Here is a 115,343-nt window from a genome sequence, read left to right on the forward strand (position 1 = left end):
ACTTCGGGCTCCTCAAACGGCAGTGCGATGATGATGGCGTCCAGCTCGGACTGGCGGAGTTTCTGGCGCAGGGTGGCGGTGTAGTTCTCCTCGATATACAGAGGCATATCTGGCGCTGCCCGCCGCAATTCAGGTAACAGATGCGGAAACAGGTAGGGCCCAATGGTATAGATTGCACCAACTTTCAAAGGGGCATTGAGCTGGTTCTTGCCATCCTGGGCCATGTCGCGGATAACACTCACCTGGTCCAGAACCCGCTGCGATTGCTCAATGATCCGCTTGCCGGTTTCGGTAACGCGGATGCTGTTTTTGCTGCGTTCGAACAGAGGAATACCCAATTCGTCTTCCAGCTTCTTGACCGCCACACTCAGGGTAGGCTGGCTGACATGGCAACGCTCGGCCGCTCGGCCAAAATGCCTTTCCCGTGCGAGGGTAACAACGTATCTTAACTCGGTGAGAGTCATGGTGGGCTCCGGTCAGATCTCATCCAGCTCAGGGTGCTCTGCAGCGCCCTGTTAATTTATTAGCCAAAGCATAAGGATTGATATTGCCTATGGCAATCACTGAACACAAGCAAAGACCGCGCATACTGGTCGCCGGTTGCGGCAAACTCGGTGGCGCTATTGCAGAAACACTGTCCGGACACGCCGAGGTTTTTGGTTTAAGACGCAATCCGGACAGGATTCCCCAGGGAGTTCATGCCCTTGGTGCAGATTTATTGGACCGGGAAGAGCTTAAATCAGTGCTACCGGCCAATCTCGACATCGTCATCTATTGCCTGACGCCCTCCAGCTACGATGAAGAGGGCTACCGTAACGCCTATGTCCGTGGCCTTGAAAATCTGGTCGCAGCGCTCGGTTCACAAACTCTCAAACGCCTGATGTTTGTCAGCAGCAGCAGTGTGTATGCCCAGAACGATGACTCCTGGGTTGACGAGTCCAGCCCCACGGAGCCTGCACGGTTCAGCGGCCAGATGGTCCTGGAAGGTGAACAGACGGCACTGAAGAGTGGCAATCCGGCAACTGCTGTGAGATTCAGTGGCATTTACGGACCTTCTCGACCACAGTTTCTCGAAGCGGTCATCAACGGCCGCATGGACCCGGCGTCCCCGGCCCCGTTCAGCAACCGGATCCACGAAGCCGATGCTGTGGCGGTGGTTTGTCACCTGGCCAACCTGGCGTTGGAAGGAAAGCCCCTCGAGACGTGTTATCTCGCCAGCGACTGCGAGCCAGTGAGGCTGGACGAAGTCGTGGCGTGGGTGCGTGAGCAGGTGCCCTGTGCAACTCCCGTGGCTGAGGCCCGCAAAGGTGGCCGCGCAGGCAGCAAGCGCTGCAGCAACAGGCGTCTGCTGGAGTCCGGGTTCGACTTTCGCTATCCGGATTTCCGGGCGGGTTACCGGGAAATGATTGCCTGGCGTAAATAGAAAAGGCGGCCTGCAGGAGGCCGCCTCATCGACTGACGGGAGATACGATCAGCTCAGCACCATCACCGCTTCCATTTCTACCGGAACGCCCTTGGGCAGGGCAGCCACGCCTACGGCAGCGCGGGCCGGGTACGGCTCCTGGAAGTAGGTGGCCATGATTTCGTTCACCGTGGCAAAGTTGCTCAGGTCTGTCATGTAGATATTGACCTTGACGATGTCCTTCAACTCGCCACCGCTGGCCTCGCAAACTGCCTTGAGGTTCTCGAATACCTGACGGGTCTTGGCAGCAAAGTCGCCTGCGACGACTTCCATGGTCTCCGGCACCAGCGGAATCTGCCCGGAGATGTAGACCGTATCGCCCGCCTTGACGGCCTGGGAGTATGTACCGATAGCCTGCGGCGCGTTTTCAGTCTGGATTACGGATTTATTGGTCATGACCTTGGAACCCTCTGTTTCAAAACGCCAATCCTCACCCCTGGGCGGCTAACCTGTCAACAAGCGGAAAGTCGCGACTCGGGCCTGCGGCTTGGGCCTGTTGATAGCCAGCTGACTCAGTGTCTCACACGGTTTATATGGGTGACCGCACGGATATTCCGGATACGCCGCATTACCCTGGCCAGGTGCTTGCGCCCGTTCACATGAACCACAAGGCTTACAATACCCAATCTGGCATTCTGCTCTTCTACGTTGATGCGTTCAATGTTGCCGTCTGCCATGGCCACTGCGTTAGCCAGCTCGGCAATCACTCCGCGCTGGCGTTCCAGCTCGACCCGGAGTTCAACAGAAAATTCGTTGGCAATGTCCTTGGCCCACTTCAGATGGGTCAGCCGCGCCCGGCTCTCGTCATCTTCTGGCAGCCGGGAGCAGGTATCCGAATGTATGACCATACCCTTCCCGGAATCCATGACACCCACCACCGGATCCCCCGGAATTGGCTTACAGCAGCTGGCAAAGCGAACCAACAGGCCCTCAGTGCCCCGTATGGTGACAGGGCTGTTGTCGGCTTTCTCCATTACGGGTGCCGATGCGACATCAGACTCATCACCCTCAGCGCTGCCACTGACCAGTTGCCTGGCAACCAGGTAGGCCATGCGATTGCCCAGGCCAATATCGCTGATGAGATCGTCGAAGCTGTCCACCTGGTTATGATTGACCACCGCCTGAACCTGATGCTCACTGATTCTGGAAAGACTGGTTCCGAAGCCCTTGAGCGACTTCTTGAGCAGGGTTCTACCAAGCTCCAGGGACTCGGTGCGCTTCTGGTTCTTGAGTACGTGGCGAATGCTGCTGCGCGCTTTACCGGTGACCACGAAACTGAGCCAGGCAGGGTTCGGCCGGGCTCCCGGCGCGGTAATGATTTCCACCGTCTGGCCGCTTTGCAGGGGCTGGCTCAGTGAGCCCAGCGTGCGATTGATGCGGCAGGCCACGCAGGCATTACCAATATCGGTGTGTATGGCATAGGCAAAGTCCACAGGGGTGGCCCCGCTTGGCAACTCCATGATCTTGCCCTTGGGCGTGAACACATAGATTTCATCCGGGAACAAATCCACCTTTACGTGTTCGATAAATTCCAGCGAATCGTCCGCCCGCTCCCGCATTTCCATCAGGCCCTTCACCCAGCGATCGACCCGTGACTGGTTAACGCTGGTCACATTGGAGGGCTCGTTCTTGTACATCCAGTGCGCCGCAATACCATTGTTGGCAATGTGCTCCATCTCCTCGGTGCGGATCTGGATTTCAATATTCACGTGCATGCCGAACAGGGTGGTATGCAGCGACTGGTAGCCATTGGCCTTGGGCATGGCAATGTAGTCCTTGAAACGCCCCGGCAGCGGCTTGTAGAGGCTGTGCACAGCGCCAAGGATTCGGTAACAGTCGTCTTCGGTGTCTGTGATGATCCGGAAGGCGTACACATCCATGATTTCATGGAAGGACTTCTGCTTGAACTTCATCTTGTTGTAGATGCTGTTCAGGTGTTTTTCCCGGCCCAGGATCCGCCCCGGCAGACTGCGCTCTTCGAGCTTCTCCTGCAGTTTGCCCCGGATGTCGTCAATAATCTCCCGGTGACTGCCCCTCAGCTTTGCCACTGCCTTGGAGATGTATTTCGAGCGCATCGGGTACAGCGAGGCAAATCCCAGATCTTCCAGTTCGGTACAGATCGAGTGCATGCCCAGGCGGTTGGCAATCGGAGCGTAGATATCGAGGGTTTCGTTAGCGATGCGCTGGCGTTTCTCGTAGGGCATGGGGCCGAGGGTGCGCATGTTATGCAGGCGGTCCGCCAGTTTGACCAGTATCACCCGGATGTCCCGCGCCATGGCCAGAGTCATTTTCTGGAAGTTCTCGGCCTGGGCCTCGGCACGAGTACGAAATTCAATCTGGGTCAGCTTGCTGACGCCGTCCACCAGTTCTGCCACGTCTTCACCAAACTGCTCCGCCAGCGCATCCTTGGGAATGCCGGTGTCTTCAATGACATCGTGGAGCATGGCCGCCATCAGGCTCTGGTGGTCCAGCTTCAGGCCGGCGAGGATATGTGCAACCGCCAGCGGGTGGGTAATGTAACGGTCACCGCTTTTGCGCATCTGCCCTTCATGGGCCTGTTCGGCATAATAGTAGGCTCTTCGCACCTGATTGATGCGATTGGTATCAAGATAGGTACTTAGCTCACTGGCCAGCACATCAACCGTTGCCTCTGCCGACACCGCGCCTCCGTGGGAATACTGAATTTCAGGGATAAAAAAACCCGAATGCATGCATTCGGGTCCTTCCGACGTACGTCCGGTAATGCCTATAGATACACTATAAAACCGCAGTACCAGATTTCAATGCTTTCGACGGGTTAACAGAAAATATTCCCGTCTATCGCACCCTACTCGTCGTCATCCTCAGTGAGAAGATCACGGCTGATCTTGCCTTCGGCAATTTCGCGCAGGGCGATAACGGTTGGCTTATCGTTCTCTTCGGCAACCAGTGGCTCGAAACCCTTGGTTGCGATCTGGCGGGCGCGTTTGGTGGCCAGCATAACCAGCTGGAACCGGTTATCAACGTGTTCAAGGCAATCTTCAACGGTAACTCGTGCCATAACTTCCCCGACAATAGCAATAATGACTGATTTCAGCAGACCGCGTAGTTTAATCTTCCTGGTTCAATTTGTATACAGGCAAAGCATCGGGATCAACCATCCGACAGCCTGGCCAGCAACCCGGAGTGCCTCACCTGCTGTGTCTGCATTCTTAATCGCTGGCTGCGGACAACCGCCAACAGATCGCCCAGAGCAATACTGAAATCGTCGTTGACCACCAGATAGTCGAACTCCAGGGCATGACTGCACTCGTCCGAAGCCTCTTTCAGGCGACGCTCCACCACTTCAGGTGCATCGGTACCGCGACCTGTCAGCCGCTCTTTCAGTGCTTCCTGGGATGGCGGCACAATGAAAATACTGACGCAGCCAGGCATCAGCCGGCGGATTTGTTCTGCCCCCTGCCAGTCAATCTCCAGGATGACGTCCTTCCCCCTCGCCAGTGTCTGGTTCACCCAGACCTGAGAGGTACCGTAGTAATTCCCGAAAACATCCGCGTGCTCCAGGAAATCCCCCCGGGCAATCATCGCCTCGAATTCATCGCGGCTGACAAAGTGATAGTTCACACCATCCTGCTCACCCGTACGCATGGGGCGGGTGGTGTGTGAAACGGACACGCAGAGCTGTGCGTCCTGTTCGAGCATGGCCGCCACCAGGCTGGTTTTCCCCGCCCCTGATGGTGCGGAAATAACATACAGCGTACCCTGCTCAGCTGCCTGACTCATGGTGCAAAAACTCCGAACCCTGACTGGTTTACAGCGGCAGCTTAGCGTCGACCGCCACAACTGCAGCAACAAGGCGTGCGATTATACGGCGTTTGCTCGCCTGTCGCACCCGTGCAAGGAGGATGGCAACTGACGCTGGGTGAGTTCAGTCGTGCCAGACACAACGGTTACGCCCCTGATCCTTGGCCAGGTAAAGGCGATGGTCAGCAATTTCCAGCAGCCGGCCCACCTCCACCTCGTTGTTTCCTGGCACAGCACTGGCGACCCCCATACTGACGGTGACATGAGGCGCGACTTCCGAATGGCTGTGGGGAATGGCTAACGCATTGACGTCGTGGCGTATGCGCTGGGCGACAGCCCGCGCCCCGTCCAGGTCAGTACCGGGAAGCACACAGACAAACTCCTCCCCGCCATAGCGCGCCACAATATCGGTGGGACGGGTCAAGGCGCCACTCAGCGCCCGGGCCACCGAGCGCAGACAGTCATCCCCTATGGCATGGCCGTAGTTGTCGTTGAAGGGCTTGAAATAGTCGATATCAATGAAAATCAACGACAGCGGCTGCTTCCGGTCTGCCGCCTGGTACCAGCATTTTTCCAGGAATTCGTCGAAAAAACGCCGGTTCGGGATGCCGGTCAGGCCGTCGATGGTGGATATCTGGTGCAACGCGTCCCGTTGATCCAGCCCCTTCTGGAAGGCCTGCATAAGATTGTCCAGCTCCCGTACCAGGCGCCCCAGCTCATCCCGTCGGGAATGGGGAGTATTGGGCCTGGGCCACTTCCCCGGCTGCTTCAGGCTCACGGCGGCAATGGCGCGGTAAATACTCAGCAGGGGGCGGGTGATCAGAAAGTGAAACACCAACACTACCAGCACGGCAATGCTCAACGCCTCGACAACTCCCAGCAGGAACAGCCGTCGCCCACGCTGGACATAAGACTCGCCAATCGCTGCTGTGGAGAGTACCAGCCGAAGCTCACCAACCGGCAACGGATCGGGGGTCCGGGAGACGGAATAGTTCAGTGACTTCTGGTAGTGGGTGACTCCACTGAACAATGCCTGCAGGAGCATCCCCGCCTCCTCGCTGGATTCGTCGCCCTTCTCCATCAATACCCGACCGAAGTCATCGCGCAGGGAAACATAACGGACACTGCGGTAATTGTAGAGACCTTCAACCACCTGATTGGCCAGATCCGGGTTGAGCTGGAAGGCGGCTTCCGCGGCAGACGCTTCAACCAGGTTCAGCAAGCGCTCAAAATCTTCCCGGGTTTCTGCACGCACCACCCGGGCATCCGACACCAATTGAAAGATCCCGGTGCCCGCACTCAGCAGCAGGGCAATAATAAACGTCACCAGGGCTTGTCGGGTGGTGATACTGTGCCAGCGGGTTATTTTTGGGTCTTTTTCTTCCGGTTTCATTCACCGTTCCCCAGAATCTGCTGCCGTATCTGAAGGTAACGCCCTTCCTCTTTCACTTCTGTCAGCCGGGCTTGCAGTTGGTCCAGGAAACTCGCCGGGATGGATTTGTGACAAGCAAGGTATATCTCGCTACGTCGAAAGGTAAACAGCCTTTCCAGCCGAACCCCGGCGTTGCCCGCCACGGTCTCGGCCACGTCCGGGCCTGTCACCCAGACGTCAATGAGCCCGGAGGTCAGGCGTTTGAGGTTTTCGCTGTCCCGGGAAGCATTGACTACCTCAACGCCATGCTTTGCTACATAAATACTGATGGCATCCTCGTGGAAACTCCCGACCCTCAGACCCTTCAGTTCTTCCAGACTGGTTGCCTCGATGCTGCGCTCCGGCAGGGCGAAGGCGGCCCATTCCGTCTTCACCAGTGGTCCCACCCATTGGAACATCGGCTCCCTTTCGGCGGTGCGCGCAGTGGAGTACACGCAGTTACCGGGCCGCAGCCTGGCTTCGCTGAAGGCCCTTGCCCAGGGCACCAGCAGAAATCTCACGGGGCGGTCTATTGAGGCCAGCGCTTCCTGCAACAGCCTGGTGGAAATGCCGTCTATCTCACCCTGGTCGTTGATAAAGCTATAGGGCGGGTATTCTTCCGTGTAGAAGGTGATGGGCTCAGCCGCCTGGGCGTGCCCCCAGCCCCACAAAGCGAGAGTGAGGAAAAGCAGGAACCCCATCCGGTAGCGGCAAATCAGGCGCTGCATACCTCCCTCCTCATTCAATTGGCGGTATCGCGCCCTGGGCGCGAAGGTCGTCAAGTATCTGCTGCAAACGCTCAACAACGGCAGGATCGGTATCGCCGTTGATGGCAAAGTACAGCGGGTCTTCAGACAGGACATAGACAGTCTCGAAATGGTCCGGGTCATGCCCGTGTTTCCTCAGCAGCCAGTGCGCTACATCCTCACCGTAGGCCCACAGGCTGACCCGGTTAGCGACCAGCATATTCATCGCGCTCTCGTTATTCACCGCCGCGTGCATGCGGGCAGGACTGACGCCGGCTTCCAGCAATTTCTGGGCGCCTATGTCCTCACCGATGACCACCATACTGAACTTACCGCTTTGTAGTGCCTCCAGGTTGGCTATCGAGATATTGCTGTCTTTCCTGGCCAGCAGCACCACGCGCCCCGCCGCCAGAGGCCCCACCCACTGAAACAGGTCCTCGCGGGCACTGGTACGGGTAGTCGAAAACAGCACAGTGTCGGGTGTCAGCAAGGTGGTGTCATAGCCCCTGGCCCAGGGCAGCACCTGGATATCGGTGGCTTCCGTACTGGCCCCCGAGTGGTGAAGCATGGCCTCCAGAATCCTGACGGATGACCCCTTCAGCTCACCTTCATCCAGGTAATTGTATGGAGGGTAGTTCTCCGTTATGAAGGTGAGCCGATCCAGATCGGAGGCGGCTCCATGAAGAGGGCCGAAGAATAGAATCACCAGCAGGCAACGCCAAAGCTTTGTCATGGGCAGTTACTTCAGTACAGCACAACGTGTGGCTTGTTATTGGTATGTACCTGGCTGCTACCAGGAACACGTTTTTGCTATCGTCAAGTTAGCACATGCCCGGAATTCTGCACGGGTTCCCTGCAAGCACTCTACTCCAGGTTCTGCACCTGCTCGCGCATCTGCTCAATGAGCACTTTCAGATCGACGGCGGCCCTGGTCACCCGGGCATCGATGCTTTTGCTGCTGAGTGTGTTGGCTTCGCGGTTCAGCTCCTGCATCAAGAAATCCAGCCGCCGGCCAATGGCATCGTCGCCCTGCAGGGTTTCGGAGACTTCAGTGATGTGGGCGTCCAGCCGGTCCAGCTCTTCGGCCACGTCGCTTTTCTGGGCCAGCATGACCATTTCCTGGGCAATGCGATCCGGGTCAATTTCCACCTTCGCCTGCTCAAAGCGATTTTTCAAATGCTCTTCCTGGGCACGAATCAGCTCCGGCATGCGCTCGCGCACCTCGTCGACCAGTTTGCCCATGGTGGCCAGCCGGTCTTCAAACAACGGCCGTAAACGTTCCCCTTCCCGCTCCCTCACCGTTACCAGCTCGCTCACCGTGCGCTCGAACAGCTCTCCCGCTGCCCTGCGAGCCGGGCCGTAATCCTGTTCGGTAGAGGCCAGCACGCCGGGCCACCTGAGAATGTCCAGGGCACTGATGTGCGCCGGGTTATCCAGCATCTTGTTGATGTGATTCGCCGCCTCATTCACCGCATGGGCCACATCCTCGTCGATCTCGAAGCCCTGGGAGGCAGCTTCCCGCGTCTGCAGGCGAATGGCTACATCCACCTTGCCCCGGCGCAGCTGTTTACGCAGCTGCTCGCGGAAACTGTTTTCCAGTTCCCGGAGCGCCTCGGGCAGTCGGAAGGACGGCTCCAGGTAACGGTGGTTGACCGTGCGAATCTCGCAGGTGAGCGTGCCCCAGTCCTCCTGGGTATCCTGGCGGGCAAAGGCCGTCATACTTCTGATCATGGTAACTCCGCGTCGGCAAAGTAGCAGGAACTTCAGTTTAGCAGGGTCACTGCCCGCACAGCGAACAGGTGCCCTGAACTGCGTGTTATACTCCGCAATCTTTCGATATTGCAATCGACCGGGACACTAACCCGGACACTCACTACTGATACCAGGAATGACTATGAGACCGAGCGGAAGAACGCCGGAACAATCCAGAGATATTCGCATTACGCGCCACTACACCCGCCACGCCGAAGGGTCCGTGCTGGTAGAATTCGGCGACACCAAAGTGATCTGCACCGCCTCCATCGAGAACAAGGTTCCGCCCTTCCTGCGCGGTGAAGGCAAAGGCTGGATCACTGCCGAATACGGCATGCTACCCCGCTCCACAGGCAGCCGCATGGGCCGGGAAGCGGCACGTGGCAAACAGGGTGGCCGTACCGTGGAAATCCAGCGCCTGATCGGCCGCTCCCTACGCGCCGCGGTGGACCTGAGCGCCCTGGGTGAGCATTCCATCACCATCGACTGTGACGTTATCCAGGCTGACGGCGGCACCCGCACAGCGGCGATTACTGGTGGCTGCGTGGCGCTCGTGGATGCACTGAATCACCTGGTCAAAGAAGGCCGGCTGAAGAAGTCACCGCTGAAGCAGATGGTGGCGGCGTTTTCTGTGGGTGTTTACAAAGGTACGCCGGTTCTGGATCTGGATTACCCGGAAGACTCCGAAGCCGAGACTGACATGAATGTGATCATGACGGACCAGGGCGGCTTTATTGAGATTCAGGGAACAGCGGAAGGTGCGCCGTTTGACCAGGAAGAGCTGGACGGCATGCTGAAGCTGGCGAAGTTGGGTATCAATCAGTTATTTGAGGCTCAGAAGGCGGCTTTGGCGGGTTAAGGTGCTACCTTTCCGCGTGTCCGGAGGGAATCTCTTTTCCGGACACGCTACAAGCACATCCCTGTGCGCTCGAATCAAAAGCCAATCTCTATGTCGTAATCCATAATCACCGGCGCGTGATCGGAGAAGCGTGTGCTGTCGTCAATCCAGCCATCCTGGATGGTCTTGCGGATACCCGGTGTCAGAAGCTGATAGTCCACTCGGATGCCGGCGCTCTTGCGGGATCCCTCGGCCTGCTCTGGCCACCAGGTGAACTGGTTGCTCTGCTTGTTGATATCACGGAACGCATCAACACAGCCCATTTCATCAAACAGGCGGTCCAGCCATGCCCGTTCGTGGGGCAGGAAGCCGGAGAAATCCAGTTTGTGATACAGGGGGCTGGCGTCAGTCACGTGGTGAGCTGTCTGCAGGTTGGCACAGAAGATAAACTGACGGCGTTTGCGCAGGGTTTTCTGCATATGGAGGCCGAAAGCCTCCATAAAGTCGTCCTTGTGATCGAGCACGGTCAGGTCGTCGTCGCCAATCAACTCCTCTTCCCGCCCGAGGGCACACGGGGAGAGAACACAGGCAACCGACACCTTGTCGAAATCCGCCTGGATAAAGCGGCCTTCACGGTCGGCCTGTTCATTGGCAAAGCCGTACATGATGGCTTTGGGGAAATGACGGGTGTAGATGCCTACACCGCCGTCCTCGTTCCGCTCGCCATCGATGAAGTAGGCTTCGTAGCCCTCCGGGATGAGGTTGTAGTCCTCAATCTCGTAGGCCCGCATGCGGTGGTCCTGAACGCAGACCACGTCAGCGTCCTGCCTGGCCAGCCATTCAAAGAAACCTTTTTCAACAGCCTGGGCCAGGCCGTTGACGCTGATTGTTACTACCCGCATACGTGTTCCCTGATTCGGTTTGTGTGTATGATACCGGTTTTACGCGTTAATTAAAGATCCACACCCGCCAGAAGCCCTGTCATGCACGACTATCAGCAACAGTTTATTGAATTTGCCATTCGCCGGAATGTTCTTCGTTTCGGCGAATTTACGCTCAAATCCGGCCGTACCAGCCCCTACTTTTTTAATGCAGGACTGTTCAACACCGGGGAGGACCTGCTTGAGTTAAGCAAGGCCTATGCCGCCGCCCTGCAACGCAGCGGGCTGAATTATGACATTATTTTCGGCCCTGCCTATAAGGGCATACCGTTGGCGACCGTAACCGCGATGGCGCTGGCGGCGGATGGTGAGAACAAACCCTTTGCCTTCAATCGCAAGGAGAAGAAGGACCACGGGGAAGGCGGCAATATTGTCGGCGCTGCGTTGCAGGGCAACGTGCTGATTGTTGACGATGTTATCACTGCCGGCACGGCGATCCGGGAGTCCATTGAGATTATTCGAGGCGCAGGCGCAACCCCGGCCGGGGTGTTGATTGCCCTGGATCGACAGGAACGAGGCGCAGGCGAGCTCTCTGCAATACAGGAAGTGAAAAAGGAATTCGGCATCCCGGTGGTCAGCATTATCACTCTCGACCAGGTGCTTGATTACCTGAAAAACAGGCCCGGCTTCGACGAACATGCCCAGAAGGTTGCAGCATACCGGGATGAGTACGGCGTCTGAAACCGGGCATGGTTTATCTCCCAGCTTTTGTTATGCTTCTTGCTGACAAAACTCGTTTTTAGCGGAGCACCAGTCCATCACCATGAACCGTCTGACCAGGTTTTCAATCGCTGTATCTGCCGCGGCCGCATTGATGGCGGCCACCATTGCAGAAGCCAGGATGTACCGTTACACGGATGAAAACGGCCAGGTTGTCATCAGCAACACCATTCCCCAGGAAGCCTCCAAGAGAGGCTACGATATCCTCAGCAAAAATGGTCGCGTCATTGAGACAATTGACCCCGAACCTACGGAAGAAGAAATAGCCGCCAGAGAAGCGGAAGAAAAGCGCAAGGCCGAAGAAGCACAGCAGCGGGAGCTGGATCGAAAGCTACTGGAACGCTTCAGCCACCCCGACGAAGCGGTACGTGCAATGCACAGAAAAATCCGCGAACTTCAGGGGCTGAACCAGCTTAAAAGAGGCAATATTTCTGTCATCGACAGCCAACTGGACAGTGAGCAGAGTCGGGCAGCGAACCTTGAACGCTCCGGCCGCGACATTCCGGAAGCCACACTTGAGAAGTTACGGCGACTGGAGGCACAGATCCGGGATATCGAACGGGAAATCACCTCTCAAAATGCCGACATCAAGGCTTTGCGGGAACAGTTTGAACGAGATATCGAACGGCTGGAAGAAATAACGGGGAAGGAAAGAACCGTCCCGCTGGACCCGGATGAAGCAGAGAAATAACAGCCAGGCACCCGATCCGACCAGACACAAAAAAGGTCACCCACTGAGGTGACCTTTTTCTTACGGAGCTTCCGTCTGCGAATCAGGCAGTGGCGGAAGTTTTCTTGGCCGTACCGCTGCTCTTGCGGGCGGTCGTTTTGCGTGCAGCCGGCTTGTTAGCCTGGGCAGTAGCCTTGGTTGACTGGGCAACGCTGGTCACTTCGTCCGCTGCGTCGGAAACTGCATCAGCACCTTCTGCAGCTTCTTTTTCCAGCTTGGCAACCAGATCGGCCGCGAAGCTCCCAACACGGCTATTCAGGTTACGCAGCTGGTCAAACAGGCTTTCACTGTAGTCATAGTAGCGGGTACGCAGGTTCTTGACGCTGTACTCGCGCGCTTCTGATTCCAGCTTTTCAGCGTATTCAAAAGGCTTGGAGGACAGCTTCTTCTGCTGTTCTTCAGCGGCGTTAATGCCCTTCTCTACGATGTCCTGAAGTTGTTCCTGATAACTCTTGAGTTTACCCATGATGGATCTCCTTAGGTTGTGGATGCATAGCGTTGAAAAGTTGCATCGTCTCGGCCAGCGAATCTGCACCGACTTGTGATTACAGGAGCCACACTACGGCTTAAAATTAGAATGTTCATACTAAACCCGATTCTTTTCGTTATTTCGATATGCCAACTGCTCACTTGATGATTTTTTCTGTTTGGGCATAATTTGCGCCGACTATCGTATGAAGAGACACACCATGGAAGGAAAGAAAATCAATCAGCGAACTGTTGGCACGGCGCCATTCCGCACAATGCTCGCATTGGGACTGCTCTTGTCGGGATTGACCGGCTGCCAGGAAGACTCCGGAGCCTCGCGGGCAGCCTCCAGCGAAGCCAATGAGGTATCGGCGAAGCGCCTTGATCATGCCATCTCTTCTTTTCGCGACACCCTGGGGCAGCCTGGGAAGAATTCCGGCGCTACTGGCGAAAAGTCCCTGCCCCCCAAAGCCTTGCGCTGGGAAGCTCCGCTCGCCAGGGAAGACGGGTCCCGCCTCTATTCAAGCGACATAAATGGCTATCGGATCTATTACCGGCTGCGCCATGAGAAAAAATTTGGTGTAATTCAACTGCCGGGCAACGCCAACACGGAATACCCGCTGGACACCTTCCCTGCTGGCGCTTACGAGTTCAGCATCACCACGATTGATGGAAATGGCCTCGAAAGCCGGCGCTCCGATGCCGTCGTGGTTGACCTGATCTGAACCGTTACCAACTGAAAATAACCCAGCTGGGCACCAGCATGTCGGTGTCGCTCTCACGGATCCAGCCACCGCCATCAGCAGGTACCAGGTAGTACTCGGGCCCCACCTCCGGTACGACCTTGATTTCCATGAGCTGGCCGTTCACCCGGTATTCATAGAACACTTCGTTGTCACCGGGGCGGATGACGATCTGGGGCCCATCAGCAGAAGGCTGGTAGTCGGATACCACCAATGGTTCCTGCGGTGTCTGAACAACGTCGCTGTCCTCCATGCCTTCCTGTGCCGCCACAGGCCCCCATAGCACTCCCAACACAAGACCTGAGCAGGCGATACGCTTCATTTTCATGTTACTCTTCCATTCAGTTTAAGGACGCTCAAAGCCGCCCTGACACTACGAATCAATGCCATCGTACTGTCAGAGTTGCACAAGCCATTCAACGCTTCAATCAGAATCCGGATCCGTTTTGATATGACACAACAACAGACTCCACCCGTGGTTCTTGTCGACGGTTCGTCGTACCTTTTCCGCGCCTATCACGCCCTGCCCCCCCTGATGACCAGCAAAGGACACCCAACGGGCGCCATCAAGGGCGTTATCAGCATGATCCGGAAGCTTGAACAGGACTTTCCCGGCTCGAAAATGGTGGTGGTGTTCGACGCCAAGGGCAAGACCTTCCGCAATGACCTGTACGAGGACTACAAGGCGACCCGGCCACCAATGCCTGACGACCTGGCCGTACAGATCCAGCCGATCCATGACATGGTTCGCGCCATGGGATTGCCACTGCTGATTGTCAGCGGGGTGGAAGCCGACGACGTTATCGGCACCCTGGCAGACGAGGCCACCAGCAAAGGCATTGATGTGGTGGTATCCACCGGCGACAAGGACATGGCACAACTGGTGAGCGACCACGTTACCCTGATCAATACCATGACAGACACGCGCATGGACCGCGACGGTGTGGTGGAGAAATTCGGCATTGCACCGGAACAGATTGTGGATTACCTGGCGCTAGTGGGGGACAAGGTAGACAACATCCCCGGGGTAAACAAATGCGGCCCGAAAACCGCCGTTAAATGGCTACAGACCTGGAATAACCTGGACGACATTATCGAGCACGCCGATGAAGTGAAGGGCAAGATAGGGGAGTATCTCCGGGATGCCAAAGAGACCCTGCCGCTTAGCCGCGAACTGGCCACCATCAAAACCGATGTTGACCTGGAGTTCGGACTGGAAGACCTCGAGCTTAGAAATCAGGACGACGCCGCGCTGCTTGAACTGTTCCGGGAGTACGAGCTGCGCTCCTGGATTGCGGAGCTCGAGGCCAGCGAAAGCAGTGGCGCTGCCAATCAGGAAGCGGGCAATACCGCCAGCGACACACAGCCCGCCCCGAAAACAACCCGCTACTCCGTGGTCACCGACCAGGCCGAGCTGGACGCGTGGATTGAGCGACTCCGCAAGGCCCCCTTGTTTGCCTTCGACACTGAAACCACCAGCCTGCGCTACATGGATGCGGAAGTCGTTGGCGTCTCCTTTGCTATCGAAGCTGGCGAAGCCGCCTATGTTCCTTTCGGCCACGACTATATGGGTGCGCCGGAACAACTGGAACGGGAGAGCGTACTGGGGCAGTTGAAACCACTGCTGCAGGACCCGAAAAGAGCCAAACTCGGCCAGAATCTCAAGTACGACAAGAACGTACTGGCCAACCATGGCATCAGCCTCGAAGGCATTGCCGAAGACACCATGCTGGAGTCCTACGTGCTCAATTCAGTGGGTTCACGTCACGACATGGATTCGCTGGCCATGCAGTACCTGGGGGAGAAGACCATCACCTTCGAATCCATCGCCGGCAAAGGTGCCAAACAGCTGACCTTCAACCAGATTGACCTGGAACAGGCCGGCCCTTACGCCGCCGAAGATGCAGACATCACGCTGCGCCTGCACCAGGTGCTGCGCCCGCAACTGGAGAAAACCGGCCGCCTTAGAGAGGTGTATGAAAACATCGACCTGCCACTGGTACCGGTGCTCTCCAGAATGGAGCAAAGGGGCGCCATGATCAGCGCCAGCACTCTGCGCAAACACAGCCAGGAACTGGCGGAGCGGATGGCAGAGCTTGAGAAGGAGGCCCACGAAGAAGCCGGTGAAGCCTTCAACCTGGGCTCCCCCAAACAACTACAAGCCATCTTCTACGAGAAGATGGGGCTGCCCGTGGTCAAGAAAACCCCGAAAGGCGCCCCCTCCACGGCCGAACCGGTACTTCAGGAACTGGCTCATGAACACGCCCTGCCCCGGCTGATCCTGGAGCACCGCAGCCTGAGCAAGCTCAAGTCCACCTACACCGACACCCTGCCGGAGCTGATCCATCACCGCACCGGCCGGATTCACACCTCCTACCATCAGGCGGTGACGGCCACCGGCCGGCTGTCATCGTCGGAGCCCAATTTGCAGAACATCCCCATCCGCAGCGAACAGGGGCGCCGTATCCGCCAGGCATTCGTGGCGCCGGTGGGCTATAAACTGGTGGCGGCGGACTACTCCCAGATTGAACTGCGGATCATGGCTCATCTGTCTGGCGACAAGGGCCTGCTGACTGCTTTCGAGAAGGGCGAGGACATCCACCGGGCAACGGCGGCGGAAGTGTTTGGTGTCGCCGTAGAGGAGGTTTCCGCTGATCAGCGCCGCAGCGCCAAAGCCATCAACTTCGGACTTATCTACGGCATGTCGGCCTTTGGCCTCGCCCGTCAGCTGGATGTAGGCCGCACCCAGGCCCAGGAATACATCGACCGTTATTTCGAGCGTTATCCCGGGGTTCTGCGGTATATGGACAACATCCGCAAGCAGGCACACGAGGATGGGTATGTTGAAACCCTGTTCGGCCGCCGCCTTTACCTGCCGGAGATCAATGCCCGCAACAAGCAGATGCAACAGGCCGCAGAGCGCACCGCCATCAACGCGCCCATGCAGGGTACCGCAGCCGATATTATCAAGCGGGCAATGGTCAGCGTGGAAGACTGGCTGCTGGACAATCATGGGGATGATGCCCGGATGATCCTGCAGGTGCACGACGAACTGATCCTTGAAGTGCGAGAGGCGGCCGTAGACAAAATTCGCGAAGGCCTGGAGCAGCGCATGTCAGCCGCAGCGACTCTGGACGTTCCGCTGTTGGTGGAAGCCGGGGTCGGCAACAATTGGGACGAGGCACACTAGTCCACCCTGCCGCGCTCCGCTTTGGGGCGCAGCCTTACAAAAACGCCCTGTTTGCGACCATTGGTTGCAGGCCGAACCGCATAGCCACGCCTTTCACAAGACGGCACGAAATTCGCTTGGTAACAGAGTGTCGGCTCCTGCCTGAGCGGGCAGGAGCCAGGTTGTGACACATCTTTCCCGAGGCCGTTACCATGACATCTCTGGCATCTCAAAGAAGCTGGCTATTGAACCCCGGCCTGCTGAAACTGGTCCACCAGTGCCGACGTCTGATTCACACCGAATTCGGAGTCAAACTGCATCTCACGGAAGAGCACCTGGAACAGCAACTGGCAGACTACGCCCGCAAAACGCGCTCCAGCCAACTCTCCCGCACATGGGCAACATTGACCGAGCAGGTGCCTCACCTCAGAATGGCAGAGCCTGAAGAACACGATGAGGAGGCTGACGAGCGAAGCTATCGTGGACAGTCCATCGCGGCGGAAGAAACGCCCCGGCCACAGCGATCCAAGCGAATCTATCGTGGCCAGGTGGTCGGCTGACCGGTAACGCCGGTCAGCCCTGGAGAGGGAGTATCAGAACGATTTGCTGACCTGGACACCGGCGCTCCAGGCGTCGAGTTCGTAGGTGCCCTGATAACGCGCCGCACCCGGCATCGGCTCATCGTTGACGTCATAGTTCTGTTCATCGACGTCCTGATCATCAAACAGCAACACGCCAGCCGCCACGTCAACAGTCCAGCCGGAACTGGCGTCTGCATACTGCGCACCGAGGGTCAGCCAGTCACGGTCGCCTGACGGAATTCGCGCAGTTCGGAAATCGTCGTTCACCGGCGACTCGTCCCAGGCGTAGCCCGCCTTGAAGGCCCATTCTGGCGTGGCTTGCCAGATAGCACCGATATTGGCTTGCCAGGTATCTTTCCAGTTCTCAGACACGTGAGCAATCAGGCGCTCATCGCCCAGCCCCGGCCCTGCCTGGGAAGAAACCGCACCGTTATCTTCACGGCTGACGATATCCAGAGCCTCAAAGCGGCTCCACTTCGCCCAGGTCGCCCCTGCCAGGAGCGTTACCGTATCGGTTATCCGGTGACGAGCCCCAAAGGTGATACTTTCCGGAATTTCCAGGGGAACTGTCGCCTTTTCGGTGACCGTGGACTGTTCGAAAGTGATGCCGCCCGGGCCGAGACCGCCCTGGGGGTAATTGCGGATTTCCGCCTCGCCATCAAGCTCCAGCTCGGCTCCGGTCTGAGCAGAGATGCCAAACTGCGTTCGCTCGGAAACCTCCCACAGCATCCCGAAGGCAAAGGTGAGTGCAACATCGTCCCCGTCAACATCCGCGTATCCGTCATCCAGGGTTCCCGGGGGCAGACCAAAGCGAGCTTCGGTGCCACTGTAATCCTGAAACTTGGTAAGTTTGCCCTCGGCATAAATAACGTTGACACCCGCCCCTATGGACAACCCATTGCCATCATTGACGGCGATGGACGGGCTGAATGCGATGGCGGTCAGTTCGGTCTCGTCAGCGAAAAAGCGGCCCTTGAAATCATTCTCATAGTCACCTGCCAGGCCATAGGGCGCGTGTAGCCCAAAGCCCACATCGAGCCAGTCGTTCACTTCATGGGTCATATACAGATTCGGGAGCGCTGCCATGTCGGCGATATCACCGCCATTACCACCGCTAACAGGACGACCGTCGTCACGCACAGCCTGGCCAGTGCCTTCTTTGAGTTCCGCATCGATATCAAGCGCTGCGACACCAAACGAAAGGTTGGTGCCAGACAGCTGGCTCATACCGGCCGGGTTGAAGAAGACTGTCGTGGCGTTCTCAGGGTTCGCTGCCGTCCCGGCATTCGCAACCCCCATGGCGCTGGCGCTTTGTTCATTCAGCGAAAAGCCGCCCGCCATGACGCTCGCCGGTGCAGCAGCGGCGAGGGCGGCAAAACGGATAGCAGAGTAAAGGTTGGATTTTTTGTTACGCATAAGTCCTCCGGATGACGTTGCCGGGAAGTATACGCACCATGGACCAACGGTCTCAATTGCCAATCCTAATGGTTAACAGGCCTAACCGTTTAATACTAAAGTCTAATTTGGCGACATATCGGTCAATCGTCCTGAATCGACAGCTTGTCAACACTTGAGGCCAGCTTGTCAGCACCCTGGGAATCAGCACCCAGTTTGATCATCAGACGCAGGTCGTTGGCCGAGTCAGCGTGGGCCAGCGCGTCTTCATAGGTAATGGAACCCTCGGCATAGAGTGTATAAAGCGCCTGATCAAACGTGCGCATGCCGGTTTCGTTCGACTTGGACATCAACTCCTTGAGCCGATGCACTTCACCTTTGCGAATCAGGTCCGCAACCAGCGGGGTGTTGATCAGCACTTCGATAACCGCTTTCCGCCCCTGTCCGTCCGGGGTGGGGATCAACTGCTGGGCCACGATGGCTTTGAGGTTCAGGGAAAGGTCCATCCAGATCTGGTTGTGCTGCTCTGGCGGGAAGAACTGGATAATCCGGTCCAGTGCCTGGTTGGCGTTGTTGGCGTGCAGGGTGGCCAGGCACAGGTGGCCGGTTTCGGCAAACTGTACCGAGTACTCCATGGTCTGACGGGTACGCACCTCACCAATGAGGATAACGTCTGGCGCCTGGCGCAATGTGTTCTTGAGCGCCACTTCAAAGCTTTCGGTATCGATGCCCACTTCCCGCTGGGTGACGATGCAGCCCTGATGCTGGTGGACGAATTCGATGGGGTCCTCAATGGAAATGATATGACCCCGGCTGTTGCGGTTGCGGTGGCCCAGCATGGCCGCCAGTGACGTGGACTTACCGGTACCGGTGGCACCCACAAACATGATCAGGCCACGCTTGGTCATGGCCAGTTCCTTGATCACCTCTGGCAAAGCGAGATCATCAATCTGCGGAATTTTCACCTCAATCCGCCGCAGTACCATGCCGCAGAGGTTACGCTGGAAGAAGGCGCTGACCCGGAAACGGCCAATACCGCGGGCGCTGATGGCAAAGTTACATTCGTGGCTTTCATCGAATTCGGCGCGCTGCTTGTCGTTCATCGAGCCGTACACAAACTCTCGCGTCTGCTCCGGGGTCAGCGCGTTCTTGGTGACTGGAAGCACCTTGCCGTTCACCTTCATGGAAGGCGGCACACCCGCGGTTATAAAAAGGTCAGAGCCGCCTTTCTCCACCATCAAACGGAGCAGTTTTTCGAATTCCATGATCATCTACCTGTGTTTCTGGCTTTCGGTGCCCAGGTGTTGGGCAGGAGCTGTTCCAGGGCACGCTGTGAATACGTCCATGTACGCTCGACAAAAACATCCATGTTTTTGACGTCCCTGGAACAGCTCCTGCCCAACACCCCCGAACAGTGTGCCAAGCCTTCTAAGGGATCTAGAAATTATCCGGCATTTTCGCCTTCATTCTCGCAGCCTCGCGAGAGATAAGGCCTTTCTTCAAAAGCTTCTCGAGACACTGGTCCAGGGTCGTCATGCCCAGGGAACCACCGGTCTGGATGGCCGAGTACATCTGCGCAATCTTGTCCTCGCGGATCAGGTTACGGATCGCCGAGGTACCAATCATGATTTCATGGGCCGCAATCCGGCCGCCGCCCATTTTTTTCATCAGGGTCTGGGAGATAACCGCCTGTAGTGACTCCGACAGCATGGAACGGACCATGGATTTTTCTTCCGCAGGGAACACGTCCACCACCCGGTCAATGGTTTTCGCCGCCGAGGTGGTGTGCAGGGTGCCGAATACCAGGTGGCCCGTTTCCGCGGCCGTGAGGGCCAGACGGATGGTCTCCAGGTCCCGCAGCTCGCCTACCAGGATGATATCCGGGTCTTCCCGCAGTGCCGAGCGCAGGGCTTCGTTAAAGCCCAGGGTGTCACGATGCACTTCCCGCTGGTTGAGCAGGCATTTTTTGGATTCGTGTACGAATTCGATGGGGTCCTCAATGGTGAGGATGTGTTCGTAACGGCTGTCGTTGATATAGTCGATCATTGCCGCCAGCGTTGTGGACTTACCGGAGCCGGTAGGGCCAGTAACCAGCACCAGGCCGCGAGGTACCGATGCGATATCCTTGAACACCTGGCCCATGCCCAGGTCCTCCATGGTCAAAACCTTGGAGGGGATGGTCCGGAACACGGCGCCGGCCCCCCGGTTCTGGTTGAACGCATTGACACGGAAGCGGGCAACCCCCGGAACCTCGAAAGAAAAGTCGGTTTCCAGAAACTCTTCGTAATCCTTACGCTGCTTGTCATTCATGATGTCGTAGATCAGCCCGTGGACTTCTTTATGCTCCATGGGCGGAAGATTGATACGGCGAACATCGCCATCAACACGGATCATCGGAGGGAGGCCGGCCGAAAGGTGCAAGTCTGATGCGCCCTGTTTGGCCGAAAAGGCAAGCAGTTCAGTAATATCCATAGGGGTCCTCGGAAGGCGTTTTTCTTTTATCCCGGTATGCGCCGGCTTCCGGCAGCAGGCCCCGAACAGCTTCACTTGGCATTTCAGTGACCTGCGGGTAACGTGTCACTCTATCAGTGACAGACCGGAGTCGGCGGATTCGCACTATGAGCAGCATAGCAGACAACATCGGGAGCGTAACCCGACGCATACAAAAAGCAACATTGAAGGCAGGCCGTAAGGCAAACTCGGTGCATCTGCTGGCTGTAAGCAAGAAAAGGCCTGCGGAAGACCTTCGTACCGCCTTCGACGCGGGCCAGCGTGCGTTTGGTGAAAGCTATGTCCAGGAAGCACTGGACAAGATGGAAGCGCTGACCGATCTGGACACGATTGAGTGGCACTTCATCGGCCCTGTCCAGTCCAACAAGACCCGCCAGATCGCCGAAGCCTTTGACTGGGTGCACAGTGTCGATCGCCTCAAGATTGCTCATCGGCTGAATGAGCAACGGGACACTGGCCTACCGCCGCTGAACATCTGCCTGCAGGTAAACATCAATAAAGAAGACTCCAAGTCCGGCTGCGCACTGGAAGACCTCACCGAACTGGCAGACGCCATTGAAGAGATGCCCAATCTCTCACTCAGGGGCCTGATGGCGATTCCGGATCCGGACCAGCCAGAGGCGGAATTGCGATCAAGCTTTCGCAAACTGGCCAATGCCCTGAAGAAACTCCGGCAGGAAGCACCGGCCTCAGGTCCCCTGGACACTCTGTCCATGGGCATGTCCGACGACCTGGAAATGGCCATAGAGGAGGGCTCTACCTGGGTCAGGGTTGGGACTGCCCTGTTCGGCCCCAGGTAAGCGGAGGCTGACCGGCCCAGTTCCTGTTATCATCACCAGCAGATCGACAATTGACCCTACGGATCCAAATGCGGAGTGAACCTTGAGCACATCACCAACGATTTCCTTTATCGGCGCAGGCAACATGGCCCGCGCCATTATCGGTGGCATGCTGGACAGCGGCTTCAAGGCCGCCAACATCTGGGTAAGCGCCCCCGATGACAACCACCTTCAGTCTATCCGCAAGCAATTTGGCGTCAGCGTTACCACCGACAACCGCTACTGCGCCCAGCAGGCGGATATGGTGGTTCTGGCCGTCAAGCCACAGGTAATGGCGGATGTTTGCTCGGATATCGCACCAGTGGTGCAGAATACCCGCCCGCTGATGGTGTCCATCGCTGCAGGGCTTGAAGCATCCACTCTGGACGAATGGCTGGGTGGCGGCCTTCCGCTGGTGCGGGTGATGCCCAACACACCCTCGCTGGTGGGCAAGGGCGCGGCGGGTCTCTATGCCAACGCCGAGGTTAAAGACAAACAGAAAGCCATGGTGGAGTCGGTCTTCAACAGCATAGGGTCCGCCATGTGGGTGGAGGATGAATCCCTCCTGCATGCGGTCACAGCCCTGTCCGGCAGCGGCCCTGCGTACTTCTTCCTGATGCTGGAAGCCCTCGAGGAAGCGGCGAGTGAGGCGGGCATAGCCAGCGAAACCGCCCGTGCCCTGGCCATCCAAACTATGGCGGGAGCCGCCGAAATGGCCGGCCGCAGTGAGCATGATCCGGGCCAGCTCAAGCGCAATGTCATGTCTCCCGGCGGAACCACAGAACAGGCCATCCGCACCTTTGAAGAGGGCGGCCTCAGGGACCTGGTAAAAAAAGCCTATTCCGCAGCCTACAAGCGCTCCGGGGAAATGGCTAAAGAACTTGGCAAAAAACAGTAACCGATAACGGGAGACACGGCTTCATGCTGGCTGACATTCTGATCACCATTCTGCTCATTGCCTCAACCTTTTACCTTACGGTTGTGCTGCTGCGTTTTCTGCTGCAACTGGCAAGGGCCGATTTCTACAACCCGATCTCGCAGTTTGCGGTCAAGGCCACCAACCCTCTGCTGCGCCCACTGCGCCGCTTCATTCCTGGCTGGGGTGGCATTGACGGTGCCGCGCTGGTGCTGGCAGTCATCATTCAGGCCATCACCTTTTTCCTGATCCTGGTTGCTCTGAACGGCGGCATCCCGGCCATCAACCCGCTCACCCTCCTGAGCTGGTCAATACTCAACGTGCTGGACCTGATCGTAAAAATCTACTTCTGGTCCGTCATCGCCGTGGTCGTGGTCAGCTGGATCGCTCCGCAAAGCAACCACCCCGCTATTCAACTGGTGGCCCAGATTACAGAACCGGTCATGCGGCCCGTGCGTAGCGTTATGCCATCACTGGGCGGGCTGGACCTGTCCCCCATCATCGTCTTCCTGATCCTCAATGTGATTTCCGTGGTGATCGATCATATGAAGATTGCCGCAGGCATGGGATCCATCGTAGGAATGTAGACTGGCTCGCAAAATCACAATCCGTTACACATCCGGACAATAAAGCAACCATCCTCTGTAGCTGATTCATCCCCCTGAATCAGCTACATTTTTTATGTATAATCCGTCGTTCTGATGTACATACTCGTGACCGGCCTCGCAGATTTTCCCGGCAGGTGCGGTAACATTAGCTATATTTTCCACACAGCTTTACCCGACCCATAGCCAACGCAGTCGCCCGAAGTCGAGCAGAAGGATGGTCCGATGAACAAGCAAGGTACCCTGTCGCAGCAGGTTGAGGCCTATCACGGCTGGAAAAAGGAACTGATCAGGCAGATCGGCCGCTATCGCCTGTGGCTTCAGGACAACAATCTGTTTTCGGACGATGTCAGCAGCCGTATCCGCCACGGGCTGGAATTGCTGATCGAGGACGAGCTCACCATTGCTTTTGTCGGCGAATACTCCCGCGGCAAAACGGAGCTGATCAACGCCCTCTTCTTCTCGGAATACGGTCAGCGCATGCTGCCCTCCCAGGCCGGCCGCACAACCATGTGCCCGACCGAACTGTTTTTTGACCGCACAGCCAACAGTAATTATCTGCTGCTGCTTCCCATCGAAACCCGCACCGGCGAGCATTCCCTGCAGCAACTTCGCAAACAGCCGGAGCGCTGGGTCAAGCACGATCTGGATGAGCGCAACCCGGAAGTCATGCGGGAAGTGCTGGCGGAAGTGGCACGGGTCAAGAGTGTCCCCCCCCAGGAAGCCCGGAGCCTCGGCTTCGACGAAGACATGCTGGAGCATGACCGTAACCGGCCCGGTAACGTACTGGTTCCTGCCTGGCGCAACGCCCAGATCAGCATCCGCCATCCGTTGTTCGAACGTGGGCTGAGAATCCTGGATACGCCGGGCCTCAACGCTCTCGGCTCCGAGCCGGAACTGACCATCAGCATGCTGCCCCGCGCCCATGCCATCATCTTCCTGCTCAGTGCCGATACCGGTGTTACCGCCAGTGACATGACCATCTGGAAGGAGCATATCGACACCGAACATGCGGACCATCGCGCCGGGCGCTTTGCCGTTCTGAACAAGATTGATGTGCTCTGGGACGACCTCCAGGGTGAAAAACACACCCAGGAAGCCATTGACCGGGTCCGCGGCTATACCGCCGACCACCTTGGCATGCGTCAGCAGGATGTTATCCCGCTGTCCGCGAAGCAGGGCCTGCTGGCCCGGGTAAAGGGTAATGAAGAGTTGTTCGGGCGCTCCAATCTGGGCCAACTGGAACAGCTGATCATTCAGCGCATCCTTATGCACAAGGAACAGCTGATCACTCAGAGCCTGATCAACGACCTGCTGGGCATGCTGCAGAACAGCCAGGCTGCAATGCAGACCCGGCTCGAGGCACTCGAGGAAGAGCTGCAAGCCTGTTCCGGTATCAATATGGACAAGGACGCGCTACGCCGCCTCGCTGACAGGGCCCAGCGGGATTACGACTTTTACTACAAGAAACTGATCACCCTGCGCTCAAGCCGCCGGCTGATGGACTCCCAGGGCGACATGCTCAAGGGGCTGGTCAGTGAGGAGCGATTCGAGGCGCACGCCGATAAAATTCGCCAGAAGATGTCGAAAAGCTGGACCACCGCCGGCATGAACCACAGCATGGATCATTTTTTCGAGCTACTGGAAAGCGACCTGACCAACCTGCTCAGTGAAGGGCACCTGGCAGAAAAAATGGTCGGCGCCATCTATCGCCGCTACAACGAGGACACCAGAGCCCGCCATCTGGAACCTATCCCCCTTCGGGCGGGGCGCCATGTGATTGCAGTGCGGGAGTTGCGCAAGAAAGCCAAGCGGTTCCGCATCAGCCCGAAAAACCTGCTGACGGAACAGTCACTGCTCGTGCGCCGTTTTTTCAATGTGATGGTTGAAGAAGCACGCACACTGCACAAACGGGTAAGGACTGATGTCGAGCGCTGGCCGTCGGAAGCGCTGCTGCCCATCATGCAGTACTCGATGGAGCAGAAGCAGTTACTCGAGCACCAGATCCGCCGTCTGAGGGACATGGTTCGCAGCGATCGCGACAGCCGCGCCGAACGCGAACGCCTGCAAAACACCATCACCGACCTCAAGCGACAGCTGGAACTGGCCGACACCATGCAACGACAAATCCGCAAGCCGGCACCAACCCTGATCCAGCAGAAGGTGGTCAACATTTCCGGCGCTGTCTGAGCAGCGCCGGAAACGGCGGTTGCAGCCGCGCAGGCCGGCCTTTAAACTGCTTGGCTGGCAATCAGCCGGCCACTTCATCGAGCCCACCTCCATCCGGGGCTTCCCTGCACGGCCATTGCCTCACTCTTATTGCAGATACTATGGACCGAATCAGGAACCTGTCGCGCCAATGCCCGATCCCTTGCCAACGGATTCTGTAGGGATAGTCACCCCGCAGACACTGCACTTCGACACGCCGATCACCCTGGCGTGTAACCGGACACTGGAAAGCTATGACCTGGTGATCGAGACCTATGGCAAGCTCAACGCCGAAGCGAGCAATGCGGTGCTTATCTGTCATGCCCTGAGCGGCCACCACCATGCCGCAGGATACCATAGCAAGGAAGACCGCAAGCCCGGCTGGTGGGATAGCTGTATTGGCCCGGGCAAGCCCATCGATACCAACCGCTTTTTCGTTGTCAGCCTGAACAACCTGGGTGGCTGTCACGGCAGCACCGGCCCCGGAAGCACCAACCCACAGACCGGCCAGCCTTATGGACCCGACTTTCCCGTTATCACCGTTCGTGACTGGGTGCACACCCAGGCCCTGCTGGCCGACCGGCTGGGTATAGACTGCTGGGCCGCGGTGGTTGGCGGTTCTCTGGGGGGTATGCAAGCCCTTCAGTGGAGCCTGGACTATCCTGACCGGCTGCGGCACGCTGTGGTTATTGCATCCACGCCACGTCTGAGCGCCCAGAATATCGCCTTCAACGAAGTCGCAAGGCAGGCCATCACGTCGGACCGGGATTTCCACGAGGGCCGCTATTACGAACACAACACCCTGCCGCGACGAGGGCTGATGCTGGCAAGGATGGTGGGGCACATTACCTACCTGTCCGATGCCTCCATGGGCGAGAAGTTCGGCCGCGAGTTGCGGGACCAGGCCTACAAATTCGGCTACGATGCCGAATTTCAGGTGGAGAGCTACCTTCGGTATCAGGGGGAGCGGTTCTCGGAATCGTTCGACGCCAACACCTATCTGCTGATGACCAAGGCGCTGGATTACTTCGACCCCGCCTATGAACACGAGAACGACCTGGCGAAGGCGCTGCGCGGGGCTCACTGCGAATTTCTTGTGCTTTCCTTCAGCACCGACTGGAGATTCACCCCGGCCCGCTCGGAAGAGCTGGTGAATGCCATGATCGCCGCCCGCTGCAAGGTCAGCTATGCGGAAATTGACGCACCCTGGGGCCACGACGCCTTCCTGATACCCACCCCCAGATACACCGCCATCTTCGAAGCGTACATGGACCGTGTGGCGAGGGAGGCAGGGGCATGAGACCAGACCTGAAAATCATCGAGCAATGGATCAAACCGGGAAGCCACGTGCTGGACCTTGGCTGCGGTGACGGCACGCTACTGGATTACCTGCAGCGAGAGAAACAGGCCACGGGCTTCGGCCTGGAAATCAACCCCGACCACATCACCACCTGCATGGGGCGTGGCGTGTCGGTGATTGAACAGAACCTGGATACCCAGGGCCTCGGCAACTTCGAAGACGACACGTTCGACACCGTGTTGATGACCCAGGCATTACAGGCGGTGCGCCGCCCGGACATGGTGCTTGACGAAATGATGCGGGTCAGTCGGGAAGGCATAGTAACCTTCCCCAATTTTGCCTACTGGAGGCTGCGCTGGTACCTGATGCGTCGGGGCCGTATGCCCGAATCCGAAACTCTGCCGTATAAATGGTACAACACACCCAACATCCACCTGTGTACCTTCAAGGATTTCGAAGCCTTGTGTTACCGCAAAGGTTTCCGCATTCTGACCCGTACGGTGGTGGACGGCGAGCATCAGGATCGCTGGCTTAGCCGCCTGTGGCCTAACATGTTGGGACAGATTGCCATTTACCGGATAACCCGGGAGGACTCATGACCAAGACCATTCGCACCCACTGGCTTGCCCTGTTGTCACTGGCATGCCTGGCCCTTCTTTCCCCTCACAGCCATGCCGGCTCCAAGGATTTTGGTGAATTCCAGGTGCACTGGAGCGTTTTCCCAAGCACCTTCCTGGCGCCCAAGATCGCCCGCGAAAACGATCTGAACCGCAGCAAAAGCATTGGCATCGTTAACATAGCCATCATGGAAGAAACGGAAAACGGTGGGCTGTCCCCGGTATCAGGGCAAGTCGAGGGCAAGGTGCTGAACGACGTACAGCAGCCAACGTTTCTGGCTTTCCGCCGGATACAGGAAGGTGATGCGGTCTACTTCATTGCGGAATATCAGTACAGCAATGCCGAGCTAATGACCTTCCAGATCACCGCCCGGCCCTCCGGTAGTAGCCAGGAGCTTCCCATCCGATTCGCCCATACACTGTTTAATGACTGATGACTGAAACTACTGACAGGCTGGTAATAGCCAGTAACAACAAGGGAAAGATCGCTGAACTGACCCACCTGCTGAAGCCCCTGGGGCTAACCCCCGTCGCCCAGGGTGAGTTGGGGGTTGGCGAAACGGAAGAACCCGCTGTCACCTTTGTGGAAAATGCCATCCTCAAAGCACGGCATGCGGCCAGAGTCACCGGTTTACCAGCCCTAGCCGACGATTCCGGGCTCGCGGTCGACGCACTTGGCGGTCAGCCCGGCGTGCGATCTGCTCGCTATGCAGGCGAGTCTGCCAGCGACGAAGACAATGTCCGTGCACTGCTGGCGGCTATGAAGAACATACCCGAAAAGCAACGCACTGCCCAGTTCCATTGCGTACTGGTCTATCTGCGCCACGCCGATGACCCGACACCGGTTATATGCCATGGTCGCTGGCCCGGCCGTATCCTGGAACAGCCCAGGGGAGAAGGCGGTTTCGGCTACGACCCGGTATTTCTGGTACCAGAAACAGGAACCAGCGCAGCAGAACTCTCCCGTGACGACAAAAGCCGGATAAGCCATCGCGGTCGGGCACTGGCCCAGCTTCTCGAGCAGTTGGGAGCCGAAACGGCGTGACCCTGGTCGTGCCGGATGCCTGGCCCAACAGCTCGCTACCCCCACTCAGCCTGTACATTCACATTCCATGGTGTGTGAAGAAGTGTCCCTATTGCGATTTCAACTCTCACGCCCTGACCGGTGACATCCCGGAAGACCGCTACCTGAAAGCCATCCTGGATGACCTCGCCAGTGACCTCGCATTGGTCCAGGGCCGCAGCATCCAGACGGTGTTTATCGGGGGAGGCACCCCCTCCCTGATGTCGCCGGCCTTCTATAAAAGCCTGTTCCGCGAGTTACGTAAACACCTGGTCTTCGCCGATGACGCGGAAATCACCCTGGAAGCCAATCCCGGAACCGTTGAGCAGCACCGTTTCCAGGGTTTCCGGGCAGCAGGGATCAACCGTCTTTCTATCGGCATTCAGAGCTTCAACGCGCAACGCCTGCAGGCACTGGGCCGTATCCATGACGATAAAGCGGCTCACAACGCCATTGAAGCTGCCCGTAATGCCGGCTTCGACAACTTCAACCTGGATCTGATGCATGGCCTGCCCGGCCAGACACCGGAACAGGCCCTTGCCGACCTGGAAGCGGCCCTGGCATGGCAACCCCCGCACCTCTCGTGGTACCAGCTGACGCTTGAGCCCAACACGGAATTCTACAGCCGCCCGCCGCAGCTGCCGGACGAGGACCACCTGTGGGAAATCTATCGCCAGGGCTCAGAGTATCTGCACCAACAAGGCTTCGCAGATTACGAAGTCTCAGCCTGGAGTCGGCCCGGAATGGCCTCCCGCCACAACCTGAATTACTGGATGTTTGGCGACTACCTGGCGCTTGGTGCCGGAGCCCATGGAAAAGTAACCTCGCGCAACGGCGAAATACGGCGTTTCTGGAAAACCCGGCAACCCGAAGCCTACCTGAACCGCATCGGCGGTCGCACGGCCGGCAACCAGGTAATTGCCCCTGACGAGCTGCCTCTCGAATTCCTGATGAACGCCCTGCGCCTGACCTCTGGCGTCTCGGAAAATCTGTTCACAGAACGTACAGGTTTACCCCTGAGCAGAGTTGCGGTAAAACTTGAAGAATTAAGAACAGAAAACTTGCTGGAACCGGGAAGAATACAGACAACGGAACTCGGACAGCGATACCTCAACAGCTTGCTGGAGCGCTTTCTCTGATGTCATGGCCGCGCCTTCTGACCCTGCTACCCAAAAGGCTCAACCTCAGCCTTCTGGTAACGGCGGCCCTGTTGTTGATCCTGATGCTGGTCAATCAACCGCTACAGACGGGCTCAGCGCCGCAAGGCATCGTCAGCTTCCAGATGGCAGCGACGGCAGACCAGTCGATGGCCATCATCCGGAGCTGGCGAGAAGGCGGCCTGCTTTGGGCCCAGGTTTCCCTTTGGTTGGACTTCCTGTTTGTCCCGGCCTATCTGCTTACCCTGATTCTCCTCACCAACCACCTGAGCCGAGACCGCCCGGGGGTGCGTGAGCGTAACGTGGCCCGTTGGATCAAGGCCCTGTTTGTGGCTGCGGGCACCGGCGATATGGCCGAAAATATCTTGCTACTGAATAACATGGACCCGCCTACGGATATGCTCAGCCTGTCTGCAACCGTGTGCGCCCTGATCAAGTTTACAGGGCTTATGCTGGGCGCTGCCGGTTTGGTGATTCTTCGCGCTGCCAGGCGCCATCCGCTGGCCCACGGATAACGCCGCCCGGAAAACGTTTCAGTTGGTGCGGTAGAACACCAGGTCGCGGACCCCGTGCCCCAGATTTTCGCCGCGCTTCTCGAACTTGGTCACCGGGCGATCCTCGGGACGGGGGGAATACTGGCCAGGCTCCTGCGTATTGGCGAAACCTTCTGACTCGCTCATGATCTCCATCATGTATTCCGCGTAGTTTTCCCAGTCTGTCGCCAGATGCAGAATACCACCCACCCGAAGTTTATGGCGTAAGCGCTGGACGAAGTCATGCTGTATCAGCCTGCGTTTGTGATGCCGCTTTTTGTGCCACGGGTCGGGGAAAAATACCATCACCCGATCCAGTGCGGCATCCGGCAGGCACAAGTCAATCACGTCGTTGGCATCGATGGCATAGATCCGGATATTTTCCAGGCCCCGGTCCTCAATTTCCTTCAACAGGGCGCCGACACCCGGAAGATGCACCTCCACACCAATAAAATCCTGCTCCGGTGCCGCTTCTGCCATGTCAGCGAGGGACTTGCCCATCCCGAACCCGATTTCAAGGTTCAGCATATTGTCCCGCCCGAACACCTGGCGTGGGTCGATCATACCCTGCTCTCGGGTCAGCCCGTACTTGGGCCAGCTGCGCTCGTAGGCCTTCTTCTGGCCCTCCGTCATCCGCCCCTGGCGCAACACAAAACTGCGCACGCCACGGCGTGTGGTAACGGGTGAATCGCCGGAAACATCATCGTGATCAGTCATCTGACGTCCTCAACCGCCCTTTCGCGGTTCATCTTCAATGGGTTATATCGACAGTTTACCAGAGAGCCTTGCTGCAGACGCCACTATACAGACAGGATTTTGTGCCCGTCAGCCCCTTGCCGGGCCCGATCAGGTTACACAGAGACCTGGGCATTTCTGGTCTGCTGACGGTCCAGCTTGCGGTAGCCAAGGGCTTCTACCAGATGGCCGTTACCAATACGCTCCTGGCCCTCCAGGTCTGCAAGGGTGCGCGCTACCCGCAGAATGCGATGCAAAGCCCGGGCGGACAAGCCAAGGCGCTCCATGGCCGAGGACAACATGGCTTCGCCGGCCTGATCCACCCGGCAGTAATCATGGAGCTCACTCCCACCCAGGGCGCTGTTCACCACGCCCCGTCGAAGCTGCCGCTGCCGGGCCTGTTTGACACGGGTACGCACCACGGCACTGGATTCTCCCTCCCCTTCACGCTGCAGCAGCACTTCGCCACTCTGCACCGGCACCTCTACATGCAAGTCAAAGCGGTCCAGCAGGGGCCCGGAAATCTTTGCACGGTAACGAAGCACCTGTTGCGGCGTACACTGGCAATCGATTGAAGGATGCCCCAGATAGCCGCAGGGGCAAGGGTTCATGGCCGCCACTACCTGAAACCGAGCCGGAAAGGTCACCTGCCTCGCGGCACGGCTGATGGCAATCTCGCCGGACTCCATGGGCTCTCTCAGCACTTCCAGTACCCTGCGGCCAAACTCCGGAAGCTCATCAAGAAACAGGACGCCGCGATGAGCGAGCGAGATTTCCCCCGGGCGCGGGCTGCTGCCACCACCCACCATGGCGACCGAGGAGGCGGTATGGTGTGGCGCCCGGTAGGGCGGACGACACCAGTCGCCGTCCTGAACCGGGAGACCGGCCACAGAATGAATGCTGGCCACTTCCAGAGCAGATTCGGTGGTCAACGGCGGCAGAATGCCGGGCAAGCGGCTGGCCAACATACTTTTACCAGTGCCCGGCGGGCCAAACATCAACAGGTTGTGGCCACCTGCAGCTGCAATCTCCAGCGCCCTGCGCGGCACATTCTGGCCCCGCACGTCGGCCAGATCGGGGCCCGGCCGGGCGCTCTCCTCGGGTATGGCCGCAGGCAGTGTAGAGATACGCGCCCGCTCGCACAGGTGTTCACACACCGTCAGCAGGTGAGCGGCCGGCAACACGTCGTCCTGACTGGCGAGAGCAGCTTCGGCGGCGTTGGCCTGGGGAATCAGTAACTGCCGGCCCTCGTTACGCGCGGCCAATACCGCAGGGAGGACGCCCTTTAGCGGGCGCAGTGCCCCATCAAGAGACAACTCACCCACGCACTCGTATTGGGCAAGGCTCTCAGGCGGAATCTGGCCTGAAGCGGCAAGAATACCCAGTGCAATAGGCAGGTCAAAGCGACCACCTTCCTTGGGCAAGTCGGCGGGGGCCAGATTGATGGTTATCCTGCGAGCGGGGAACTCGAAGCCGGCATTGAGCAGAGCGCTGCGAACACGCTCCCGGCTCTCACGAACACCGGTTTCCGGCAGACCGACAATGGAAAGCGCCGGCAGACCGCCGGACAGGTGGACCTCTACAGTAACGGACGGAGCAGACACGCCAATGCTGGCGCGGGTATGAACTACGGCAAACATGACTACCTTCCCTGGCTATGGGTATCAGCGGCTCAGCCGCCTGACGGGCTTCCTGCCGTCAACTGTTCCCGGATTTCTCCAGTTCTGCGACGCGCTTTTCCAGCGCCTCAACCTTTTCCCGGGTTTTCATGAGCACTGCCTGCTGGGCATCAAACTCTTCACGGGTGACCAGCTCAAGGCGTGACAGCACAGTCATCACGGTCGCCCGGGCCTGGGCTTCGAAGTCTTCACGGGCCGCACGGGCCATATCGGGAACAAACTGGCCGAACTGTCCCTGAAGCTGGGTAAAGAAATCCTGCGGACCTTTCACAAATCACCTCACTGGCTTGAACGCTTTTGAGCTCTTTTGAGCCGCCCGGAACTGGCGCTGGTACGAAGGACGGAAGTGTAACACATTGCCGGCCCTGCCATACTGTACCCTATCGGCAGTATAATGCGTCTGCAGCGCCTGTTAATGACCGCACGGAATTTGTGCATCATTATGGTTCGCCTCAGACAGGCCGGCCCCGAAATGGTGCAGCCTGACGGTCCATTTTGGACCAGAATATACTCAACCTGCTGATAATAATGTTATTTTTTGCGTTGGCACACACGATGCTAAAAGCCTTGTACGCAATCCGCACAATTGGTGTGCGAGGTGGCAGCATCCCGACCTCAACAACGGGCCGAAGAGTTCCAGATGTTGAGACGGCTTTACCAAGGAGAAAGCAATGAAACTTGTGACAGCGATCATCAAGCCTTTCAAGTTGGATGATGTCCGTGAGGCACTATCCGAGATTGGCGTACAAGGCGTAACGGTCACTGAAGTCAAAGGCTTCGGTCGCCAGAAGGGTCATACCGAACTCTACCGTGGCGCAGAATACGTGGTGGACTTTCTGCCCAAGGTCAAGGTTGAAGTTGCTATCGGCGACAACCTGCTGGACCAGGTCATCGAATCCATCACCAAGGCCGCCAACACCGGAAAAATCGGCGACGGCAAAATTTTCGTGACCGAACTGGAACAGGCTATCCGAATCCGAACCGGGGAAACCGGCGAAGAAGCGGTCTGATTACAGCCTGATCAACCAGACAGCCAACGCAAAAAACTTATAACCTGAAAAGCCTCGTGCGGAGGGCTTCACATGGAAAGCAATCTTAATCATATCTTTGAACTCCAGTATGCGCTGGATACCTTTTACTTCCTTATTTGCGGTGCCCTGGTCATGTGGATGGCCGCGGGTTTCTCAATGCTCGAAGCAGGCCTGGTGCGTGCCAAGAACACCACTGAGATCCTGACCAAGAACGTCTCCCTGTTTGCAGTAGCCTGTACCATGTATCTGATTGTCGGTTACGACATCATGTACGGGGGCGGGCTGTTCCTCAGTGGGGTTACCACTGTCGCGCAAATGGACGATGCAGCTATTGCCGGTGTCCTTGCGGCTTCCAACGAAGCCGGTTTCGGCGAGATGGGTGAATACGCAGGCGCTTCTGACTTCTTCTTCCAGGTGGTTTTTGTTGCCACCGCCATGTCCATCGTTTCCGGTGCCGTGGCTGAGCGCATGAAGCTCTGGGCCTTCCTGGCATTCGCCGTGGTTATGTGTGGCTTCATCTACCCGATGCAGGGTTCCTGGACCTGGAATGGCGATGCTGTTTTCGGCCTCTACGAGCTCAGCTACAGTGACTATGCCGGCTCCGGTATCGTGCACATGGCGGGTGCCGCGGCTGCCCTGGCAGGTGTTCTGCTGCTGGGCCCCCGTAAAGGTAAATACGGCTCGAAGGGCCAGATCAATGCATTCCCGGGCGCAAACCTGCCGCTGGCAACTCTCGGTACCTTTATCCTGTGGATGGGCTGGTTCGGCTTTAACGGCGGCTCTACCCTCAAGCTGGGCGGTATCGGTGTGGCCAACGAGGTTGCCAACGTCTTCCTGAACACCAACGCAGCGGCAGCCGGTGGCCTGATCGGCGCACTGATCGTCGCCCGCATCATGTTCGGCAAGGCTGACCTGACCATGGCCCTGAACGGTGCCCTGGCTGGCCTGGTAGCAATCACGGCCGAGCCTGCTGATCCTTCACCCCTGCTGGCGACCATCATCGGCGCTATCGGCGGCATCGTTGTGGTGTTCTCGATCGTCACTCTCGACAAGATGCGTATCGATGATCCGGTCGGTGCCATCTCGGTGCACGGTGTGGTTGGCATCTGGGGTATCTTTGCGGTGCTGCTGTCCGACGCGGATGCGACCTTTATGGGTCAGCTGATCGGCCTGCTTACCATCTTCGTCTGGGTCTTCGGCACCAGCCTGATTGTCTGGGGTATCCTCAAGGCGGTCATGGGTATCCGGGTTACCGAGGAGGAAGAGTACGAAGGTGTGGACCTGTCCGAGTGTGGTATGGAAGCCTATCCGGAGTTTGTCAGCAGCAAGTAACATCGGCTGACACTGAATCGAAAGAGGGGCGCCCGCGGGCGCCCCTCTTTTTTACGTCTCCATTACCGCTCGCTGGACATCACCTCATCTTCCAGTACATCCACCATAAACTGCGGCATAGCCAACGCCCCACGATGGATATCAGCGTTGTAATACCGGGTCACAAACGGCCGCTGGTCCGCGTCTTCCTCGCGGAAATACACCACCGGCTTTTCCTTACCCGCCATGGTGCAACTCCACCACCCAGTCGGATAAACCGGTTGCGGGAACGGCAGAGTGCGAACGTGGTCGAAGCCGGCCTTTTTCATGTCGTCGTGGATGGTCTTGATGATGGTGTTGGTGTGCAGTAGCGGTGATTCGCTCTGCTGGACGACGATGCCGCCCTCACGCAGCGCAATCATGCAGTCGCGGTAGAAATCCAGCGCAAACAGGCCTTCGGCAGGGCCGACCGGGTCGGTGCTGTCGATGATGATGACATCGAGGCTTTCAGGCACCGCGTCACGTATCCACTGGATGCCGTCACCGAAGAAGAAGTTGGCGCGGGGGTCGGTGTTGGATTCGCACAGTTCGGGGAAGTACTGTTCCGAAAGGCGGGTGACGCGCTCGTCGATTTCCACCTGCCAGGCTTCTTCCACACCCGGGTGTTTAAGGACTTCTTTAAGAGTGCCGCAGTCACCACCGCCGACGATAACGACCTTCTTCGGGTCCTTGTGAGTGAACAGAGCCGGATGGGTCATCATTTCGTGATAGAGGAAATTGTCACGGCTAGTCAGCATCACGCAGCCGTCCAGCACCATCAGGTTGCCGAAGGTTTCCGTTTCCCAGATTTCCAGCTTCTGGAACCCCGTCTGTTCTTCGTGCAGCTTCTTTTTTACCTGCAGGGAGAAGGCAGTTCCCTGGTCCTGGAATACTTCGGTAAACCAGCCGTCGTTCAGTGCAGTCATTTCATGTCTCCGGATTAACGTGTCGAGCCAGATCGTATTGGAGGTATTGTAGGTGGGGATACAACACACCTAAAGGACTATCACCCTGTAGGGCCATGGTTTTTTCCGCACGGTTCTTTCAGGGGGCTGGCGGAATCCCTACAATAACCGCCATCAGCCGGTACAGTGCCGGCTCCGGATTCAGCACAGGACAGCACTATGAATGAACCCACTGGCAGTGCCGCCCACAAGGTGTACAACATCGCCCACTGGAGCGAGGGCTATATCGATGTGAATGCCCGCGGTGAGGTGTTGATCCGTCCGGACCGGGGTCAAAGTGGCGAGGACATCAACCTGCCCGATCTGACCCGCTCCCTGGTGAGCAAGGGGGTGCAGCTACCGGTGCTGATCCGCTTCACGGACATTCTCCACGATCGGGTCAACAAGCTTTGTAGTGCCTTCAACCGGATCGCCGGGGAACAGGGCTACCAGGGCACCTACACCGCGGTCTACCCAATCAAGGTGAATCAGCAACGGCGAGTGGTTGAAGAACTGCTGTGCGCAGAGCCAGCTGCCAGCGACAACCAGATTGGCCTGGAAGCGGGCAGCAAGCCGGAGCTGATGGCCGTGCTGGCGCTTTCACAGCAAACGGGTTCCGTGATTGTGTGTAACGGCTACAAAGACCGTGAATACATTCGCCTCGCCCTCATCGGGCAAAAGCTGGGGCACCGGGTGTTTATCGTGGTGGAGAAGCAGTCCGAGCTGCCGCTGATCCTGGAGCAGGCCCGCGCTCTCGGGGTTACACCGCTGATTGGTGTACGGGCACGGCTGGCCACCATTGGCAAGGGGAACTGGCAGAATACCGGCGGCGAAAAGTCGAAATTCGGCCTGTCCGCCAGCCAGGTGCTGGACGTGGTGGAGACCCTGCGCAGCGCCGGCGCCCTGGAATCACTGCAACTGCTGCATTTTCACCTGGGATCTCAGATTGCCAATATCCGCGACATCCAGACCGGATTGAGGGAATGTGCCCGCTTTTACAGCGAGTTGCGGCAAATGGGCGCGCCGGTGGGCACTGTCGACATCGGCGGAGGCCTTGGGGTGGACTACGAAGGGACCCGTTCCCGCAGCAGCTGCTCCATGAATTACAGCGTGCATGAGTACGCCTACAACGTGGTTCATATTCTGCAGGCGGAATGCGACCGCACCGGTATTCCCCACCCCAACCTGATCAGTGAATCAGGCCGGGCGCTGACCGCCCACCATTCGGTACTGGTCACCAACGTGATCGACCGTGAGGTGCCTGACAAACGTCAGCCAGAGCAGCCGGCCAGCGACGCACCAGCCCCGCTCCAGGACCTGTGGCGGGACCTGGAAAGCCTTCGCGATGACAATTCTCCCCGCTCTCTCGCGGAAGTCTATCATGACGTGCTCCATGCCATGGCGGATGTACATACCCAGTTCGCCCATGGCCTGTTGTCTCTGGCCGACCGGGCGCGGGCGGAAACTCTCTACACGACGTGTTGCCGGGCACTCCGGGACCAGCTCAATTCCGCTAACCGGGCGCACAGGGAGATTATTGACGAGCTCAACGAAAAACTGGCTGATAAGCTTTTTGTGAATTTTTCGTTGTTCCAGTCGCTGCCGGATGTATGGGGCATTGACCAGATTTTCCCGATCATGCCCATCAACGGGCTGAACCGACCCCTGACCCGCCGCGCGGTTATCCAGGACATCACCTGCGACTCCGACGGGCGTATCGACCGCTACGTGGACGGCCAGGGTATTGAAACCACCTTCCCGCTACCGGAAGAGGCGCCGGAGGAACCCATGCTGATGGGCTTTTTCATGACCGGCGCCTACCAGGAAATCCTCGGTGACATGCACAATCTGTTCGGCGACACCCATTCGGTGGATGTGCGACGCAACGCTGGTGGCGGCCATACTGTCAGCGAAACGATTCATGGCGATACCGTGGCAAGGGTGCTGCAGTACGTTAACTTCGAACCGGCTGCCCTGCTACGGGCCTACCAGCAGAAGTTTGCCGCCAGTGGATTACCCGAGGAGCAACAGGCCACTCTACTGGAAGAGCTTGGCAACGGTCTGGAAGGCTACACATACCTGGAAGAGTAAACCGTCCCCAAAACGACAAATAAATACCAAAAACCAGCTCCGGGCTGATCCGGCTGCCTGACCGCCCCGTACATATCGTGACTGACAAACCCGGGGCGAGTGCATAGAATGATGAACAGAACAATTTCAAATCATGCGACAGTCAAGGAGCGTCCGGTGACCACACTGGATCAGAAGCCGGCACGGGCCGAGGGCCGCAAGGACCCCTGGAGCCAGATGCTCGAGAAAGTGGGCAAGAACCAGGATCGACAGGCATACCATGCCCTGTTCGAGCACTTTGGCCCACAGATCAAGTACTACGCCATGGCTAATGGCCTGGCGAGTCATGCCGAAGAGCTGGTCCAGGAAGTATTCGTGTCTATCTGGCGTCGCTCGTGCCTCTATGACTGGCGCAAGGCTGCCGCTTCCACCTGGATTTTCACCATCGCCCGTAATCAGCGCATCGACATGCTGCGCAAGATGAAGCGCACCAGCGCGGAGATGCCGGTCGAGACCGAAGATCTGTGGCAGATTCCTGGCGAAAACGACGATGAGCCGGTGACCTCGCTGCATCGCCTGATGTCCGAGCGCCGGGTGAGAGAATCTCTCAGCCACCTCCCGGAAGAACAGATTACTGTAATCGCCAAGGTTTACATGGAAAGCAAGTCACACCAGATGGTGGCCGACGAGCTTAATATACCGTTGGGTACCGTAAAAAGTCGGGTTCGCCTGGCGCTGAACAAACTGAAAGTGATTTTGCAGGACCAGAACGTATGACACGGCATCACCCAGACACCTTGACTCTGATGGAATACAGCGCGGGCAATCTCAGTGAGCCCCACGCGCTGTGTATTCGCCTTCATCTGGACCAGTGCCCTCACTGCCGCAGCCGTGTTGATACGCTCGACAGCCTGGGGGCCGTAATGATGGAAAGCCAGCCCCAGGTGGGTGTCTCGTCGGACATGTTTGACTCCATCCTGTCGCGCATCGACAGCGAGCCGGATATGACCGAGAAGTACATTCAATCGCAGGCCAGACGCATGAGCCCGCTGCAGAAGCTGTTGGGGGATAACCTGAACGACCTGCCCTGGAAGCGTCAGTTAGGCGATGTGAGCGTGCTGGATATCAGTGAAAGGTTCCCGGGCCAGAGCGAGCAGGTTGTATTGCAGAAACTGGCCGCCGGCGGCAAGGCACCGGTCCACACTCACCGTGGAGACGAAACCACCATCGTGCTTCAGGGCGCATTCGCGGATCAGAAAGGCGTGTTCAATCAATGGGACTTTGTCGTCCTCAACCAGGAAGATGAGCATAAGCCCGTTGCTGTTGGTTGCGAAGACTGCATTACCCTGTCGGTTCTGAGTGCCCCTGTCAAACTGACCGGCACCTTTACCCGTTTACTGAACCCCTTTATCCGCTGAGACGGCCTGCCGTCTCAGCGGCTCTCCCATCACCACGGAATAGCGGAACCATCCCAGCCGAGGAAGGCCCCGTTGTCGTCCTCGGTCAAGCCTTCAGCCACCTTCAGGATATTGCCTGCCGTTTCGCCGGGCTCGTGCACATTGAGCTTCGCCAGCGACCGGGTAAAAGGCCGGCTCAGTGGGGATAACGTGGTTCCCGGATGCACAGCAACACAAGCCACAGGTCGATACTTCCTCGGCAATTCAATCGACAGGTTACGCACCAGCATATTCAACGCTGCTTTGGAGCTTCGGTAGGCATACCAGCCGCCAAACCCATTATCGCCAATCGAGCCGACCTTGGCAGAGACTGCCACGATGCGTTTGAAGCGCCGGTGGCGAAGCCAGGGTGAAACGGCCTGAACCAACATCGCAAACCCGGTGGCGTTCACAGCAAACGCATGAGCAAAAGCCCGGGCATCCAGATCTTCCAGTCGCTTTTCGGGCTTCATTCCGGGGCCATGCAGTATCCCTGCGGCATAAATCACGGTATCCAGCCCCGCCTCTACCGGCACCAACGCTTTGAGCTTTTCGACTACGGTCCGGGTACTGCTGCTTTCGGCTGCGTCCCACGGAATCAGTAATATCCGACCTGCGTGCTCCTCGCTGAAAGTAACCGCCGAAGGATTGCGGCACAGCCCCACGATCGAAACCCCGGGGTCATGCTCCAGCAGTCGCACGGCCAGGGCATGACCAATAGCGCCCGAGATCCCGGCAATCAATACCTGCTTCTTAGAAACTCCCGACCCGTATCCCATCATCAAGTGAAACCATCAGATGGATACGAATATTTTTGGTTTCAGACCGGCCTTGGCGGTGAACCGGAAATTAAAACGGGCGTATGAATAGAAGCGTTGACACCACTTGCTGCATTGAGGAGAGACTTCCATGCAATACCAGGCCCCGGCGAATGACCTTCGCTTTTTGCTGTTTGATGTCCTTGGCGCCGACAAACTCCATGAACTGGAAAAGTACGCAGATGCCACCCCTGACCTGATTTCGGCGGTCATCGACGAGGCCGGCAAGCTGGCTGCGGAAGTGATCCAGCCTACCAACCAGACCGGCGACCGCCAGGGTTGTCAGTACAACCCGGAAACCCACGAGGTGACCACCCCGGATGGTTTCCGCGAAGCCTACAAGAAGTTTGTCGAGGGTGGCTGGACAGCACTGGACGCGCCGCTGCAATACGGCGGTCAGGGGTTGCCCCACACACTGAAGTTCGTGGTGGATGAGATGGTATGCTCTACCAACCTGTCCCTGGGCATGTACCCGGGCCTGACCCATGGCGCCATCAGCGCTCTCTACGCCCACGGCTCTGAAGAGCTGAAAGACACCTACCTGGAAAAGCTGATTTCCGGCCAGTGGACCGGCACCATGTGCCTGACCGAGCCCCAGTGCGGTACCGACCTGGGGCTGATCCGTACCCGTGCCACCCCCAACGAAGACCGCTCCTACGCCATCGAAGGTACCAAGATCTGGATCACCGGTGGCGAGCACGATCTGGTCGACAACATCGTACACCTGGTACTGGCCAAGCTGCCCGGTGCGCCAGATACCACCAAGGGTATTTCCCTGTTTGTGGTACCCAAGGTGCTGCCGGATTCCGGTGAGCGCAACCCGGCCTTCTGTGGCGGGCTGGAACACAAAATGGGCATCAAGGGGTCGGCCACCTGCGTCATGAACTTTGAAGGCGCCAAAGGCTGGCTGGTGGGCGAACCCAATGACGGCATGCGCGCCATGTTCACCATGATGAACGAAGCCCGCCTGATGGTAGGCATGCAGGGCCTGGGTCTGGCGGAAATGGCGTACCAGGAGAGCCTGGCGTTTGCCCGTGAACGCCTGCAAAGTCGTTCCCTCAGCGGCCCCAAGAATCCCGACGGCCCGGCAGATCCGATCATCGTGCATCCCGACGTACGCCGTATGCTGATGCGTCAGAAGGTGCTTAACGAGGGCATGCGTGCGCTGGCCCTGTTTACCGGCCACAAACTGGACCTGTCGGTGGCCCATGGCGATGAATCGATTCGCGAATCGGCGGATGACCTGGTTCAGCTGCTCACTCCGGTAGTGAAATCCTTCCTCACTGACGAAGGCTTTAACAACGCCAACACCGGCCTGCAGGTACTGGGCGGCTCCGGCTTCACCACTGACTGGCCACTGGAGCAACTGGTACGGGACGGTCGTATCGCCCGTATCTATGAAGGCACCAATGGCATCCAGGCGATGGATCTGGTGGGCCGCAAGCTCAGCCTCAAGGGCGGTCAGCTGGTACGCACCCTGTTTGCGGAACTGACCGGCTACCTCAAGGAAAATCCGGAAGCGCCACACCGGGAGGAGTTGAAGGGTGCCATAAAGTCGCTGGAGTCGGCCACGATGTGGATCGCCAGCAATGCTCCCAGGGATCCGGAGCAGGCCGGAGCGGCCGCAACGCCTTACCTGCGCCTGATGGCGCTGACCGTCATCGCCTACCTCTGGTCCCGCATGGCAGGCGTGGCGCAGGCTCAACTGGATTCCGGCGAAGGCAACAAGCCGCTGCTGGAAGGCAAGCTGGTCTCGGCTCGCTTTTACTTCGAGAAGCTGCTGCCGGAAATCCAGTGGCTGCAGCAGGACATTGAGAGCGGAAAAGACTCGCTCATGGCCTTCGAAGACGACCACTGGGCAGCATAATCTGTCATTTCCGGCCATGCCTGAAACTATGGCCGGAAATGACTGATATTTGTCAAGCCCTGACCTACCGGACGACACGTTTATAAACGATACTGATTACGTTGATTAGTGTCTCTGAACTAGTCCGGCCCACCCCCCGTCGGGTTGGGCACTTGCTTACAGGCCACGCTCTTGCGTGGCCTTTTTTTATGCCCCGCAATCGTTCCCTCCGATATCCTCACCCGCCATCCATTAGAGACAGCCGGCAGGCCTGGGTTACAATCGATACTTTTCCGCGGAGATGCAGTATGACGGGCGACGATTTTCACTTCCGCTTTGGCGGTATCGAGCGACTTTATGGCCGCAGGGCTCTGGAGCGCTTCCGTCACGCTCATATTGCCATTGTTGGCCTGGGCGGTGTCGGCTCCTGGGCAGCGGAAGCCCTGGCTCGCTCCGGTATCGGTGCGTTGACGCTGATTGATATGGACGACATCTGCGTTTCCAACACCAACCGGCAGCTCCATGCTGTGACCGGCCAGTATGGCCGCACCAAGACCGACGCCATGGCTGAACGCCTTCGAGGCATCAACCCTGAAGCCGATATCCGTGTCCACTTCGGATTTCTGAACACCAAAAATGTCAGCGAACTGATCACGCCGGAAATGTCCGGGGTGGTTGATGCTATTGATAGCGTCAAAGCCAAGGCAGCGTTGATCTCCCATTGCCAGCGGCAAAAGATTCCGCTGGTGTGTGCCGGCGGTGCCGGAGGTCAGATGGACCCGACCCAGATCCGCGTCGGCGACCTCAGCAAGACCACCCAGGATCCACTGCTGGCGAAAGTTCGTAACCTGCTGCGTCGGGAATACGGTTTCTCACGCAATCCCAAACGCCGTTTCGGAATTGAAGCCGTGTACTCCCTTGAACAGCTCACGTATCCTGCAGGGGACGGTGAGGTGTGCCTCCAGAAGCCGGCCACCGAAGGCCCGGTAAGGCTGGATTGCGCCTCAGGGTTTGGCGCCGCCAGCCCGGTTACCGCCAGTTTCGGTTTTTTTGCAGCGGCCAGGCTTCTGGCAAGGCTTGCACGCAAGGCGGAATCGGACACCGCAGCAACCTCCCCTGCCGGACTAAAGAACTAACCTACAACTCAATGGAACTGATGCAAATATGACCGTCAGCACTGTTTTTATACTTGCCTGCATCGGCGTGCTCTCCCTGTTCTGCCAGTGGCTCGCCTGGCGCGTTCGCATGCCTGCGATCCTGTTCCTGCTGGCAGGCGGTATAGCGGCGGGCCCGTTGTTCGGGTTTCTGGATCCCGAGGCGGTGTTCGGCGACCTGCTGTTCCCGGTGATTTCCCTGGCGGTTGCCATCATCCTGTTCGAGGGCAGCCTGACCCTACGTTATGAAGAGATCCGCGGCCACGGCAAGATGGTTCGCAACCTCATTCCGGTGGGCTCTGTGGTCACCTGTTTTATCGGTACCCTTGCTGCTCGCTGGATACTGGATGTGTCCTGGGAGGTAGCGCTGCTGTTCGGGGCCATATCCATTGTTACCGGCCCAACGGTTATTGCGCCCCTGCTGAGGTCTGTCCGGCCGGACGCCAAGCTTGCCAATATCCTGCGCTGGGAAGGCATCATCATTGATCCGGTCGGCGCCCTGCTGGCGGTTCTGGTATTCGAGGGTATCGTATCCTGGGGTCAGGGCAATGTGTTCGGCCATTCCATGTATATCTTCGGAAAAACCCTGGCGGTGGGCTTCCTGCTCGGCGCCGCGGCGGGCTGGCTCAACGGCATTGCCCTGCGCAAGCACCTGTTGCCGCAGTATCTGCATAACGCCGGCACCCTGACCTTCATGCTCGGCGTCTATGCCCTGTCCAATGAAATGGCCCATGAGTCCGGCCTGCTAACAGTCACCGTGATGGGCATCTGGATGGCAAACATGAAGCAGGTGCCCATCGACGCCATTCTGGAATTCAAGGAATCCCTCAGTGTGCTGCTGATATCCGCGCTGTTCATCATCCTCGCCGCACGGGTCGAGTTTGGAGCCATTGCCCAACTGGGCTGGGGCCTGGTGGTCGTGCTCGCGCTACTGATGCTGGTGGCGCGCCCGGTGAGCATTTTTCTTTCGGCCATCGGCACCAACCTCAACTGGCGCGACAAGCTGTTTCTGAGCTGGATTGCCCCCAGGGGCATCGTAGCGGCGGCGGTATCCGCCCTGTTCGCGTTCCAGTTACAGGAGCTGGGCTATGAGAGTGCCGGTGCACTGGTACCCCTGATCTTCATGCTGATCATTGCCACCGTCACCCTGCAGAGCCTCACCGCGCGACCGCTGGCCAAGTTGCTGGGGGTGGCCGAACCGGCCGCCTACGGCTTCCTGATTCTGGGCGCCAATCCGGTGGCACGAAAAATCGGCCTGGCCCTGAAAAAACTGGAAGTACCTGTCACTCTGGCAGATACCAACTGGGAAAACGTCAAGCAGGCGCGGATGGAGGACCTGCAGGTTTACTTCGGCAACCCGGTGTCCGAACACGCGTCTACCCATCTTGACCTGACCGGTATTGGCAACCTGTTGGTAATCTCCCCCTACAAACACATGAACTCGCTGGCCACCTATCACTTCCTGGACTGGTTTGGTAAGAATTCGGTGCTGACACTGGCGGAAGGGGACCAGGACCAGAAAGCCAGGCACCAGACTGCAGAGAAAATCCAGATGACCCGGGGGCTTTTTGGTGGGGTGAGCTATGCCAAACTTGCAAGCCTGGCGAGCCAGGGATATACGGTCAAAACCACCCAGCTCAGTGATGAGTTTACGTTTGACGATTTTCTGGAAAAGTACGACCGCCAGGCGATGGTGCTGTTTGTGCTGGATAGCCGTGAACACATCATGCCGGTCAAAAGCATGGATAACATCAAGCCGGAAAAAGACTGGACCCTGGTCAGCCTGGTACCGCCCCAGGCTTGGAAGGAACGCAAGGAGCGGGATACTGGTGAAACGCCTGAGCCCGCTCCCGCCTGATCACATCAACGGCTACGGCAATCAAGCACCAGTTTGCCTCTGACGTGCCCGCCTTCGAGCAGCCGGTGGGCCTCTGCCACCTGATCCAGCGTAAAGGTCTCGTCGATGTGCACCCGCACATCGCCGTCCTCGATCAGTTCGGCAATCTCGTCAAGATGGAAGACATCGGGGCGGACGGTCATGCCGTGGGCCCTCAACCCCAGCGCTTCCGCTGCGGTAATGATTTCGTCGGCGGTGACCGTGGGTATCGTCACCAGCACGCCATGCTCGCTGAGGGTATGCAGGGAACGCTTGCCGGCCTCGCCACCCACCAGGTCCAGAACCACATCCAGGCCGTAGCATTCGTCCACCACATCGGTGGTGTGGTAATCAATGACCTCATGAACGCCAAAGGCTGCCAGGAAATCACGGTTGCTTGCTGAAGCCGTGGCGATGACATGGGCTCCACGCTCCAGTGCAAACTGAACGGCAAAATGACCAACGCCACCAGCGCCGGCATGAATCAGTACTTTCTGGCCTGCCTCCAGTTCCGCCACTTCAAACAACGCCTGCCAGGCCGTCAGCGCCGCCAGCGGCAAGGCACCTGCAGTTACCAGGTCCAGCTCCTCCGGTACAATGGCCAACTCATCGGCACGGGCAACGACATAGTCTGAATAGCCCCCTCCACTGGCAGGAAAACCCACCATGCCCATAACCCGGTCGCCGGGCACCAGGGTAGTCACATCACTACCGACGGCAATCACTTCACCGGCGGCATCAAATCCCGGGGTCCATGGCAGGTGATCTTCAATCTGCCGCGCAACAAAGCCCAGCCCCTTGCGGGTTTTCCAGTCAATGGGATTCAGCCCGGCGCCAGCTACCCTGAACAGCACCTCCTCGGCACCAGGCTCCGGGATTTCGGAAGATTCAATCCGGAGTACGTCAGCGTCGCCAAAGCGGTCGTAGATGACACGGCGCATGGCGTTGCCTGCATTGGATTCAGCGGTGTTTTCCATGATGTTCTCCAGACAGCTTCAGGGACAGGACAGAATCATTTGTTCAGACTAGCAGAAACTTCACGGTGTGGTATCAGCGGCTGCATCAAACCCGCGACCTCCCGGCACCATGGCGCCGCCGAGGATATCGGCAAATTCAGGAGGCATCCGTGTAGGCCGCTGGCTCTTCATGTTGACACAGGCATGGGTAGATATCGCTCGCACCAACGTCTTACCGTCGGATTCCCGCACCAGCTGGAACTGGCGCGCTGAGCGAAAACGGCCGTCAAACCCGGTCAGCCAGGTACCGAGCACCAGGCGATCACCGGCGTTGGCAGCAGCCAGGTAATCAATTTCAGTGCGGGTAATAGCCATGGCCTTACCGGTTTTTTCATGCAGCTCCCAGCTCATTCCCAGGCTGTCGATATGCTGCCAGCTGATTTCCTCCAGCCAGCGCACATACACCACATTGTTGGCGTGCCCCAGCCTGTCGGTATCCTCAGCACGCACATCAATGGTCATGGTGAAGGGCTCGGGAAGATCCCAGCCCATCGGGTTGCCATTACTCATTGCTGTCTCCTCCCAGGCCCGGAATGGCGGATAACGCTAACCGGCCGATACGGTCGTTGTGAAGTGAACCAAAGTAGAGATAGCCGTCATGGGGATTAACCGACGTAATCTCCTGCAGATGGCTACCACGAGTATCATGCAGGCTGGTAATGACCCCGCCCTCCTCATCCATTGCCACCACCAACCCGTACTGCTGGGGCTCAGGCAGGAAATAGTCCGGCAGTTTGGCCAGCAGATCCTTGAGCCAGGGCTGGCGGTGCAGGGCATCAACCTGAGGATTTCTCAGGGTGGGAAAAGCCACCCAGTAACGGCCTTCTTTGTCGACCGCCAGGTTATCGGGAAACCCCGGCAGATTGTCGGCAAAGACCTCCGCCTGGCCGGGGCTACGTCCGCCAATCCAGTACTTGAGAATACGATACTTCCAGGTCTCGTTGACCAGCACATACTCGCCGTCCGGTGACACTGCCACCCCATTGGCGAAATGCAGATTGCTCAGCAGAACCTCGGTTCGTTGCGTAACCGGATCGTAGCGTAACAGGCGACCATGGGGGCGCATTTCCAGTAAATCCAGCTGGTAGTCCGGCAGACGGAAACGGGAGCTGGCGTCGGTAAAATAAATAACGCCGTCGGGGGCAATATCCACGTCGTCGGTAAACCGGAAGGGCAGCCCCTCCGCTTCACGGGTCAGCACGGTTATGGTTTTATCAGGCGCAACGGACAACAACCCCTTGATGGCATCCGCGACGATCAGGTTACCCTGGCGATCGAACACCATGCCCAGGGGCCGTCCGCCGGTCTTCAGCCACTTCTCGGCCCGCCCGTCCGGCCAGACCCGGGCAATCCAGCCGTCCTGAGTGCCGGTATAGAGCACGCCGTCTTCATCCACGGTGGTATCTTCGGGACCGTAGACCTCCCCCCTGGCCAGAAGATCGGCCAACCGCAGGCGCTCGTTCGGGGTCAGCTCACCGGTCAATGGCCGCGGCGACGGAGCTTTCCAGGACTGGCTGTTGATGGGAGAAGGCGACAACAGAAAACTGCCCAACACCAGAAAAACGATCAGCAAAGCCCCGAGAAGCCACTTCATAGATGATGCCTGTTCCTGTCAGATACAATGTCGTCACCTTATCAGACACCCGCCCCGGGCTGAACTGGCGAGTGTCACTGATCCGCGAGGAACCGTCGACACAGCGCAGCGAAGCTGTCCGGCTTTTCCGCATGCAGCCAGTGTCCCGTGCCGGCAATGATACGCAGATCCGCGTTGGGAAAACGCCGGCGGATATCCTCGCGATGTTTCTCCTGGATGTAAGCTGAATCGGCGCCCTTGATAAACAGGACCGGCCCCTCAAACGGAACGTCCCCATCAGGCGCCTGGGCAAGTTTCGGATAACACTCTTCAATCACTGGCAGGTTCAGCCGCCAGCGGTAGGGCCCGGAATGCTCGTTACGCTCGTCGTCCGTCACCCGCACCAGATTTTTCAGCAGAAACTGCCGGACACCAGGCTCTTCAACGTAGTCAGCCAGTATCCTGTCTGCATCCTGGCGCGACCGGATCGAGGCCAGGTCCACAGACTTGAGGCCTTCCAGAACAACATCGTGACGGGGGTGATAGGTCACCGGCGCGATATCCGCGACAGTAATCCGGTCAACCCGCTCCGGGGCCTGGAGCGCCACCTGCATTGCGGTCTTGCCTCCCATGGAGTGGCCCAGTATCGAAGCCTTGTCCAGGCCCCGGGCATCCATATAGGCCAGTACATCGTCCGCCATGGCGGGATAGTCCATGGTATCCGTATGGGGCGAACTGCCATGGTTGCGCTGGTCCAGAGCATGGACCTGCCACTGGTCCTGCAGCCGGCGGCTGATAACACCGAGATTATCCAGTGAGCCGAACAGGCCATGCAGCAGGATCAGCGGTGGGCCCTCGCCGGTAATGCGGTAGTTGAGCTCAACACTCATGAGCAGGATCTCCTGTGACACCAGTAAACCGTCTACATTACCATCGGTGGCCAAAGGCACAAGGGGGAAGGGGCTTGACGTGGATGGGGCTTGGAATGAAAGAGACTCAGCGACCAGAAGGACCGGTTCTGACCACAAAAAAGCCGGAGTTTCCTCCGGCATCAGGTCATAACACGTAATGTATTCCGACTACGATAGTCAGAAGGCTCAGCAGTAATACATGCTGTTCAGGTATTCAGCCAGTGCCGCAATGTTGGAACGTTCCAGCTCGTTATGGGGAACAAAGATTTCCAGATCCATGAAAACACCTCCTGTCTCAATCTGTTTGGGTGAGAATCCTCAGTAACTTAATGCTATCGTTGTTACAGTGATTAACCATTGACAGGCTGTCCCACAGGCTTGACATTTTGTATCAGCATGGATGAATTCGTGTTAACCATTGAACAAAGGTGACCGTGAACGCTCCACAGGCAGAAGCCACCACATCGCCACTGGTTGCAGCTTCAAGTACGCTGGCACTGGTTCACTACCTCGACCGGCAAGGGGTGCTGGACGCCCCCACCGTGGAGAAGATTACGGGCTTTCACCGTAATGACCTGACCGACCCGGATCTTCGAATCCCCGCTGAACGCCACTACCGCCTGTGGGAATACGCCGAACAGGCCACCGGTGACCCGGCGGTGGGACTCCATGCCGGCCAGGTGATCGACCCGGAACGCATGGGACTGGTCGGCCACGTGTTCTTCAATTGCGATACCCTCGGCGAGGCCGTTACCCAGTATGTCCGCCTGCACCGGCTGATCAATGAGTCAGTCACACTGAGTTTCGAGCAGGCTGGCGACCTGGCCATTCTCACCTGGCAAGCGGATTCTCCTACACACTACTCTCGCCAGGATATGGACCGGACGCTGGCGGCCGCCCTGTGCCGCACCCGGCATTTTATTCACTCCTCCATCGTCGCCGAATGGGCCGAGATCGCGCATCCGGAGCCCTCCTATGGAAAGGAATACCAGCGCCTTCTGGGTGGAAGCATCTATTTTGGCTCGGGCACCACCCGTCTTGCCTTCAACAGCCGGCACCTGAGCCATCCGATCCCTCACCGCAATCCCTATGTGTATTCAGCGGTACTCAGACAGGTCAACACGCTGCTGGCCCGCCTCCAGAGCCGACGCACCTTTGGCCGCAAAATCCGCCGACTGATCTCCCGGCAGATGGCTACCGAACGTATTGATGCCGACACTCTTGCCAGACAGTGTCATATGAGCCGCCAGACCCTTTACCGGCGACTGAAGAAGGAAGGGCTGGGATTCCACGAACTGGTGGAGGAGGTGCGCAAGGATAAGGCCCTGCGTTACGTGGCGGCGGACCATTACGCGCTGGGCGAAATTGCGTTTCTGCTGGGCTTTTCCGAGCTCAGCGCCTTCAGCCGTGCCTTCAAACGCTGGACGGGGATGGCACCGGCCCAGTATCGGGCCCGCCACCAATCCAGCGAAGCCGGGGAAACGCCAGAATGACTCTGCCCGACATCTCCTGGCTCGCCGCCATCATTGGGCTGCTTTATCTGGCGGCTGCCACCTGTATTTACCGGATACTGATGACCTACCGCACGGCCCAGGGCGCGCTTGCCTGGGTTCTGGCGCTGATCGGCCTGCCCTATATCGCTGTCCCCATGTTTCTGCTGTTCGGGCGCAACCGATTCGGAGGCTATCTGAAAGCCCGGCGAATCGGCGATACCGCAGTCACCGACTTGCTGAATCGCTTCGAGCACCAGGCCGCGTCCATCAATCAGCAGGATCATGAGCATTTCGATGATGAACTCCAGGTGCTCTGCAAGCTGGGCCGGCAACCCTTCACCAAAGGCAACCAGTGTGACTTGCTGAAGGACGGGGAAGCCACCTTCGAAGCTCTGTTTGATGCCATGGAAAACGCTCGCCGCTATATTCTCCTGGAGTTCTATATTGTCCGCTCCGACAGAATTGGCCAGCGCATAAAATCGATTCTGAAACGCAAACTCGCCCAGGGCGTGGAAGTGTGGTTTCTGTATGACGACATTGGCAGTGTCTGGTTACCACGGAAATATCTCCGGGAACTGGCTGCCGCCGGAGCGAAGGTAGCTTCCTTCGGGGATGGCAATCTCCGCCGCATGCGGCTACAGGTGAACTTCCGCAATCATCGAAAACTGCTGGTCTGTGACGGGGAAGTGGGATTTGTCGGGGGGATTAACCTTGGCGATGAGTACCTGGGCACGGCCATGGATGAGGAACCCTGGCGTGACAGCCACTGCCGCATTACAGGGCCGGCGGTCACCGGCCTGCAACTGGCATGGCTGGAAGACTGGAACTGGGCCAGCGAGGAGTTCCCCACCCTCAACTGGTCACCCTCCATGCCCTCAGGCGGTGATCAGGAAGTTCTTATTCTGCCCACCGGGCCAGCAGACACCTATGAAACCTGCACACTGTTTTTCCTGAACTGCATCAACAACGCCCGCGAACGGATCTGGATTGCCTCGCCCTATTTCGTGCCGGACTTTCAGATCATGAATGCCCTGCAACTGGCAGCGCTCCGGGGTGTCGATGTGCGGATCATCATTCCGGAAAAGTCCGACAGCAGGCTGATCAGGCTTGCCGCCTACTCCTATCTGGTCCAGGCCAGCCGGGCTGGCATTACTATCTACCAGTACCAGCAGGGTTTCATGCACCAGAAAATGGTTCTGGTGGACAACCGCTACGCGGCGCTGGGTACGGCCAATCTGGACAACCGCTCCATGCGGTTGAACTTCGAGATCACTGCCATCGTCACTGCCAGCGACTTTGTGGACGGTGTCGAGCGCATGCTGGAGGAAGACCTGGTCAGCTGTCGCCTCATGAGCGACCGCGACTACCGGGACCGTTCCCTCCTGTTCCGCCTGGCCTGCAGAACCGTTCGCCTGGCGGCCCCCCTGCTCTGAACCGGGCCCATGCCGCGGCACCGGTTTCGATGTGACCATTTTCCGGACGGGAAGAATGTGAGAGTATGCCAGAACCATTGAGCCAGCATGCTGTAACGAAGCAGGACCATGACCACATTCAAGCCCCGCGAAACTCTGACCGAGCAGGTCGCACGCCACATTGAAAATCTCATCGCGTTTGGCCAGCTCCGCTCCGGCGAGCGCATCTACGAAAGTGCCATGGCAAAACAGATGGACGTCAGCCACGGCTCAATCCGGGAAGGACTGTTATTGCTGGAAAAACGCCACCTGGTGCAGAACGTGCCCCGCAAGGGAGCATTTGTTACGCCGCTGGATGAGTTTTTTGTGCGCAGTCTTTATGAAGTCCTGCAACTGTACCTCACCCATACCGGTCGCAAGCTGGTGCGGCAGTGGCAACCCGCTGACATGGACAAGCTCGAATCCCTTTACCAGCGCATGAAAGCCTGCCACGACAACAATAACCTGCTGGTTTTTCTGGAACTGGGCATCGAATACACTCAGGCCTCTCTGGCTTACGCCGACAATTATTTCATTGTTTCGGCGATTGAGGATCTGTGGCCATCCGCTAAACGCTGTGCCTTTGTCGCTTTTCAGCGTGGGGGGAATCGCGTGCTTGAAGACAACCTGGAGCACGTACGTGAATCCATCGATGCCATCCGGGCCCACGATGAAGAGCGCCTGACGGAGATCCTGGCAAAGTACGCTGAACAGCAATGCCAGCAGGTACTTGAAGCCATTGGCACTACCCCTGCCACTGCATGACCCTTCCCTGTGTCCGGCCGTTCAGTCAAACAGGCGGGTAAACGAAAACCCCAGACTCAGGTAGGCGCTCCAATCGTCCTCATTGTTGTAAGCCGTGGCAATCTGAAGCGGCCCCAGAAACGATTCAACCCCGGCAAACACACTGGCTGAGTGCAACAGATTGTTCCAGCGGGCATCCCCCAACGACGACCAGGCGTTACCGGACTCAAAACCCACCCCGGCAAACCAGGGTACAAAGGGCCCACCGAACTCTTGCCGGGCAAAGACACTGGCAAGGGCGGCATCCTCACCGGCTACCTCCCCCTGACTGTATGCCGACAACCGGCGAAAGCCGCCCAGTAACACCGAATTCTCGATACCCGCAACACCACGGGTGACGGTATTTGCGAACAGAAGACCGGTGATGCTGGTCTTGTTCCAGCTTGCCGTGCCCAGAGCCATTATCCGCACCGAATCAAAGTTGCGGTCAGAGCCCAGACCGGGACGTTCGATACGGCCCCGGATCCCCGCATAACCGCCGGATTCGGGAAGAAAGGTATCATCCAGGGAATCATGCACCAGCCGCAAGCTGAGGCTGCCGCTCTGGATTGACCCCGAGGGCGCCACAGGCTCCCCCACCTGCTCGTCAACAGTGGCATACCCGCGTTCATATTCAAGCCGGATCTCTCCATTGACCCCCAGCTCGGTCCCCACGGCAAGATCCACCTGTCGGGTGGTAATATCCACCTCGGTGATGCGCTCGCCTTCGCCATCGAACGCGCTCAGGCTCTCCCGGGAGTATTCTCCGCCGACGGTCAGGAAACGCTTGAATCCGTAGTCCAGAGGTTGGAACCACTCGGTCCTGACCCAGGGCTCGGTACCCAACTGGAGCCCGGTGGCCCATTCACCGCCAAGAGCGTTAAGTTCGGTCATGCGTAATGACGTCGCCAGATTAAACCGGGTTTCGTTCTCGAAGTTGTCTTCGTAGTTGAGGCCGAAAGAAAGATAGTTCGGCCCCCAGCTTTTCTCACGCACCCGGATAACAAGGTCAGTGCCACCAGAGTCCGATGGTGCCAGGGAGTAGGAAACGGTCTCATAATAGCCCAGACCGTAGATACGCTTGAGATCCTGCTCAAGCCGGTCAACATCCAGCGGCTCGCCGATTTTCTGGTGTATGCGCTGGCGCAGGAAATCGCCCGCCAGGCGAGACTTATCATCCACGCGGATGTCGGTAATCAGGCCGGGGCTGAATGAGCGTGCCTTCACCCGGCTACGGAACTGGACCCACTGCTCGTCGCTTACACTCAGGTGGCGAAGCTCGCCGGCATGTTCGCGGGCACCACTGGCGCCGAGTTCAAACAGCGCAGGTGCCTCGTAGAAATCCGCCGAGGACAATCCTTCCAGATCAGGCCTGATTATGATGTCCTGATCCGTCAGCAGTTCCAGCTGCTGTTCGGTATTCTGCCGGGTCATCATGGTGGTTAGCTGCCCAACCACCGAAAATGCCTCCCGAATCTCATCCCGTTCCAGCAGCGGGTCGGTAATGTCGACCGCGATGATGATTTCGGCACCCAGATCCCTGGCCACACTGACCGGCAGATTATTGGCCACGCCGCCGTCGACCAGCAAACGCCCGTCCAGGCTAACCGGCGCATAGACTCCGGGGATACTCATGCTGGCCCGAATTGCCTCAGAAAGATTGCCATTGCCAATGATGACCTGATCCCCGGTCTCCAGATCCGTGGCAACCGCACGAAAAGGGATCGCCAGCTTGTCAAAATCCTCTACCAGTGAGGCGCTGCGGGTAAGTTCGTTGAGAATGAAACCAAGGTTCTGGCCGGCAATAATGCCGCCCCCGAGATGAAGCCCGTCCAGGCGTACACCAAGGCCGGGCGCTACCGGAAACCGCCAGTCCTGTCGCTTTCGTCTGACAGGTTTGTAGGCACGGCCGGGGTCATCGCGAAAACTCGAGACCCAGTCCATATCCATAAAACGTTCTTCGATTTCGTGAACGTCCATACCCGAGGCGTAAAGTGCGCCGACGGCCGAGCCGGCACTGGTGCCTACCACGATATCCACCGGTATTTTCAGTTCTTCCAGCACGCGCAGCACACCTACATGGGCCATGCCCTTGGCGCCACCACCGCTGAGCACCAGCCCTACCTTTGGCCGCCCGGCATCGGCCAGCGCCGGCATTCCAGCCAGGACTGCAACCATCAGAACCAGTAATCTCAATGCTGACATCATCCCGCCTGTGATTTACTGGTCGTCCTTGCGGTCGTCATCTGCCAGCGACAGGTGGGATACATCAGGGACAACCGGTGGCGGCAGGTCTCGCTTGACGCCCAGTTCGGTGCCCGGTGGCGCCAGTGTCCAGTCGTCCAGATGCTGGAACATCGGGGCCGGCGCCTCCCTGTGCTCCTCAAGGGTTACGCCGACCGGGTCCAGAGTCAGACCGGAACCGGACAGGATCGAATCAACCTTCTCACCAGCCACCGGCAAGCGATCGCCCGGTTCCACAGCCACTGACGAGGCAGGGTTATCGGCGGCCGCCGTCTGTTCCGCGGCGGGTTGACGTGGTGCCTGCTCAGGTTGAGACTGTGCCCGGGGCTCGGGTTCTGGCGCCGGGCGGGACGGAGGAGGCGGAGCCGTGCCTTCCATTGCCTGCACATAGGCCACCATACCGTGTTTGTGCAACACTGCCCGGTATTTCTCCGCCTGCACCTCTTCCAGTTTGTTGCGGATAACCACCGGCTGACCACTGAACATGCGGTCAACCTGTTCTACTGTGGCCTTGAACAGGTTTTTTGCGTTATTACGGGCTGTCCCCGGGTCTGTCCCCGGCGTGCACTCACCTTTGAAAACAAGCTGGAACATGATCCTGCCTCTACTGATTCTGTTTTTAACATCATAGTTTATCCTGGTGGGCGCCGGAAACTCGTGGCTGGCCACCCGCTATGAAGGCAAACTGCAAACAATTGAAAAATGCGTGCATAAATCACGCAAAATTTCCGGAACTCTGCGATAATGAACAGTAACTAAATGTTACATATATTTACATGCCGCCAACCGCCACGGACTCACATCACAGGAGTGACTCCATGCCCATCAGAAGCATTACTGGCGCCATTGCCCTGTTGCTGGCAACGGCCTTACAGCCCGCAACAGCCAGTAATCTGGACCTTCTGCTGAGCGGAATCTTTCCGGACCAGCAAGCCACCTATATCGGCTATGAAAGCGTGGAGAGAGAGGATATACCCGTCACCTCCCATATTGAACGCAAGTACCTGGTGGTGGACTTCCGCTTCAAGTCCGAGCCGCCCAGCGGCCAGTTACAGGCCAGCGTTCACAAGGTCTGCATGGCAATCCTGAAAGACAGGGAACTGATTCAGTCTCTGTCTGACTCGGGTTACGATATGGTGGCTGTCGCCTTTGACCGACAATCACAGTACGACTGCCTCTGAAGCAGCCCTACTGATCCCGCCCCAGCAGGCGCGGAAATGCATCCAGCGCACTGTTCACCGAATCCAGATTGAAAGCCTCGATATCTGCCAGCAACTTCTCTCCATAGCGGGTTACCGAAGGTGACCGGAACCGCTTGCCCCACTCCAGCAGGCGCGTTGCAAAATCCTTCATCTGTTCCGGGTCGCCGCTTTCACGGACGGTTTCCCATTCATTCCCGAAGTCCCTCGCCAGTTGCTCCCGCAGCCAGCCACGCTCCTGCATGCTGAGAGTCTGGGCCAGCAAGCGCTCTGACTCTTCCGGCGCGCCTTCCTCCTCGGCCTGCTCCTCAGTCACTTCCACCCTGGGCAGGCTGACGGTAAAGGTGGACCCCGCCCCCGGCTCACTCTCAACCTTCAACTCGCCACCCATCATTCTCACCAGCTTGCGGCTGATGGCAAGGCCCAGGCCGGTGCCTCCGTACCGCCGACTGTTCTGCCCTTCCTGTTGTTCGAAAGCATCGAAAATCTGCTCCTGCTGATCGAGGGGGATGCCAATACCGGTGTCCGCAACGGTAATCACCAGGCGATACCAGCGGCGCTTGTCGTGCTCACCACCTGCGCCGGACTCACCATCTTCGGATTTATGGGGCGTGGCGGTGGCACGAACGGTCACGCCTCCTTCATGGGTAAATTTGATGGCGTTACCCACCAGATTGAACAGCACCTGACGCAGTCGGGTTTCGTCCAGCATCATTGCCACCGGCATTTTGGAATGAACGCTGACCTCAAGCGAAATGCCCTGCTCGGTCGCTCTCAGGTCAAATATATGCCGCACATCACTGAGCAGGCGGCGCACGGAAACGGCCGAATAGTCCAGCCGCATTTTGCCTGCCTCAATGCGGGAAAGGTCAAGGATATCGTTGATCAGCATCAGCAGGCTGCGACTCCCTGCACGAATGGCGTCAAGGTAATTCCGTTGCTGGGGGTCTGTCACCGTGTTGCTGAGCAGATCGCTGTAGCCAATGACCGCATTCATCGGCGTGCGTATCTCGTGGGACATATTGGCAAGGAATTCACTCTTGGTCAGGCTGGCTGCCTCCGCCTCCCGCGCCAGGCGCTCCGCTTCCAGCTTGGCTGCCCTGAGCTCGTCTTCACTTCTGCGCAGGGCGTTTTCCGAACGGATTCGCTCGTCCACCTCACGCGACAACTTGCGGTTCCAGTACAGGAAGATCAGCACCACAACGATGGCGATCAGCACAATCCGGCGCACCACGGTGTAATCGGTTTCCTGTTCGATATCCAGATGGATCCAGCGGTTGTAGATCGACTCGGTTTCCGATGCATCCAGGCTGCCCAGGGCCTTGTTCAGAATTCGGTGCAATTCCGGCCGGCCCTTGTCGACCGCGAAACGCAGCTCGTATTCATAGGGGGTGATGCTGGTAATCCTCAGGTTGGAAAGCCCCAGGCGGGCCACCGTGTAACTCACTGCCGGAATGTGCGTGACCATTACATCCAGATCCCCATTGGATAGCGCCAGCAACCCTTCCTCGATGGACGTCACGGGGTAGAGATCGAGGTTGGGATGATTGATCAGCAGGTAATCATGCCCGGCCTGACGATTCACCACACCCACTTTCTCGTCCCTGAGCTGCTGCAATTCTCCGATAAAACGCCCGTCATCACGGATTGCCAGGGCAATTGGAACGGTCAGATAGGCACGACTGAAAAGGAATTCGTCCTCCACCCGGGGGGTTCGCGACAGCGCCGGGAGTATGTCCACGTCCCCGTTGCGCAGGGCCGCTTCGGCATTGGCGCTGTCGGCCATCACTTCGCGACTGAATCGAACATTGAGCTGTTTTTCCAGGCGGGTGACCAGATCCGGCACGAGGCCGGTGGCCTGACCATCCTGGGTAAACTCGAATGGTGGCCAGTCTGGCCGGAAGGCCACTGTCAGATCGGAGTTTTGTTTGAGGAATTCACTTTCAGTCAGAGACAGCGCAATGGCGGATGGATCCTGAGCTGGCAACTCTGTTTGTAACCAGGACTGGCGAATGGTGCGATGTTCGTTATGGCCGATAGCCAGGACTGCCTGATTGAGCACCCGGTACGCCTGATCTTCACTCGCGCTGACTTCAAGCACTACGTCCACTGATTGATGGCTCAGCAGCGTGGCCATGCCCACCCCGTTCACCATGGCGGACTGAAGGTAGTCGGAAACCACCGGAACCGGTCCCAGGAAGGCGTCAGCCTGGCCGGAAAGAAGCATACTCACTGCCTCACTGACACTGCTGACGGGCACCGGAGACAGGCGGTCGACCGGGTCGAGCAGAGAAAACTGATTGGGATCGTTTGTGATCAGGGCTATTCGGGCACCTTCAAGATCTGACAGCTTGCGGATGCCCGCATCCCCCGAATGGACAAAGATGCCGTAGGTCAGGCTCATCATTGGCGATGTTACGGCGACCCCGGACGGCACCGGTTGACGGGCCAGGCGGGTGTTCAGCCTGGCGTCCAGCGTGCCATCGCCGAGCCATTCCTCCAGCTGCGCCTCGCTGCCTGCAACCGGCTCCACCGGCACATCCAGCTTGTCCGATATCCGCTCAAGATAGTCAATGAACAGACCGGCCAGTTGCCCCTCCCCTGTGTCGAATGCCAGGGGGACCTGGTCGGCACGGACACCGATGCGGAAGACGTCGCGGTCCTGCAGCCATTGCAGATCTGCACTGCCCAGAACCGGTGCCGGGGAAGGTTGAGGCGGCTCTGCCGCCGACATACCGGAACCCAGAAGGCAGTAGACTAGCAACAGAAAATAAAAGCCGACCCTCACTGGATATCCTCACCGGTTTGGCTACAGTTCAGGGAACCATACCCGTAAATTCTTCTGATTGCATTCAGCGGGTTACCCGCATTATCGTGGGTACACCCGCAGTCATCGACAAAATGGGGATTACCCCAGGGAGAACCACTACGATGGACACCAGCAATCACACGTTCAGCACCCTGTTCGAGCAGCTTGGCATGCCCTCTGACAAACAGAGCATTGAGGATTTCATTGCGAAGCACTCGCCCCTTCCTTCAGAGATTGCTCTGCAGGATGCGCCGTTCTGGTCCGAAAGCCAGTCCCACTTTCTGGAAGAGGGACTGGAAGACGACTCCGACTGGGCAGAAATTATCGATGAGCTGGATGCGCTGATGCGTCACTGATCAGCACCCTGTCGCGACCCGAGTCCTTGGCCTGGTAGAGCGCTTTGTCCGCGCGGTCAAAAACGTCGTCCTCATCGTCGCCTTCAACAAATTCCGCAAGCCCGGCGGAAAATGTCACCGATACAGGCTCGCCCCGAAAATGGAACGGCAAGGCTGAGATATGCTTGCGCATGCCGTCAAGAACGGAGCTGGCGACGTCCGGTGGCGTCTCCGGCATCAGAATAACAAATTCCTCACCCCCAAAGCGGGCAATGAAATCCGTTGTTCTCAGCCGGTCACTCAGGGCCTTGGCGACCAGCTGCAGCACTCTGTCTCCGGCCTTATGGCCATAGCAATCGTTCACCCGCTTGAAATAATCAATATCAAGCACGCCAACCGTCAGGGGGTGCCGGTAGCGCTGCCAACGCTGATATTCGAAGGCAAGGCGTTCCTGCCAGGCTTCCCTATTGGGCAACTGGGTCAGCACATCCCTCAGCGCCTTCTGGCGCTCTTCGGCCAGTTCTTCCCGCATCTGCTCCGAGTGGGTTTCAACCGCCGCCAGCTTTTCGTGCATCAGTTCCAGCTGTTGTGACAGGTTCCTCTCGCGCTCGGTCTCCTGGGTACGAAAGCGTTCCACAGCCCCACTGATCGACTCCAGATGCTGCCCCACTGAAGCTTTCAGCTGGTCGAAATCGGCACTGGACTCCACCTGCTCGCCAAGTGTCTGCAGTTCATCCCGGATTTCACGATCCAATGCTTCTGAGGCATTGAGGCGCCCGGTCTGCGCCGTAGACTGGTCGGAAAAACACTGCCGCAATGACTCCAGCCGCTCATCCAGCCGCCGAAGAAAGGCTTCGAATTCCCTCTGGCTTCGGGTAACGGCAGCGATAACCAGCTCCGCGACCCCGTTCAGACCTTCACGCAATTCGTCCCAGTTATCACTGTTCAGCAGGGACTCCTGAAGTCGCCTGGCTCTGGCCTCGGACGCTGGATCCAGAGACACCTGGCCCAGCATGTGCCCCAGCAACTCGCCCACCCGCCGGGCAACTCTCAGGCGTTGGCCCGTTTCTTCGGCATCACCCCGGTCCAGATACGCTTCGTCGCTGGACGCTTCGACGGTCTCGACACGGGCGCCGGAACCGAACAGTCTGCCCAACACGCCAGGCTTACCCCCCTGGTCCACCGTTTCTGTCAGCCCGGTTTCCAGAACTCCCGCGAAATCCGACAGCCAGAGGGTAAAGTGCAATTGCAGCGTATCCGGTTTACGGAGTCGTTTTTCCAGGTCCCGGAGGCGATCCTTGCTGCTGGCAAACAGGGAGTGGGAACGCAGCCCCGATAACAGGTGTTCAAGAGTGGCCCTGGTCCGGCGCGCAGAATCCGCTTTTTGTTCGTCGAGTGCCGACACCTGGCGGTCGATCCGGTCCTGGAGTTTGTGCCAGCTCCCGGAATCCAGAGAATCTTTACGCAGCTCGCTGCGCAGGCTGGCCAGCAAGCGGTCCAGTTCCTGGTTCTGGCCTTCCGAGGCCAGGCTGGTACGGACAAGCATGCGCTGGAACTGATTCCGTTCAGCGGTCCACTGCGACTCGCGTTCTTCAGCCAACTCAATGGCTGCCAGGTACTTTTCTTTCCAGGCCGAATCCGATGACATTTACCTCTCCCTGCCTTGCTTTTGGCCACGGCGGGCACGGGGGTGGCTCTGGTCGTATACCTTTGCCAGGTGCTGAAAATCGAGATGAGTATAGACTTGTGTTGTTGCTATGTCGGCATGGCCCAGTAGTTCCTGAACAGCACGCAGGTCGCCGCTGGATTCCAGCATATGACTGGCGAAGGAGTGCCGAAGAAGATGAGGATGCAACCGTTGGTCGGCCCCTTTCGCCAGGCCCCAACGGCTGAGCCGGGACTGTATGCTGCGGGTGCTTAGCCTGTCACCCCGACGGCTTACATACAGGGCGCTTTCTCCCTCAGGCGCTATTGTCTGGCGCACTTCAAGCCAGTTGGCAAGTGCATCCAGCGCCTTGCGGCCTACGGGAAGGATGCGCTCCTTGTTGCCTTTACCCATCACCCGGACCTCGCCCCCACGATGGTCCACCGAGTGAAGGTCCAGGCCTGCCAGTTCCGACAAGCGCAGCCCGGATGAATACATCAGCTCGAACATGCTCAGGTCGCGAATTTCCAGTGGATCGTCAGGGGCCGCGTCCAGCAGATGATTAAGCTGGTCGACGTCAGCCACCTTGGGCAGACGCCTGCCAGCCTTCGGGGCGCGGATATCCAGGGCGGGGTTATCCGTAGCGAGACGTTCACGCAGCAGGTATTCGTAAAAGCGACGTATTGCAGAGAGGTGGCGGGCGATACTGCGCCCGCCAAGCCCTTCACGGCTCAACTGGGCGACGTAGCGCCGCAGATCATGGCTGGTCACCGACCGCCAGGCAGCGGATAGCTGTCGCTCAACCCAGACAAGGAAACGATTGAGATCCTCACGGTAACTGCTGCAGGTGCGCGGCGAGTGCCGTTTTTCCGAGGCCAGGTAACGCAGAAAACCTTCCAATGGCTCTGCGAGCGCGGCAGATGTGCTCCTCTCCGCGGCCGGCGTCATGCTCAGCGAGACTCCGCCACCACGTCAGTCAACGGCACAGCAGCCGTGTGTCGCTGAAGGATGGGGGGAAGCAACCGGCTAAGGGTATCGCTGATATAAGTCAGGAACAGTGAGCCCATGCTCTGGTCGAAATACCCGGTTTCACAACTGCCAACCGCGAACACGCCAACCAGTTCATCATGCCGCAAGGGCACCAGGGCCACCGAGGCAATGGGTTCTTCCCGATCAGGAAACAGGAAGCTTCGCTCGCTTTCACGGAACTGGCCACACACCGCACGATTACCTTCCAGAAGGCCGCCCAGGCGGGCTTTTGCCACTTCCGGCGCCACCACATGCAGGGCACCCTGTGCCGCCGCGGGTAGCTCGGAATCAGTGAATAGAATGACTGACGCGGCATCCAGACCGAAGTCCCCACGGATACTGTCGTCAATGGCCGCCGCCATGTCATTCAGATTACGTGCTTCGATCACCTGCATTAACAGTCGCTTGCTTTTCTCGAACAGACGATCGTTATGACGGGCAATGGAAACCAGCTCTACCAGTTCCCGTCGGAGGGTATCGCGCTGTTCGCGGAACAGATGCACCTGACGTTCCACCAGCGAAATCGCGCGGCCGCTGTCATGGGGCAGTGTCAGGCTGCGCAGCAGCTCGTCCTGTTCCACAAAGAAGTCGGGGTTGTCCCGCAGATAGTCTGCGACGGCTTCCGGTGTGAGCTCTCCGGCCTTCTTGTGGGCCGTTTGGTCTGTCATGCTGCTCTCCTGATAGTCAGGGCTTTGATGTAACTGGCTGGCGATGGCGATTCTGCTGCCGCGAATGTCCCGGCCTTGTATCGCCCTGCCGCGTGTTTTTGCGACGTCGCGGGGGCTGGTCCCCCGGCAAGCGAAGCTGGCCTTCAAAGACGCTGGCTGTAGGGCCTTCCATCATAACAGGGGTCCCTTCACCCTGCCATTCAATGACCAGATGACCGCCCTTCAGCTCCACATCTACGCGGTTATCCAGCAGGCCGCGTAAACAACCCGCAACAACGGCCGCACAGGCACCGCTGCCACAGGCCATAGTTTCACCGGACCCGCGTTCGAACACCCGCAGCCGCGCGTGGGTACGGTCGAGGATCTGCAAAAATCCGATATTGGCTCGCGCAGGAAACCGGGGATGGTTCTCCAGCCGTGGCCCGAGCTCTCCCACTGGGGCGGATTCCACGTCGTCCACCACCAGCACCCCATGGGGGTTGCCCATGGATACGGCGCTGAGTTCCACGGTTTCACCGCCCACTTCCACCGTATAGATATCCTTGCGACGATCGGCGGCGAAAGGAATAGCCGGAGGATTCAGTTCTGGAACTCCCATGTCCACGGTTACCATACCGCCCCGGCCCACTCTGAGCTCAATGACACCCTTGGCAGTCTGAACCCGGATCACTTTCTTGTTGGTCAGGCGCTGGTCCCGGACAAAGCGCGCAAAACAGCGGGCGCCATTGCCACACTGTTCCACTTCCGAGCCGTCGCTGTTGAAAATCCGGTAACGAAAATCCACATCCGGCAGCCCCGGAGGCTCAACCACCAATAACTGATCGAAACCGATGCCAAAATGCCGGTCGGCAAGCTCACGAATCATCTCCGGGCGCAGGCGGAACGGTTGGCTGATCGCGTCCACCACCATGAAATCGTTTCCCAGACCGTGCATCTTGGTGAAACTGAGCATGGGCCCCTGCCCGCGTCGAGGCTGATTCATACCATCATCCCCAGTCATTCCGGCAGGCAGCTTTCGGGGCCGAGCTGCTCTTCGAGGGTTTCCCGGCGCCGTACGACGTGGACCTGGTCACCATCCACCATCAGCTCCGGTGGACGGTTACGGGTGTTGTAGTTGGAACTCATAACAAAACCATAGGCTCCGGCCGAACGAACCGCCAGCAAATCCCCGGCCTGAAGCCGCAGTTTGCGATCCTTGCCGAGAAAATCACCGGTTTCGCACACCGGGCCAACGAGATCCCAGGCCTTTTCCTCGCCATCAGTGTGTGGTGTAACCGGGATAATAGCCTGCCATGCACTGTAGAGGGCCGGTCGGATCAGATCATTCATCGCCGCGTCAATAATGGCAAAATTGCGATGTTCCGTGCACTTGAGGAACTCCACCCGCGTCAACAGGATACCGGCGTTGGCTGCTATGGAGCGGCCGGGCTCCATGATGAGTTCCAGCTCACGGTCGCCCAGACGTTCCGCCAGCGCGGTGACATAATCCGACGGCTGGGGTGGTTGCTCGCGGTCATAGGTGACGCCCAGGCCACCGCCCATGTCCAGGTGGCGGATGACGATGCCTTTCTCCGCCAGGGTGTCGATCAGCACCAGCACCCGGTCCAGAGCATCCAGGAACGGCGTTACCGACGTCAGCTGGGAACCGATATGACAGTCCACGCCCTGTATATCCAGATGGGGCATGGCAGCGGCGCGTTCATAGACCGCCGGAGCCTCTGCGATGTCGATACCGAACTTGTTTTCTTTCAAGCCGGTGGAAATATAGGGATGCGTACCCGCATCCACGTCGGGATTTACCCGCAGGGATACCGGCGCTTTGACACCAAGCTCACCCGCCACTTCATTGAGCCGGTCCAGCTCGGTGTCAGATTCCACATTGAAACAGCGAACCCCGGCTTCCAGGGCCCGGCGCATTTCCCAGCGCTGCTTGCCAACACCGGAAAATACGGTCTTTGCAGGATCGCCACCGGCGCGAACCACCCGCTCCAGTTCGCCGGCCGATACGATATCGAAACCGGCACCAAGCCGCGCCAGCACGTTCAGTACGGCAATATTGCTATTGGCCTTAACGGCATAGCAGACCAGATGCGGGCGGCCGGCCAGGGCATCATCGTAAGCGTGATAATGTCGCTCCAGCGTGGCACGGGAGTAAACATAGGCGGGCGTGCCGAACCGCTCGGCAATCGTCGCAACCGGTACGTCTTCGGCGTACAACTCGCCGTTACGGTAGTTAAAGTGGTCCATGTAAATCCTGAGTCTGTTGGCGGGGCGGCAGGCCGGGCCTAACGGTCAACGGCGTCATCGTCCCGGCCTTGTTCGCTGTCGCTGGCCTGTTCAGCCGCGGTGTCAGTGCCGGACGGTGCCTCCCGGTACAACGGGCCTTTCTGACCACAGCCCGCGATAAACCCGGCCATCACCAGCAGAAATATGATTGTCTGTCCTGGCTTCATGGGTAACTGCCCCTGTTTCTGTATGGGCGAAGTATACCTGAGAGGGGCCGTGCCCGGCGAGATTCCACAGGTACTGATTGGGGGCGCTAGAGGTGCTGATTCAGGGCATTTTCCAGTTCTGAGCGGTAATACAGATATTGAATCGTCTGGATATCCTGCTGATAGACCTGAGGGTCGAGGTCGTGAGGCAGGTGAATGTCGGTCAGGTACACGGGATACCGTTCCGGGCTATGGCGCAAAGACCGGATATAATGGGCCACCGCCGGAATCAGCTGATTGCCGTACTCCTGCACGGTGAATTCCTGGTCCCCGCAGAAAATGTCAAAACGAACGCGGGAATCGCCTTCCTGGATTCCGATAGCCTGCACCTCAAGCCCTGGCAAAGGTACATTGCTGTCGGCATCAGGACGTCGCTCGGCATTCCAGTGACCGTCCCGAAGCACCATCTCATAGCATCGGGTTCCACCGATGTCCGCCACGGTATCGAGTTGCCTTAACTGCCTTCGCTCTGTCAGGTTCTCCAGAAATCGCAGCAACGGCACGAGCAGATAGCGCCGATTGACATACCCCTGCCCCCAGGAGAACACCGACCCCAGCTCATCCACGATCCAGACCCGGGCCTTGTCACCACTGACACGGTAAAACACCTGGATATTGCCGGGCTCACTGGCATGGCAGACCGTTCGTAACGGCAGGTCATCCAGCAGGGCATGACGGTCAAAAACAACCGGAACATAGGATTCCTGGGGCTTGGCCAGATAGGTCATCAGCGCCTCCGCACTATCCAGTGCAACAAACCCCGGCTCCGCCCCATTGAATCGCAATACAAAAAACCGCCGGTCCATCTCGATCACATAGCGAAGCGGATGTGGGCCTGTGCCACCTGCAAAAAAATGGCGCATGACATCGGTAAAAAGCTCTTTCACCCGGCGGGCGATGGTGGCACCGTGGCCTTTGTTGTGGCTGTGAACCATGATCTCCGGTAATCGGTCCGGAGCTCCCGCCACCGAGGCCAGAACATTTTTCAGGCACTGGATCAGGGTGTCACCGGCCGCATAATGCTGCAGACTGACCTCATGCCAACTATTGAAGGTAACCTGGTCAATGGTACTCACCAGGTTTTCGCGGCCACCGCTGAACCCCAGGGAGTCGTGCCGGGCACTGAGCTTGTGCAGCCCCCGTTCGGTCAGGTGAGCCTGCGGGTCCAGCCCCACATTCACGAAAAGCAGGTTCCGCAGCGAATGCACCCCCCTGGACAGGGCCTCCCGGCCAGCCGGCGCTACAGGAAACGGCAGAAACGAACTCAAGGCATCCAGCATTTCGCGTAACTCCGCCACCGAAGCCGTACTGGTGCCGGCCCGCACGTTCAGCCGGGTTGAGCGGCTTAAAAGGCCATTACAGTAGCACCACACCATCAGCTCGGTCAGATTTCCGGAACGTCGGATCACCGGTTGCCAGAACGCATCGGAAGGGTCTTCAAGATCGCGGTATAACAGCCAGCCGTCGTAACCTGCCGCGCCGCCCTGTTCCGACTGGTGGTGGAAAGCCAGATTCTCTTCCGCCAGAGAGGGGGCCAGCCCGGGATTAATCTGTTCAATTTTGCCGGCCTTGCGCTGAAAGGCCGCATAGAGCTTTCGTCCCAACAGGTTCATATCGTTACTGCTGATGGCAGCACGAGTGCCATGATCCCGGGCCAGCCGCGACAACAGGCGATAGCTGTGGGTAAGCTCCGCGACCACTGCCCTTCGCAGGATCACCACGTCCTCTGCTCGCCAGCGGATCCGGTTATCAAGATTCCCGATCTCCGCAGCCGTCCATCCCCAGGCATTGACCAGCGCCTGGAGCAGACTGGTCCGCCAGCCGGCAACCAGTTGCGCAGATCGGGTCAGCGGCAGGCCAGCTTTCAGATAAAGGCTCTGCCGCACCAGCGCCAGGCGGTCAGGGGCATCTTCCTCCAGCAGCCAGTGCTCCAGGCGCTCATAAAGCAACACGTAGGGATCGAGCCGGTCCGGGTCGGTTTCGCCGGCATAGACCGCAGCCTTGAATACCAGTGACAGAAGGGGCTCGCCCTCTCCCCGGGCATAACACTCAATCAGCAGCAATTTGAGAATGGACTTCCAGGGCGCATCAATACCCTTGTACAACTGCCAGACACCGGCACCAAGGAACTCTTCCGGCGGTATCGCCACCGCCGGGCCGAAATCAATGTACTCATCACCACGAATAAAACGGCAGTCAATCAGTTGCCGGGCACATTCGTCATAACGGTTTTCATCATCCACCGGCACCAGCCACCACAACGGGTAGCAGCCACCCAGGTGTATGCTGGTGCGATAGAACTCGTCGAGCAGAAGATAATGCTGCGCACTGCCGCAGTTTTCGCCAGTGACCTCGGCGCGTTGGCGCCCGGCCCGCCAGTCTGCGGCAGAGAAAACAAACACATGCAGTTCCACCCCCAGCGTTGACGCCCAGGCCGCAAGGCTCTCTGCCTTACGCTCGAGACAACGCACCCCGCGCTCGGGCAGGTCCGGGCGATGACACAACCAGATATCCAGGTCACTTGCCACCGAATGCCCAAGCGTACCGGGGCTGCCCATCAGGAACAGAGCCTCCAGGTCCGGCTTCCGTCGCCCTTCGTCCTTTAGCGAGAAAGTCCGCGCAAGCCGCCTGGCGGCATTCAACGTCGGCTCCGTGGGCTGGTAATGGCTCAACCCATAGGGGCAGTCGCTGTCGAGGTAGCCTGGAAGCGCAGGATGGTTGAGGTGAAACACCAGCGGCAGTACTTCCAGAGCTACTTGCTGGCGATAGGTCAGAGCTGAACGGGCGCGCTCCCAGCGATGCTGATTGACAGCCATGAACCGGTCCCGCAACCGTCGCAGCGTTTTTCTGTCGATACCCTCGTCAAAATCCAGGGCAATGGGAGCGGCGTGATTGGTCAAGGTGACTCCGCGGGAGAGGTTCTTTCCGATATCATTATCAGTATGATGAACGCATCGTGGCAAAACCGGTAAAAAAATAAAAGCGGGACTACTTTTTATAACACTTCTAATACCATCCTGCGGCAAAACTGGCTGAGGTTATTGTGTCGTGAAAGAATTCTTTATCCGTCGGGATCGCTCAGACGCGCCTCCGGGCATAGAACGCCGAACCCTGATCCGCATTGACGACGAAGGCGTCATCGTCTTTGCCGATCACCACGCCGAGTCTGTGCTGGGTTACGACGCCAGCGAACTGGAAGGGCGGAAGGTACAGTGCATACTCGCTGCCCGCCAGGACGATCCGTTCGCCCCGGCCCACCGCCATCGCATTGAAAACGGCGAATCGATACTGATCACCTTTCGTCACAAGGAAGGTTTCTTCTTCACCGCCGGCCTCAGCCTGAGAATGGATATCCGTGATTCGGATCAGGCTGCCAGCGCCTGCATCAGCCAGCGAGACCACTCCCCGGTGGACCACCGTCTGATACGGCTGATGGAAACCTCGGCCCACCTTGGCCTGTGGGAACTGGACATCAACAGCAATGAAATGACCTGGACCGACGGCATGTACCAGCTGCTGGAACTGCGGCCCGGCAGCGAGATTACTCCTGAGCAGGCCCTGTTCTATTGCCAGTCCAGCCAGGGCCGAATTCGCGCCCGAATCCGCAGATGCATCCGCAGTGGCCAGCCCTTCTCCCTCACCCTCGACCTGCTTACCGCCAGGCAGCATACCCGCCAGGTAAAGTTGACCGGTCGCGCACTGAAAACCGGCGAACGGGTTCAGCGCCTCGGGGGAACCCTCGTTGACCAGTCCCGGGAACAGCATCAGAACCTGGCCCGCAGGCAGGCCGAGCACCTACTCGGTGCCACCACCAATGCCACCAGCGACCTGATAGTGGCCGTGGACCGGGCACTGAATCTCCTGCACTTCAATCAGGCTTTCAGCCGCCAGTTCGAACTGACATTTGGCCAGGTCCCGAAACAGGGCGATAACATCAACACCCTGTTGCAGGACTATCCCAATGAACGGCGACTGATAGAACGCCTATGGACACGGGCTTTCGAGCGCGACAGCTTTGTCGTTGAAATGCCCATGGCCCAGCAACATCGGGAACTGCCACTCTATGAGATCCATTATCAGCGGCTGACCAACGACCTGGGCGACGTATTGGGTGCCGTGCACGTTGCCCGCGATATCAGTGACCGGTTGCAGAATTCTTCCAGCAGCGAATACCGCTTCCAGCACGACCCGGTAACGGGCCTGATGAACCGCAAGGCGTTTCTCGCCCGCCTGCAACGTACCCTGGAACAGAAAGCCCGGCGCGATGGCGGCAACAGCCTGCTGTATCTCGACCTGGACGGCTTTGATCACTTCAACGAAATTGCTGGCAGCGGCACCTGCGACCGCTATCTGCGTGAGCTGGCCGGCAACCTCGGCGTCAAGGTCAGGCAACGGGATGCACTGGCAAGACTGGCAGGCGACACCTTCGCACTGCTGATCGAGAACTGCCCTGAGGCCCGCGCCCGCAAGATTGCCGACAGTATCCTTGAGCTGATTGGTGGCTTTGTCTTCGACTGGCAGGGCAAGCAGCTGCAAACCACAGCCAGTGGTGGCCTGCTGTTCCTTGATGACGATGCTCCTACCAACCCGGAACAACTGCTGACCCAGGCCGCTGACCTTTGTCATACCGCAAAAACCTCCGGCCGCAACCGTATCCACGCCTCCCAGGCGATGGCGCAGGCGATGGATGAAGGCACCACCAGTGTCGTGCTGGAGCAGCTCCGACAGGCCCTCGATAACGAGCAGGTCCGGCTTGAGTTCCAGTCACTGCGTCCCGTGGCCAGTGTCACCTGGGGGGACCACATCGAAATCCTTACCCGGATTCCCGGAGAGACTCCCGATAGTCCACTGCTGACACCGGATGCCTTTCTGCCGGTCGCCGAGCGGTTCGACCTTGCCAAACGCCTCGACCGCCAGGTTATCCGCCAGACCCTGGCCTGGCTGGAACAACATCGCCTGCTGGAACCACGCCTGAAGTACTGCGGCTTCAACCTTTCCCTCGCCAGCGTGCTCGATGACACCTTTGCTGACTTCATGGAAGCGGCGCTCAGGGACTCACCCTATGCGCCGGAATGTTTCTGCCTGGAAATCCGCGAAGCCCATGCCACCCAGTATCCGGATGATGTGGCTGTGCTGTGCGATACGTTGCACCGCATAGGTTGCCGTGTGGCACTGGATGGCGCGGGGGCCTCGGTAGAAAGTTACAGTCTGGCGGCGAAGCTGCCGGTGGACATCATCAAGCTTGACCACAAGATCATGCAGCACCTGCACGATGACCCGGTACAACAGGTGATGGTGGAAGCCCTGCACAAGATCGCGGCAGCGTCGGGTAAAATGACCGTGGCCACTTTCATCGAGAACGACGACACCTTGCGCAAGGTTCGTACCCTGGGAATCCATTATGGCCAGGGCTTCCGCCTCTACCGGCCCCGTCCTCTGGAGGAACTGACACCGGCAGAAGTCACCCTGACGACAGGAAAGATCGGCGGCTGACCCGCCGGTCAGAGCCCCTTGCGTGCCCGTGCGACAGCGGCGCGGACCTGGTTAGGCGCGGTGCCACCCAGGTGATCCCTGGCCTGCACGGAACCTTCCAGTGTCAGCACGTCGAACACATCTTCGCCGATCACATCGGAAAAACGCTTCAGCTCGTCGGTGGTCATTTCAGACAGGTCACGCCCCTCGGCCACACCAAAGCCGACCGCCTTGCCCACAATCTCGTGCGCATCGCGGAAGGCCACGCCCTTCTTGACCAGATAGTCCGCTAGATCGGTCGCGGTCGAAAAGCCCCGCTTGGCCGCCACCCGCATGTTGTCGGCCCGCGCTTCGATGGCCGGGATCATATCGGCATAGGCCTTGAGGCAACCCTTGACGGTATCCACGGTGTCGAACAGGGGTTCCTTGTCCTCCTGGTTGTCCTTGTTGTAGGCCAGCGGCTGGCTCTTCATCAGCGTCAGCAGACTGATGAGATGACCGTTTACCCGTCCGGTCTTGCCACGCACCAGTTCCGGCACGTCCGGGTTCTTCTTCTGGGGCATGATGGACGAGCCTGTGCAGAAGCGGTCCGGCAGGTCGATAAAATCAAACTGGGCGGAGGTCCACAGCACCAACTCTTCGCTGAACCTGGACAGATGCGTCATCAACAGCGCAGCAAAACTGCAGAATTCGATGGCGAAGTCCCGGTCGCTGACCGAGTCCAGGGAGTTCTCACTGGGCCGGTCAAATCCCAGCAATCTTGCGGTGATGCTGCGATCAATGGGGTACGTGGTGCCCGCCAGCGCCGCGGCACCCAACGGCATCACATTCACTCGTTTACGACAGTCCTGCAGGCGCTCGGCATCGCGCACCAGCATTTCATACCAGGCCAGCAGGTGATGCCCAAAGGTGACCGGCTGGGCAGTCTGCAGATGGGTGAAACCCGGCATGATCGTCTCCGCCTCACGCTCGGCCAGATCCAGCAAACCGGCCTGCAGACGCTTGAGCTCTTCCGCTATGACATCGATTTCGTCACGCAGGTACAGGCGGATATCCGTGGCCACCTGGTCGTTGCGGCTGCGGCCGGTATGCAGTTTCTTGCCAGTGATACCGATGCGGTCAGTCAGGCGCGCCTCAATGTTCATGTGCACATCTTCGAGGCTGACGGACCACTCGAAAGTGCCGGCCTCAATATCGGCCTTGACGGCTTTCAGGCCTTCAATGATGGTGTCACGCTCTTCCACGGTCAGCACGCCTACTTCCGCAAGCATGGTGGCATGGGCAATGGAACCGGTAATATCGTGGTGGTACAGGCGCTGGTCAAAGCCTACGGAGGCGGTAAAACGTTCAACGAATGCATCGGTAGGTTCGGTAAAACGACCGCCCCAGGGTTTCTCGGCGCTCTTGCTCTGATCCGTCATGGTCTATCTTTCCTGCTGACAGCCCGGCATCATTCTGCGGGAATGGGTAAATGGAATGTCGCGGGATTATAGCATTCTGCAGCACACAGTTGCCCTTCTCTGATCAAGGAAAAGGGATTCAGGAAAGCACCGATGGCAGCGAGACAAAACAGGGAGAGCCCGGTCAGGGAGACCCAAGTCAGCAACACAGACTTCTATGTGCCGGACCTGTGTCGGGTACGTGCCGTTTTCATGTTGGTAGTGACCAGCGAACTGCTGGTTCTGGTGCTTTCCATCGTTCAGGCCGAGAGCCGCTGGATTGACTGGAACTATTTCGGCCTGCTCTCGCTTTTCGTGCAATGGACTGTTCTCACCAGCGCTGCCCTGATCTGCCTGTTGCGGCGCTGGCTTTCGGGCCTGACGGTTCCCCGCGCCACTGCCGTCATTGTTGCCATCGTGTTACTGGATGTACTGGCCTTCAGTCTCTTTGCCGACAGCGTGCTGCATCCCCGCCCTGGCGTGGCAGCCTGGCAGGGCGTGGCCAAGAAACTGTTACTGGCGATGCTGATCACGTTGATGGTGCTGCGCTATTTCTATCTGCAGTCTCAGTGGCAACAGCAGCGGGAAGCGGAAATGCAGGCACGCCTGACGGCACTGCAGGCGCGTATTCACCCGCACTTTCTGTTCAACAGCATGAATACCATCGCCAGCCTGATAACGATCAATCCGGAGAGGGCCGAAGATGCCGTGCTGGATCTTTCCGAACTGTTCCGCGCCAGCCTTCGCAACGGCGACCGTCTGATCCCGCTGGCTGACGAACTTGATCTGTGCCGACGTTACCTGGCCATCGAAAAGTTACGTCTGGAGGATCGGCTGGCAATCGACTGGAATATTGAGAGTGGCCTGGATCAACAGGCCATTCCCCCGCTGACCCTGCAGCCGCTGGTAGAGAACGCCATCTATCACGGCATCCAGCCCCGCCCGAATGGCGGAACCGTAAAGGTTGAGGCCTACCGCAAAGGGCCATCGGTCTATCTGATGGTGCAGAACCCGCGCCCCGCACCCGACCAGGCCGGACATGACGGCAACCGTATGGCACTGGCCAATATCCAGTCCCGCCTGCACGCGCTGTTCGGCGAACCTGCGGTACTGAAACACAGCCACCAGAATGATATATATACCGTCACTCTCCGACTGCCCTGGCAGAAGGCGAGTGGCAACGGCAAACCCGCAATAAGGAGTGAGTAACCACGTATGGCCGATGCGTACAGCCATAGCGTACTGATTGCCGATGACGAGCCCCTGGCAAGGGAGCGGATCCGCCGGCTGGTGGAAGCGCTGCCAGGGTATACCGTTTGCGGCGAGGCCGGTGACGGCGAAGAGGTGCTGGCAAAAATCGCGCAGCAGGCGCCCGATATCCTGCTGCTGGACATCCGCATGCCCGGCATGGATGGTATGGAGGCCGCGGAGCGAATAGCCACCCTGGAGGCACCACCGGCCATCATCTTCTGTACCGCCTATGACCACTACGCCATACAGGCGTTCGATGTGCATGCGGTGGCCTATCTCCTCAAGCCGGTGCGCCGGGAAGCGCTGGCGGAGGCCCTGAAGCGCGCCGGCAGGGTTAACCGGGTACAACTCCAGGCACTGGCTGAAAGGGATACCGACAGCGCCGAACAGCTCGCCATTCGCACCCATCGCGGCACCGAACTGGTGGATGTCCGGGGAATCCTCTACTGCGAAGCCGACCAGAAATACGTCACCATCCATCATGTCCGTGGCGAGACAGTCACCGATTACACACTGAAGGAACTGGAAAGCACCTATCCACAGCATCTGCTGAGGATTCACCGTCACACCCTGGTGGGCGTGCGATTTGTCCAGGCCCTGCTGAGAAATGGCGATGGTCAGAACGTAATCGACCTGGCGGACAATCACGGCCGGCTGCCGGTAAGCCGGAGGCATACCGCGTCCGTGCGGCAGTGGCTTAAGGAACATCGCCCCGGGTAGCCTTTTCGCCAATGCCGGCGCACGACGTTTGGCTCCACAAATGGCCCCACAAAGGGTACCCTTGGTGTACCATTTTCAGATCCGGCAACGAGCAACATGTCCAAACGAACCCTTCGTATTGCAACCCGCAGCAGCGCTCTGGCGCTGTGGCAGGCAGAATTCATCAAGTCCGAACTGGAACGGCTCAACGACAACATCGAGGTTGAGCTAATCAAGATCAAAACCCAGGGCGACAAAATCCTGGACGTACCGCTGGCCAAAATCGGCGGCAAGGGCCTGTTCGTCAAGGAGCTCGAAGAGGCCATGCTGGCAGGCAAGGCTGACCTGGCGGTGCACTCCATGAAGGATGTACCCATGGAGTTTCCGGAAGGGCTCGGGCTGGTCGCTATCTGTGAGCGCGAGGATCCCACCGATGCTTTTGTCAGCAACGACTTCGAAAACGTGGACGCCCTGCCCCACGGTGCCGTGGTAGGTACGGCCAGTCTCCGCCGGGAGGCCCAGCTTCGCGCCTATCGCCCGGACCTGGAAATCCGCACCCTGCGCGGCAACGTCAATACCCGCCTGGCAAAGCTGGATGCTGGCGACTACAACGCCATCGTACTTGCCAGTTCAGGGCTCAAGCGCCTGGGTTTCCATGACCGTATCCGCTACTGCCTGCCCGACAGCGTATCACTGCCCGCCGTGGGTCAGGGCGCACTGGGTATCGAGTGTCGGCTGGACGATGCCGAGCTGATCAGCATGCTGGCCCCGCTGGATCATCGCGACACGTCCGATCGGGTCAAGGCAGAACGGGCATTGAACCGCCGCCTCCAGGGGGGCTGCCAGGTGCCCATTGCGGCCTACGCCCTGCTGGAAGACGAGGACACTCTCTGGCTGCGAGGCCTGGTGGGCGCTGTGGACGGCACCAAGGTATTCCGGGTCGAAGGCCGGGCGCCCCGAAGCGAAGGCGAGCGCCTCGGCCGCGAGCTGGCCGAAGACCTGCTGGCGCTGGGGGCAGACAAGGTACTGGCTGACATCTATGGCCACACCCCTACCTGACTCCAGGCCCCTTGAAAGCCGGCGGATCCTGATCTGCCGGCCACAACCCGAAGCCGACCGCCTTGCCGCCAGCTTCCGGGAGGCTGGCGCCGACGCCCGGGTACTACCACTGATCAGCCGGGAACCGCTTCCTGAAGACCCCGCTACCCGCACGCTTATCCTGAACCTGGATGAGTTTAGCCACGTTATCGCGGTCAGCCCCTACGCCGCGAGCCTGCTGCTGGAATGGCTCGATACCTGGTGGCCGCAGACGCCCGCTGGCATTCACTGGTACGGGGTCGGAGCAGGCACCGCTGCGGTACTTGCCGGCCATGGCCTGAACACACACCAGCCGGAAACCGGCCATACCAGCGAAGATTTGCTACAGTTGCCAGAGCTGGCCAGGCTGGACCATGAAAAGGTTCTGCTGGTTCGGGGGGAAGAAGGCCGCGAACTGATTCCGCAAACTCTGGAAAAACGCGGCGCACGGGTCACGGCGTTGCCACTTTATCGCCGCTACTGTCCCGACTATGATAAAGCCACACTGAAAGCGATGCTGAACGACTTTTCCCCCGAGGTCATCGTCACACTGTCAGGAGAAACATTGAACAATCTCATCGCACTAAGTGAAAATACCGGCCATAATCTTGAGGATATTTTGCTGGTTGTCCCCGTCGAGCGGATTGCCGAACAAGCACGTCAGGCCGGCCTGCGGCGAACGTGCATACCAGGAAGCCTTGCCGATAGCACAATTGTGGCTGCAGTTGCCGAACAACTTGCCAGCCTGGACGGTGGCTCCGGAAACACCAAGTAAGGATGCCTGTGACAGAATCAAAAGCACAACTGCCCGCCCCGATTGCAAAGTCTCAGCAAACACGGCAACGGCTGTGGCCTCTCTGGATCCTCACTCTGCTTACCCTTGCCCTGGCAATAGCCCTGGCGCTGTGGAGCTGGCAGCAGTGGAATAACAACCAGTCCCTGCAACAGACGATCACCAGTCTTGAAAGCGACACTGAGCAACTGGAACGCATGTACGGGCAGAGTGGCAGCGAGCAGAGCCAGCGCCTGCAATCCCTGGAAGGAAAGCTGTCGGAACAGCGTGAACTGATTGCCACCCAACAACGCCAGATTGACCATAATGCCCGCGAACTGCTGGAGGCCGGAAACCGTACCCGCACCGACTGGCTGCTGGCAGAAGCAGAATATCTTCTTCGGGTGGGCAACCAGCGCCTGATGATTGAAAAGGACATCCGTGGCGCACTGGCTGCTCTGGAATCGGCTGACGAGGTTCTGGCAGAGTCCGACGATATCGGGGTCTACCCTGTACGCCAGCAAGTGGCAAAAGAGATTCTCGCCCTCAAGGGGCTGGCCGACGTCGACCGCACCGGCCTCTACCTGAAGCTGGAAGCCGCCATCGACAGCATCCATCAGCTTACTGACGATGCTCTGGTGAATGACCGCGCACCCGGTTTCGTGCCCGTCAGTAACGACGATACGGCCGCGAATACAGATTCCGTTCCGGGGCTGGTGGCCGAGGGATGGGAGAAGGTAAAAGATACCCTCTCACAGGTAGTGGTTGTCCGTAGGCTCGACGAACCCGTCAAACCACTGCTGTCCCCGGAACAGAGCGCCTATGCCCGGCTCAACCTCCAGTTGATGCTGGAAGAGGCCGAAATGGCGGTGCTGCGTGGCCACCAGGAGCTTTACTCACGGGCGCTGACCAAGGCGAGCAACGCGATCACCGATTGGTACGACAGCAGCAACACCCGCATTATTGCCCTCTCCCGCACCCTGGACGAACTGTCTGACAAGAATGTGGACCCGGAACTACCAGATATCAGCCGCTCTTTGGAACTGCTTAAATCCCGCCTGGCAGGACGGCTGGATAACAATGGTGGTAAAGCGAGCGAAGAGAGTGAAGAGAACGAAGAGCGTACAGAGAGCGGCGAGGGAAACACCCAGGAAACCGATAACAACGGCGAGCAGGGAGATGCCTCATGATCCGCATCCTGCTGATCATTCTCATTGCCCTGTTGCTGGGCACTGCCCTCGCCATGGGGCTCCAGTATGACCTTGGTTATATCCGCGTCAGCCTGGGCAACTACCTGATTGAAACCAACTTCTGGATTGGTCTGGCATTATTGGTGGTGTTGGTTGTGGGCTTCGTGATGGTCATTGGCCTGTTCCGTCGCCTGCGCCATGGCACCGGCATGGTGGCCGGCTGGCTTGCCCGCAGTAACGAACGCCGGGCCCGCCGCCGCACCACCCAGGGGCTGCTGGCCCTTGCGGAAGGTAACTGGCCTCGGGCGCGCAAACTACTCACCTCTTCAGCCGAGCACGCCGACACCCCACTGATCAATTATCTGGCCGCGGCGCAGGCTTCGTTTGAATCCGGCGATCACGAAGCGGTTGACGAACTTTTGCGCAAAGCTTATGAAAGTACCCCGGGGTCCGACATGGCCGTGGGCATCACCCAGGCCCAGCTGCAACTGGCCGGTAACCGGTTGGAGCAGGCCCTGGCTACACTGCTGAGGCTTCGCAAGCAGGCCCCTCATCATCCGTTCGTACTCAAACTGCTGAAGAACACCTATGTGCGCCTGGAAGACTGGCGCGAGCTTTCCCGACTATTGCCGGAAATCCGCAAGCGCAACCTGATGGAGAGCGAAGAACTGGGCGACCTGGAGCGACTGGTGTGGCACAACCTGCTGCAACGCGCTGCCGAGGAATGCCGTCGCCACTCAGGCGAGCCTTCTGCCTCACTGGAGCCGCTGACCCGATTGTGGGATGAACTGCCTGGCTTCCTGCGCCGCGACGAACACACCATACGCGAATACGCCCGCCTGCTGGCGGAGCTGGGCGATGAAGCCCAGGCCGAAACTCTGTTGCGGAAGGTGTTGCGCAATCACTGGGGTGACGATCTGATCAACCTGTATGGCCGGGTGAAGGGCCTGAAGCCGGACGAGCAGTTACTGGTAGCCGAGCAGTGGTTGAAGGACCGCCCCAATAATGCGGAACTGTTGCTTGCGCTGGGACGCCTGAGCCTGCGCAATGAGCTCTGGGGCAAGGCCCGGGAGTACTTCGAGACCAGTCTGAGACTACGGCGCAGCCGTGAAACCATGGCCGAACTGAGTCGCCTGAACGCCCATATGGGCGAGGGCGAGAACAGTGTGAAGCTGTTGATGCAGGGGTTGGTTAAAGACAGTGGGTTGCCGGATTTGCCGATGCCGAAGGCTTGATTGATTTAATCTGGATTGTCGGATTACGCTGCGCTAATCCGACCTACGTGGGTTCATTGCGAAACCCGATAACGACGGTGTCAGATCGGGCACGGGGTGGGGTACCTTTTCTGGCGGGAAAAGGTGTCTGAGCGAAGCGAGTTCTTTTCCCATAAGAAAAGGTACCCCACCTCGGGGCCAGTCACCCTACCCGCAGGCTACCTGGTATCAGGCACGCACCCGGCTAATCCCGAGGCGCATACTCCAGCACATCAGAGAAAAACGCCTGCTGCGGCAACCCGGCCTCTACCAACGCGTCCATCAAGGTATAAACCATTGTCGGCGACCCGCTGGCGTGGACTTCCACGTTGGTCCAGTCCATACCTGAAGCCAGCACCGTGCGTACCAGCTGGTCGTGGTGGCCGCTCCACTCATTATCCTCGTCATCCCCTACCACGGGCAGGAACGTAAACGGTGGCCACTCTTCCTGCCATCGCTGGGCGAGAGAGCGCAGATACATATCTTCGTGGCGGCGAACGCCCCAGTAAAACTTTACCGGCTTGTCGTAGGAGGTTTCCCGCAGATAATCCACCAGGCTTTTTACCTGGGCAAAACCGGTTCCGGCCGCGACCAGTAACAAAGGCTTTTCCGGAGCCGAGGCGAGGCAGGCGCGACCGTGTGGCAGCTCAACGGTGACTTCCCCCCCGGAAGTAAGCGCGTCGATGACTTTCTGGGCAGAAACCCATTCCGGGGTGGCCTGGATATGCAGCTCGATCAACTCTTCAGACGGACTGCTGGCAATGGAGAAATAGCAGGGATCAGTATCCGGCAGGTTCACCGACAGGTATTGGCCCGCGTGAAATGACAGTTCCCGGCGACGGGGCAGTTGAAGTTCCACACAGTACACATCGTGGTTGATGGGACGGACGTCCACCACCTTTGCCAGGAACTTGCGGGGCTGATTTTCTCCGGCTGCCATAACGGCGTCTATCTCCAGCTCAAGGTCACTGAGCGCAAGGGTGCGGCACATCATCAGGCGCCCGGTGACCGGAATTGTTTGTTGATTACGGGTATTCAGAGCCTGGCCATTGACCAGGCGTGCCTCGCAAAGTTCGCACACCCCATTGCGACAAGCGGCAGGAACTGCCACACCGGCCCTCCCGGCTGCCGCCAGCAGCGTCTCATCGGCGGCTGCACCAAATGACAATGCAGCCGGCAAGAGGCTAATACGAAGCGTTTCACTGGCCATATCAGTCGGGGCGGTCGGGCGAAACTTCAATCCCCAGGGAGTCCCAGATGTCATCGACCCGCTTTTTCACATCGTCAGACATGGTAATGGGTGTGCCCCACTCCCGATCAGTCTCACCCGGCCACTTACTGGTGGCATCCATACCCATCTTCGACCCCAGCCCGGACACCGGCGAGGCGAAGTCCAGGTAGTCGATGGGAGTATTTTCCACCAGCAGCGTATCCCGTGCCGGGTCCATACGGGTGGTCATGGCCCAGATCACGTCCTTCCAGTCCCGCGCATTCACATCGTCGTCTGTAACAATCACGAATTTGGTGTACATGAACTGGCGCAGGAAAGACCATACACCCATCATCACCCGCTTGGCATGGCCGGGGTACTGTTTCTTCATGGTCACCACTGCAAGACGGTAGGAGCACCCCTCCGGTGGCAGATAGAAGTCCACAATCTCGGGGAACTGCTTCTGCAGAATGGGGATAAACACTTCGTTCAGTGCCACCCCGAGAATAGCCGGCTCATCGGGCGGCCGGCCGGTGTAGGTGCTGTGGTAAATCGGGTTCTTGCGGTGGGTAACCCGTTCCACGGTGAACACCGGAAACTGGTCCACTTCGTTGTAATAACCGGTGTGATCTCCGAACGGGCCTTCTGGTGCCATATCGTCCGGATAGATAAAGCCTTCCAGTACAATCTCGGCACTGGCCGGCACCTGAAGGTCACTGAGACCACATTGCACCAGTTCGGTGCGAGCCCCCCGCAGCAGGCCGGCAAAGGCATACTCGGAAAGGCTGTCAGGTACCGGTGTTACCGCACCAAGGATGGTCGCCGGGTCAGCGCCCAGAGCCACAGCCACCGGGTAGGGTTTACCAGGATTGGCCTTCTGAAACTCCTGAAAGTCCAGCGCCCCACCCCGATGACTGAGCCAGCGCATGATCAGCCGGTTCCGCCCGATGACCTGCTGCCGATAAATACCCAGGTTCTGGCGCTCTTTGTTCGGCCCCCGGGTAATCACCAGCGGCCAGGTCACCAATGGCCCCGCATCACCAGGCCAACAGTGCTGAACCGGTATCTGGTACAGGTTGACCTGATCCCTCTCGATGACCACATCCTGACAGGGCGCGGAACGAAGCACCTTGGGACTCATCCGCATCACCTGCCGGAAAAGGGGCAATTTTTCGATGGCGTCTTTAAACCCTTTGGGGGGATCGGGTTCTTTCAGAAAGGCCAGCAGCTTGCCGATTTCCCGCAGTGCGGTCACATCATCCTGCCCCATACCCATGGCCACACGTTTTGGCGTGCCAAACAGATTGGCCAGCACGGGCATGTCATAACCTTTGGGATTCTCGAACAACAACGCAGGGCCACCTGCCCGCAGCGTGCGGTCGCAGATCTCGGTCATCTCCAGATGGGGGTCCACTTCCACTGAAATCCGTTTCAGTTCGCCCAGCTTCTCAAGCTGGCCTATGAAGTCTCTCAGGTCGTTGTATTTCATCGGCTGCTCCGGTTGATTCCGGCATTGTACGCGAATTCTGTGGTTTTGGTTTGGCTCTGGTGTCGGGCTGGGTGCGGGAACAGGGCGAGGGATTATTACGTGTGCTCAGCGCGCGCAATGATCTGGATCGGTAACGCCGGGGAGACGATCCCCGGCGTTACCAGCCCCCAAAGCAAATGCGCAAAGAGGGCTGAAACCAAATAACCAAACTTACCGACGCTTCATCGAGTCAAAGAACTCGGCGTTGGTCTTGGTTTCCTTGAGCTTGTCCAGGAGGAACTCGATGGCAGCGGTGTCGTCATCCATGGAATGCAGCAGCTTGCGCAGGATCCAGATACGCTGGATATCCGCCTCGCTCATCAGCAGGTCTTCACGGCGGGTGCCGGAGCTGCGGATATTGATGGCCGGATAGGTCCGCTTCTCGGCAATCTTGCGATCCAGATGGATCTCCATGTTGCCGGTACCCTTGAACTCCTCGTAAATCACCTCGTCCATCTTGGAACCGGTGTTCACCAGCGCCGTCGCCAGGATGGTCAGGCTTCCACCCTCCTCCACGTTACGGGCCGCACCGAAGAAACGCTTCGGCTTTTCCAGGGCGTGAGCATCAACACCACCGGTCAATACCTTGCCGGAAGAGGGAATCACGGTATTATAGGCACGAGCCAGACGAGTGATGGAATCCAGCAGGATAACCACGTCCTTCTTATGCTCAACCAGACGCTTGGCCTTTTCAATCACCATCTCGGCCACCTGAACGTGACGGGCCGGGGGCTCGTCGAAGGTGGAGGCGATGACTTCGCCGCGCACGGTGCGCTGCATCTCGGTCACTTCCTCAGGCCGCTCATCAATCAGCAGTACCATCACATGGCATTCTGGATTGTTACGGGTGATGGACTGGGCAATGGTCTGCATCAGCAACGTTTTACCAGCCTTGGGCGGGGAAACGATCAGGCCACGCTGGCCCTTGCCGATAGGCGCCACCAGATCCAGCACGCGGGAGGAAAGATCCTCGGTGCTACCGTTACCTGCTTCGAGCATCAGACGCTCGTCAGGGAACAGGGGTGTGAGGTTTTCGAACAGGATCTTGTTCCGGGCGTTATCCGGTTTGTCGAAGTTGATCTCGCTGACCTTCAACAGGGCAAAATAGCGCTCACCGTCTTTCGGCGGGCGGATCTTGCCGGCAACCGTGTCACCTGTACGCAGGTTGAACCGGCGAATCTGACTGGGGGAGACATAGATGTCGTCAGGCCCTGCCAGATACGAAGCGTCAGCAGAACGGAGGAAACCGAAACCGTCCTGCAGAATTTCCAGTACGCCGTCACCGTAAATGTCTTCGCCGCTCTTGGCATGCTTCTTCAGGATGGTGAAGATGACATCCTGCTTGCGCGAACGAGCCAGGTTATCGAGGCCCATCTCTTGCGCAATATCGAGCAATTCGGGCATGGAATTCTGCTTGAGTTCAGTAAGATTCATAGTTTATTGGATTTTCAGGAATGGAAGTAAACGAACATTGGAATGACAGGGGTGCCCATGAACGGATTGATCGGATATACGTTGAACTTGGTGCTGGCCAGATGGAGCAACCGGTGTAGATGGAGTCCGGAATGGTACTGAAGCCAGAGACAGGAAGAACAACCGTTCGCCGGGCAAGAAGGATCATCAGCCACCTTGCGTACCAATGTCAAGTAATGTTGCGCACTTTTGAACCGATTTCGCTTTTCCCGCCCCCAAACACCCTCCCCCTGAAGGGTTACTCCTCTTCCATTCACTACGTCCGATAAGGATACTGTGAGAATGACTTCCTTTTTTTCGGAGAAACTCCATGAGCAGTGATACCACTAGCGAGCTCAAACCCCTGAACATCGCACTGCTAACCGTGTCTGATACCCGTGGTCCTGCAGAAGACACTTCGGGGCAGTTCCTGGAAAACAGCATCGTTGAAGCGGGTCACCGGCTCGTTGCCCGGCGCATCCTGCCAGACGATGTCTATCTGGTGCGGGCCCTGATGTCATCCTGGATTGCAGACCCGGAGATCAATGTGGCGCTCATCACCGGCGGTACCGGTTTTCACGAGCGCGACAGCACGCCCGAAGCCGTCGGACCACTGCTGGACAAGACCATCGACGGGTTTGGCGAGGAATTCCGTCGCCTGTCCGCCAGCGAGATAGGCACGTCCACCATTCAGTCCCGTGCTTTTGGCGGGCTGGCCAATCATACCGTCATCTTCTGTCTGCCCGGTTCTACGGGCGCCTGCCGTACCGGCTGGAACGGCATTCTGAATACCCAGCTGGACAGCCGGCACGGCCCCTGCAATTTCTCGGGCCTGACCCTGGGCAAGCCAGACAAGCCTTTCGACCGTATCAACCAGGTCATTGGCGAGCGCTCGGAGCGATAGGCCATGGAAAGTTCTGACCTGATCCCCGTGGACGATGCCATCGAACACCTCGTCGCCCGGGCCCGCCCGGTTGCAGACACGCAGACCGTGGCTCTGGCAGACAGCCTGGACCGGGTTCTGGCCCAGGATTACATGGTGCCGGAGGACGTTCCGCCTGCTGACAACAGCGCGGTAGACGGGTACGCCGTACGCGCCGGGGACCTTTCCGGTGAAGCAGTGTTACCGGTTTCAGGGCGAGTTGCTGCAGGTCAGGCACCCGGATCACTTCAGCCCGGCACCGCGGTGCGAATTTTCACCGGCTCGGAGATTCCCGCAGGCGCGGACTCCGTGGTTATGCAGGAGCGGGTTACGGTGGCCGATGATGGCATTACCGTCGATGCTACGGTAAGCGAAGGCCAGAATATCCGCCGCCAGGGCCAGGACCTGGCCCGAGGTGAGCTGGCGCTGGCGAGAGGCACCAGGATTCGGCCCCAGGAGATGGGCCTGCTGGGGTCCATGGGCGTGGCCGAAGTGGCTGTCTACGCAAAACTGAAAGTCGCCATCCTTAACACCGGTGATGAACTGGTCGCGCCCGGACAACCTCTGGCGTCCGGCCAGATCTATAACTCCAACCGCTTTACTTTACTGGGGCTACTGGCGAAGGCTGGCTGCGAAGTATCGCTGTGCGAAACCCTGGCTGACACCCGCGACGCTACCCGCAGCACGCTCAAAAGAGCGGCTGCAGAGTCCGACCTGATCATCACCACCGGCGGCGTGTCGGTGGGCGAAGAAGATCATGTACGGGCCGTACTGGAGGAGTCCGGTGATCTGTCGCTGTGGCGCATGGCCAGCAAGCCCGGCAAGCCGCTGGCGTTCGGCGCGATGGACGGCACCCCGGTTCTGGGCCTGCCCGGCAATCCTGCGGCGGTGCTGGTCACCTTTATGGTAGTGGGCATGCCATTTATTCGAGCCTGCCAGGGACGTGCGGGTGTTACGATTCATGGCGAACGGATACCCTCCGGGTTTTCGATTGAGAAGCCCTCTATCCGCCGGGAATTTGTCCGTGCCCGCAAGAGCATTGGCGATGACGGCCCGGTGATAATGGCCTACCCTAACCAGAGTTCCGGCGTGCTGAGTTCGGCGTGCTGGGCTGACGGACTGGCCGTGGTGCCTGAGAACGAGACCATCGGCCTGGGCGACACCATTAGCTACTATTCGTTTGCGGAGCTGCTGGAATAACCATGAGCGCGGACAATACCATTACTGTGAAGTTTTTTGCCCGCCTGCGGGAGGAGCTGGATACCGCATCGCTTACGGTAGAGGCAGAATCCGATCTGACCGCTGGCAAACTGTTGCAAAGCCTTGCGGCCAGGGGCGGAAGCTGGACTCAGCTGGCTGGCGCGCACCCAGTCATGATTGCGGTCAATCAGGTGATGACAAAACCGGACACGGTGTTGCAGCCCGGCGATGAAGTGGCCTTTTTCCCGCCGGTGACGGGAGGCTGATGTGATTCGTGTCCAGCAAGAGGATTTCGACCCTGCGGAAGAATACCGCGCACTCCGGGATTCCGGCTCTGGTACCGGGGCTATTGCGACCTTTACCGGGCTGGTACGGGACAGTGGCGACCTGAAGGGTGTTACGGGGCTGTTTCTTGAGCATTACCCGGGGATGACTGAGCAGGTTATCGAGGGGCTGGTTCGTGAGGCGTCCGGTCGCTGGGATGTGCGTGAGGCGCGGGTTATTCACCGGGTGGGGTCTCTGGCATTGGGTGAGCAGATTGTGTTCGTGGGGGTGTGCAGCGCCCACCGCGGGGATGCGTTTGCGGCCTGCGAGTTCATCATGGACGCTCTGAAGACGTCGGCGCCGTTCTGGAAGAAGGAGATTACGGGCGACAGTGAGCACTGGGTTGAGCAGAAGGCTGCTGATCTGGATCGGTCTCAGAGTTGGGAGTAGTCTTCGGGGATCTTTTTTGCAAGACGGCCAGCAATGCCGAGCCCTCCTTCCGAAAAACGCTGTAAATACTTCCCTGTACGCTTGGGCTCCGCCATCCATGGCTCCGCACATTTTCGGAAGGAGGGCTCGACATTACTCGCCTGATTACTTGCTCTCCTGAAAGAGTCTTCCAAGTGCTGCGGGCGGGCTGGTTTCTGGCAATAAAAAACCGCCCGTGAACCTTTGCTCAGGGGCGGTTTAGGCCAGAAGCAGCTATCAGAGATTGCTGTCCAGGAAGGCGGCCAGTTGTGACTTGGACAGGGCGCCCACTTTGGTGGCGTCCACGTTGCCGTTTTTGAACAGCATCAGTGTGGGGATACCACGGATATTGAACTTGGGCGGTGTCTGCTCGTTTTCGTCGATGTTCAGTTTGCAGACTTTCAGCTTGCCTTCGTACTCTTCAGCCATTTCTTCCAGTACCGGAGCAATCATCTTGCAAGGGCCGCACCATTCTGCCCAGTAGTCTACCAGTACCGGTACGTCTGACTGCAGTACGTCCTGCTCAAAGGAGGCATCTGTAACGTTTACAATATTTCCGCTCATTTCAGTTTCCCGATTCGTGCATCCTCCAGCGGCGCGAGCCGCTCGGGGGGATGCTATTGACTGTTGCTGACAGTTACCACCACTGGGTATTGGTAACCGTTCACCGTGATCATGGTACGCAATACTTTACGCGATTGGTCAGGCGTATGTGAAGCGCTTCCTTCTGTACGGACACTTCGGATTACACTGACCGACAGTGCACCATTGCGTTACACGGCATATCGCTTATAGTAATCTCCAGATTTAGCGGTTTGCACCCAGCTATCACATTTGTACTGGTCATTACTCAACCGTTGCCGAGGCTTCCCGCCTTCGGTTTACCAAGTTCCCTTCCCTCTATTTAGGGCCTGGCAGAAGGAATTCAATACACGTGACGGCCAACTCTTCCGCCACCCCGCCAGAACTGCTCGCAGCAATTGATATGGGCTCCAACAGTTTCCACATGGTGGTGGCCCGCCTGGTTCACGGTGAGATCCGCACGCTTGAGAAAATGGGCGAGAAGGTCCAGCTCGGGGCCGGCCTGGACAGCTACAACCGGCTTACCGAGGATGCCCAGCAGCGAGCCCTGGCCTGCCTGAGCCGCTTCGCCCAGCGGCTGCAGGGCATGCCGCCGGAAGCCGTTCAGGTTGTCGGCACCAATGCCCTGCGCGTGGCACGCAACACCCAGGAGTTCATGGTACGGGCGGAGGAAGTACTGGGATATCCGGTGGAGATCATTGCCGGTCGGGAAGAAGCCCGCCTGATCTATCTGGGGGTCTCCCACACCTTATCGGACGACAGTGGTCGGCGGCTGGTGATTGATATCGGCGGCGGCAGCACCGAGTTCATCATCGGTGAGCGGTTTGAGCCCCAGGATATGGAGAGCCTGCACATGGGTTGTGTATCGTTCCGCAACCGTTATTTCCCGGACGGCAAGGTTACCCGCAAGCAGATGGACAAAGCCGTCACCCACGCCGAGCAGGAGCTGCTCAATATCCGCCAGCATTTCCGCAACAAGGGCTGGCAAAGCGCGGTGGGGTCGTCCGGTTCCATCAAGGCCATTGCCAGTGTGTTGGCCAGTCTCAAGATTACCGACGGCACGATTACCCTCGAGGCCATGACCGAGCTCCGAAAACGTCTGGTGGATATGGGCAAGGTGGAGAAGCTGGGCGACCTGGGAGTACGAACCGACCGCCAGAGCATTTTCCCGGCAGGGTTCGCCATTCTGATGGGGGCTTTCCAGTCACTCCAGATAAAGGAGCTGACCTTCGCCGATGGTGCCCTGCGCGAAGGCCTGCTTTACGATATCGCTGGCCGGATTCAGCATGAGGACGTGCGGGAGCGGACCATACAGGCCCTGCAGGAGCGCTACCATGTAGACCAGGAACACGGCTATGCGGTGGAGGAAACTGCCCTTGCAGCCTGGCGGCAGGTAGCCGATACATGGGCGCTCAACACTCCCGCAGACGAGGAAGTTCTGCGTTGGGCCTGCCGGCTGCATGAAATCGGCCTGACCATTTCCCACAGCCAGTACCACAAGCATGGCGCCTACCTGCTTCGCTATTCCGATCTGCCCGGCTTCAGCCAGCAATTCCAGCGCGACCTGGCAACCCTGGTTCGTGGCCATCGGCGCAAGTTCTCATCCGCCATATTCGAGGGACTGGACCCGGAAGATATCCCCCGTCTGCGCTATCTGTGCGTAATAGTTCGGCTGGCTGTTCTGTTGCAACATCCCCGTAACCATGAGCAGCCCCCGGAGCTGCGCCTGCACCCCTCAACCAATGCCCTGGCCGTAGAATTCCCCTCCGGCTGGCTGGATGAGCGCCCCCTCACCCTTGCGGACCTCGAGAACGAAAGGGACTACCTTGCCAAACAGGATTTTACCCTGACTGTAAGCAGCTAGAACGAGAGCTCTGCTTCCAGGGTCTCCACCGTTTCACTGATGTCGAGCCACTCGGCCTCCACGTCGGCAAGACGACTCTTGGCGACAGCTTGCTGACTCAGCAGTTCTTTCAGCTTCTGTTTGCCCTGGTCAGCATAGAGATCAGGGTCCGAAAGATTCTGCTCCAGTGTCATCAGGGTGGACTGCAAGCTGTCCATCTCCTTTTCAAGCGCGGTCTGTTGCTTGCGATAGGGGCTGAGCTTCTGCCGAATAGCCGCTTCTGCCCGCTTGCGGGCCTTGCGATCTTCCGCGTTTTCGCCGTCACCGGCGGCACTTTCTGCAGTAGCTGCTGAACCGGCAGTATTGCTGCGGCTCTCGCGCCTGGGGGCCTCTGTTTCATCCTTGCGACGGTCTGCCAGCCAACGCTCGTAATCTTCCAGATCGCCATCGTATTCGGTTACCCGCCCATCATTCACCAGCCAGAAATCATCGACCGTGTTACGCAACAGGTGACGATCGTGGGAGACCACGACAATCGCTCCGTTAAAGTTCTGCAGCGCCATGGTCAGGGCCTGGCGCATTTCCAGATCCAGGTGGTTGGTGGGCTCGTCCAGCAACAGCAGGTTGGGTTTTTGCCAGGCAATAACCGCCAGAGCCACCCGGGCCTTTTCTCCGCCGGAAAATGAACGAATGGCACTGAGGGCGCCATCGCCGTGGAAGTCGAAGCCGCCCAGGAAGTTGCGGATGCTCTGTTCCGATGCGCGTGGAGAGAGCCGCTGCAGATGCAGGAACGGGCTGGCATCCAGATCCAGGGATTCAAGCTGGTGCTGAGCAAAATAACCAATGGCAAGATGCTCTCCGGTGGTTCGCTCGCCCCGAAGCAGTGTACTCTCACCGCGCAGGGCATCCATCAGGGTGGATTTACCAGCGCCGTTAGGCCCTAGCAGCCCAACTCGACTGCCGGGCAGCAGGGAGAGGTTGATCCCATCCAGGATGACCGTTTCGCCATACCCGGCTGCGCCGTTGCGAATGGACAGCAACGGATTGGACACCTTGTCAGCCACCGGGAACTCGAAACTGAATGGCGAGTCCACATGGGCAGGTGCAATTCTTTCCATCCGCTCCAGCGCCTTGACGCGGCTCTGGGCCTGACGGGCTTTCGTGGCCTGAGCCCGGAAACGGTCAATGAAGCGCTGGATCTCGGCAATTTTGGCCTGCTGACGCTCATAACCGGCCTGCTGTTGAGCGAGGCGTTCGCTGCGCTGGGTTTCAAACGCTGAGTAATTACCCGTATACAGCTCCAGCCGGCGCTGATCAAAATGCACAAGGTGTGTCGCTACACGGTCCATAAAGTCCCGGTCGTGGGAGATGAACAGTAGCGTGCCCTCGTAACGCCGCAGCCAGTTTTCCAGCCACAGACAAGCATCCAGATCAAGGTGGTTGGTCGGTTCATCCAATAGCAGCAGGTCTGACGGGCGCATCAGGGCCTGGGCCAGGTTAAGGCGTATCCGCCAGCCGCCGGAAAAGGCCGATACCGGCCGCTCGGCGTCGGTATCGGAAAACCCGAGCCCACGCAGCAAAGCTTCCGCCCGGCGCGACGCAGACCAGGCCTCATGAACATCCAGCTCGCCATGAATGCGGGCAACGGTGTGGTCATCCCCGCGTTCTTCCGCCGCCGCCAGCTCTGCTTCCATTCGCCGCAGGTCGTGATCACCGTCCAGCACGAAATCCCTGGCACTGCGGGACGAAGCAGCGACTTCCTGGGCCATATGCGCTATCCGGCAGCCACCGGGTAACGACACACTGCCCTGCTCCGGCGACAACTGCCCCAGCAATAACTGGAACAAACTGGATTTTCCGGCGCCATTGGCACCGACTATCGCCACCCTCTGGCCAGGCTGAACGGTCAGGTTGACGGCTTCTAGCAACCAGATGCCACCCCGTTGTAAACTGAGATCGGTTATCGTTAACATAGCGTAATGGTATCAGGGAACGTTTAATAAGGAACCGTCAGGTGCTCCATGTCGTGTAGCGGGAGAAAGATACCTGAGGATGCTGATCCGGAAAACCCGTTGTGGCAATTTGCCTGCCGATTCTGGGAGTCGCCCCGCGCGCAAGAGTCGTGCCTGGAACTCCAGAGCAGGGGTTGGAGCGTTACCCGGATTCTTTGTGCGGTCTGGCTTGCATCTTCCGGTCGTAGCTTTTCCGGCCAGGAGTGCCCTACGGTAACCGAGTGGCGAACTCAGGTGACCGTACCACTCAGGACGGCGAGAAAATACATAACGAAAACGAACCCTCACACTGTTAAGGTGAGGGAATTCATAGCCCGCAGCGAACTTGAAGCAGAGCGGGTTGAGCTGGCACTGGCTTATAAGGCCCTGGTTTCACAAACACATACAGGTTCCAGTGAGGAAACCACGGCGAGCCTGGCCCGGAATAACCTTCTGGCTGCAGCACCGGAGACGAAAATGAACAACGGGACCGGCAGACTGCTGGACACACTCGCCAGAGAACTGTCGACACTCGCAACGGGAGAAAACAGGCCATGATGATGAAATGGCTGATCCGGCTGGCGTTTCCTGCACTCGGCGTACTTATGGCGTTGATGTTCTTTGGCCTGAATGACCCGGCCGAAACATCACCCAAGCCCGCTGAAACAGAAGCGCGTACGGACATTCCCTCGTTTGAAGGGCTGGTCCCCTCTCCTGTACCCACTGAGGGGCCGGATATTGTCTTCAAGTGGCAGGACAGTGACGGAAGCTGGCACTACGCCGACAAACCACCAGCCCAGGGGCCCTGGAATGCCCTCGCCATAGAGCGGACCGACAATAAAACCCAGCGCCCCCCTGCTTCTGATCCGGAAACCGACTGGCAGTCCCCCTACCAGGCGCCGTTTTCCATGACTCCCAACACAGCCAACAACGGCAGCTAAGGCTGCCGTTACTCCTCCCTTAACACATGTTCAGTGGCATCTGGCGACAGAACCCGTTACCTTTTGGGCGTTCGTAATCATTCAACAGTAACCATAATGAAGGAACAGGCAATGAACAAAACCCTGATCGCACTGGCCGTTGCCGGCGCCCTGGTCGGCTGCTCTTCCCCACAGGATGCGGCCCCGGAAGATCCCGCCCTGGAATCCACCGACGAAAAGGTCAGCTATGGCATGGGCCTGGTGATGGGTGAGCGGATGGGCAACGATCTGCCAGATCTGCAGATGGACCAGTTCCTGCAGGGTATTCAACACGGCCACGCCGGCGATGAAGAGCAGACTCGCATGAGCCGGGAAGAAATCCAGGAGGCCCTGATGGCCTACCAGACCCAACTGCAGGAGCAGGAGTCAGCCCAGACCGAAGAGCTGGCCCAGAAGAACCGGGAAGCCGGAGAAGAATTCCTGGCCGAAAACGCAGAGCGTGACGGTGTTGAAACCACGGAATCAGGCCTCCAGTACGAAATACTGGAAGAAGGCGATGGAGAGAAGCCGAGCGCAGAAGATCGTGTACGGGTTCACTATACCGGCGAATTGATTTCAGGGGAGGTGTTCGATAGCTCCCGCGAGCGCGGCGAGCCGGTTACTTTCGGCCTGAATCAGGTTATCCCGGGCTGGACTGAAGGCCTGCAGCTGATGTCTGAAGGCAGCAGGGCCAAGCTGTACATTCCGGCAGATCTGGCTTACGGGCCGGGCGGAAACCAGAGAATCGGGCCCAACGAGACACTGGTGTTTGACGTGGAACTGATGGAAATCAACCCGGAATAATCACCTTACCCCGCGCTTCCCCCGCTTCAGACATTGAGGCCGGGGGAAGCCACCGGCGGGCCATTCACGCCGATGACATGACCTTCTCTGCGTGAGCGTTATGCAGGTGCTCAATCAGGTAATCTTCCATCTCGAAACGACTTTCCAGGGTTTCCCCCAGTTCGGAAAGCTGCTCGAACAATTCGCGGACTTCACCTTCCGTCAGTGACTGGCCGTTAAGTCGATCATTGAAGTTCAGTGCCGTTTCCGTCGTCTGCTCGATTTTCGGATACAGTCTTGCCGCCAGCTCCAGGCCGCCATCATTGAACTCCCTGGCTTCCTGTACCAACTGATCGTATATCTCGAAGTGCCCTGCCGATACGTAATCTACCAGCACCTCGCAAAGCCGTACGAACTTCCCATGCAGTGCTTCTGTCTGCGAGTAATCCGTGGTTCCGGACAAGTCGCAATAGTGCACCAGCAGTTCCTGTCTTTCTTTCAGCCAACGGTCAATCAGTTCGCTGACACCACCCCAACGCTCCCTGGCATTACGGCAATTATCCAACATGAGGCCTATCTCCGGTTACCGGGTTCTGGTTTGACTCTTCTTCTCGTGACGAGTCTCAAGTTACCCCATGCCGACGGTCCGTCGCAACCGTTTCAGCCCTGGATCCAGCCAGACTTTTTTCGCGGCAGGAACAGCATTATCAGACCAATGATCACCACCAGGGCGAAAAAGATGGCTGTCCATCCGGGGATACTGAGCCCCAGAAAGCGCCAGGTCACTTCGGCACAATCTCCGGTACCCCTGAGAGCGGTGGTCAGTACCTCCACCCAGGGCAACACGTCCAGCATGTAATCCACCGACGGGCCGCATGCCGGCACCTGGTCAGCAGGCAGGCTCTGTAACCAGAGCTGACGCCCTGCCACGCCAAGACCGGCTCCGGCACTTACCACCAGCAGAAAACCATAAACTCTGACTCCAAACCCCGTTGGTCCGTGCAGCGCTGCCAACAGGCTGACCATGCCTGCCGCCATAAAGCCAAATCGCTGCAGCCAGCATAGCGGGCAAGGCTCCAGCCCCATGAAGTGCTCCATGTAAAAGGCCACGCCAAGGAGGCCGGCACAAAGCAGGAATATCAGGAAAAAAACCGCTCTGGAGTTCAAATGTATACCTCTGATCTACATTCATGTCAGACAGTTCGCCCCGCCACCGCGACGGAACCACCAGATGCTGCAACCCTGCATCGACCCTGCTATTCTCCCAGCATCGGTGGTGCCTGCAGGCGCCCAGCCACTTAACCTTAAACCAATACGAACTTCAAGCCTATGACACTTAAGCCAAAGCACCTTTTGCTGGCTCTGCTGATCACCTTGCCTTTAGCCTCCGCCAGCTTTGCCGAGGAAGACGAAGAAGCCGCGCAGGAGCAGCAGGAGGAAGAGCCAGGCATAACCGACTACATCGAAATGGACCCTCCGTTCGTCACTCACGTGGGGGAACCAGGTACCAAGCTGACCTACCTCAAGGCGGCCGTCACCATACGGGCATCCAGGGAGACCACGCGCCCTGCGGTAGAAGCCCACATGCCCAGGCTTCGCCACGAGTTGGTGATGCTGTTCGGGGAGCAGACAGATGCCGACCGGTTGTCGGGCAACGAGGGGCAACAGGCACTGCGGGAAGAGGCGACGAGTCGAATTAATGCCGTGCTGGAAGAGCAACAGACCGGCGAAAGCATCACCGGCGTGTTATTTACCGAGTTTGTTGTGCAGAAATAGCGATCAGGAATGCCGGCCCGGGTCAGGCGATGCATGAGAACAGATCGTCCACGGGCTGCGCCTCCCTGGCGACCTGTTCGGCATCTTCCCAGCCTGCTTCCCACGCAGCGATGACCACGTCACCGCGATAGGGGCAGCGGCTTCGCTCCATTCCCATGGAAGCCGCCATGTAGCCCTGGCGGTACGCCTTGTTCAGGGATTCAACATCCCATCCCAGCTTGATGTCTCTGGCCATGTCGGTTCTCCGTTTACCTGTTCAGCCACCATCAAACGGTGCCTTCGTGTTTACAGAAATTAACAGCGACAGCAGGGGCTGACAAACTTTTGTTACATTTCTGTGCGACAGGTCCGGAACTGCCACCTCAGGAGCGCAGGTACTGCTCCAGGAACTCACCGAAGGGCTGGTTATCGCTCTGCTCCATGGCAGCCTGCTCCGACAGCGAGTCCCTGGTCATTTTCTCGAAGGCCGCCATCACTTCCGCGGGCAGACCTTCATTTCGGAGAGTCTGCTGGTGCTGCCTGGCCATCTCCAGTCCCCACTCGCGGTGCCCCATGCCGGAACGTTCCATGTCGTCCAGCACCTTCGCCGAAGGAACCTGCAGCGGCTCCTCCAGCTTGACCCTCTGATCACCCAGAGCGCGCCGATAAGTTTCGTCGCCGTTCCAGTTATCCAGTTGCTCCGCCAGCGGCTCCAGGCGATCCAGCAGGGCCGAGGCAGCATCACCCACGGCCACCGGCTCACCCGCCCGACACAGCGTCAGCTTCGGGTCTCTGCCGCGAGACACCACATCCTGGTAGTTGTCGTCCAGGCGGTCACACTCATCATCGTCGATGCGCGGGCTATCAGACAGCAGGCAGTCCAGAAGGAACAGATCCAGAAAATCGATCTGGCTTTCGTTGACGCCGACCGGGGAGAAGGGGTCAAGGTCCAGACACCGCACTTCGATGTATTCGACACCGCGGGAGTCCAGGGCCTGAATCGGCTTTTCTTCACGCTCAGTGGTGCGCTTTGGGCGCACGGCGCTGTAGTACTCGTTCTCGATCTGCAGCACGCTGGTGTTGATCTGTATGAACTCGCCATTACGCTGGATACCGATCTTCTCGTATGGCGGCCACGGGGTATGAATCGCCCGGAACAGGGTGTCCGTGTAGGTTTTCAGTTCGTTGAAACAGATATTCAACGAGGCCTGGGCGTTATTGTGATATCCCAGGTCACCCATACGCAGGGAGGTAGCATTGCGGCCGCACCAGGTGTCCTCGCTGAACCTGGTCAGGTCATGATGCACCCCCGCCACAAAACTGGCATCCAGTGCAGGAGAGGCGCCGAACAGCAGCATCAGCAGCCAACTGCGGCGGCGGAAATTGCGGATCAGCCAGAAGTACTGGTCCGACTTGAAATCCTGAAGACTTTGCTGATTACCCACTGCCTGCTGCCACAGGTCCCAGAAGCTGTCAGGCAGTGAAAGGTTGTAATGGGCACCGGCAATGCTCTGCATCATCCGGCCATAGCGAACCGCCAGCCCCTGACGGTAGACGTGTTTCAGGTGTCCGATGTTGGCTGTGCCGTATTCGGCAATGGGAATGCTCTCGTCGCCGTCCAGCTCACAGGGCATGCTGGCAGCCCAGAACACTTCATCATCCAGGTTATGCTGTACGAACCGGTGAATATCCCGCAGGGAGTCAAGCATGCCACGGGTGGTGTCGAACACCGGGGTAATCAGCTCCAGCAAAGCTTCGGAGTAATCCGTGGTGATGCGGGGGTGGGTCAGTGCGGAGCCCAGGGAGCGGGGGTGCGGCGTCTGGGCAATAAAGCCGTTGCGATCGACCCGCAGGCCCTCTTTTTCCACGCCCTTTCTGAATCCGGTCCACTGGCTGGCAGTGAACTGTTGAAAAAGCTGATGGCGGGATTCACCCATGAATGACTCCTGCTAGGATGGCCGCCGGGATCACCGGCAGCCTGTAGTATAGTGTGTAACGGCGCGGGTTAACGGCCGTCTTTACGAGCGGATGCCAGCGCCTGTGCCAGCGCTCCGGCCATGGCCCCTTTTTGCGGGCTTTCCGCCCCCGTCTGGCGATCATTCCTGGCGGACGGCTTGCCACTGCCCCCCCGCCGATTACCGCCGCTGCCGGCACGATTATCGGACGTTTCACCAGGCTGGTCATCCATACGCATGGAAAGCGCAATCCGCTTTCTCGGGATATCTACGTCCATCACCTTGACCTTGACGATATCCCCGGCCTTGACCACTTCCCGCGGGTCTTTCACAAAGGTATTGGACAGGGCCGAAATATGCACCAGTCCGTCCTGATGAACACCGATATCCACGAACGCCCCGAAGTTGGTCACGTTGGTGACCGACCCTTCCAGTACCATGCCCGGTTTAAGGTCATTGAGGGTTTCAACCCCTTCCTCGAAGCTGGCAAAACGGAATTCAGGGCGTGGATCCCGGCCGGGCTTTTCCAGTTCCGTAATAATATCCTTTATGGTGGGCAGGCCGAACTGCTCGGTCACGTAATCCTGCGGGTTCAGTGTCCGCAGGAAGGCAGCGTCGCCGATAATCGCTTCAACCTTGCGGTTGTTCTTGCGGGCAATGGCCTCGACCACTCCATAGGCTTCCGGGTGAACCGAAGAACGGTCCAGCGGGTTGTCGCCGCTGGCAATGCGCAGGAAACCAGCCGCCTGTTCGAAGGTGCGGTCTCCCAGCCGGGATACTTTAAGCAACTGCTTGCGGTCACGGAATACGCCATTCTGGTTACGGAAGTCGACGATGTTCTGGGCGATGCTCTGATTCAGGCCAGACACTCTTGCCAGCAGCGGAATCGAGGCGGTATTGAGGTCCACGCCCACACCGTTAACACAATCTTCCACCACCGCGTCCAGGCTACGGGCCAGTTGCACCTGGGATACATCGTGCTGGTACTGGCCCACGCCGATGGATTTGGGTTCGATCTTGACCATTTCCGCCAACGGGTCCTGCAGGCGACGGGCAATGGACACCGCACCCCGAATGGTTACATCCAGGTCCGGCAACTCGCGGGAAGCGAACTCGGAGGCGGAATAGATGGAGGCACCGGACTCACTGACGACGATCCGCGCCAGTTTGAGCTCCGGATAACGCTTGCATAGGTCGGCCACCAGCTTGTCCGTCTCACGGGATGCCGTACCGTTGCCGATGGCAATGAGCTCAATGCTGTACTCCCGACACCACTTGGCCAGTTGCTCAATGGACTGGTCCCACTGGTTACGCGGCGCATGAGGAAAGATTCCACCGTGACCCACCACCTGGCCGGTTCCGTCGATGATGGCCACCTTCACTCCGGTACGCAGTCCGGGGTCCAGCCCCAACGTCGGGCGGGGGCCAGCCGGTGCCAGCAACAGCAGGTCCTTCAGGTTGGCGGCGAACACGTTGATGGCTTCGGTTTCGGCGGCTTCCCGCACCTGGGCCATCAGGTCAGTTTCTATCTGGGTGGACAGCTTTACCCGCCAGGTCCAGCGTACCACTTCCGACAACCAACGATCCCCAGCACGGCCGTTGTCGCGAATGCGCCAGCGAGCGGCAATGCGCTGCTCCGCCGGGTGTGGCTGGCGGCGGTCATCTTCGGCATCACCCACCACAATGGAATAGGTCAGCACGCCCTCATTGCGCCCCCGAAGAATGGCCAGGGCGCGGTGGGACGGTACTTTTTTCAGGGGCTCGACATGGTCGAAATAGTCACGGAACTTGGCGCCTTCAGTTTCTTTTCCGGCTACCACGGTGACCTTGAGCTGTCCCTGCTGCCAGATGAAATCACGCAGCTCACCCAGCAGTTCCGCATCCTCGGAAAACCGCTCCATCAGGATATAACGGGCACCATCAAGGGCGGCCTTGGTATCGGCAATGCCGGCGTCGGCATTGAGGTAGCTTTGCGCTGTCTGTTCCGGATCCAGCGTCGGGTCGTCATAAAGCGCATCGGCCAACGGCTCCAGCCCTGCCTCGCGGGCGATCTGGGCCTTGGTGCGGCGCTTGGGTTTGTACGGCAGGTAGAGGTCTTCCAGGCGGTTCTTGGTGTCCGCTGCGTCAATACTGGCCCGCAGCTCATCGGTGAGCTTGCCCTGCTCCTCGATACTGTTGAGGATAGTGGCGCGGCGGTCGTCCAGTTCCCGAAGGTAGCGCAGGCGCTCTTCCAGGTTACGTAGCTGGCTGTCGTCCAGGGAACCGGTGACTTCCTTTCGGTAGCGGGCAATAAAGGGAACGGTAGCCCCCCCGTCCAGCATTTCCACGGTGGCATTAACCTGCTGTTCACGAACACCGAGTTCGTCAGCAATGCGCCTGATGATACTGTTCATGCAACCTCATCTGATGCTTACGAGTCAAAGCGCAAAGGTACAGCGGCTTACTGCTGCAGGCAAGCAGAGCGGGTCCGGTTGTCCAGAAATTGAACAAGATCATTCCAGGGCATGGGGCGGGCGTAATAATAGCCCTGGATTTCGTCACAGTGTTGCTGGCGCAGGAATTCCAGTTGCCCTTCGGTTTCCACACCCTCCGCCACCACGCTGATCTGCAGGCTGTGAGCCAGACTGATAATGGCGCGGATGATGTGTTCAGCATCCGCCGAGTGCCCCAGGTCCTGGACGAACGACTTGTCAATCTTGACCAGGGAGATAGGCAGGTGCTGGAGATTACTCAGGGAGGAGAAACCCGTACCGAAATCATCCAGGGCAAAACTGATACCCAACTGGTTGAGTTCCCGAAGACATCGCTGGGCGTACTCGGGATCATGCATCATGGCACTTTCAGTAAGCTCCAGCTCCAGCAGGCTGGTATCGACATTCGCATTGAAGATGATGCGGAAAATGGTTTCTGTCATCTTGCGGTCATGGAACTGACGGAACGAGAGGTTGACCGCAAATACCAGCCCGGGGTGACCCAGCTCGGAAGATTCCTGCAGGCGCTTGCAGGCCTGCTCGATGACCCAATAGCCGATGGGCACAATCAACCCGCTACGCTCGGCCACCGGAATGAATTCATCCGGCCCCACCAGGCCCCGCTCCGGGTGATTCCATCGCAACAGGCATTCCACCCCGCGAACTTCCTCTGAAGCCAGATCAATCCGCGGCTGGTAATACACCTCCAGCTCGTTGCCCCGCAGGGCGTTGCGGAGATCCGCCTCCAGGCGTAACTGGTACCCTGCGGTTATGTGCAGCTGGCGATCGTAGAAACGGTAGCTGGTACCGGGATCCCGTTTGGCCTCGAACATGGCGCGGTTGGCCCTGCGCATCAGGTTCTCCGGGCTTTCGCCGGCCTCGGGATAGGTGGCAACGCCCAGGCTGGCACTGATCACTACATTCTGGCCATCGATGTTCAGCGGCTCGCCGATCGCGTTCACAATCTTGCGGATAATCTGGGTGATATCCAGTGAGTCTTCCACTTTCTCAACAATAATAGCGAACTCATCGCCACCGATACGCATCAACGAATCCATGCGCCGCAGGTTCAGGCGCAGACGTTCCGCCAGCTTGAGCATGATCTGGTCACTTTTCTGGTAACCGAAAGATTCATTGAAACTGCGAAAGTCGTCCAGGTTGATGTGCAGCAGGGCCAGACGCTGAGTGGCCCGCTCTGCCCGTAACAGGGCCTGCTGTAAACGGTCGAAAAACAGATCGCGATTGATAAATCCGCTGGCAACTTCTCTGCCCAGCTGACCATGGGCATACTCGGACAACTGCTCCCGGTACCAGAGGCACCGGACCGCCCTGCAGAGGCTCCAGCGGTCAATCCACTGGCGACACAGGTAATCCGAGGCACCGTTGGCCAACAGCCCCGGCGCACGCTCTGTGGGTGCTTCCGCGCTCATCGCCAGTATTGGCTTTTCATTACTGGACGCAGAGAGGTATTGCAGAAAAGCATCTTCCGAACCACCATGAAAAACGCAGTCCCAGAGGATGACATCAAAGTGGGTATTGTGAATCAGGTCATCGCAGTCGATCAGGTCCGGACACCAGGTGAGATCCGGCTCCAGTTCCCTGTCGTCGGCCAGCAAGGCACTCAGCCATAAAAAATCCGAGTACTCAGGTGTCAGTACCAACAGGCGCACATGGCCGGAATTAAAGGATTTTACTGCCAGGGTCATCAACAAGCGTCCCGTTCCTGAAGAGCATACATCTACGATCCCTCAAGAATAGCTGATAGATCGTCAAGGTACAGCATGTCCGCCTGGTGTAGAATAACCGCTTGCCGACTTCACCCATAAAATCCCCATTTGGCGCCCATATTTGTGAACATGCTCAACCCCCGACAGAGTGAAGCCGTTCGATATGCGGATGGCCCCATGCTGGTATTGGCCGGCGCCGGCAGTGGCAAGACCAGCGTAATCACCCGCAAGGTGGCCTATCTGATCGAGCACCTGGGCATCCCCGGGCGACATATTGCCGCAGTCACCTTTACCAACAAGGCGGCCAGGGAGATGAAAGAGCGGGTCGGGCGGCTGGTGGATCGCAAGCTGACTAGGGGGTTGATTGTGTCCACCTTCCATAACCTGGGGCTGAACATGATCCGTGAAGAGCATGAGCACCTGGGCTACCACCCCGGCTTTTCCATCTTCGACGCGGAAGACGCCAAGGCCCTGCTGCAGGACCTGATGATGCGGGAAGCCAGCGCAGACGCTGGTGACGAACTGTCGGACGTGCAGATGACCATCTCCTCCTGGAAGAACGCCATGCGCAGCCCTCAGGATGCCTGGAGCCGGGCGGCGGACGAGCGGGAGCAACGCATTGCGATCATCTACCGGTATTACAACGAATACCTGAAAGCCTACAACGCGGTTGATTTCGACGACCTGATCCTGCTACCGGTGCAACTGTTCCGCGACAACCCGGAAGTCCTGCAGAAATGGCGCAGGAAGATCCGCTACATGCTGGTGGATGAATACCAGGATACCAACATGTGCCAGTATGAACTGGTGAAACAGTTGGTGGCAGAGCGCGCCGCCTTCACCGTGGTAGGTGATGACGACCAGTCTATCTACGCCTGGCGCGGAGCCCGGCCGGAGAACCTGGAACAACTGAAGGAAGATTTTCCCAGCCTGAAGATCGTCAAGCTCGAACAGAACTACCGCTCTACCGCACGCATTCTGCGTTGCGCCAACACGGTGATCGCCAACAACCCCCACGTGTTCGAGAAGGCCCTCTGGAGTGACCACACCATTGGCGATGAATTACGCATCGTCCGGTGCCGTAACGAAGATGCGGAAGCCGACCGGGTTGCCATGGAAATCCTCGACCAGAAGCTGAAGAAAGGCCTGGCCTTCCGGGATTTTGCCGTGCTTTACCGGGGCAATCACCAGGCACGCCTGCTGGAAATGAAGCTGCAGGCCTACCAGATTCCCTACCGGATCTCGGGGGGGCAGTCGTTTTTCTCCAAGAACGAGATCAAGGACGCCATGTCCTACCTGCGCCTGCTGGTGAACCCGGATGATAACGCCGCATTCCTGCGGGTGGTAAACGTGCCCCGCAGGGAGATCGGCCCCCGCACCCTGGAGCAGCTCAGCCATTACGCCCGCTCCCGCGATGTCAGCCTCTTCCGCGCCCTGGGCGATATGGGTGCTGAAACCCATGTTACGGAAAAGGGGCTGGACCGCCTGCGCCGATTTGCTCACTGGGTAGACAACACCTGCGAGCGCCTGCACAGCGAAGACCCGATTCCGGTCATCAAGCAGCTGTTTACCGACATTGAGTACGAAGAATGGCTGCACCTGCATTCCGGCTCGCCGAAACAGGCGGAACGGCGAATGGAGAACATCTGGTACCTGGTGGAGTCCATTCAGCGCATGCTGGATGATGGCAAGGGCACGGCTGACGAGATCGGCATCGAGGATGCCATCAGCCGACTGATCCTCAGGGACATGATGGAACAGCAGGAAGAAGAAGATGACAGCGACAAGGTCCAGTTGCTGACATTACACGCCTCCAAAGGCCTTGAGTTCCCCCATGTTTTTATCATGGGATTGGAAGAAGAAATCCTCCCTCACCGTTCCAGCATTGAGGAAGGCAATATCGAGGAAGAACGGCGGCTGATGTACGTGGGCATCACCCGGGCCCGGGAAACCCTGACCCTTACCTACGCCGCCCAGCGCAAGCAATACGGCGAAAAACTGGAGACCATTCCCAGCCGGTTTCTGGATGAACTGCCGGAAGACGACCTGCGCTGGGAAGGCACCGGGGATCTCGACGTGGAAGCCAACCAGAAGAAGGGCAAGGCCACGCTGAGCGCACTTCTTGGCGACCTTGGACTATGAACAGAATTTAATACCCTGCCACTGCATCTCTCAACTGTTTTCTCCCGTTACTGATTCGGGGGGCTCTGCCTCTCCATTTCCAAAACAACAACATACGGGAGATCAACATGTCTCGAAACGAGATACCCCATACCTGGAACCTCGCCCTGGCGGCGGGCTCGGCGATCCTGCTCACCAGTGCATTACCGGTCTCAGCGGGACTGCTATCAACACTGACCGGCAGCTCTGACACTGCCGAAACCGAGGCCACGGATGACACCTCCTCTAAAGGTCGTTTCAGTGCGCCCTTCGCGGAGCCAACCATTATTGTGGATGGCGAAACTGTCGAAACCAGCGAAAAATGCATCACCCGTGCCGACGGCATGCTTGAGTGCAAACCCGCAGCAGGCACCATCGCGCTGCTGGAAGACGACCGCCTGCTATACCTGAATGCCCTGGAGGGCACCGAAAACGTAGAGCTTTCAATCGTGGCAGAGTTTGGCGAGGTCTCGGTCAACGACCAGACACGGGTACTCTCGCTGGGCGAGAACGACACACCAACCTGGCTGAAGCCAGATCCCCTGCGCGCCGGCGCCAACCCGGATGGGAACGACAGCGAAACACTGCTCAATGGCACCGAACTGGACGGCGTGATTGATACAGCGGACAACACCAGCAAAAACGATGGGGCCCTTTTCTGCTCCGACGTGGTAGGCCTCGCTGACGGCCGGGTGATGGCCGTTGGGGGAACCGATTACTACTCGGAGCCCGGCGTTGATGGCCTGCCCCTGGGCGTAGCAGAACTGGAAGGCATCAAGAACTCCCGGATCTTCGATGAGGAAACCAACACCTGGACCCAGAGTGGCGACATGAACTACGGCCGCTGGTACCCCTCCCTGGTCACACTTGGCAACGGCAACATATTTGTTGCCAGCGGCGTTACCAAGCTGCTCAAGCCGGTCTATCCCGAAGACCCGCTCAACTCAGGCCGCAACGTGGTTCAAACGGAAACCTACGATCCCTGCGCGGGCACATGGGCGCAAAACCCGTCCACCGCAGATCGGTCACTGCCACTGTATCCACGAATGCACCTCCTGCCCAACGGCCACGTGCTTTATAACGCCGGCGGTCAGGCCTTCAATCCGTTTGGCCAGGGTTATGACCAGGCGTTGTGGAATATCGTCGCCACGTACAACCCGGACAATCAGAGCTGGACAGACATCGGCTACGCGGGGCTGCCACTACGCCTCGATGAAATCGGTCTGGAGGAGCTCAGCAGCACGCTGAATGTTACCAACGTTTCTCTTGAACAAAGCACGTCGTTACTGGGCGATATACTGCAGTCCCCCACCGACCTGCTGACCACAGCCAGTGACCTGGGCCTCGATGAGGAAACCGTGAAAACCGCCATCGCCGGTGGCATGCGGGGCTCCACCTCATCCACCATGCTGCCACTAGAACCGGATGAAAATGGCAATTACACCGACGTGGAATTGCTCACTGCCGGGGGCGTACCCAGCTACGCGCTGCTTACTAATCCGGGCGGCTACCTGCCGACAGACCAGAGCCGCATTGACCGTATCAGCACCAATGGTGACCAGATTGAGTACGAGTCCCGTCTTACCGGCTCCCTTAATCAGCCGCGCTGGTATGGCACCAATGTGGTAATGCCTGATGGCAGTGTGATGGTATTCAGCGGCGGTAATCGCGATGGCGTGGTGGGACCGGGACTGGAAGGGCCGATCATGACCGCCGAACGGTTTGACCCGGAAACGTCAACCTGGACGGAAATGGCCGAGGCCAATCGCCCGCGCACTTACCACAACACCGCCTTGCTGATGGCCGACGGACGGGTAATGATCGCAGGCCATGCACCGATCAATACCGCCTACCTCTCTCACATCAGCTTCGAAGATTTTGGCCTCGCCCCCAATGCCGGCCGGGATCCCAGCTTCGAGATCTACACCCCTCCCTATGCCATGAGGGACGACCGCCCGCAGATTACCAGCGCGCCGGAGGACCTGACGGTAGGCGAGGACTTCTGGATTCAGGTGGATCAGGCTGAGGATATCGACAAGGTGCTGTTGATTCGCCGCACGGTGATGACGCACCTCATCGATGGCGACCAGCGTGCCATTGAGCTCCCGGTGCAGGCCCGTAACGGCCGCAACCTTCGCCTCAGAATGCCCGAGAACCACAACGTAGTGCCTGCTGGCAAGTACATGCTGTTCGTCAGCAAGGCCAGCGCCGAAGGCAGGGTGCCATCGGTCTCGGCGCCCATCACGGTGGTCAACAACTCCCTGCAGTGCATGGCAGACACCCATACAGCCGGTTCCGAAACTTCTGCGGAAGAGGACGACTCGTCTGGCGGCCTGCTGGGCCTGCTCTGAGGTGATGCCATGACAAAGAGCTTCCGCAACGACAAGCGCTCCATGAAGCATCTGTCTGCCCTGTGGCTCTGCGTGATGACCCTGTCAGCCTCCGGGCTGGCGGGGGCTCACGGAGCACCCGAGGCCGAGAACATTCCTTCACAACGGATCACCGCCAGCATAGACGGGAAACCGGAGATTGACGGCTTCAGCACCATGATCATTGATGCGCCACGGCCCGCTATTCTGGTGACCTACCGCGGCGATGAAACTACAATGATCCAGGGAACAGAAGGAGAGCCCTTTCTCCTATTTACCAGTCAGCGGGTGATGGCAAATGCCCATAGCAGGAGCTGGCAGAAACTCGCCGGGCATCAACCGATAAACGGAAAGGACCAGGGAGAAGGACCCGGGGAGATCAACTGGGTGGAAGTGTCAGGCTCCGGCAGCTACGGCTGGCTGGATCCGCGACTGAATGGCGAGCTATTGCGGCACTCCGGTGACAGCAATGGTATGGCCTGGTCCATCCCGGTGATCAATGCCTCCACCGGCACAACGGCGGTGACGGGACGGATAACGTCCATCCCTGTTCAATAGCGTTTTACAAAAAAGCCCCGCAATGCGGGGCTTTTTCGGTACTAAAGGTGACGCAGCGACAGATTACTCGCTCTCTTCGACCATAAACTCGACCGCCACCTGAATTTCCTCGTCAGAGCAGTTGGAGCAACCGCCCTTGGCAGGCATGGCGTTGAAGCCATTGATCGCGTGGTCGACCAGTGTCTCAAGGCCCTTGTCGATACGATCACCCCAGGCGGCTGAGTCGCCCACTACAGGTGCACCGGCTGCGCCGGATGCGTGGCACGCAGCACAAGCGGCATCATAAACTTCATTGCCGGCGCGAGGTTCGGAGCTGGCTGACTCAGCAGGCGCTGACTCCTGTCCGCAGTCTTCTCCCTGCACACAAACTTCACCCACCGGCGCAATACGGGAGCGGATTTCATCTTCAACATTGGCCATTACGGCACCTGTTGTCAGGCCGAAGCCAAGCAGTACGGCAGCCAGGACTCTCTTCATCTTCACAATGCACCTCGCAATTGGGCGTTATAATAATCAGTGGTCGCATTATAGCGATTGCGGCGGGGCAAAAAAACCAAAGTGCAAAATGAACGCCGTGTTTCAATCCGATTCGTTGCCATTTCGTAAGTCAGAAGGCCCTGCCCGCCTATTCCGGGTACCATACACAAAACAGAGTCTGAAGGTCGGAATTTATGCCTGATGCGAACCAGTCGCAACCCCACCCCTGGCGCAAACCTCTACTGATTACTGAGTTTTCAGCGTTGGCCGTATTGCTGGCATCCATGGGATGGTTCTCCAGCCGTACTGAAAGTGGTGCGGAGCTCAGCCCCGCATGGCTTCTCATCCCTGCAGCTGCAAGCCTGGTGGTGTTTATCTGCTTTATCGGCCTAATGTATTTACGCTGGGTAGTCGCCGCGGCCGCAGAGCGAAGAACCCGCCACAAGATCGTTTTTTCACTGCTGGTGGTGACCCTGCTCGGGGTCTGGGCCTACGGTATCGCCAACACATGGATCAGTCTCTCTCATGCATAAGGACGGGCTAATGTCTTTCGTTTCCAGTTTCCGCGTGGCGCCAACCGCCGGCGTTCTTCTTTACCTCTGCACTGCCGCTGTAGCGACTGCTGAGGAAAGCCAACTGCAATCAGAGAAAAGCTTTAACGATGTGACTCCTGAACAATGTGCATTGATCAGCGATGGCGTTCAGCGGCTGGCGTGTTATGACGCCATCAACGATCCCACCGAGGCCCGGGAGCAGGCTCAGGAGGACGAACTCGACGCCGTGTCCGACTCGGTCGAGGCGTTGGAATATGAAGAGCTGGCCGACGCAGAAGACGGCGACGAAGCCGTTGAGGACCTGGAAACCGGGGGTGAAGGCGACGACTCCGGGGTGATGTCTGCATTGATGAATCGTTACGTGGCAGCGGAAAAGGCCATTTTCTCCTTCTCCGGCAGCTTTGTGGGCCACCGCCCCATGTACATTCTGCCCTTCAGCTACATGAAGAACGCCAACCGCGAACCTTCCAGCCCCAGAACGGGCACCACCGGTTATGACTACGGCATTGACAACCAGGAAGCCAAATACCAGATCAGCTTCAAGGTGCCGCTACTTACTGGCTGGCTGGATGATCGCACAACGATGTGGTTCGGTTACACCCAGAAGTCATTCTGGCAGGTGTACAACACGGACGATTCCGCGCCCTTCCGGGAAACCAATTTCGAGCCCGAAATTTTCCTGCGGCACGCGCTAAACTACGATTTCGGCCCGGGCACCCTCAGTGGCGTCACCCTGGGCCTGAACCATGTATCCAATGGGCAGTCCGAGCCCCGCTCCCGCAGCTGGAACCGGATTGTGGCCTCGGCGGCCTACAGTTATGACCGTTGGCTGTTTATGGTTCAGCCCTGGTATCGATTACCGGAAAATAGCAGCGAAGACGATAACGAGGATATTGAACGCTATCTGGGCCACGCCAACTATCTGGCGATCTACAAGTGGTCGGATGACCGGACGCTTTCACTGACGCTGCAGAACAATCTGCGCTCTGACAATAACAAGACGTCGATTGAGCTGGGTTACAGTTTTCCGATGGGGGAGACGATCAAGGGGTATGTTCAGTACTTCAACGGGTATGGTGAGAGCCTGATTGATTACAATGAGCGGATTCAGCGGATTGGCATCGGGATTATGCTGAACGACTGGCTCTGAGTTACTTCCTATACCTGGTGTAAGACCGGTCGGCACGATACCCGTGTCAGAAACACGCTCCTTGCGGCACATCCCTGTGACGCTTGGGCTCCGCCATCCATGGCTCCGCACAGTTTCTGACACGGGTATCGTGCCGACCGGCCCCGGAGCTTTGGCTAGCCTTCCTCGTTTAGCCTTTGCATTTCTGCAAGCAGTTCTGCCGTTTTCTCCTTCATCAACGGAATATCACCCCTCGATTCCACGTTCAGGCGAACCACTGGTTCGGTGTTGGACATTCGCAGGTTGAAACGCCACTCGTCGAATTCGATGCTTGCACCGTCGACGTGGGAGACACTTTTCGCGCCCTCGCTGTACTTCGTCTCAATGGCGGCAATCACCTTTGACGGGTCGGCGATGGTGCGGTTGATTTCGCCGCTGGCCGGGTAGGCTTCGATACGGGCATCGATGAGGGAGGACAGTGTCTGGCCGGACTGGCAAAGACGTTCTGCCACCAGCAGCCACGGGATCATGCCGCTATCGCAGTAGGCAAAGTCGCGGAAGTAGTGGTGCGCGCTCATTTCGCCGCCGTATACCGCGTCTTCGTCACGCATGCGCTGTTTGATGAAGGCGTGGCCGGTTTTGCTTTCGATGGCTTCGCCGCCCGCGGCCTTGACCAGGTCGATGGTGTTCCAGGTGAGACGTGGGTCGTGGATGACTTTGCCACCGCCGGTCTTGCGTAAGAACTGGTCGGCCAGCAGGCCCACGATGTAGTAGCCTTCGATAAAGCGGCCGTTTTCGTCAAAGAAGAAACAGCGGTCGTAATCGCCGTCCCAGGCGATGCCCATGGCGGCGCCATGTTCGATGACCGCCTCAGCGGTGGCCGCGCGGTTTTCTTCCAGGATGGGATTCGGAACACCGTTCGGGAAATTTCCGTCGGCTTCGTGATGCACTTTCACGAAGTCGAACGGCAGGTGCTGTTCCAGCTCGTCAATGATCAAACCTGCGCCACCGTTACCGGCGTTGACGACGATGGTCATTGGTTTGAGGGTGCCGGCATCCACGTAGCCCAGCAGATGATCAATGTAGGCGGTGGTGACTTCCCAGGGTTCGTAGCGGCCCTGCTCCGGTGCGTCACCGAACGGTTCCAGCACCCGGTCACGGATGTCGTTCAGGCCGTTATCGGAGCTGATGGGACGCGAGTCCGGGCCCACCATTTTCATGCCGTTGTGGTCGCGCGGGTTGTGGCTTGCGGTGACCATGATGCCGCCATCCATCTTGTAGTGGCTGGTGGCAAAGTAGACCATCTCGGTACCGCACAGCCCAATATCGAAGACATCGGCACCAGCAGCCATAAGGCCGGAACTCAGCGCCTCGGCGATTTCGGGGCTGGAAAGGCGGATATCGTACCCGACGATAACCCGTTTCGCTCCCGTCACTTCAACGTAGGCGCGGCCAATGCGTTCGGCCAGTTGGGGGTTAAGCTGATCCGGCACGCGGCCGCGAAGGTCGTAGGCTTTAAAACAGGACAGATCCATTGTCACTTTTGTTTACTCCGCTGCGGAAGACTGAAGTTGAATGTAATTCTGAAGGCCCATCTTGCCAATCATGTCCAACTGGGTTTCAAGCCAGTCGATATGCTCTTCTTCACTGTCGAGAATACTGCGGAACAATTCCCGGCTGGTGAAATCCTGCACCTGCTCGCAATAGATAACCGCTTCTTTCAGGTCCTTATGGGCAATCATTTCAAGTTTGAGGTCACAGGAAATCATCTCTTCGACGTTTTCACCGATCAGCAGCTTGTTGAGGTCTTGCAGGTTCGGCAGGCCTTCCAGAAACAGGATGCGCTCGATCAGCTGATCCGCATGCTTCATTTCGTCGATGGACTCTTCGTATTCCTTTTCCGCCAGTTTGGTGATGCCCCAATCCTTGTACATGCGGGAATGGAGAAAATACTGGTTGATAGCCGTAAGTTCGTTGGCGAGTACTTTATTCAGAAACTGGATGACTTTCTTGTCGCCTTTCATGACGGATCTCCTTGCGTGAGTGTGCAATCCCTACAAGGATAGCCCTTCACCAGGGGAGAAAAAATCACAAATGGGAAATGATTGCAGCAACTGCCGGCTCAGGCAGGCTGGGCCAGCATATTTGCCATGGCAAGATAGTCCGGAGCACGGCTTTCACGGAGAATTTCCCGGGCGGTGCAGGCGCAACGACCACATTGGGTTCCAACACCCAGCTCCCGGCCAAGCTGGCGCATGGAACTGACGCCGTTGTCAGCAGCTTCACGGATTTCTCTGTCTGTCACACCATGGCAAAGGCATACGTACATGCAGGTTACTCACAGGGCCGATGAAAGGTACTGATAATTATTGTCATTTGCATGCGGCTTTGCAAGCCCTGTGAGTTAATTTTGTGCAACCAAGTGTTTCAGCCCTGCCGTTCGCGGGTCAGATTGCGGTTTCCTGTCTCCGTGACCACCACATTGTCTTCGATGCGAATCCCTCCGCACCCCCGTAGACTGTCCAACCGTTCCCGATCCACATAACGCCCCACTTTCCCTGCCAGCAATGGCTCCAGGAGCGAAGGAATAAAATAGAGGCCGGGCTCGATGGTCACCACCATCCCCGGCGCCAGAGTGCGGGTAAGTCGCAGAAAAGGCGCACTCTCCGGTGGTGGTGTCGGCTTTCCGGCAACATCATGAACCTGTACCCCCAGGAAATGGCCGATACCGTGGGGAAAAAAAGCCCGGGTGATGCCCTGCTCCACAATGTCTTCATCCGCCAGGCCGGTAACCAGGCCGCAGGCCGAAAGCAGGGCCGCGATGCCGTGGTGGGCCTTGCGATGGATATCGATATACTCCACCCCCGGTGCCACCATGTCGCAGAGCCGCAGCTGGAGCCTCTCAAGGCCATGAATCAGAGCGGCAAAGTGCGACGCCCCCGGACCGGCGGTGGTGCGGGTGATGTCGGAGCAGTAACCCCGGTACCGGACACCGGCGTCGATCAGCAGGCTGCGGGGCTGGCCCGGAGGCCGGGGGTCGTAATATTGATAATGCAACGTACCGGCATGCTCATTCAGGCCGATGATGCTGTGATACGGTGCCTCGGCTTCCCGCTGCCCCGTGGCCTGCTGGTAGGCGAGACTGATGCTGAACTCGCTCTCTCCGGCTGAAAAGGCATCCCGGGCAGCACGGTGCCCGGCCAGCGCCAGGGCATTGGCGTGCGCAAGACATTCAATTTCGTACGCGGTTTTGTGCACCCGGGTTTCGTCCAGGGCTGCAAGCAGGCCCGCGGGGTTATGCTCTCCCGACACGCCCGCAAGCAGGGCAGGATCACCAATCACCGCCAGAATCCCCGGTTCGTCGAGCACTGGCGCCCCAGGCGACTGACTACTGCGGACCTCAACCAGCGTCCGCCAGGGCTCCTCCGGCAAAACCTGGTTTGCATGCCAGAAGTCTGTTGGCTCGTACAGCCACAGCACCGGTTTGTCCCCTCTACGGACCCACAACCAGCAATTTTCGCGGCCGGCCAGCCCGGTCCAGTGCAGGAACGGACCATAGCCCTGGAAGGGCCAGCGTTGATCGTCGCCATAGCGAAACGGGGCAGCGCCGGAGGCAATCAGCAGGCTGTCAAAACCGTGGTCTGCCAACACCTCTTCATACCGGCTTTGCAATTCTTTCAGGTGGTCCAGTTGCAGCAACAGCAAGGCTTCTTCAGGCATATCAGCTTTCCAACTGTTTCCAGAGGGTTAAGAGGTCTTGCGAACGGGCACCCCGCCGGCGGATCAGACGAATCTCCAGAGGTACATCCCAGCGCTCGTCACCGGCGCGCACCAGGCTGCCAAACTGTTCACTTTTCTCTGTTATCCGTTGCGGTAACCAGCCCATCCCGAAGCCCTGCTTGACCAGAGCCTTGATACCGGCGGACTGGGTATTCTCATTCAAAGGCAACAGATTGGCCGTCAGCTTATGACGTGCCAGGTGACCTTCAATCGCCGACTGCAAAAAGCCGCGGTTGTGATAGGCGATCAGTGGCACTGGTTGCTCCTGACTGCCCGGCAGAGGGAACCGGGCGCATCCCCGTTCGTCCGCGACACTGACCGGCACCAGGGCCTCCCGGGCCAGTACCAGCCAGACGAAATCGTCTTCGGTCAGCCGGTCGCCCCAGGGCAGGTCTGGATGCCAGTAACACAGCACCAGATCACACTCGCCACTTTCCAGAGCCTCCAGAAACTGTTCGCCCACCCAGTTGGTGGCTTTCAGGTTGAGCTGGAGGCGCTCGGCGATGCCCACGTCCGTCGCCCAGCCCTGGTAAAAGTGGGAAAACAGCCCTTGGGTGGAACCGACACTGATCCGCGCCGAAGCTTCGGCCTCAAGCGCAGCAATCCGCTCCTTCGTGTCCCGTACCTCCCGCGTAATCCGTTCGCACAGCTCCCGGAACATCTCTCCTGCCGGCGTCAGCGACAGCGGTAAGGTCTGGCGATTGATCAGGGTGGTGCCCATAGCCTCCTCCAGCAGCTTGATGCGGCGGCTGAACGTAGGCTGGCTCACGTGCTGCAGTTCGGCAGCACGTGAGAAATGGCGCGTGCGGGCAAGCGCCAGAAAGTCTTCCAGCCAGCGTACTTCCATGGCAATTCCTGAAGTTGGATGATGTGACCAGGCTTTTAGGAGTCAGATCGAGAAAGCAGGCATCATAGCCTATCGCAATGATTCCACTACAAACGGCCCTCTTCCACTGCGTGGCAGGCCACCTGTGTACCGCTATCGGTGGCGATCATTGCAGGCACTTCCCGCCGACAACGCTCATTGGCATAGGGACAGCGGCCGTGAAACACACAACCGGACGGCAGGTTTACCGGCGTCGGCACCTCGCCATTCAGGCGAATGTGATTGGGCCGGTCGTCCTCCAGTTTGGGAATCGCTGACAACAATGCCTGGGTGTACGGATGCCGGGGCCTGGCAAACAGGGTCTTGGTATCTGCCAGTTCACACACCCGGCCCAGGTACATGACCGCCACACGGGTGCCGAAATGCTCCACCACCGCCAGGTCATGGGTGATGAACAGATAGGTAAGCCCCCGGCTTTCCTGGGCATCCATCAGCAGGTTCAGCACCTGGGCCTGGATCGACACGTCCAGGGCGGAAATCGGCTCGTCTGCCACAATGAATTCCGGATCCACCACCAGCGCGCGGGCAATGGCAATCCGCTGGCGCTGCCCGCCCGAGAACTCATGGCCAAACCGGCTGCCCCAGTCCAGATCGATACCCACCGAATGCATAACCTCATGTATCTTGTCCCGCACCTGCGTGGCTGACCAGTCCGGGTGATGGAAGCGAATCGGCTCTTCCAGGGTCTGCTGGATGGTCATCCGCGGGTTCAGCGACGCGTATGGGTTCTGGAAGATCATTTGCATCCTGCGCCGGTATGGCAATGCGGCCTTGCCCTCCAGATTGTCGATACGCTGGCCGCCAAAATGGATTTCCCCGGCGCTGGGGGAAAGCAGCCCCATCACGGTGCGGGCCACCGTGGACTTGCCGCAGCCGGATTCACCCACGACACACAGGGCTTCGCCCTTTTGCACATCCAGATCCACGCCGTTAATGGCGTGCACAGCCTCCTGCCTGCGGCGCAGGCGCCCTCCTTTAAAGGTGATCTGTTCCAACAGGCTGCCGGAAAGGTCGAAACGTTTCTCCAACCCACGAATACTGACCAACGGAGAGGTCATGATTCCGCCTCCTGCATGCGTTTCTCCTGTTCAATCAGGTTGGCCACTTCGTAACAGGCTACGTCCACGTTCCCGGAGCGAACATACTCGGGCATCCTGCGCGTACACTGCTCGGTGGCAAAATTGCAGCGTGGATGGAAGGGGCACCCGGTGGGTACATTCTTCAGCGATGGCATGGAACCGGGAATCTGGAACAGCCGCTGACCGGGCTCCCCCATCTGTGGCAATGCGTTGATCAGGCCCTGGGTGTAGGGATGCTGGGCGTCATTGATAATTTCCCGAGTCGGCCCCTGCTCGATAATGCGGCCGGAGTACATCACCAACATACGTTGCGTCACCTGGGAGACCACCCCGAGATCATGGGTGATCAGCATCAGCGCCACATTTTCCTGCTCACACAGGTTCAGCAGCAGATCCATGATTTCCGCCTGGATAGTCACGTCCAGCGCCGTGGTGGGCTCGTCGGCAATGATGATTTCCGGCTCCAGCAGCAGGGCGATGGCAATGATTACCCGCTGGCGCATGCCGCCGGAAAGTTCATGGGGGTACTGGTCAAGGCGCTTCCCCGGCGAGGGAATCTGCACCTTCTGCAGCCGGTCCAGGGCAATCGCGCGAGCTTCCTTCTTCCCGGTTTTGCGGTGGGCCTCAATGGCCTCCACCATCTGGGTGCCGATGGTGAGCACCGGGTTCAGGGTCATCATCGGGTCCTGAAAGATCATGGCAATGCGGTTGCCCCGGATCTTTCTCAGCTCCCGCTCACTCATGGACGCCAGGTCCCTGCCTCTGTACAGGATCTGCCCGCCAGCAATGTAACCGGGCCGGGCGATCAGGTTGAGAATGGAAAAGGCCGCCACGGATTTACCGGCGCCGGACTCACCCACCAGCCCCAGCCGCTCGCCACTGTCCAGGCTGAAACTGATGCCCCGCAGGGCGGTCAGGTCGCCACCGCGCACCGCAAAGCGCACATCAAGATCTTTTACTTCCAACAGTGCCATGGCGCTATCCCTTGTACAGCCGTGGGTTCATGACATCCCGCAACCAGTCACCCAACAGATTGATGACCAGTACGAGCAACACCAGAACCAGGCCGGGGATCAGGGTGATCCACCAGGAACCGCTCTGGATATAGTCAAAGCCGGACTTGATCAGCGAGCCCAACGACGGTTGGGTTTCCGGCATGCCCAGGCCGAGGAAAGACAACGCTGCCTCGGAAATGATGGCATTGGCGATCTGAACCGTGGCGATGACGAAGATCGGCGATAAGGTATTGGGCAGGATATGCCGAAACATGATGCGGCGGGTGCCAAAGCCCATGACCCTGGCCGCCTCCACATACTCTTTCTTCTTTTCTGCCAGCACGGAAGCCCGGACCGTCCGTGCAATCTGGGGCCACTCGGCAATACCGATAATGAAGATCAACATGTAGATGGCGATCTCGCCGAACATCAGGTTGCCGAAACTCGCCTTGAACACCGCACCCACGATGATGGCCACCATCAGGGTGGAGAATGATAGCTGCACATCCGCAATCCGCATCAGGATGGCATCCACCTTGCCACCAAGATACCCGGCCAGCAGGCCGAAGAGGATGCCCAGCACCGCCTGCAACACCACTGCCCCGAAACCGATCATCAGCGACACCCGGGTTCCGTAGAGAATGGTGGAGAGCAGGTCCCGGCCCTGGGCGTCGGTGCCCAGCGGGAACGCTGGATCAGCGCCGTCGATGCCCACCGGCGGCAATTCGGAGTTCATGATATTGATCTGGGCCAGATCATAGGGGTCCGCTGGTGCCAGCAGGGGCGCGAAGACCGCCGCCAACACCATCAGCAGCAGCACCAGGAAGCTGATTATGGCTACCTTGTCGCGCTTGAAGCTGTACCAGACAAAGGACTCGCGGAAGCGGTCCCAGCGGGAAACCGTTGCCGTTGTCATGCTTTTTTACCTGTCAGTTTAACGGTGGGATTCACCAGTCCGTAGATCAGGTCCACCAGGGTGTTAGTCACCACGAAAATCAGGCCCACCACCATCAGGTAAGCCACAATCAGCGGAATATCACTGCGGGTGATGGCCTCGAGGAACATCAGTCCCAGCCCGGGCCACTGGAACACCGTTTCAGTGAGAATGGTGTACGCCACCATGATGCCGATCTGTACGCCCCCCACGGTGATCACCGGAAGCATGGTGTTCTTCAGCGCATGCAGGAAGTTGATGCGGTCCGCGCTCAGGCCCTTGGCCCGGGCGTAGCGGATATAGTCGCTCTGCAGCACTTCCATCATCTCGGCCCGGATCAGGCGGATAAACAGCGGCAGCATGATCGATGCCAGCGACACGCACGGCAGCACCAGGTGGGCCAGCCCGTCACTGGTAAACAGCCCAGAGTCCCAGGTGCCAAACAGGTGGACCAGATCATCACCCCGGCCATAGGACGGCATGCCGCCGTCAGTACTGAAGAAGTCGTTAAGCCACTGGCCCCAGCCTGAACCGGAGGGGAACCAGTTCACTGTGACGCCAATGGAAAATAGCTGGATGAGCACGATGGCCGTGAGGAAGACCGGAATGGAAATCCCCACGGTGCTGATGCCCATGAAAAACTTCGACAACCAGGCCTGGGGCCGGATCGCCGCGTAGACACCGATCGGCACGGACAGAAACACAATGATCAGGCTGGCCCCGATCACCAGCTCCAGGGTCGCGGGCAGATGTTCCGCGATCACTTCCAGGGCAGGCTTGCTGTAGAAATAGGAGTTACCCAGGTCCCCCTGGAGGGCGTTGCCCGCAAAGCGCAGGTACTGCACCAGCACGGGATCATTGAGCCCGAGCTCCTCGCGAATGACTTCCCTCTCCTCCTCGGAGACGGACATGCCCACCATTTCCTGAAGCGGATCCCCCAGGCCATCCTGAATGGCAAAAGCGATGACACTGATCACGAACATGACCAGCAACGCCTGGGAAATCCGCTGAACCAAAAACGCTAACATGGAAATTTTCCGGATAAGGCTTGCAAACAAAAAGCCGGCACCGGATCACTCCCGTGCCGGCCTGCCATTACAGGCGA

107 protein-coding genes (1 of these 107 only partly in view) are annotated in these 115,343 nt (G+C 58.4%); 51 read left to right on the forward strand and 56 right to left on the reverse strand.

What is annotated here, in order from left to right:
* Positions 1–464: the start of a hydrogen peroxide-inducible genes activator gene (locus FO268_RS16110; RefSeq protein WP_150994288.1), read on the reverse strand. Its footprint begins 496 nt before the window's first position; only the first 464 of its 960 coding nucleotides appear in the window; its start codon is at positions 462–464; its stop codon lies off the left edge, out of view.
* 89 nt (positions 465–553) lie between these two features.
* Here FO268_RS16110 and FO268_RS16115 point away from each other — a divergent pair, with 89 nt between their 5' ends.
* Positions 554–1,423 carry an NAD-dependent epimerase/dehydratase family protein gene (locus tag FO268_RS16115; RefSeq protein ID WP_150994289.1) on the forward strand — a complete coding sequence of 290 codons (870 nt, stop codon included), beginning with the start codon at positions 554–556 and terminating at the stop codon, positions 1,421–1,423.
* Positions 1,424–1,471: 48 nt separating this feature from the next.
* Here the strand turns inward: FO268_RS16115 and FO268_RS16120 are convergent, their stop codons facing one another.
* The 8 genes from FO268_RS16120 to FO268_RS16155 form a co-directional block, all read right to left on the reverse strand.
* A complete protein-coding gene (locus FO268_RS16120) occupies positions 1,472–1,858 on the reverse strand; it encodes a RidA family protein (RefSeq protein WP_027830811.1) in 387 nt (128 codons plus the stop codon).
* A 116-nt stretch (positions 1,859–1,974) separates the two neighbouring features.
* Positions 1,975–4,122, reverse strand: coding sequence for a RelA/SpoT family protein (locus FO268_RS16125; RefSeq protein ID WP_150994402.1), 2,148 nt, complete (start codon positions 4,120–4,122; stop codon positions 1,975–1,977).
* Positions 4,123–4,289: 167 nt separating this feature from the next.
* On the reverse strand, positions 4,290–4,502 hold the full coding sequence (rpoZ, locus tag FO268_RS16130; RefSeq protein WP_036203173.1) for a DNA-directed RNA polymerase subunit omega: 213 nt from the start codon (positions 4,500–4,502) through the stop codon (positions 4,290–4,292).
* A 92-nt stretch (positions 4,503–4,594) separates the two neighbouring features.
* Positions 4,595–5,224, reverse strand: coding sequence for a guanylate kinase (gene gmk / locus FO268_RS16135; protein WP_150994290.1), 630 nt, complete (start codon positions 5,222–5,224; stop codon positions 4,595–4,597).
* 145 nt (positions 5,225–5,369) lie between these two features.
* On the reverse strand, positions 5,370–6,638 hold the full coding sequence (locus FO268_RS16140; protein ID WP_150994291.1) for a GGDEF domain-containing protein: 1,269 nt from the start codon (positions 6,636–6,638) through the stop codon (positions 5,370–5,372).
* Complete coding sequence (locus FO268_RS16145) at positions 6,635–7,384, reverse strand: substrate-binding periplasmic protein (RefSeq protein ID WP_191966978.1); 750 nt, start codon at positions 7,382–7,384, stop codon at positions 6,635–6,637. The genes FO268_RS16140 and FO268_RS16145 overlap by 4 nt, the downstream gene beginning before the upstream one ends.
* 10 nt (positions 7,385–7,394) lie before the next feature.
* Complete coding sequence (locus tag FO268_RS16150; RefSeq protein ID WP_150994293.1) at positions 7,395–8,135, reverse strand: substrate-binding periplasmic protein; 741 nt, start codon at positions 8,133–8,135, stop codon at positions 7,395–7,397.
* Positions 8,136–8,266: 131 nt separating this feature from the next.
* Positions 8,267–9,133 carry a YicC/YloC family endoribonuclease gene (locus tag FO268_RS16155; RefSeq protein ID WP_150994294.1) on the reverse strand — a complete coding sequence of 289 codons (867 nt, stop codon included), beginning with the start codon at positions 9,131–9,133 and terminating at the stop codon, positions 8,267–8,269.
* Between the two features lie 163 nt (positions 9,134–9,296).
* On the opposite strand from FO268_RS16155, the gene rph reads away from it, so the two are divergent.
* Positions 9,297–10,013, forward strand: coding sequence for a ribonuclease PH (gene rph, locus FO268_RS16160; RefSeq protein WP_150994295.1), 717 nt, complete (start codon positions 9,297–9,299; stop codon positions 10,011–10,013).
* A gap of 74 nt (positions 10,014–10,087) precedes the next feature.
* On the opposite strand, the gene FO268_RS16165 is transcribed toward rph, so the two are convergent.
* Complete coding sequence (locus FO268_RS16165) at positions 10,088–10,894, reverse strand: exodeoxyribonuclease III (protein WP_150994296.1); 807 nt, start codon at positions 10,892–10,894, stop codon at positions 10,088–10,090.
* Positions 10,895–10,975: 81 nt separating this feature from the next.
* Between FO268_RS16165 and pyrE the strand changes: the two genes are divergently transcribed.
* Both pyrE and FO268_RS16175 read left to right on the forward strand, forming a co-directional pair.
* The gene (gene pyrE / locus FO268_RS16170; RefSeq protein ID WP_150994297.1) at positions 10,976–11,614 is read left to right on the forward strand and encodes an orotate phosphoribosyltransferase; all 639 of its coding nucleotides are present in this window, start codon (positions 10,976–10,978) and stop codon (positions 11,612–11,614) included.
* An 82-nt stretch (positions 11,615–11,696) separates the two neighbouring features.
* Positions 11,697–12,344: a DUF4124 domain-containing protein gene (locus FO268_RS16175; RefSeq protein ID WP_150994298.1), complete on the forward strand. Its 648-nt coding sequence runs from the start codon at positions 11,697–11,699 to the stop codon at positions 12,342–12,344.
* 82 nt (positions 12,345–12,426) lie between these two features.
* Here the strand turns inward: FO268_RS16175 and FO268_RS16180 are convergent, their stop codons facing one another.
* Positions 12,427–12,849: a hypothetical protein gene (locus FO268_RS16180; RefSeq protein ID WP_150994299.1), complete on the reverse strand. Its 423-nt coding sequence runs from the start codon at positions 12,847–12,849 to the stop codon at positions 12,427–12,429.
* 223 nt (positions 12,850–13,072) lie between these two features.
* Here FO268_RS16180 and FO268_RS16185 point away from each other — a divergent pair, with 223 nt between their 5' ends.
* The gene (locus FO268_RS16185) at positions 13,073–13,576 is read left to right on the forward strand and encodes a fibronectin type III domain-containing protein (protein ID WP_150994300.1); all 504 of its coding nucleotides are present in this window, start codon (positions 13,073–13,075) and stop codon (positions 13,574–13,576) included.
* A 4-nt stretch (positions 13,577–13,580) separates the two neighbouring features.
* Here FO268_RS16185 and FO268_RS16190 read toward each other — a convergent pair whose 3' ends face one another.
* Positions 13,581–13,916 carry a DUF2782 domain-containing protein gene (locus FO268_RS16190; protein ID WP_150994403.1) on the reverse strand — a complete coding sequence of 112 codons (336 nt, stop codon included), beginning with the start codon at positions 13,914–13,916 and terminating at the stop codon, positions 13,581–13,583.
* 129 nt (positions 13,917–14,045) lie between these two features.
* Here FO268_RS16190 and polA point away from each other — a divergent pair, with 129 nt between their 5' ends.
* On the forward strand, positions 14,046–16,784 hold the full coding sequence (gene polA, locus FO268_RS16195; RefSeq protein WP_150994301.1) for a DNA polymerase I: 2,739 nt from the start codon (positions 14,046–14,048) through the stop codon (positions 16,782–16,784).
* A 191-nt stretch (positions 16,785–16,975) separates the two neighbouring features.
* On the forward strand, positions 16,976–17,323 hold the full coding sequence (locus FO268_RS16200) for a hypothetical protein (protein WP_150994302.1): 348 nt from the start codon (positions 16,976–16,978) through the stop codon (positions 17,321–17,323).
* A 33-nt stretch (positions 17,324–17,356) separates the two neighbouring features.
* On the opposite strand, the gene FO268_RS16205 is transcribed toward FO268_RS16200, so the two are convergent.
* The 3 genes from FO268_RS16205 to FO268_RS16215 form a co-directional block, all read right to left on the reverse strand.
* Positions 17,357–18,760, reverse strand: coding sequence for an OmpP1/FadL family transporter (locus FO268_RS16205; RefSeq protein ID WP_150994303.1), 1,404 nt, complete (start codon positions 18,758–18,760; stop codon positions 17,357–17,359).
* A gap of 122 nt (positions 18,761–18,882) precedes the next feature.
* Positions 18,883–20,004: a PilT/PilU family type 4a pilus ATPase gene (locus FO268_RS16210; RefSeq protein ID WP_150994304.1), complete on the reverse strand. Its 1,122-nt coding sequence runs from the start codon at positions 20,002–20,004 to the stop codon at positions 18,883–18,885.
* Between the two features lie 172 nt (positions 20,005–20,176).
* Positions 20,177–21,211, reverse strand: a complete 1,035-nt coding sequence (locus FO268_RS16215) for a type IV pilus twitching motility protein PilT (RefSeq protein WP_007154266.1) — start codon at positions 21,209–21,211, stop codon at positions 20,177–20,179.
* A 146-nt stretch (positions 21,212–21,357) separates the two neighbouring features.
* Here FO268_RS16215 and FO268_RS16220 point away from each other — a divergent pair, with 146 nt between their 5' ends.
* From FO268_RS16220 to FO268_RS16265, 10 genes are all read left to right on the forward strand, one after another.
* Positions 21,358–22,050 carry a YggS family pyridoxal phosphate-dependent enzyme gene (locus FO268_RS16220; protein WP_150994305.1) on the forward strand — a complete coding sequence of 231 codons (693 nt, stop codon included), beginning with the start codon at positions 21,358–21,360 and terminating at the stop codon, positions 22,048–22,050.
* Between the two features lie 82 nt (positions 22,051–22,132).
* The gene (gene proC / locus FO268_RS16225) at positions 22,133–22,966 is read left to right on the forward strand and encodes a pyrroline-5-carboxylate reductase (RefSeq protein WP_150994306.1); all 834 of its coding nucleotides are present in this window, start codon (positions 22,133–22,135) and stop codon (positions 22,964–22,966) included.
* Between the two features lie 23 nt (positions 22,967–22,989).
* A complete protein-coding gene (locus FO268_RS16230; RefSeq protein WP_150994307.1) occupies positions 22,990–23,571 on the forward strand; it encodes a YggT family protein in 582 nt (193 codons plus the stop codon).
* A 243-nt stretch (positions 23,572–23,814) separates the two neighbouring features.
* Positions 23,815–25,779, forward strand: coding sequence for a dynamin family protein (locus FO268_RS16235; protein ID WP_150994308.1), 1,965 nt, complete (start codon positions 23,815–23,817; stop codon positions 25,777–25,779).
* Between the two features lie 169 nt (positions 25,780–25,948).
* Positions 25,949–27,097, forward strand: a complete 1,149-nt coding sequence (gene metX / locus FO268_RS16240; RefSeq protein ID WP_150994309.1) for a homoserine O-succinyltransferase MetX — start codon at positions 25,949–25,951, stop codon at positions 27,095–27,097.
* Positions 27,094–27,696: a methionine biosynthesis protein MetW gene (gene metW, locus FO268_RS16245; protein WP_150994310.1), complete on the forward strand. Its 603-nt coding sequence runs from the start codon at positions 27,094–27,096 to the stop codon at positions 27,694–27,696. Before metX ends, metW begins: the two co-directional genes overlap by 4 nt.
* Entirely contained in the window at positions 27,693–28,148 is a 456-nt protein-coding gene (locus FO268_RS16250) for a DUF4426 domain-containing protein (RefSeq protein WP_150994311.1), read from the forward strand. The genes metW and FO268_RS16250 overlap by 4 nt, the downstream gene beginning before the upstream one ends.
* Positions 28,148–28,759 (forward strand): RdgB/HAM1 family non-canonical purine NTP pyrophosphatase, encoded by a 612-nt coding sequence (rdgB, locus tag FO268_RS16255; RefSeq protein WP_150994312.1) that lies wholly within the window; start codon positions 28,148–28,150, stop codon positions 28,757–28,759. The genes FO268_RS16250 and rdgB overlap by 1 nt, the downstream gene beginning before the upstream one ends.
* Positions 28,756–29,916, forward strand: a complete 1,161-nt coding sequence (gene hemW, locus FO268_RS16260) for a radical SAM family heme chaperone HemW (RefSeq protein ID WP_150994313.1) — start codon at positions 28,756–28,758, stop codon at positions 29,914–29,916. The genes rdgB and hemW overlap by 4 nt, the downstream gene beginning before the upstream one ends.
* A complete protein-coding gene (locus FO268_RS16265; protein ID WP_150994314.1) occupies positions 29,916–30,449 on the forward strand; it encodes a hypothetical protein in 534 nt (177 codons plus the stop codon). The genes hemW and FO268_RS16265 overlap by 1 nt, the downstream gene beginning before the upstream one ends.
* An 18-nt stretch (positions 30,450–30,467) precedes the next feature.
* Here FO268_RS16265 and trmB read toward each other — a convergent pair whose 3' ends face one another.
* The 3 genes from trmB to FO268_RS16280 all read right to left on the reverse strand — a co-directional run bounded on the left by trmB (position 30,468) and on the right by FO268_RS16280 (position 33,152).
* A complete protein-coding gene (trmB, locus tag FO268_RS16270; protein WP_150994315.1) occupies positions 30,468–31,184 on the reverse strand; it encodes a tRNA (guanosine(46)-N7)-methyltransferase TrmB in 717 nt (238 codons plus the stop codon).
* 134 nt (positions 31,185–31,318) lie between these two features.
* Entirely contained in the window at positions 31,319–32,842 is a 1,524-nt protein-coding gene (locus FO268_RS16275) for a YifB family Mg chelatase-like AAA ATPase (protein ID WP_150994316.1), read from the reverse strand.
* A gap of 58 nt (positions 32,843–32,900) precedes the next feature.
* Entirely contained in the window at positions 32,901–33,152 is a 252-nt protein-coding gene (locus FO268_RS16280; RefSeq protein ID WP_150994317.1) for an accessory factor UbiK family protein, read from the reverse strand.
* Between the two features lie 400 nt (positions 33,153–33,552).
* Between FO268_RS16280 and glnK the strand changes: the two genes are divergently transcribed.
* Both glnK and FO268_RS16290 read left to right on the forward strand, forming a co-directional pair.
* Positions 33,553–33,891 (forward strand): P-II family nitrogen regulator, encoded by a 339-nt coding sequence (gene glnK / locus FO268_RS16285; protein ID WP_004578958.1) that lies wholly within the window; start codon positions 33,553–33,555, stop codon positions 33,889–33,891.
* 72 nt (positions 33,892–33,963) lie between these two features.
* Positions 33,964–35,244 carry an ammonium transporter gene (locus FO268_RS16290; protein WP_150994318.1) on the forward strand — a complete coding sequence of 427 codons (1,281 nt, stop codon included), beginning with the start codon at positions 33,964–33,966 and terminating at the stop codon, positions 35,242–35,244.
* A 62-nt stretch (positions 35,245–35,306) separates the two neighbouring features.
* Here FO268_RS16290 and speE read toward each other — a convergent pair whose 3' ends face one another.
* Entirely contained in the window at positions 35,307–36,188 is an 882-nt protein-coding gene (speE, locus tag FO268_RS16295) for a polyamine aminopropyltransferase (RefSeq protein WP_150994319.1), read from the reverse strand.
* 198 nt (positions 36,189–36,386) lie between these two features.
* On the opposite strand from speE, the gene speA reads away from it, so the two are divergent.
* From speA to FO268_RS16310, 3 genes are all read left to right on the forward strand, one after another.
* Positions 36,387–38,297: a biosynthetic arginine decarboxylase gene (gene speA / locus FO268_RS16300; protein ID WP_150994320.1), complete on the forward strand. Its 1,911-nt coding sequence runs from the start codon at positions 36,387–36,389 to the stop codon at positions 38,295–38,297.
* Positions 38,298–38,453: 156 nt separating this feature from the next.
* Positions 38,454–39,053, forward strand: a complete 600-nt coding sequence (locus tag FO268_RS16305) for a sigma-70 family RNA polymerase sigma factor (RefSeq protein WP_027830778.1) — start codon at positions 38,454–38,456, stop codon at positions 39,051–39,053.
* Positions 39,050–39,694, forward strand: coding sequence for a ChrR family anti-sigma-E factor (locus FO268_RS16310; protein WP_150994321.1), 645 nt, complete (start codon positions 39,050–39,052; stop codon positions 39,692–39,694). The genes FO268_RS16305 and FO268_RS16310 overlap by 4 nt, the downstream gene beginning before the upstream one ends.
* A gap of 29 nt (positions 39,695–39,723) precedes the next feature.
* On the opposite strand, the gene FO268_RS16315 is transcribed toward FO268_RS16310, so the two are convergent.
* Positions 39,724–40,494, reverse strand: coding sequence for an SDR family NAD(P)-dependent oxidoreductase (locus FO268_RS16315; protein WP_225316797.1), 771 nt, complete (start codon positions 40,492–40,494; stop codon positions 39,724–39,726).
* 127 nt (positions 40,495–40,621) lie between these two features.
* Here FO268_RS16315 and FO268_RS16320 point away from each other — a divergent pair, with 127 nt between their 5' ends.
* The 3 genes from FO268_RS16320 (at position 40,622) to FO268_RS16330 (ending at position 45,388) form a co-directional block, all read left to right on the forward strand.
* Positions 40,622–42,397: an acyl-CoA dehydrogenase C-terminal domain-containing protein gene (locus tag FO268_RS16320; protein WP_150994322.1), complete on the forward strand. Its 1,776-nt coding sequence runs from the start codon at positions 40,622–40,624 to the stop codon at positions 42,395–42,397.
* Between the two features lie 287 nt (positions 42,398–42,684).
* On the forward strand, positions 42,685–43,512 hold the full coding sequence (gene tcdA, locus FO268_RS16325; RefSeq protein ID WP_150994323.1) for a tRNA cyclic N6-threonylcarbamoyladenosine(37) synthase TcdA: 828 nt from the start codon (positions 42,685–42,687) through the stop codon (positions 43,510–43,512).
* A 28-nt stretch (positions 43,513–43,540) separates the two neighbouring features.
* Positions 43,541–45,388 (forward strand): cation:proton antiporter, encoded by a 1,848-nt coding sequence (locus tag FO268_RS16330; RefSeq protein WP_150994324.1) that lies wholly within the window; start codon positions 43,541–43,543, stop codon positions 45,386–45,388.
* A gap of 5 nt (positions 45,389–45,393) precedes the next feature.
* Here the strand turns inward: FO268_RS16330 and FO268_RS16335 are convergent, their stop codons facing one another.
* The 4 genes from FO268_RS16335 to FO268_RS16350 form a co-directional block, all read right to left on the reverse strand.
* A complete protein-coding gene (locus tag FO268_RS16335; RefSeq protein ID WP_150994325.1) occupies positions 45,394–46,383 on the reverse strand; it encodes an NADP-dependent oxidoreductase in 990 nt (329 codons plus the stop codon).
* Positions 46,384–46,443: 60 nt separating this feature from the next.
* Positions 46,444–46,932 carry an acyl-CoA thioesterase gene (locus tag FO268_RS16340; RefSeq protein ID WP_150994326.1) on the reverse strand — a complete coding sequence of 163 codons (489 nt, stop codon included), beginning with the start codon at positions 46,930–46,932 and terminating at the stop codon, positions 46,444–46,446.
* Positions 46,925–48,016 carry an SMP-30/gluconolactonase/LRE family protein gene (locus FO268_RS16345; protein ID WP_150994327.1) on the reverse strand — a complete coding sequence of 364 codons (1,092 nt, stop codon included), beginning with the start codon at positions 48,014–48,016 and terminating at the stop codon, positions 46,925–46,927. Before FO268_RS16345 ends, FO268_RS16340 begins: the two co-directional genes overlap by 8 nt.
* A gap of 74 nt (positions 48,017–48,090) precedes the next feature.
* Positions 48,091–48,885 carry an alpha/beta fold hydrolase gene (locus FO268_RS16350; protein WP_150994328.1) on the reverse strand — a complete coding sequence of 265 codons (795 nt, stop codon included), beginning with the start codon at positions 48,883–48,885 and terminating at the stop codon, positions 48,091–48,093.
* A gap of 455 nt (positions 48,886–49,340) precedes the next feature.
* On the opposite strand from FO268_RS16350, the gene FO268_RS16355 reads away from it, so the two are divergent.
* The 3 genes from FO268_RS16355 to FO268_RS16365 all read left to right on the forward strand — a co-directional run bounded on the left by FO268_RS16355 (position 49,341) and on the right by FO268_RS16365 (position 52,615).
* Positions 49,341–50,399, forward strand: coding sequence for an AraC family transcriptional regulator (locus FO268_RS16355; RefSeq protein ID WP_150994329.1), 1,059 nt, complete (start codon positions 49,341–49,343; stop codon positions 50,397–50,399).
* Entirely contained in the window at positions 50,396–51,832 is a 1,437-nt protein-coding gene (cls, locus tag FO268_RS16360; protein ID WP_227716516.1) for a cardiolipin synthase, read from the forward strand. The genes FO268_RS16355 and cls overlap by 4 nt, the downstream gene beginning before the upstream one ends.
* Positions 51,833–51,940: 108 nt before the next feature.
* Positions 51,941–52,615 (forward strand): GntR family transcriptional regulator, encoded by a 675-nt coding sequence (locus FO268_RS16365; protein WP_150994330.1) that lies wholly within the window; start codon positions 51,941–51,943, stop codon positions 52,613–52,615.
* Between the two features lie 21 nt (positions 52,616–52,636).
* Here the strand turns inward: FO268_RS16365 and FO268_RS16370 are convergent, their stop codons facing one another.
* Complete coding sequence (locus FO268_RS16370; RefSeq protein WP_225316798.1) at positions 52,637–54,838, reverse strand: patatin-like phospholipase family protein; 2,202 nt, start codon at positions 54,836–54,838, stop codon at positions 52,637–52,639.
* Between the two features lie 15 nt (positions 54,839–54,853).
* Positions 54,854–55,471 carry a hypothetical protein gene (locus FO268_RS16375; protein WP_150994332.1) on the reverse strand — a complete coding sequence of 206 codons (618 nt, stop codon included), beginning with the start codon at positions 55,469–55,471 and terminating at the stop codon, positions 54,854–54,856.
* 224 nt (positions 55,472–55,695) lie between these two features.
* Between FO268_RS16375 and FO268_RS16380 the strand changes: the two genes are divergently transcribed.
* Positions 55,696–56,058, forward strand: coding sequence for a hypothetical protein (locus FO268_RS16380; protein WP_191966979.1), 363 nt, complete (start codon positions 55,696–55,698; stop codon positions 56,056–56,058).
* A gap of 7 nt (positions 56,059–56,065) precedes the next feature.
* On the opposite strand, the gene FO268_RS16385 is transcribed toward FO268_RS16380, so the two are convergent.
* Positions 56,066–58,810 (reverse strand): transporter substrate-binding domain-containing protein, encoded by a 2,745-nt coding sequence (locus FO268_RS16385; RefSeq protein WP_150994333.1) that lies wholly within the window; start codon positions 58,808–58,810, stop codon positions 56,066–56,068.
* Between the two features lie 197 nt (positions 58,811–59,007).
* On the opposite strand from FO268_RS16385, the gene FO268_RS16390 reads away from it, so the two are divergent.
* Positions 59,008–59,241, forward strand: a complete 234-nt coding sequence (locus FO268_RS16390; RefSeq protein WP_150994334.1) for a DUF2789 domain-containing protein — start codon at positions 59,008–59,010, stop codon at positions 59,239–59,241.
* Here the strand turns inward: FO268_RS16390 and FO268_RS23040 are convergent.
* The 7 genes from FO268_RS23040 to FO268_RS16425 all read right to left on the reverse strand — a co-directional run bounded on the left by FO268_RS23040 (position 59,207) and on the right by FO268_RS16425 (position 67,954).
* Positions 59,207–60,868 (reverse strand): GGDEF domain-containing protein, encoded by a 1,662-nt coding sequence (locus tag FO268_RS23040; RefSeq protein ID WP_225316799.1) that lies wholly within the window; start codon positions 60,866–60,868, stop codon positions 59,207–59,209. The two genes, FO268_RS16390 and FO268_RS23040, sit on opposite strands and share 35 nt — an antisense overlap.
* Positions 60,869–61,813 carry a tyrosine recombinase XerC gene (xerC, locus tag FO268_RS16400; protein WP_150994335.1) on the reverse strand — a complete coding sequence of 315 codons (945 nt, stop codon included), beginning with the start codon at positions 61,811–61,813 and terminating at the stop codon, positions 60,869–60,871. It abuts the gene before it with no gap.
* A gap of 2 nt (positions 61,814–61,815) precedes the next feature.
* Positions 61,816–62,562 (reverse strand): DUF484 family protein, encoded by a 747-nt coding sequence (locus FO268_RS16405; protein ID WP_150994336.1) that lies wholly within the window; start codon positions 62,560–62,562, stop codon positions 61,816–61,818.
* 16 nt (positions 62,563–62,578) lie between these two features.
* Positions 62,579–63,544, reverse strand: coding sequence for a diaminopimelate epimerase (dapF, locus tag FO268_RS16410; RefSeq protein WP_150994337.1), 966 nt, complete (start codon positions 63,542–63,544; stop codon positions 62,579–62,581).
* A 14-nt stretch (positions 63,545–63,558) separates the two neighbouring features.
* A complete protein-coding gene (gene lysA / locus FO268_RS16415) occupies positions 63,559–64,809 on the reverse strand; it encodes a diaminopimelate decarboxylase (protein WP_150994338.1) in 1,251 nt (416 codons plus the stop codon).
* Positions 64,810–64,847: 38 nt separating this feature from the next.
* On the reverse strand, positions 64,848–65,015 hold the full coding sequence (gene lptM, locus FO268_RS16420) for an LPS translocon maturation chaperone LptM (protein ID WP_150994339.1): 168 nt from the start codon (positions 65,013–65,015) through the stop codon (positions 64,848–64,850).
* An 86-nt stretch (positions 65,016–65,101) separates the two neighbouring features.
* Positions 65,102–67,954, reverse strand: coding sequence for a class I adenylate cyclase (locus FO268_RS16425; protein ID WP_150994340.1), 2,853 nt, complete (start codon positions 67,952–67,954; stop codon positions 65,102–65,104).
* A gap of 148 nt (positions 67,955–68,102) precedes the next feature.
* Between FO268_RS16425 and FO268_RS16430 the strand changes: the two genes are divergently transcribed.
* Entirely contained in the window at positions 68,103–70,547 is a 2,445-nt protein-coding gene (locus FO268_RS16430; protein ID WP_150994341.1) for an EAL domain-containing protein, read from the forward strand.
* A gap of 8 nt (positions 70,548–70,555) precedes the next feature.
* On the opposite strand, the gene argH is transcribed toward FO268_RS16430, so the two are convergent.
* Positions 70,556–71,947, reverse strand: coding sequence for an argininosuccinate lyase (argH, locus tag FO268_RS16435; protein WP_150994342.1), 1,392 nt, complete (start codon positions 71,945–71,947; stop codon positions 70,556–70,558).
* Positions 71,948–72,079: 132 nt separating this feature from the next.
* Between argH and FO268_RS16440 the strand changes: the two genes are divergently transcribed.
* The 6 genes from FO268_RS16440 to FO268_RS16465 all read left to right on the forward strand — a co-directional run bounded on the left by FO268_RS16440 (position 72,080) and on the right by FO268_RS16465 (position 78,189).
* Positions 72,080–73,174, forward strand: coding sequence for a sensor histidine kinase (locus FO268_RS16440; RefSeq protein WP_150994343.1), 1,095 nt, complete (start codon positions 72,080–72,082; stop codon positions 73,172–73,174).
* Positions 73,175–73,180: 6 nt separating this feature from the next.
* The gene (locus FO268_RS16445) at positions 73,181–73,936 is read left to right on the forward strand and encodes a LytR/AlgR family response regulator transcription factor (protein ID WP_150994344.1); all 756 of its coding nucleotides are present in this window, start codon (positions 73,181–73,183) and stop codon (positions 73,934–73,936) included.
* Positions 73,937–74,032: 96 nt separating this feature from the next.
* The gene (gene hemC / locus FO268_RS16450; RefSeq protein WP_150994345.1) at positions 74,033–74,974 is read left to right on the forward strand and encodes a hydroxymethylbilane synthase; all 942 of its coding nucleotides are present in this window, start codon (positions 74,033–74,035) and stop codon (positions 74,972–74,974) included.
* Complete coding sequence (locus FO268_RS16455; protein WP_150994346.1) at positions 74,955–75,767, forward strand: uroporphyrinogen-III synthase; 813 nt, start codon at positions 74,955–74,957, stop codon at positions 75,765–75,767. Before hemC ends, FO268_RS16455 begins: the two co-directional genes overlap by 20 nt.
* Before the next feature lie 2 nt (positions 75,768–75,769).
* Positions 75,770–76,954 (forward strand): uroporphyrinogen-III C-methyltransferase, encoded by a 1,185-nt coding sequence (locus FO268_RS16460; RefSeq protein ID WP_150994347.1) that lies wholly within the window; start codon positions 75,770–75,772, stop codon positions 76,952–76,954.
* On the forward strand, positions 76,951–78,189 hold the full coding sequence (locus tag FO268_RS16465; protein WP_150994348.1) for a heme biosynthesis HemY N-terminal domain-containing protein: 1,239 nt from the start codon (positions 76,951–76,953) through the stop codon (positions 78,187–78,189). Before FO268_RS16460 ends, FO268_RS16465 begins: the two co-directional genes overlap by 4 nt.
* A gap of 223 nt (positions 78,190–78,412) precedes the next feature.
* Here FO268_RS16465 and FO268_RS16470 read toward each other — a convergent pair whose 3' ends face one another.
* The 3 genes from FO268_RS16470 to rho all read right to left on the reverse strand — a co-directional run bounded on the left by FO268_RS16470 (position 78,413) and on the right by rho (position 82,379).
* Positions 78,413–79,417, reverse strand: a complete 1,005-nt coding sequence (locus tag FO268_RS16470; RefSeq protein ID WP_150994408.1) for a 2Fe-2S iron-sulfur cluster-binding protein — start codon at positions 79,415–79,417, stop codon at positions 78,413–78,415.
* Between the two features lies 1 nt (position 79,418).
* Positions 79,419–80,906, reverse strand: coding sequence for a 4-hydroxy-3-polyprenylbenzoate decarboxylase (gene ubiD, locus FO268_RS16475; RefSeq protein WP_150994349.1), 1,488 nt, complete (start codon positions 80,904–80,906; stop codon positions 79,419–79,421).
* A 210-nt stretch (positions 80,907–81,116) separates the two neighbouring features.
* Positions 81,117–82,379 (reverse strand): transcription termination factor Rho, encoded by a 1,263-nt coding sequence (gene rho, locus FO268_RS16480; RefSeq protein WP_150994350.1) that lies wholly within the window; start codon positions 82,377–82,379, stop codon positions 81,117–81,119.
* A gap of 349 nt (positions 82,380–82,728) precedes the next feature.
* Between rho and moaB the strand changes: the two genes are divergently transcribed.
* From moaB to FO268_RS16500, 4 genes are read left to right on the forward strand one after another with little or no spacing between them, the layout of a single operon-like run.
* On the forward strand, positions 82,729–83,301 hold the full coding sequence (gene moaB, locus FO268_RS16485) for a molybdenum cofactor biosynthesis protein B (protein ID WP_150994351.1): 573 nt from the start codon (positions 82,729–82,731) through the stop codon (positions 83,299–83,301).
* 3 nt (positions 83,302–83,304) lie between these two features.
* Positions 83,305–84,519, forward strand: coding sequence for a molybdopterin molybdotransferase MoeA (locus FO268_RS16490; RefSeq protein ID WP_150994352.1), 1,215 nt, complete (start codon positions 83,305–83,307; stop codon positions 84,517–84,519).
* Between the two features lie 2 nt (positions 84,520–84,521).
* Positions 84,522–84,785 (forward strand): molybdopterin converting factor subunit 1, encoded by a 264-nt coding sequence (gene moaD, locus FO268_RS16495; protein WP_150994353.1) that lies wholly within the window; start codon positions 84,522–84,524, stop codon positions 84,783–84,785.
* A 1-nt stretch (position 84,786) separates the two neighbouring features.
* A complete protein-coding gene (locus tag FO268_RS16500) occupies positions 84,787–85,233 on the forward strand; it encodes a molybdenum cofactor biosynthesis protein MoaE (protein ID WP_150994354.1) in 447 nt (148 codons plus the stop codon).
* Between the two features lie 255 nt (positions 85,234–85,488).
* Here the strand turns inward: FO268_RS16500 and trxA are convergent, their stop codons facing one another.
* On the reverse strand, positions 85,489–85,815 hold the full coding sequence (gene trxA / locus FO268_RS16505; protein ID WP_007153552.1) for a thioredoxin TrxA: 327 nt from the start codon (positions 85,813–85,815) through the stop codon (positions 85,489–85,491).
* Positions 85,816–86,185: 370 nt separating this feature from the next.
* Between trxA and ppx the strand changes: the two genes are divergently transcribed.
* Positions 86,186–87,697, forward strand: a complete 1,512-nt coding sequence (ppx, locus tag FO268_RS16510; RefSeq protein WP_150994355.1) for an exopolyphosphatase — start codon at positions 86,186–86,188, stop codon at positions 87,695–87,697.
* On the opposite strand, the gene FO268_RS16515 is transcribed toward ppx, so the two are convergent.
* A complete protein-coding gene (locus FO268_RS16515; protein ID WP_150994356.1) occupies positions 87,694–89,649 on the reverse strand; it encodes an ATP-binding cassette domain-containing protein in 1,956 nt (651 codons plus the stop codon). The two genes, ppx and FO268_RS16515, sit on opposite strands and share 4 nt — an antisense overlap.
* Before the next feature lie 48 nt (positions 89,650–89,697).
* On the opposite strand from FO268_RS16515, the gene FO268_RS16520 reads away from it, so the two are divergent.
* The 3 genes from FO268_RS16520 to FO268_RS16530 all read left to right on the forward strand — a co-directional run bounded on the left by FO268_RS16520 (position 89,698) and on the right by FO268_RS16530 (position 91,430).
* Positions 89,698–90,225 carry a TIGR02444 family protein gene (locus FO268_RS16520; protein WP_150994357.1) on the forward strand — a complete coding sequence of 176 codons (528 nt, stop codon included), beginning with the start codon at positions 89,698–89,700 and terminating at the stop codon, positions 90,223–90,225.
* Positions 90,222–90,608 carry a DUF4124 domain-containing protein gene (locus tag FO268_RS16525; protein ID WP_150994358.1) on the forward strand — a complete coding sequence of 129 codons (387 nt, stop codon included), beginning with the start codon at positions 90,222–90,224 and terminating at the stop codon, positions 90,606–90,608. The genes FO268_RS16520 and FO268_RS16525 overlap by 4 nt, the downstream gene beginning before the upstream one ends.
* 111 nt (positions 90,609–90,719) lie before the next feature.
* The gene (locus FO268_RS16530; RefSeq protein WP_150994359.1) at positions 90,720–91,430 is read left to right on the forward strand and encodes an FKBP-type peptidyl-prolyl cis-trans isomerase; all 711 of its coding nucleotides are present in this window, start codon (positions 90,720–90,722) and stop codon (positions 91,428–91,430) included.
* Positions 91,431–91,494: 64 nt separating this feature from the next.
* Here the strand turns inward: FO268_RS16530 and rsd are convergent, their stop codons facing one another.
* Together rsd and FO268_RS16540 are read right to left on the reverse strand one after the other, a co-directional pair.
* Positions 91,495–91,977 (reverse strand): sigma D regulator, encoded by a 483-nt coding sequence (gene rsd / locus FO268_RS16535; protein WP_150994360.1) that lies wholly within the window; start codon positions 91,975–91,977, stop codon positions 91,495–91,497.
* A gap of 92 nt (positions 91,978–92,069) precedes the next feature.
* Positions 92,070–92,576, reverse strand: coding sequence for a disulfide bond formation protein B (locus FO268_RS16540; RefSeq protein WP_150994361.1), 507 nt, complete (start codon positions 92,574–92,576; stop codon positions 92,070–92,072).
* A gap of 162 nt (positions 92,577–92,738) precedes the next feature.
* Here FO268_RS16540 and FO268_RS16545 point away from each other — a divergent pair, with 162 nt between their 5' ends.
* Positions 92,739–93,185 carry a flagellar basal body-associated FliL family protein gene (locus FO268_RS16545; protein ID WP_150994362.1) on the forward strand — a complete coding sequence of 149 codons (447 nt, stop codon included), beginning with the start codon at positions 92,739–92,741 and terminating at the stop codon, positions 93,183–93,185.
* 22 nt (positions 93,186–93,207) lie between these two features.
* On the opposite strand, the gene rmf is transcribed toward FO268_RS16545, so the two are convergent.
* The 4 genes from rmf to FO268_RS16565 all read right to left on the reverse strand — a co-directional run bounded on the left by rmf (position 93,208) and on the right by FO268_RS16565 (position 99,296).
* Positions 93,208–93,420: a ribosome modulation factor gene (rmf, locus tag FO268_RS16550; protein ID WP_150994363.1), complete on the reverse strand. Its 213-nt coding sequence runs from the start codon at positions 93,418–93,420 to the stop codon at positions 93,208–93,210.
* Between the two features lie 127 nt (positions 93,421–93,547).
* Positions 93,548–95,101, reverse strand: coding sequence for a glutamate--cysteine ligase (gene gshA, locus FO268_RS16555; protein WP_150994364.1), 1,554 nt, complete (start codon positions 95,099–95,101; stop codon positions 93,548–93,550).
* 68 nt (positions 95,102–95,169) lie between these two features.
* Positions 95,170–97,512 (reverse strand): Tex family protein, encoded by a 2,343-nt coding sequence (locus FO268_RS16560; protein WP_150994365.1) that lies wholly within the window; start codon positions 97,510–97,512, stop codon positions 95,170–95,172.
* Positions 97,513–97,559: 47 nt separating this feature from the next.
* Entirely contained in the window at positions 97,560–99,296 is a 1,737-nt protein-coding gene (locus tag FO268_RS16565) for a GGDEF/EAL domain-containing response regulator (RefSeq protein ID WP_150994366.1), read from the reverse strand.
* Between the two features lie 144 nt (positions 99,297–99,440).
* Here FO268_RS16565 and rep point away from each other — a divergent pair, with 144 nt between their 5' ends.
* The 3 genes from rep to FO268_RS16580 all read left to right on the forward strand — a co-directional run bounded on the left by rep (position 99,441) and on the right by FO268_RS16580 (position 104,404).
* Positions 99,441–101,459: a DNA helicase Rep gene (rep, locus tag FO268_RS16570; protein WP_150994367.1), complete on the forward strand. Its 2,019-nt coding sequence runs from the start codon at positions 99,441–99,443 to the stop codon at positions 101,457–101,459.
* A gap of 107 nt (positions 101,460–101,566) precedes the next feature.
* Entirely contained in the window at positions 101,567–103,828 is a 2,262-nt protein-coding gene (locus FO268_RS16575) for a galactose oxidase-like domain-containing protein (protein ID WP_150994368.1), read from the forward strand.
* Positions 103,829–103,837: 9 nt separating this feature from the next.
* Complete coding sequence (locus FO268_RS16580) at positions 103,838–104,404, forward strand: hypothetical protein (RefSeq protein ID WP_150994369.1); 567 nt, start codon at positions 103,838–103,840, stop codon at positions 104,402–104,404.
* Between the two features lie 63 nt (positions 104,405–104,467).
* Here FO268_RS16580 and FO268_RS16585 read toward each other — a convergent pair whose 3' ends face one another.
* A complete protein-coding gene (locus FO268_RS16585) occupies positions 104,468–104,881 on the reverse strand; it encodes a c-type cytochrome (RefSeq protein ID WP_150994370.1) in 414 nt (137 codons plus the stop codon).
* 194 nt (positions 104,882–105,075) lie between these two features.
* On the opposite strand from FO268_RS16585, the gene FO268_RS16590 reads away from it, so the two are divergent.
* Both FO268_RS16590 and FO268_RS16595 read left to right on the forward strand, forming a co-directional pair.
* Complete coding sequence (locus FO268_RS16590) at positions 105,076–105,414, forward strand: hypothetical protein (protein WP_150994371.1); 339 nt, start codon at positions 105,076–105,078, stop codon at positions 105,412–105,414.
* Positions 105,415–105,424: 10 nt separating this feature from the next.
* Entirely contained in the window at positions 105,425–106,585 is a 1,161-nt protein-coding gene (locus FO268_RS16595; RefSeq protein WP_150994372.1) for a phospholipase A, read from the forward strand.
* A 155-nt stretch (positions 106,586–106,740) separates the two neighbouring features.
* On the opposite strand, the gene FO268_RS16600 is transcribed toward FO268_RS16595, so the two are convergent.
* The 9 genes from FO268_RS16600 to FO268_RS16640 form a co-directional block, all read right to left on the reverse strand.
* A complete protein-coding gene (locus FO268_RS16600) occupies positions 106,741–108,099 on the reverse strand; it encodes a phosphohexomutase domain-containing protein (RefSeq protein WP_150994409.1) in 1,359 nt (452 codons plus the stop codon).
* 12 nt (positions 108,100–108,111) lie between these two features.
* Positions 108,112–108,588 carry a bacterioferritin gene (gene bfr, locus FO268_RS16605; RefSeq protein WP_150994373.1) on the reverse strand — a complete coding sequence of 159 codons (477 nt, stop codon included), beginning with the start codon at positions 108,586–108,588 and terminating at the stop codon, positions 108,112–108,114.
* Positions 108,589–108,686: 98 nt separating this feature from the next.
* Positions 108,687–108,893, reverse strand: a complete 207-nt coding sequence (locus tag FO268_RS16610; RefSeq protein ID WP_150994374.1) for a bacterioferritin-associated ferredoxin — start codon at positions 108,891–108,893, stop codon at positions 108,687–108,689.
* Between the two features lie 98 nt (positions 108,894–108,991).
* Positions 108,992–110,284 (reverse strand): Xaa-Pro dipeptidase, encoded by a 1,293-nt coding sequence (gene pepQ, locus FO268_RS16615; protein WP_150994375.1) that lies wholly within the window; start codon positions 110,282–110,284, stop codon positions 108,992–108,994.
* Between the two features lies 1 nt (position 110,285).
* Positions 110,286–111,191, reverse strand: a complete 906-nt coding sequence (locus tag FO268_RS16620; RefSeq protein ID WP_150994376.1) for a LysR family transcriptional regulator — start codon at positions 111,189–111,191, stop codon at positions 110,286–110,288.
* 86 nt (positions 111,192–111,277) lie between these two features.
* The gene (locus FO268_RS16625; RefSeq protein WP_150994377.1) at positions 111,278–112,288 is read right to left on the reverse strand and encodes an ABC transporter ATP-binding protein; all 1,011 of its coding nucleotides are present in this window, start codon (positions 112,286–112,288) and stop codon (positions 111,278–111,280) included.
* Positions 112,285–113,283: an ABC transporter ATP-binding protein gene (locus FO268_RS16630; RefSeq protein WP_150994378.1), complete on the reverse strand. Its 999-nt coding sequence runs from the start codon at positions 113,281–113,283 to the stop codon at positions 112,285–112,287. The genes FO268_RS16625 and FO268_RS16630 overlap by 4 nt, the downstream gene beginning before the upstream one ends.
* Before the next feature lie 4 nt (positions 113,284–113,287).
* Positions 113,288–114,220, reverse strand: a complete 933-nt coding sequence (locus tag FO268_RS16635; protein WP_150994379.1) for an ABC transporter permease — start codon at positions 114,218–114,220, stop codon at positions 113,288–113,290.
* A complete protein-coding gene (locus FO268_RS16640) occupies positions 114,217–115,266 on the reverse strand; it encodes an ABC transporter permease (protein ID WP_150994380.1) in 1,050 nt (349 codons plus the stop codon). The genes FO268_RS16635 and FO268_RS16640 overlap by 4 nt, the downstream gene beginning before the upstream one ends.
* Between the last annotated feature and the right edge of the window lie 77 nt (positions 115,267–115,343).

The sequence above is a fragment of the Marinobacter denitrificans genome, assembly GCF_008795955.1.
Lineage (GTDB): Bacteria > Pseudomonadota > Gammaproteobacteria > Pseudomonadales > Oleiphilaceae > Marinobacter > Marinobacter denitrificans.

Coding starts and splice junctions, on each gene's coding strand:
- rpoZ (WP_036203173.1), bottom strand. CDS start 4,502: ATGGCACGAGTTACCGTTGAAGATTGCCTTGAACACGTTGATAACCGG.
- FO268_RS16250 (WP_150994311.1), top strand. CDS start 27,693: ATGACCAAGACCATTCGCACCCACTGGCTTGCCCTGTTGTCACTGGCA.
- FO268_RS16330 (WP_150994324.1), top strand. CDS start 43,541: ATGACCGTCAGCACTGTTTTTATACTTGCCTGCATCGGCGTGCTCTCC.
- FO268_RS16140 (WP_150994291.1), bottom strand. CDS start 6,638: ATGAAACCGGAAGAAAAAGACCCAAAAATAACCCGCTGGCACAGTATC.
- FO268_RS16345 (WP_150994327.1), bottom strand. CDS start 48,016: ATGAAGTGGCTTCTCGGGGCTTTGCTGATCGTTTTTCTGGTGTTGGGC.
- cls (WP_227716516.1), top strand. CDS start 50,396: ATGACTCTGCCCGACATCTCCTGGCTCGCCGCCATCATTGGGCTGCTT.
- FO268_RS16620 (WP_150994376.1), bottom strand. CDS start 111,191: ATGGAAGTACGCTGGCTGGAAGACTTTCTGGCGCTTGCCCGCACGCGC.
- FO268_RS16220 (WP_150994305.1), top strand. CDS start 21,358: ATGAGCAGCATAGCAGACAACATCGGGAGCGTAACCCGACGCATACAA.
- argH (WP_150994342.1), bottom strand. CDS start 71,947: ATGACGGATCAGAGCAAGAGCGCCGAGAAACCCTGGGGCGGTCGTTTT.
- FO268_RS16565 (WP_150994366.1), bottom strand. CDS start 99,296: ATGACCCTGGCAGTAAAATCCTTTAATTCCGGCCATGTGCGCCTGTTG.
- FO268_RS16590 (WP_150994371.1), top strand. CDS start 105,076: ATGCCTGATGCGAACCAGTCGCAACCCCACCCCTGGCGCAAACCTCTA.
- FO268_RS16145 (WP_191966978.1), bottom strand. CDS start 7,384: ATGCAGCGCCTGATTTGCCGCTACCGGATGGGGTTCCTGCTTTTCCTC.
- FO268_RS16455 (WP_150994346.1), top strand. CDS start 74,955: ATGGCCACACCCCTACCTGACTCCAGGCCCCTTGAAAGCCGGCGGATC.
- lysA (WP_150994338.1), bottom strand. CDS start 64,809: ATGGACCACTTTAACTACCGTAACGGCGAGTTGTACGCCGAAGACGTA.
- glnK (WP_004578958.1), top strand. CDS start 33,553: ATGAAACTTGTGACAGCGATCATCAAGCCTTTCAAGTTGGATGATGTC.
- FO268_RS16230 (WP_150994307.1), top strand. CDS start 22,990: ATGCTGGCTGACATTCTGATCACCATTCTGCTCATTGCCTCAACCTTT.
- rdgB (WP_150994312.1), top strand. CDS start 28,148: ATGACTGAAACTACTGACAGGCTGGTAATAGCCAGTAACAACAAGGGA.
- speE (WP_150994319.1), bottom strand. CDS start 36,188: ATGACTGCACTGAACGACGGCTGGTTTACCGAAGTATTCCAGGACCAG.
- FO268_RS16155 (WP_150994294.1), bottom strand. CDS start 9,133: ATGATCAGAAGTATGACGGCCTTTGCCCGCCAGGATACCCAGGAGGAC.
- rph (WP_150994295.1), top strand. CDS start 9,297: ATGAGACCGAGCGGAAGAACGCCGGAACAATCCAGAGATATTCGCATT.
- FO268_RS16625 (WP_150994377.1), bottom strand. CDS start 112,288: ATGACCTCTCCGTTGGTCAGTATTCGTGGGTTGGAGAAACGTTTCGAC.
- moaB (WP_150994351.1), top strand. CDS start 82,729: ATGAGCAGTGATACCACTAGCGAGCTCAAACCCCTGAACATCGCACTG.
- FO268_RS16600 (WP_150994409.1), bottom strand. CDS start 108,099: ATGGATCTGTCCTGTTTTAAAGCCTACGACCTTCGCGGCCGCGTGCCG.
- dapF (WP_150994337.1), bottom strand. CDS start 63,544: ATGAATCAGCCTCGACGCGGGCAGGGGCCCATGCTCAGTTTCACCAAG.
- FO268_RS16115 (WP_150994289.1), top strand. CDS start 554: ATGGCAATCACTGAACACAAGCAAAGACCGCGCATACTGGTCGCCGGT.
- FO268_RS16290 (WP_150994318.1), top strand. CDS start 33,964: ATGGAAAGCAATCTTAATCATATCTTTGAACTCCAGTATGCGCTGGAT.
- polA (WP_150994301.1), top strand. CDS start 14,046: ATGACACAACAACAGACTCCACCCGTGGTTCTTGTCGACGGTTCGTCG.
- gmk (WP_150994290.1), bottom strand. CDS start 5,224: ATGAGTCAGGCAGCTGAGCAGGGTACGCTGTATGTTATTTCCGCACCA.
- tcdA (WP_150994323.1), top strand. CDS start 42,685: ATGACGGGCGACGATTTTCACTTCCGCTTTGGCGGTATCGAGCGACTT.
- rmf (WP_150994363.1), bottom strand. CDS start 93,420: ATGGCCAGAGACATCAAGCTGGGATGGGATGTTGAATCCCTGAACAAG.
- hemC (WP_150994345.1), top strand. CDS start 74,033: ATGTCCAAACGAACCCTTCGTATTGCAACCCGCAGCAGCGCTCTGGCG.
- FO268_RS23040 (WP_225316799.1), bottom strand. CDS start 60,868: ATGTCATCGGATTCGGCCTGGAAAGAAAAGTACCTGGCAGCCATTGAG.
- FO268_RS16175 (WP_150994298.1), top strand. CDS start 11,697: ATGAACCGTCTGACCAGGTTTTCAATCGCTGTATCTGCCGCGGCCGCA.
- FO268_RS16530 (WP_150994359.1), top strand. CDS start 90,720: ATGAACAAAACCCTGATCGCACTGGCCGTTGCCGGCGCCCTGGTCGGC.
- FO268_RS16235 (WP_150994308.1), top strand. CDS start 23,815: ATGAACAAGCAAGGTACCCTGTCGCAGCAGGTTGAGGCCTATCACGGC.
- FO268_RS16335 (WP_150994325.1), bottom strand. CDS start 46,383: ATGGAAAACACCGCTGAATCCAATGCAGGCAACGCCATGCGCCGTGTC.
- FO268_RS16375 (WP_150994332.1), bottom strand. CDS start 55,471: ATGTTCCAGCTTGTTTTCAAAGGTGAGTGCACGCCGGGGACAGACCCG.
- FO268_RS16180 (WP_150994299.1), bottom strand. CDS start 12,849: ATGGGTAAACTCAAGAGTTATCAGGAACAACTTCAGGACATCGTAGAG.
- gshA (WP_150994364.1), bottom strand. CDS start 95,101: ATGGGTGAATCCCGCCATCAGCTTTTTCAACAGTTCACTGCCAGCCAG.
- pyrE (WP_150994297.1), top strand. CDS start 10,976: ATGCACGACTATCAGCAACAGTTTATTGAATTTGCCATTCGCCGGAAT.
- FO268_RS16200 (WP_150994302.1), top strand. CDS start 16,976: ATGACATCTCTGGCATCTCAAAGAAGCTGGCTATTGAACCCCGGCCTG.
- FO268_RS16585 (WP_150994370.1), bottom strand. CDS start 104,881: ATGAAGAGAGTCCTGGCTGCCGTACTGCTTGGCTTCGGCCTGACAACA.
- FO268_RS16385 (WP_150994333.1), bottom strand. CDS start 58,810: ATGTCGGCGGCAGAGCCGCCTCAACCTTCCCCGGCACCGGTTCTGGGC.
- metW (WP_150994310.1), top strand. CDS start 27,094: ATGAGACCAGACCTGAAAATCATCGAGCAATGGATCAAACCGGGAAGC.
- FO268_RS16560 (WP_150994365.1), bottom strand. CDS start 97,512: ATGAACAGTATCATCAGGCGCATTGCTGACGAACTCGGTGTTCGTGAA.
- lptM (WP_150994339.1), bottom strand. CDS start 65,015: ATGAAGCCAGGACAGACAATCATATTTCTGCTGGTGATGGCCGGGTTT.
- FO268_RS16370 (WP_225316798.1), bottom strand. CDS start 54,838: ATGTCAGCATTGAGATTACTGGTTCTGATGGTTGCAGTCCTGGCTGGA.
- FO268_RS16515 (WP_150994356.1), bottom strand. CDS start 89,649: ATGTTAACGATAACCGATCTCAGTTTACAACGGGGTGGCATCTGGTTG.
- FO268_RS16315 (WP_225316797.1), bottom strand. CDS start 40,494: ATGATGGGATACGGGTCGGGAGTTTCTAAGAAGCAGGTATTGATTGCC.
- trmB (WP_150994315.1), bottom strand. CDS start 31,184: ATGACTGATCACGATGATGTTTCCGGCGATTCACCCGTTACCACACGC.
- FO268_RS16165 (WP_150994296.1), bottom strand. CDS start 10,894: ATGCGGGTAGTAACAATCAGCGTCAACGGCCTGGCCCAGGCTGTTGAA.
- FO268_RS16470 (WP_150994408.1), bottom strand. CDS start 79,417: ATGGCCAGTGAAACGCTTCGTATTAGCCTCTTGCCGGCTGCATTGTCA.
- FO268_RS16185 (WP_150994300.1), top strand. CDS start 13,073: ATGGAAGGAAAGAAAATCAATCAGCGAACTGTTGGCACGGCGCCATTC.
- FO268_RS16190 (WP_150994403.1), bottom strand. CDS start 13,916: ATGAAGCGTATCGCCTGCTCAGGTCTTGTGTTGGGAGTGCTATGGGGG.
- FO268_RS16350 (WP_150994328.1), bottom strand. CDS start 48,885: ATGAGTGTTGAGCTCAACTACCGCATTACCGGCGAGGGCCCACCGCTG.
- FO268_RS16275 (WP_150994316.1), bottom strand. CDS start 32,842: ATGTTTGCCGTAGTTCATACCCGCGCCAGCATTGGCGTGTCTGCTCCG.
- speA (WP_150994320.1), top strand. CDS start 36,387: ATGAATGAACCCACTGGCAGTGCCGCCCACAAGGTGTACAACATCGCC.
- pepQ (WP_150994375.1), bottom strand. CDS start 110,284: ATGCCTGAAGAAGCCTTGCTGTTGCTGCAACTGGACCACCTGAAAGAA.
- bfr (WP_150994373.1), bottom strand. CDS start 108,588: ATGAAAGGCGACAAGAAAGTCATCCAGTTTCTGAATAAAGTACTCGCC.
- FO268_RS16610 (WP_150994374.1), bottom strand. CDS start 108,893: ATGTACGTATGCCTTTGCCATGGTGTGACAGACAGAGAAATCCGTGAA.
- metX (WP_150994309.1), top strand. CDS start 25,949: ATGCCCGATCCCTTGCCAACGGATTCTGTAGGGATAGTCACCCCGCAG.
- FO268_RS16545 (WP_150994362.1), top strand. CDS start 92,739: ATGACACTTAAGCCAAAGCACCTTTTGCTGGCTCTGCTGATCACCTTG.
- FO268_RS16310 (WP_150994321.1), top strand. CDS start 39,050: ATGACACGGCATCACCCAGACACCTTGACTCTGATGGAATACAGCGCG.
- FO268_RS16640 (WP_150994380.1), bottom strand. CDS start 115,266: ATGTTAGCGTTTTTGGTTCAGCGGATTTCCCAGGCGTTGCTGGTCATG.
- FO268_RS16490 (WP_150994352.1), top strand. CDS start 83,305: ATGGAAAGTTCTGACCTGATCCCCGTGGACGATGCCATCGAACACCTC.
- FO268_RS16380 (WP_191966979.1), top strand. CDS start 55,696: ATGCCCATCAGAAGCATTACTGGCGCCATTGCCCTGTTGCTGGCAACG.
- ubiD (WP_150994349.1), bottom strand. CDS start 80,906: ATGAAATACAACGACCTGAGAGACTTCATAGGCCAGCTTGAGAAGCTG.
- FO268_RS16460 (WP_150994347.1), top strand. CDS start 75,770: ATGCCTGTGACAGAATCAAAAGCACAACTGCCCGCCCCGATTGCAAAG.
- xerC (WP_150994335.1), bottom strand. CDS start 61,813: ATGACGCCGGCCGCGGAGAGGAGCACATCTGCCGCGCTCGCAGAGCCA.
- FO268_RS16215 (WP_007154266.1), bottom strand. CDS start 21,211: ATGGATATTACTGAACTGCTTGCCTTTTCGGCCAAACAGGGCGCATCA.
- trxA (WP_007153552.1), bottom strand. CDS start 85,815: ATGAGCGGAAATATTGTAAACGTTACAGATGCCTCCTTTGAGCAGGAC.
- FO268_RS16580 (WP_150994369.1), top strand. CDS start 103,838: ATGACAAAGAGCTTCCGCAACGACAAGCGCTCCATGAAGCATCTGTCT.
- FO268_RS16265 (WP_150994314.1), top strand. CDS start 29,916: ATGTCATGGCCGCGCCTTCTGACCCTGCTACCCAAAAGGCTCAACCTC.
- FO268_RS16365 (WP_150994330.1), top strand. CDS start 51,941: ATGACCACATTCAAGCCCCGCGAAACTCTGACCGAGCAGGTCGCACGC.
- rsd (WP_150994360.1), bottom strand. CDS start 91,977: ATGTTGGATAATTGCCGTAATGCCAGGGAGCGTTGGGGTGGTGTCAGC.
- FO268_RS16205 (WP_150994303.1), bottom strand. CDS start 18,760: ATGCGTAACAAAAAATCCAACCTTTACTCTGCTATCCGTTTTGCCGCC.
- FO268_RS16340 (WP_150994326.1), bottom strand. CDS start 46,932: ATGAGTAATGGCAACCCGATGGGCTGGGATCTTCCCGAGCCCTTCACC.
- FO268_RS16525 (WP_150994358.1), top strand. CDS start 90,222: ATGATGATGAAATGGCTGATCCGGCTGGCGTTTCCTGCACTCGGCGTA.
- rho (WP_150994350.1), bottom strand. CDS start 82,379: ATGAATCTTACTGAACTCAAGCAGAATTCCATGCCCGAATTGCTCGAT.
- FO268_RS16595 (WP_150994372.1), top strand. CDS start 105,425: ATGTCTTTCGTTTCCAGTTTCCGCGTGGCGCCAACCGCCGGCGTTCTT.
- FO268_RS16440 (WP_150994343.1), top strand. CDS start 72,080: ATGGCAGCGAGACAAAACAGGGAGAGCCCGGTCAGGGAGACCCAAGTC.
- FO268_RS16630 (WP_150994378.1), bottom strand. CDS start 113,283: ATGGCACTGTTGGAAGTAAAAGATCTTGATGTGCGCTTTGCGGTGCGC.
- FO268_RS16465 (WP_150994348.1), top strand. CDS start 76,951: ATGATCCGCATCCTGCTGATCATTCTCATTGCCCTGTTGCTGGGCACT.
- FO268_RS16635 (WP_150994379.1), bottom strand. CDS start 114,220: ATGACAACGGCAACGGTTTCCCGCTGGGACCGCTTCCGCGAGTCCTTT.
- FO268_RS16120 (WP_027830811.1), bottom strand. CDS start 1,858: ATGACCAATAAATCCGTAATCCAGACTGAAAACGCGCCGCAGGCTATC.
- FO268_RS16445 (WP_150994344.1), top strand. CDS start 73,181: ATGGCCGATGCGTACAGCCATAGCGTACTGATTGCCGATGACGAGCCC.
- FO268_RS16575 (WP_150994368.1), top strand. CDS start 101,567: ATGTCTCGAAACGAGATACCCCATACCTGGAACCTCGCCCTGGCGGCG.
- FO268_RS16320 (WP_150994322.1), top strand. CDS start 40,622: ATGCAATACCAGGCCCCGGCGAATGACCTTCGCTTTTTGCTGTTTGAT.
- FO268_RS16520 (WP_150994357.1), top strand. CDS start 89,698: ATGTCGTGTAGCGGGAGAAAGATACCTGAGGATGCTGATCCGGAAAAC.
- moaD (WP_150994353.1), top strand. CDS start 84,522: ATGAGCGCGGACAATACCATTACTGTGAAGTTTTTTGCCCGCCTGCGG.
- FO268_RS16150 (WP_150994293.1), bottom strand. CDS start 8,135: ATGACAAAGCTTTGGCGTTGCCTGCTGGTGATTCTATTCTTCGGCCCT.
- FO268_RS16390 (WP_150994334.1), top strand. CDS start 59,008: ATGGACACCAGCAATCACACGTTCAGCACCCTGTTCGAGCAGCTTGGC.
- FO268_RS16210 (WP_150994304.1), bottom strand. CDS start 20,004: ATGGAATTCGAAAAACTGCTCCGTTTGATGGTGGAGAAAGGCGGCTCT.
- FO268_RS16405 (WP_150994336.1), bottom strand. CDS start 62,562: ATGACAGACCAAACGGCCCACAAGAAGGCCGGAGAGCTCACACCGGAA.